The organism is Mesorhizobium sp. BHbdii (assembly GCF_053848045.1).
Genome location: NZ_JBSPKX010000003.1, coordinates 114331 through 229673 on the forward strand (window position 1 = coordinate 114331; position 115343 = coordinate 229673).

General features: G+C 61.2%; 97 protein-coding genes and 1 pseudogene (1 of these 98 running past the window's edge). 65 read left to right on the forward strand and 33 right to left on the reverse strand.

Annotated elements, in window-relative coordinates:
• On the forward strand, positions 1-6 hold the 3' end of the coding sequence (locus tag ACWTU8_RS17555; RefSeq protein ID WP_455849163.1) for a PPC domain-containing DNA-binding protein. Its footprint begins 438 nt before the window's first position; the window shows 6 of its 444 coding nt (coding positions 439-444); its start codon lies beyond the left edge, outside the window; it ends in the stop codon at positions 4-6.
• 32 nt (positions 7-38) lie between these two features.
• Here ACWTU8_RS17555 and ACWTU8_RS17560 read toward each other — a convergent pair whose 3' ends face one another.
• The 4 genes from ACWTU8_RS17560 to ACWTU8_RS17575 all read right to left on the reverse strand — a co-directional run bounded on the left by ACWTU8_RS17560 (position 39) and on the right by ACWTU8_RS17575 (position 2828).
• The gene (locus ACWTU8_RS17560; protein ID WP_455849164.1) at positions 39-1322 is read right to left on the reverse strand and encodes a DUF763 domain-containing protein; all 1284 of its coding nucleotides are present in this window, start codon (positions 1320-1322) and stop codon (positions 39-41) included.
• Positions 1323-1404: 82 nt separating this feature from the next.
• On the reverse strand, positions 1405-1743 hold the full coding sequence (locus ACWTU8_RS17565; protein ID WP_455849165.1) for a hypothetical protein: 339 nt from the start codon (positions 1741-1743) through the stop codon (positions 1405-1407).
• A gap of 18 nt (positions 1744-1761) precedes the next feature.
• Positions 1762-2199, reverse strand: coding sequence for a GFA family protein (locus ACWTU8_RS17570; RefSeq protein ID WP_455849166.1), 438 nt, complete (start codon positions 2197-2199; stop codon positions 1762-1764).
• Complete coding sequence (locus ACWTU8_RS17575; RefSeq protein ID WP_127212640.1) at positions 2196-2828, reverse strand: alpha-ketoglutarate-dependent dioxygenase AlkB; 633 nt, start codon at positions 2826-2828, stop codon at positions 2196-2198. Before ACWTU8_RS17575 ends, ACWTU8_RS17570 begins: the two co-directional genes overlap by 4 nt.
• A gap of 142 nt (positions 2829-2970) precedes the next feature.
• On the opposite strand from ACWTU8_RS17575, the gene ACWTU8_RS17580 reads away from it, so the two are divergent.
• The gene (locus ACWTU8_RS17580; RefSeq protein WP_455849167.1) at positions 2971-3186 is read left to right on the forward strand and encodes a KTSC domain-containing protein; all 216 of its coding nucleotides are present in this window, start codon (positions 2971-2973) and stop codon (positions 3184-3186) included.
• Between the two features lie 60 nt (positions 3187-3246).
• Here the strand turns inward: ACWTU8_RS17580 and ACWTU8_RS17585 are convergent, their stop codons facing one another.
• A complete protein-coding gene (locus tag ACWTU8_RS17585; RefSeq protein ID WP_455849168.1) occupies positions 3247-3462 on the reverse strand; it encodes a hypothetical protein in 216 nt (71 codons plus the stop codon).
• A 178-nt stretch (positions 3463-3640) separates the two neighbouring features.
• Here ACWTU8_RS17585 and ku (ACWTU8_RS17590) point away from each other — a divergent pair, with 178 nt between their 5' ends.
• Positions 3641-4510 carry a non-homologous end joining protein Ku gene (gene ku / locus ACWTU8_RS17590; RefSeq protein WP_029356317.1) on the forward strand — a complete coding sequence of 290 codons (870 nt, stop codon included), beginning with the start codon at positions 3641-3643 and terminating at the stop codon, positions 4508-4510.
• 3 nt (positions 4511-4513) lie between these two features.
• Positions 4514-7063 (forward strand): DNA ligase D, encoded by a 2550-nt coding sequence (gene ligD / locus ACWTU8_RS17595; RefSeq protein WP_455849169.1) that lies wholly within the window; start codon positions 4514-4516, stop codon positions 7061-7063.
• 35 nt (positions 7064-7098) lie between these two features.
• Here ligD and ACWTU8_RS17600 read toward each other — a convergent pair whose 3' ends face one another.
• Entirely contained in the window at positions 7099-8112 is a 1014-nt protein-coding gene (locus tag ACWTU8_RS17600; protein WP_455849170.1) for an ATP-dependent DNA ligase, read from the reverse strand.
• A gap of 37 nt (positions 8113-8149) precedes the next feature.
• On the reverse strand, positions 8150-8953 hold the full coding sequence (ku, locus tag ACWTU8_RS17605; protein WP_455849171.1) for a non-homologous end joining protein Ku: 804 nt from the start codon (positions 8951-8953) through the stop codon (positions 8150-8152).
• A gap of 183 nt (positions 8954-9136) precedes the next feature.
• Between ku (ACWTU8_RS17605) and ACWTU8_RS17610 the strand changes: the two genes are divergently transcribed.
• Both ACWTU8_RS17610 and ACWTU8_RS17615 read left to right on the forward strand, forming a co-directional pair.
• Positions 9137-10279 (forward strand): branched-chain amino acid ABC transporter substrate-binding protein, encoded by a 1143-nt coding sequence (locus tag ACWTU8_RS17610; RefSeq protein ID WP_455849172.1) that lies wholly within the window; start codon positions 9137-9139, stop codon positions 10277-10279.
• A gap of 174 nt (positions 10280-10453) precedes the next feature.
• Positions 10454-11143 (forward strand): phosphoribosyltransferase, encoded by a 690-nt coding sequence (locus ACWTU8_RS17615; protein WP_455849173.1) that lies wholly within the window; start codon positions 10454-10456, stop codon positions 11141-11143.
• A 115-nt stretch (positions 11144-11258) separates the two neighbouring features.
• On the opposite strand, the gene ACWTU8_RS17620 is transcribed toward ACWTU8_RS17615, so the two are convergent.
• Together ACWTU8_RS17620 and ACWTU8_RS17625 are read right to left on the reverse strand one after the other, a co-directional pair.
• Positions 11259-11474 (reverse strand): hypothetical protein, encoded by a 216-nt coding sequence (locus ACWTU8_RS17620; RefSeq protein ID WP_065010366.1) that lies wholly within the window; start codon positions 11472-11474, stop codon positions 11259-11261.
• A 16-nt stretch (positions 11475-11490) separates the two neighbouring features.
• Positions 11491-11736, reverse strand: a complete 246-nt coding sequence (locus ACWTU8_RS17625) for a hypothetical protein (protein ID WP_455849609.1) — start codon at positions 11734-11736, stop codon at positions 11491-11493.
• Between the two features lie 416 nt (positions 11737-12152).
• Here ACWTU8_RS17625 and ACWTU8_RS17630 point away from each other — a divergent pair, with 416 nt between their 5' ends.
• Entirely contained in the window at positions 12153-13898 is a 1746-nt protein-coding gene (locus ACWTU8_RS17630) for a thiamine pyrophosphate-dependent enzyme (protein ID WP_455849174.1), read from the forward strand.
• 19 nt (positions 13899-13917) lie between these two features.
• Here ACWTU8_RS17630 and ACWTU8_RS17635 read toward each other — a convergent pair whose 3' ends face one another.
• From ACWTU8_RS17635 to ACWTU8_RS17645, 3 genes are all read right to left on the reverse strand, one after another.
• Positions 13918-14232 carry a hypothetical protein gene (locus ACWTU8_RS17635; RefSeq protein WP_455849175.1) on the reverse strand — a complete coding sequence of 105 codons (315 nt, stop codon included), beginning with the start codon at positions 14230-14232 and terminating at the stop codon, positions 13918-13920.
• A gap of 180 nt (positions 14233-14412) precedes the next feature.
• On the reverse strand, positions 14413-14649 hold the full coding sequence (locus ACWTU8_RS17640) for a hypothetical protein (protein WP_455849176.1): 237 nt from the start codon (positions 14647-14649) through the stop codon (positions 14413-14415).
• A 115-nt stretch (positions 14650-14764) separates the two neighbouring features.
• The gene (locus ACWTU8_RS17645; RefSeq protein WP_455849177.1) at positions 14765-15613 is read right to left on the reverse strand and encodes an SIR2 family NAD-dependent protein deacylase; all 849 of its coding nucleotides are present in this window, start codon (positions 15611-15613) and stop codon (positions 14765-14767) included.
• A 183-nt stretch (positions 15614-15796) separates the two neighbouring features.
• On the opposite strand from ACWTU8_RS17645, the gene ACWTU8_RS17650 reads away from it, so the two are divergent.
• Positions 15797-16126, forward strand: coding sequence for a hypothetical protein (locus ACWTU8_RS17650; RefSeq protein WP_455849178.1), 330 nt, complete (start codon positions 15797-15799; stop codon positions 16124-16126).
• An 18-nt stretch (positions 16127-16144) separates the two neighbouring features.
• On the opposite strand, the gene ACWTU8_RS17655 is transcribed toward ACWTU8_RS17650, so the two are convergent.
• The 3 genes from ACWTU8_RS17655 to ACWTU8_RS17665 are packed head-to-tail and all read right to left on the reverse strand — an operon-like array spanning position 16145 to position 18915.
• Positions 16145-17095 carry an NAD(P)/FAD-dependent oxidoreductase gene (locus ACWTU8_RS17655; RefSeq protein ID WP_455849179.1) on the reverse strand — a complete coding sequence of 317 codons (951 nt, stop codon included), beginning with the start codon at positions 17093-17095 and terminating at the stop codon, positions 16145-16147.
• A 60-nt stretch (positions 17096-17155) separates the two neighbouring features.
• Positions 17156-17629 carry a DUF2269 family protein gene (locus ACWTU8_RS17660; protein WP_065010360.1) on the reverse strand — a complete coding sequence of 158 codons (474 nt, stop codon included), beginning with the start codon at positions 17627-17629 and terminating at the stop codon, positions 17156-17158.
• The gene (locus ACWTU8_RS17665; RefSeq protein ID WP_455849180.1) at positions 17629-18915 is read right to left on the reverse strand and encodes an SDR family oxidoreductase; all 1287 of its coding nucleotides are present in this window, start codon (positions 18913-18915) and stop codon (positions 17629-17631) included. Before ACWTU8_RS17665 ends, ACWTU8_RS17660 begins: the two co-directional genes overlap by 1 nt.
• A 433-nt stretch (positions 18916-19348) precedes the next feature.
• Here ACWTU8_RS17665 and ACWTU8_RS17670 point away from each other — a divergent pair, with 433 nt between their 5' ends.
• Positions 19349-19570 carry a DUF2934 domain-containing protein gene (locus tag ACWTU8_RS17670; RefSeq protein WP_455849181.1) on the forward strand — a complete coding sequence of 74 codons (222 nt, stop codon included), beginning with the start codon at positions 19349-19351 and terminating at the stop codon, positions 19568-19570.
• A 30-nt stretch (positions 19571-19600) separates the two neighbouring features.
• On the forward strand, positions 19601-19732 hold the full coding sequence (locus ACWTU8_RS17675) for a hypothetical protein (RefSeq protein WP_455849182.1): 132 nt from the start codon (positions 19601-19603) through the stop codon (positions 19730-19732).
• A gap of 63 nt (positions 19733-19795) precedes the next feature.
• Here the strand turns inward: ACWTU8_RS17675 and ACWTU8_RS17680 are convergent, their stop codons facing one another.
• Positions 19796-20014, reverse strand: coding sequence for a hypothetical protein (locus ACWTU8_RS17680; protein ID WP_095519749.1), 219 nt, complete (start codon positions 20012-20014; stop codon positions 19796-19798).
• A gap of 442 nt (positions 20015-20456) precedes the next feature.
• Here ACWTU8_RS17680 and ACWTU8_RS17685 point away from each other — a divergent pair, with 442 nt between their 5' ends.
• The 5 genes from ACWTU8_RS17685 (at position 20457) to ACWTU8_RS17705 (ending at position 27454) form a co-directional block, all read left to right on the forward strand.
• Positions 20457-23555, forward strand: coding sequence for an ATP-binding protein (locus ACWTU8_RS17685; RefSeq protein WP_455849183.1), 3099 nt, complete (start codon positions 20457-20459; stop codon positions 23553-23555).
• The gene (locus ACWTU8_RS17690) at positions 23555-24703 is read left to right on the forward strand and encodes a YcaO-like family protein (RefSeq protein WP_455849184.1); all 1149 of its coding nucleotides are present in this window, start codon (positions 23555-23557) and stop codon (positions 24701-24703) included. The genes ACWTU8_RS17685 and ACWTU8_RS17690 overlap by 1 nt, the downstream gene beginning before the upstream one ends.
• 61 nt (positions 24704-24764) lie before the next feature.
• Positions 24765-25433 (forward strand): TfuA-like protein, encoded by a 669-nt coding sequence (locus ACWTU8_RS17695; protein ID WP_455849185.1) that lies wholly within the window; start codon positions 24765-24767, stop codon positions 25431-25433.
• Positions 25434-25482: 49 nt separating this feature from the next.
• On the forward strand, positions 25483-26700 hold the full coding sequence (locus ACWTU8_RS17700; protein WP_455849186.1) for a hypothetical protein: 1218 nt from the start codon (positions 25483-25485) through the stop codon (positions 26698-26700).
• Between the two features lie 28 nt (positions 26701-26728).
• Positions 26729-27454: a hypothetical protein gene (locus ACWTU8_RS17705; RefSeq protein ID WP_455849187.1), complete on the forward strand. Its 726-nt coding sequence runs from the start codon at positions 26729-26731 to the stop codon at positions 27452-27454.
• Between the two features lie 500 nt (positions 27455-27954).
• Here ACWTU8_RS17705 and tssH read toward each other — a convergent pair whose 3' ends face one another.
• Positions 27955-30720, reverse strand: a complete 2766-nt coding sequence (tssH, locus tag ACWTU8_RS17710; RefSeq protein ID WP_455849188.1) for a type VI secretion system ATPase TssH — start codon at positions 30718-30720, stop codon at positions 27955-27957.
• A gap of 332 nt (positions 30721-31052) precedes the next feature.
• Between tssH and tssA the strand changes: the two genes are divergently transcribed.
• From tssA to ACWTU8_RS17800, 18 genes are all read left to right on the forward strand, one after another.
• A complete protein-coding gene (tssA, locus tag ACWTU8_RS17715; RefSeq protein WP_455849189.1) occupies positions 31053-32228 on the forward strand; it encodes a type VI secretion system protein TssA in 1176 nt (391 codons plus the stop codon).
• 6 nt (positions 32229-32234) lie between these two features.
• Positions 32235-32774 carry a type VI secretion system contractile sheath small subunit gene (gene tssB / locus ACWTU8_RS17720; protein WP_455837425.1) on the forward strand — a complete coding sequence of 180 codons (540 nt, stop codon included), beginning with the start codon at positions 32235-32237 and terminating at the stop codon, positions 32772-32774.
• 3 nt (positions 32775-32777) lie between these two features.
• On the forward strand, positions 32778-34283 hold the full coding sequence (gene tssC / locus ACWTU8_RS17725; protein WP_095519758.1) for a type VI secretion system contractile sheath large subunit: 1506 nt from the start codon (positions 32778-32780) through the stop codon (positions 34281-34283).
• A 48-nt stretch (positions 34284-34331) separates the two neighbouring features.
• The gene (locus tag ACWTU8_RS17730) at positions 34332-34787 is read left to right on the forward strand and encodes an Hcp family type VI secretion system effector (RefSeq protein ID WP_023801311.1); all 456 of its coding nucleotides are present in this window, start codon (positions 34332-34334) and stop codon (positions 34785-34787) included.
• On the forward strand, positions 34774-35529 hold the full coding sequence (gene tssE, locus ACWTU8_RS17735) for a type VI secretion system baseplate subunit TssE (protein WP_455849610.1): 756 nt from the start codon (positions 34774-34776) through the stop codon (positions 35527-35529). Before ACWTU8_RS17730 ends, tssE begins: the two co-directional genes overlap by 14 nt.
• Before the next feature lies 1 nt (position 35530).
• Complete coding sequence (gene tssF / locus ACWTU8_RS17740; RefSeq protein ID WP_455849190.1) at positions 35531-37405, forward strand: type VI secretion system baseplate subunit TssF; 1875 nt, start codon at positions 35531-35533, stop codon at positions 37403-37405.
• Positions 37369-38454, forward strand: a complete 1086-nt coding sequence (gene tssG, locus ACWTU8_RS17745; RefSeq protein WP_455849191.1) for a type VI secretion system baseplate subunit TssG — start codon at positions 37369-37371, stop codon at positions 38452-38454. Before tssF ends, tssG begins: the two co-directional genes overlap by 37 nt.
• Entirely contained in the window at positions 38451-39932 is a 1482-nt protein-coding gene (gene tagH, locus ACWTU8_RS17750; protein WP_455849192.1) for a type VI secretion system-associated FHA domain protein TagH, read from the forward strand. Before tssG ends, tagH (ACWTU8_RS17750) begins: the two co-directional genes overlap by 4 nt.
• Positions 39933-39935: 3 nt before the next feature.
• The gene (gene tssJ / locus ACWTU8_RS17755) at positions 39936-40388 is read left to right on the forward strand and encodes a type VI secretion system lipoprotein TssJ (RefSeq protein WP_065006842.1); all 453 of its coding nucleotides are present in this window, start codon (positions 39936-39938) and stop codon (positions 40386-40388) included.
• Positions 40389-40427: 39 nt separating this feature from the next.
• On the forward strand, positions 40428-41762 hold the full coding sequence (tssK, locus tag ACWTU8_RS17760) for a type VI secretion system baseplate subunit TssK (protein ID WP_455849193.1): 1335 nt from the start codon (positions 40428-40430) through the stop codon (positions 41760-41762).
• A gap of 4 nt (positions 41763-41766) precedes the next feature.
• Positions 41767-43089: a type IVB secretion system protein IcmH/DotU gene (gene icmH / locus ACWTU8_RS17765; RefSeq protein ID WP_455837632.1), complete on the forward strand. Its 1323-nt coding sequence runs from the start codon at positions 41767-41769 to the stop codon at positions 43087-43089.
• 1 nt (position 43090) lies between these two features.
• Entirely contained in the window at positions 43091-46627 is a 3537-nt protein-coding gene (tssM, locus tag ACWTU8_RS17770) for a type VI secretion system membrane subunit TssM (protein WP_455849194.1), read from the forward strand.
• Entirely contained in the window at positions 46624-47154 is a 531-nt protein-coding gene (tagF, locus tag ACWTU8_RS17775) for a type VI secretion system-associated protein TagF (protein WP_455849195.1), read from the forward strand. The genes tssM (ACWTU8_RS17770) and tagF overlap by 4 nt, the downstream gene beginning before the upstream one ends.
• A gap of 66 nt (positions 47155-47220) precedes the next feature.
• Positions 47221-48279, forward strand: a complete 1059-nt coding sequence (locus ACWTU8_RS17780) for a DUF2169 family type VI secretion system accessory protein (protein ID WP_455849196.1) — start codon at positions 47221-47223, stop codon at positions 48277-48279.
• Positions 48276-49334, forward strand: a complete 1059-nt coding sequence (locus ACWTU8_RS17785; RefSeq protein ID WP_455849197.1) for a beta-ketoacyl synthase N-terminal-like domain-containing protein — start codon at positions 48276-48278, stop codon at positions 49332-49334. The genes ACWTU8_RS17780 and ACWTU8_RS17785 overlap by 4 nt, the downstream gene beginning before the upstream one ends.
• Positions 49334-50347: a DUF4150 domain-containing protein gene (locus ACWTU8_RS17790; RefSeq protein WP_455849198.1), complete on the forward strand. Its 1014-nt coding sequence runs from the start codon at positions 49334-49336 to the stop codon at positions 50345-50347. Before ACWTU8_RS17785 ends, ACWTU8_RS17790 begins: the two co-directional genes overlap by 1 nt.
• The gene (locus ACWTU8_RS17795) at positions 50341-51276 is read left to right on the forward strand and encodes a type VI immunity family protein (RefSeq protein ID WP_455849199.1); all 936 of its coding nucleotides are present in this window, start codon (positions 50341-50343) and stop codon (positions 51274-51276) included. Before ACWTU8_RS17790 ends, ACWTU8_RS17795 begins: the two co-directional genes overlap by 7 nt.
• Entirely contained in the window at positions 51273-52064 is a 792-nt protein-coding gene (locus ACWTU8_RS17800; protein ID WP_455849200.1) for a hypothetical protein, read from the forward strand. The genes ACWTU8_RS17795 and ACWTU8_RS17800 overlap by 4 nt, the downstream gene beginning before the upstream one ends.
• On the opposite strand, the gene ACWTU8_RS17805 is transcribed toward ACWTU8_RS17800, so the two are convergent.
• The 3 genes from ACWTU8_RS17805 to tssI are packed head-to-tail and all read right to left on the reverse strand — an operon-like array spanning position 52057 to position 55905.
• Positions 52057-53139 (reverse strand): HEAT repeat domain-containing protein, encoded by a 1083-nt coding sequence (locus ACWTU8_RS17805; RefSeq protein WP_455849201.1) that lies wholly within the window; start codon positions 53137-53139, stop codon positions 52057-52059. The two genes, ACWTU8_RS17800 and ACWTU8_RS17805, sit on opposite strands and share 8 nt — an antisense overlap.
• On the reverse strand, positions 53139-53567 hold the full coding sequence (locus tag ACWTU8_RS17810; RefSeq protein WP_455849202.1) for a DUF6484 domain-containing protein: 429 nt from the start codon (positions 53565-53567) through the stop codon (positions 53139-53141). Before ACWTU8_RS17810 ends, ACWTU8_RS17805 begins: the two co-directional genes overlap by 1 nt.
• Positions 53568-53577: 10 nt before the next feature.
• Entirely contained in the window at positions 53578-55905 is a 2328-nt protein-coding gene (gene tssI / locus ACWTU8_RS17815; protein ID WP_455849203.1) for a type VI secretion system tip protein TssI/VgrG, read from the reverse strand.
• Between the two features lie 197 nt (positions 55906-56102).
• Here tssI and tagH (ACWTU8_RS17820) point away from each other — a divergent pair, with 197 nt between their 5' ends.
• The 7 genes from tagH (ACWTU8_RS17820) to ACWTU8_RS17850 all read left to right on the forward strand — a co-directional run bounded on the left by tagH (ACWTU8_RS17820) (position 56103) and on the right by ACWTU8_RS17850 (position 69075).
• On the forward strand, positions 56103-57161 hold the full coding sequence (gene tagH, locus ACWTU8_RS17820; RefSeq protein WP_455849204.1) for a type VI secretion system-associated FHA domain protein TagH: 1059 nt from the start codon (positions 56103-56105) through the stop codon (positions 57159-57161).
• A gap of 409 nt (positions 57162-57570) precedes the next feature.
• Positions 57571-59091, forward strand: coding sequence for a type VI secretion system protein TssL, long form (gene tssL / locus ACWTU8_RS17825; RefSeq protein ID WP_455849205.1), 1521 nt, complete (start codon positions 57571-57573; stop codon positions 59089-59091).
• 22 nt (positions 59092-59113) lie between these two features.
• Positions 59114-62671 (forward strand): type VI secretion system membrane subunit TssM, encoded by a 3558-nt coding sequence (gene tssM / locus ACWTU8_RS17830; protein WP_455849206.1) that lies wholly within the window; start codon positions 59114-59116, stop codon positions 62669-62671.
• Between the two features lie 158 nt (positions 62672-62829).
• Positions 62830-63597: a PP2C family protein-serine/threonine phosphatase gene (locus ACWTU8_RS17835; RefSeq protein ID WP_455837442.1), complete on the forward strand. Its 768-nt coding sequence runs from the start codon at positions 62830-62832 to the stop codon at positions 63595-63597.
• Between the two features lie 5 nt (positions 63598-63602).
• Complete coding sequence (locus tag ACWTU8_RS17840; protein WP_455849207.1) at positions 63603-66227, forward strand: protein kinase domain-containing protein; 2625 nt, start codon at positions 63603-63605, stop codon at positions 66225-66227.
• 11 nt (positions 66228-66238) lie between these two features.
• The gene (locus ACWTU8_RS17845; RefSeq protein WP_029356217.1) at positions 66239-66745 is read left to right on the forward strand and encodes a DUF1036 domain-containing protein; all 507 of its coding nucleotides are present in this window, start codon (positions 66239-66241) and stop codon (positions 66743-66745) included.
• Positions 66742-69075: a M23 family metallopeptidase gene (locus ACWTU8_RS17850; protein WP_455849208.1), complete on the forward strand. Its 2334-nt coding sequence runs from the start codon at positions 66742-66744 to the stop codon at positions 69073-69075. The genes ACWTU8_RS17845 and ACWTU8_RS17850 overlap by 4 nt, the downstream gene beginning before the upstream one ends.
• Before the next feature lie 106 nt (positions 69076-69181).
• Here the strand turns inward: ACWTU8_RS17850 and ACWTU8_RS17855 are convergent, their stop codons facing one another.
• Positions 69182-69712, reverse strand: coding sequence for an OmpA family protein (locus ACWTU8_RS17855; protein ID WP_455849209.1), 531 nt, complete (start codon positions 69710-69712; stop codon positions 69182-69184).
• Between the two features lie 133 nt (positions 69713-69845).
• Between ACWTU8_RS17855 and ACWTU8_RS17860 the strand changes: the two genes are divergently transcribed.
• On the forward strand, positions 69846-70481 hold the full coding sequence (locus tag ACWTU8_RS17860) for a DUF6931 family protein (protein ID WP_455849210.1): 636 nt from the start codon (positions 69846-69848) through the stop codon (positions 70479-70481).
• Between the two features lie 751 nt (positions 70482-71232).
• On the opposite strand, the gene ACWTU8_RS17865 is transcribed toward ACWTU8_RS17860, so the two are convergent.
• Complete coding sequence (locus ACWTU8_RS17865) at positions 71233-73752, reverse strand: caspase family protein (RefSeq protein ID WP_455849211.1); 2520 nt, start codon at positions 73750-73752, stop codon at positions 71233-71235.
• Positions 73753-75245: 1493 nt separating this feature from the next.
• Positions 75246-75464, reverse strand: a complete 219-nt coding sequence (locus tag ACWTU8_RS17870; protein WP_455849212.1) for a hypothetical protein — start codon at positions 75462-75464, stop codon at positions 75246-75248.
• Between the two features lie 182 nt (positions 75465-75646).
• Here ACWTU8_RS17870 and ACWTU8_RS17875 point away from each other — a divergent pair, with 182 nt between their 5' ends.
• Both ACWTU8_RS17875 and ACWTU8_RS17880 read left to right on the forward strand, forming a co-directional pair.
• The gene (locus ACWTU8_RS17875; RefSeq protein ID WP_455849213.1) at positions 75647-75886 is read left to right on the forward strand and encodes a hypothetical protein; all 240 of its coding nucleotides are present in this window, start codon (positions 75647-75649) and stop codon (positions 75884-75886) included.
• Between the two features lie 6 nt (positions 75887-75892).
• Positions 75893-76288 carry a GFA family protein gene (locus ACWTU8_RS17880; RefSeq protein ID WP_455837449.1) on the forward strand — a complete coding sequence of 132 codons (396 nt, stop codon included), beginning with the start codon at positions 75893-75895 and terminating at the stop codon, positions 76286-76288.
• Between the two features lie 18 nt (positions 76289-76306).
• Here the strand turns inward: ACWTU8_RS17880 and ACWTU8_RS17885 are convergent, their stop codons facing one another.
• Together ACWTU8_RS17885 and ACWTU8_RS17890 are read right to left on the reverse strand one after the other, a co-directional pair.
• Entirely contained in the window at positions 76307-76666 is a 360-nt protein-coding gene (locus ACWTU8_RS17885) for a response regulator (protein ID WP_455849214.1), read from the reverse strand.
• A pseudogene (locus ACWTU8_RS17890) lies at positions 76663-77847 on the reverse strand (sensor histidine kinase); the annotation flags it as partial. The pseudogene ACWTU8_RS17890 and the gene ACWTU8_RS17885, both read right to left, overlap by 4 nt.
• Positions 77848-77928: 81 nt before the next feature.
• Here ACWTU8_RS17890 and ACWTU8_RS17895 point away from each other — a divergent pair.
• Complete coding sequence (locus ACWTU8_RS17895; RefSeq protein ID WP_455849215.1) at positions 77929-78144, forward strand: hypothetical protein; 216 nt, start codon at positions 77929-77931, stop codon at positions 78142-78144.
• Between the two features lie 157 nt (positions 78145-78301).
• Here ACWTU8_RS17895 and ACWTU8_RS17900 read toward each other — a convergent pair whose 3' ends face one another.
• Positions 78302-78574 (reverse strand): hypothetical protein, encoded by a 273-nt coding sequence (locus tag ACWTU8_RS17900; protein ID WP_029356200.1) that lies wholly within the window; start codon positions 78572-78574, stop codon positions 78302-78304.
• Positions 78575-78863: 289 nt separating this feature from the next.
• On the opposite strand from ACWTU8_RS17900, the gene ACWTU8_RS17905 reads away from it, so the two are divergent.
• From ACWTU8_RS17905 to ACWTU8_RS18000, 20 genes are all read left to right on the forward strand, one after another.
• Positions 78864-79970 (forward strand): NAD-dependent epimerase/dehydratase family protein, encoded by a 1107-nt coding sequence (locus ACWTU8_RS17905; RefSeq protein WP_455849216.1) that lies wholly within the window; start codon positions 78864-78866, stop codon positions 79968-79970.
• Entirely contained in the window at positions 79967-81034 is a 1068-nt protein-coding gene (locus ACWTU8_RS17910) for an NAD-dependent epimerase/dehydratase family protein (RefSeq protein WP_455849217.1), read from the forward strand. The genes ACWTU8_RS17905 and ACWTU8_RS17910 overlap by 4 nt, the downstream gene beginning before the upstream one ends.
• Complete coding sequence (locus ACWTU8_RS17915; RefSeq protein ID WP_455849218.1) at positions 81031-82323, forward strand: TIGR04295 family B12-binding domain-containing radical SAM protein; 1293 nt, start codon at positions 81031-81033, stop codon at positions 82321-82323. Before ACWTU8_RS17910 ends, ACWTU8_RS17915 begins: the two co-directional genes overlap by 4 nt.
• A gap of 23 nt (positions 82324-82346) precedes the next feature.
• Positions 82347-83408, forward strand: coding sequence for a glycosyltransferase family 4 protein (locus ACWTU8_RS17920; protein WP_455849219.1), 1062 nt, complete (start codon positions 82347-82349; stop codon positions 83406-83408).
• Between the two features lie 2 nt (positions 83409-83410).
• Positions 83411-84541 carry a CgeB family protein gene (locus ACWTU8_RS17925; RefSeq protein WP_455849220.1) on the forward strand — a complete coding sequence of 377 codons (1131 nt, stop codon included), beginning with the start codon at positions 83411-83413 and terminating at the stop codon, positions 84539-84541.
• Positions 84538-85632 carry a CgeB family protein gene (locus tag ACWTU8_RS17930; RefSeq protein WP_455849221.1) on the forward strand — a complete coding sequence of 365 codons (1095 nt, stop codon included), beginning with the start codon at positions 84538-84540 and terminating at the stop codon, positions 85630-85632. Before ACWTU8_RS17925 ends, ACWTU8_RS17930 begins: the two co-directional genes overlap by 4 nt.
• Positions 85629-86738, forward strand: a complete 1110-nt coding sequence (locus tag ACWTU8_RS17935) for a CgeB family protein (RefSeq protein ID WP_287093889.1) — start codon at positions 85629-85631, stop codon at positions 86736-86738. Before ACWTU8_RS17930 ends, ACWTU8_RS17935 begins: the two co-directional genes overlap by 4 nt.
• A gap of 23 nt (positions 86739-86761) precedes the next feature.
• Entirely contained in the window at positions 86762-87808 is a 1047-nt protein-coding gene (locus ACWTU8_RS17940) for a UDP-glucuronic acid decarboxylase family protein (RefSeq protein ID WP_455849222.1), read from the forward strand.
• 138 nt (positions 87809-87946) lie between these two features.
• Positions 87947-88132, forward strand: a complete 186-nt coding sequence (locus ACWTU8_RS17945; RefSeq protein ID WP_127210156.1) for a hypothetical protein — start codon at positions 87947-87949, stop codon at positions 88130-88132.
• Positions 88133-88283: 151 nt separating this feature from the next.
• Positions 88284-89387 (forward strand): inositol-3-phosphate synthase, encoded by a 1104-nt coding sequence (locus tag ACWTU8_RS17950; protein WP_065006871.1) that lies wholly within the window; start codon positions 88284-88286, stop codon positions 89385-89387.
• Entirely contained in the window at positions 89384-89980 is a 597-nt protein-coding gene (locus ACWTU8_RS17955; protein ID WP_455849223.1) for a histidine phosphatase family protein, read from the forward strand. Before ACWTU8_RS17950 ends, ACWTU8_RS17955 begins: the two co-directional genes overlap by 4 nt.
• A 13-nt stretch (positions 89981-89993) precedes the next feature.
• The gene (locus ACWTU8_RS17960) at positions 89994-91097 is read left to right on the forward strand and encodes a CgeB family protein (RefSeq protein WP_029356178.1); all 1104 of its coding nucleotides are present in this window, start codon (positions 89994-89996) and stop codon (positions 91095-91097) included.
• Positions 91097-91903, forward strand: coding sequence for a sugar phosphate nucleotidyltransferase (locus ACWTU8_RS17965; RefSeq protein ID WP_455849224.1), 807 nt, complete (start codon positions 91097-91099; stop codon positions 91901-91903). Before ACWTU8_RS17960 ends, ACWTU8_RS17965 begins: the two co-directional genes overlap by 1 nt.
• Positions 91904-91905: 2 nt before the next feature.
• Complete coding sequence (locus ACWTU8_RS17970) at positions 91906-92667, forward strand: TIGR04290 family methyltransferase (RefSeq protein ID WP_455849225.1); 762 nt, start codon at positions 91906-91908, stop codon at positions 92665-92667.
• Complete coding sequence (locus tag ACWTU8_RS17975) at positions 92660-93592, forward strand: glycoside hydrolase 5 family protein (RefSeq protein WP_065006875.1); 933 nt, start codon at positions 92660-92662, stop codon at positions 93590-93592. The genes ACWTU8_RS17970 and ACWTU8_RS17975 overlap by 8 nt, the downstream gene beginning before the upstream one ends.
• Positions 93593-93692: 100 nt before the next feature.
• The gene (locus tag ACWTU8_RS17980) at positions 93693-94451 is read left to right on the forward strand and encodes a PIG-L deacetylase family protein (protein WP_455849611.1); all 759 of its coding nucleotides are present in this window, start codon (positions 93693-93695) and stop codon (positions 94449-94451) included.
• Positions 94448-95512 (forward strand): glycosyltransferase, encoded by a 1065-nt coding sequence (locus tag ACWTU8_RS17985; protein ID WP_455849226.1) that lies wholly within the window; start codon positions 94448-94450, stop codon positions 95510-95512. Before ACWTU8_RS17980 ends, ACWTU8_RS17985 begins: the two co-directional genes overlap by 4 nt.
• Positions 95513-95521: 9 nt before the next feature.
• Entirely contained in the window at positions 95522-96511 is a 990-nt protein-coding gene (locus ACWTU8_RS17990) for a GNAT family N-acetyltransferase (protein WP_455849227.1), read from the forward strand.
• The gene (locus ACWTU8_RS17995) at positions 96508-97464 is read left to right on the forward strand and encodes a class I SAM-dependent methyltransferase (protein WP_455849228.1); all 957 of its coding nucleotides are present in this window, start codon (positions 96508-96510) and stop codon (positions 97462-97464) included. Before ACWTU8_RS17990 ends, ACWTU8_RS17995 begins: the two co-directional genes overlap by 4 nt.
• A gap of 498 nt (positions 97465-97962) precedes the next feature.
• Entirely contained in the window at positions 97963-98145 is a 183-nt protein-coding gene (locus ACWTU8_RS18000) for a hypothetical protein (RefSeq protein ID WP_029356162.1), read from the forward strand.
• On the opposite strand, the gene ACWTU8_RS18005 is transcribed toward ACWTU8_RS18000, so the two are convergent.
• The gene (locus ACWTU8_RS18005; RefSeq protein ID WP_455849229.1) at positions 98146-98709 is read right to left on the reverse strand and encodes a sigma-70 family RNA polymerase sigma factor; all 564 of its coding nucleotides are present in this window, start codon (positions 98707-98709) and stop codon (positions 98146-98148) included.
• Between the two features lie 349 nt (positions 98710-99058).
• On the opposite strand from ACWTU8_RS18005, the gene katE reads away from it, so the two are divergent.
• Positions 99059-101170, forward strand: a complete 2112-nt coding sequence (katE, locus tag ACWTU8_RS18010; RefSeq protein WP_455849230.1) for a catalase — start codon at positions 99059-99061, stop codon at positions 101168-101170.
• Positions 101171-101265: 95 nt separating this feature from the next.
• On the opposite strand, the gene ACWTU8_RS18015 is transcribed toward katE, so the two are convergent.
• The 6 genes from ACWTU8_RS18015 to ACWTU8_RS18040 form a co-directional block, all read right to left on the reverse strand.
• Positions 101266-101760: a hypothetical protein gene (locus ACWTU8_RS18015; protein ID WP_455849231.1), complete on the reverse strand. Its 495-nt coding sequence runs from the start codon at positions 101758-101760 to the stop codon at positions 101266-101268.
• 259 nt (positions 101761-102019) lie between these two features.
• Positions 102020-102712 carry an ABC transporter ATP-binding protein gene (locus ACWTU8_RS18020; RefSeq protein WP_455849232.1) on the reverse strand — a complete coding sequence of 231 codons (693 nt, stop codon included), beginning with the start codon at positions 102710-102712 and terminating at the stop codon, positions 102020-102022.
• Entirely contained in the window at positions 102712-103860 is a 1149-nt protein-coding gene (locus ACWTU8_RS18025) for an ABC transporter permease (RefSeq protein ID WP_455849233.1), read from the reverse strand. Before ACWTU8_RS18025 ends, ACWTU8_RS18020 begins: the two co-directional genes overlap by 1 nt.
• Complete coding sequence (locus tag ACWTU8_RS18030) at positions 103857-104993, reverse strand: efflux RND transporter periplasmic adaptor subunit (RefSeq protein ID WP_455849234.1); 1137 nt, start codon at positions 104991-104993, stop codon at positions 103857-103859. Before ACWTU8_RS18030 ends, ACWTU8_RS18025 begins: the two co-directional genes overlap by 4 nt.
• A gap of 56 nt (positions 104994-105049) precedes the next feature.
• Positions 105050-114220, reverse strand: coding sequence for an SDR family NAD(P)-dependent oxidoreductase (locus tag ACWTU8_RS18035; protein WP_455849235.1), 9171 nt, complete (start codon positions 114218-114220; stop codon positions 105050-105052).
• A 227-nt stretch (positions 114221-114447) separates the two neighbouring features.
• Positions 114448-115245, reverse strand: coding sequence for a 4'-phosphopantetheinyl transferase family protein (locus ACWTU8_RS18040; RefSeq protein ID WP_455849236.1), 798 nt, complete (start codon positions 115243-115245; stop codon positions 114448-114450).
• Positions 115246-115343: the final 98 nt, after the last annotated feature.

Sequence of the window (115343 nt, forward strand, 5' to 3'; positions counted from 1 at the left end):
ACTTGAAACCGAACTCGGATCAGGCGATCCGGGCGCGCTTATCCTTTTTGTTTGATTTGTTTGACGTCCGCGGGCGCCTCGGGTGCCGCCTCCCAGCCGAACACACTGCGACCGCCAAGCAGATGCGACTGATCGAACTCTCCGGCAACGATTTCCTTCAGGCTGGGGCCTGTGGCATAGCGTTCGACCTGCCGTGACTGGTCGTCGAGCCGCTTCAAGGCACCGATTTCTTCGTCGCGGCCGAGCCTGGCCTTGTGGACCGCGGACTTCAGCACGCCGATCGTCTCGTCATAGACTTTCAGCGGCACGGGGAATGGATGTCTGTCCTTGCCGCCATGCGCCAGCGAGAAGCGCCCCGGATCGGAAAACCGGCATGGCGCGCCATGCAGAACCTCGGCAACCAGCGCCAGCGCCCGCACCGTGCGCGCACCGACGCCGGGGACCAGAAGAAGATCGGAAAAATCGGCGGGGCCACGCTCGGCAGCCGCCGCCATGTTCCCATGAAGGCGGCGCATGACGACATCGCTTTCGCGAACGTCGTGGTGCGCCGGCATGACCAGGTGTGGCAGCATCGGCTGCTGTTCAGGCGCCTGCTCTGGAGCCGGGGCCGTGCCACGTTCCAGCGCGGCGAATTCCCTCAGAATGCGATCCGGTCCGAGGTCCTGCAGGAGCTCCAGTTGTCCCTTGCGCGAAGCGTCGGCGCGGCGGTCGGTCAGGTTGACGATTTCGCCCTGGTTGGCGCCTTCGATGGCGGCATGCGGCTGGTCGACGAAGCTCTTCAGGCCTTCGGACAGCCAGTGATAGCGGCGCGCCACCTTGCTGTCGCCGTTCATGCCCTGCTGCACCACGACCCAGTCGCTATCATTGGTAACGATAAAGCCATGCAGATAGAGGTCGAAGCCGTCCTGAACGGCGGCGCTGTCAACCTTGGCGACGAGCCGGCTGGCAGTTGCCAGGCCTGTTCCGTCGAAGCCGACGCGCTCGCCGATGACGGCAAGCTCGTGCGGGGTCTTGCGTGAATGCGCGCCGCGGCCGCCGCACACGTGAATACCAAGTTCACCGGAGAGCGGAGCCAACCCGCGTTTCAAGGCGCCGATGACGCTGGTCGTGATGCCGGATGAATGCCAGTCCATTCCCATAACGGCGCCAAACGACTGGAACCAGAAGGGATGCGCCAACCGGCGCAGCAGCTCCTCGCGACCGTAGTGGTGAATGATCGCCTCGCACATGACCGCGCCAAGGCGCGTCATCCGGTCGCCGAGCCATTTCGGCACGCGTCCGCCATGAAGTGGCAGGTCTGCGCTTCCCGATCGTTGTGCCAAATCTTGCTGCCTGTTGCCGAACTATGCCTTGCGCTCAACAGATAGGTATCGAAAGCGGCGTGAAAAAGCGATGATACCCGCTTCAAGCTGCCGATGCCCCGTTCCGAATTCCATTGCCGGCCTTGGTGCCCGGCCGTTTGGCGATCACTGTAGCGGTTATCGCTTCGCTGAGGAGATCAAACTTCTCGATGTCACAATGCTCACCTGTCAATAGATCCGTCGGCCGCGGTGACTCGTCAGGTCGCCGCCAATTGATCTCGAACGACATCACGGGTCCGGGATCTGGGCGCCGCTCCGTTCCAACCAGGCGTGCTCGATAACCGGAAGGCCCGATGATCGTCTCAAGGTCTTCATGGTCCGCCGCCTTCCAGGTGAGCGCCAACACAGCGTGGTGGTCGCGGGGTATCACCAGATCGACCATTGGCGGCGTTTTGCCGGGTTACCGATCGGCGGGATTTCCGACCGCCGGATCGCGCCGCCTTGAATATCTTCCCACACGTGGCAGATCGTCACGAAATTCCACCCACGGCAGCTTCATGTCCCAATAGGCATGAGCCTGCGGCGGAAAACGTTCGGGGTGGTCGAAGAAGCCGATCGTCACATAGAGTTCTTCGGGAAGCCCCTGGTCGAGATAGGCTATGGATGTCCCGCAAGCGGCGCAGAAGGTGCGGAGCACGCCTCGGGTCCTCGAGAACGTCTTCGGCGTGCCGGTCAGCAATCTGAACTGGGCCGGTCGATAGCCGACCCAGACGGTCAGCGGGCTCCCTATGGCCTTGCGGCAATCGTCGTCGTGATCGGAGCAAATCCAGAACGGGTCGCCATGCATCTCAGCCGTTATCGAACCGCAAAAACAGGAGCCGGTCTCGATCCTGGTCATCGAACTATCGCTTCTGATCGAGGCGACCGTTGCGGGTGCAGAGTCCGCAGGGTGATGGAGTAGCGGTGCTCGGAAAGCGGCGGGATGCTGTGCTGCCATTCGGTGCGCGCCGGTCCCGTCATCAGGTAAGCCGACCTTGGCTCGAGGATGATGGTCTGGCGATCCCATCCAGCGCCGTTCTTCCGGCGGAGCCGAAAGCTGCATGGGGCAAGAAGAGAAACGCCGGCTACGGCATCGAAATGCGGCTTGTCGCGATGCCAGCCGATACCCGCGCCGGGCCGGTACTCGTTGATCAAGACCTGCACGAAAGCATCGGCGGGCAGCCGCGCAAATGCCGCCACCTTGTCCCTGAGCGGCATCAGAAAAGCAGGGATAGGAGGCGCCTCGACGACTTTGCGTTGGTCAAAATCGTAGCGCAGGCCAAAACCGGCGACGCGCCGGTTTGCGAGATGGCCATGAAAGTCGAAAGGCTGGAAGGCGAGACTTTCGAGCTGCCGCGCCAGCTCGGCCTCTTCCTGCGCGGTGATCAGCTCCGGCTGATAGTGAAATCCTTCCGGCAGATCGTTGGGCGCACGAAACAGGTCGCCTTGGCCAGCGAATTCCGGCTGCTTGGTTTTGAGCGATGGCATCAACCCTAATTGGTGAAGCCGGCCGGCGGCGGCAAGACCTTGGAGGCGTCGAGCCAACCGGATCACCGCCTCCATATCTTGGGCGAGACGGAACCTGGCTTGCCGGGCTGGGTTATTGCCCAGACGCGTCGAGTGTTTGGAAATGCCTTCAACTGCTATTCGAAGCATCAATTACGATCCGGCGACGAGGACCCTCTCCGTATGGTTCGTCCCAAGCGGATATCGCTACGATTACGACGACGTGCCGCCGCAGACCTACGCTGCATTCCGCAAGGCCTCGTCAAAAGGTCGGTTCTTCAACGCGTTCATTCGAGACCGGTATAGCTACCATTTGGTCGAGCAGAGCCAGTCGGGGTGAGATCTTTTGCCCTTGTCGCGCGTAATGCATCCGGGAGAATCCGGTCGGCCGGCCGATCCCTCATTGCGCCGGCGGCGTAGCGGGTTGATCGCCGCCCGTGGTCGTCTTCGGCGTCGGGTCCTTGTCGACTTCGGGATTTTGATCGACGGTGTTGGTGTTGCTTTGTGTCGGTTCAGTGCTGCTGGTGCTGCCCTGTGTCGGTTCGGTCTCGTTGCTGCAACCCGCTAGAGCCAGCGCCGCCAAAAATGATAGGCTCGTCAACGACAGTCTCGTCATGGCCAACCGCTCCCTTCCTGCTCGACAACGGTGAGTCGTGAATTTGGTTGCAGCGGAATGGCTTGTCTGCTGGCCCAGGACCCTTCTGATCGTCGCCGCGTAGGGCGCCAAAGGAACAAATCTCCGCGCCGCCACGTTGCATTTCCAGTGCAATGCTTGTGACAGAGAGGCTAACGTCTTGGCGCCGAGAGCAAATTGGAAGGGGTTTCTGAAAATTGGAGAACTCAGCTGCCCGGTGGCGCTCTATACGGCTGCCTCAACCTCTGAGCGGATCGCTTTCCACACAATAAACCGCGCCACGGGCCATAGGGTGCATCGCGCCTTCGTCGACAGCGATAGCGGCAAGCCGGTCGAGAAGGACGACCAGGTCAAAGGCTTTGAGATCGGCTCGGGTGAGTACGTCGTGCTCGAACCCGATGAGGTCGCAGCCGCTGTCCCCGAGAGCGACAAGACGCTGTCGGTCTCGGCCTTCATCGGCTGTTCCGATGTCGACGACGTGTATTTCGACAAGCCGTATTACCTCGCCCCGCCGGATAAACACGCGGAGGAAGCTTTTGGGCTGATCCGCGAGGGCATGCGCAGGAAGAAAGTCGCTGCCATCGCCCAGACCGTCCTGTTTCGGCGCATCCGGACCCTGCTCATCCGGGCCTATGACGAAGGCCTGGTCGCAACGACGCTGAACTTCGACTACGAGGTGCGCTCGGCGGAGGAGGCCTTCGACAACATTCCCGATATGAAGATCGAGGGCGAGATGCTCGAACTGGCCGAACACATCATCAAAACCAAGAAGGGCAAATTCGATCCGACCAAATTCGACGACCGATATGAGGCGGCGCTTGCCGAGCTTGTGAAAGCAAAGCTCGAAGGCAAGAAGATCGCCGTTCCAAAGCCGGCCAAGCGGGAGAAGGTCGTCGATCTTATGGATGCGCTCCGCCAGAGTGCCGGCGTTGGCGGCAAGCAGCCCTCGACAAGAAAGCCCGCGGCAAAGTCAAAGCCGGCGCGCCACGCAAAGGCGAAGCAGACAGCACCGCGTCGGAAGGCCGGCTGACCGATGGCGCTCGAGACCTACCGCAAGAAGCGCAATTTTTCCGTTACCCCGGAGCCGCAGGGGCGCATGGCGCCCGGGACCGGCAACAGCTTCGTCATACAGAAGCATGATGCCACCCGGCTCCATTACGATTTTCGTCTCGAAATGAACGGCGTGCTCAAGAGCTGGGCCGTCACAAAAGGGCCGAGCCTGATCCCCGGCGAGAAGCGCCTTGCCGTCCATGTCGAGGATCATCCTTTGGAATATGGCGGTTTCGAAGGCACCATCCCTAAAGGCGAATATGGCGGCGGCACCGTTATTTTGTGGGACAGAGGCACTTGGTCGCCGATCGGCGACGCGCATCGCGGCTATGCGAAAGGCCATCTGGATTTCGAACTTCACGGCGAGAAGCTTGGCGGCCGCTGGCATCTTGTGCGGATGGCCGGAAAGCCGCGGGAGAAGCGCGAGAACTGGCTGCTGATCAAAGGCGACGATGACGCCGCGCGCACGGAAGGTGATCCCGACATTCTGGACGAGCGGCCGGAATCCGTCGCGACCGGCCGCAAGATCGAGGACGTCGCCGGCGAAGAGCCCGGCTGGTCGTCCAAGACGGGGCGCATTCGGAAGCGCCGCGGCGGCCGCACGGGGGCAATTCAACCAAAAGAGCGGCCTGCAACCGTAAGCGTTCCCCAACCGTCAAAGATCAAGGGTGCCAAGAAGGCAGCGCTTCCCGATTTCGTCGAGCCGACGCTGGCGACCCTGGTCTCGTCCGCGCCGTCCGGCGAACGCTGGCTGCACGAGATCAAATTCGACGGCTACCGGCTGCAGGCCAGGATCGAAGCCGGTCGCGTCAAACTGTTGACGCGGAGCGGTCTCGACTGGACAAAGAAATTCGGAAAGGCGGTCGTTTCGGCGCTGGCCGATATCCCTGTCGGGACGGCGCTGATCGATGGTGAACTCGTGGTCGAGACCTCCGCCGGCGCATCGGATTTTTCCGCGCTGCAAGCCGATCTCAGCGAGGGCCGCAGTGATCGCTTTCGCTTCTACGTCTTCGACCTGCTTCATCTTGACGGGTACGATCTGCGTGACGTTGCGTTGATCACCCGCAAGGAATTGCTGGAAAAGATCATCGGCGGTGATAACGGCATCATCAGCTACAGCGGACATTTTGAGGAGAATGGCGCTCTGGTCCTGCAACACGCCTGCCGGCTGAGCCTGGAAGGCGTTGTCTCCAAGCTTCGCGATGCGCCCTACCGCTCTGGCCGCAGCAAGAACTGGGTGAAGTCGAAATGCTCTGCACGGCAGGAATTTGTCGTGGCCGGCTATATCCCCTCGACAACCTCGCGCAATGCGATCGGTTCGCTCATCCTGGGTGTCTATGATGACGGCAAGCTCCATCATGTCGGACGCGTCGGCACCGGCTACACGGCGGCGGTTGCCGAGAGCCTCTTCAAGAAGCTCGAGCGAATACGCATTCCGTCAACCCCGTTCGACGAACGGCTGACCGCCGAGGAGGCTCGGCAAGTCCGCTATGTCAGGCCGGAACTCGTCGCCGAAATCGAGTTCCGGGCGTGGACCGCCGATGGCAATCTGCGCCACGCCTCATTCCGCGGATTACGCGAAGACAAGCCGGCGAAGGAGATCGTCCGCGAAACGCCGAAGACAAGCAAGGCAGCACCCAAACCTCAGCGTCGGAGCGTCAAGCTCACCCATCCCGATCGCCTCTACTGGCCGGACAAGGGCGTGACCAAGGAAGGTCTCGCCGATTATTATGCCGAGGTGTGGCGCTATGCGTCGCCCTACATCGTCGGCCGCGCGTTAGCGCTGGTGCGATGTCCCAACGGGATTTCGGGCGAGCAGTTCTTCCAGAAGCATGCCTGGAAGGGGCTCAACCCCAACATTGTCCTGGTTCACGACCCCAAGGATCCGCCCGACGAGCGGCTGATCAGCATCAATGATCTCGATGGGCTGATCGGTCTCGTCCAATCGGCGGCGCTGGAGATCCACCCCTGGGGTTCGATGGTAAGCGATTGGGAGCGTCCGGACACGATCATCATGGATCTCGACCCCGGCGAGGACGTGAGCTGGGAGGCGGTGATCGAAGCCGCCGTCGAGACCCGCGACCGGCTGAAGAATGCAGGGCTTGTCCCCTTCATCAAGACCTCCGGCGGCAAGGGTCTGCACGTTGTGGCGCCGTTGAAACCGGAAGCGGAATGGCCAGCTGTGAAAGCCTTCACCAAGGCGATTGCCGACTCCATGGCCGCCGACAGTCCCAACCGCTACGTCTCGACCATCACAAAATCCAAACGGCGCGGAAAAATCCTCGTCGACTATCTGCGAAATCAGCGCGGTGCGACCGCAGTCGCACCCTATTCGACAAGAGCACGACCGGGTGCGGCGGTGTCTATGCCGCTTGCCTGGGACGAGCTCGGACCCGGCATCGGACCGGCCTATTTTACCGTCGAGAACACACCGACCCGGCTTGCCTCGCTATCGTCGGATCCCTGGCAGGATTTCCGAGCTGCCGCAGCGCCGATCGAAGATCGTGCAAACCGACGCAAGAAAGCGGCTTGAGGAGGGCATTGCGAAGGTGCATGCATCCGAACAAATCAGGCGATCTGCTCAAACGTGCATTGTTCCGGAGCCTTGTCCGGCCGCCAGCGCAGGAACTTGGTGCCATGCCGGAAACGGTCGCCGGTGACGTGATCGAAGCGTACTTCGACCACCAGTTCGGGCCGGACCGGCTCCCATTCACCGCTGCGCTCGGTGCTCCAGCGGCTCGGCCCGCCCGGCGCCTTTCCGGTGAAGCCGGGGGGCTCGCGCATGGCTTCGAGCTTGCGGGTAAGCTCTGCCCTGTCCTCCTTGGCAATGGTCGAGGTGAAACCGACGTGATCGAGCTTGCCGGCCTCATCGTAGAGTCCCAGCAACAATGAACCGACCTGCGGACTGTTGCTGAGATAGCGGAAGCCGCCGACCACGCAATCGGCCGACCGCAACCGCTTTACCTTCACCATCGCGCGCACACCCGGCTGGTATGGATCGTCCAGCCGCTTGGCGACCACGCCGTCCGTCTCCCCATGTCCGGCATCAGTTAGCCAGGAGCGGGCTTCCTTCACATCGCGCGTGCAGTGCGAAAGCAGGATGTTCCTGCGGTTTGCCGAAGCAACGAAAGCCTCAAGATTCGCTCGCCGTTCTTCCAGTGTCCGGGCCAACAGGACGGTTCCATACTGGTCGCAGAGCATGTCGAAGAGGACGATGTGCGCCGGGGTTTCGTCGGACAGCTTGCGGATCCTGCTCTCGGCGGGATGAAGCCGCATCTGGAGGGCGTCGAACGACGGTTTGCCGTCGACCGAGATGACGATTTCACCGTCGACGACAAAACGGCGCGACGGCAGTTCCTTCAATGTCGCGACGAGTTCGGGAAAATAGCGTCCGAGCGGCTTGCCTGACTTTGCGCGCAACTCCACCGCATCATCCTGCCGGAACGCCAGGCAGCGAAAACCGTCCCATTTGCGCTCGTATTGCCATCCATCTTCCTCGGGAATCGCATCAGCCGCCTTGGCTTCCATCGGAGGCGTATCGAGCGGCAGGGCGAAGCCGCCGTCGCGGGGGACGACCTTCATTGTGCTGCCTTTGTTTCTCCCGAGCAACTCCGTGCGCCTATTTTCGCTTTCCGGCCTCCGAGCCGATGCTCTTGCGCAGCGCATCCATGATGTTGATCACGTTGCTGGGCGGTTGCTCGGCCTTGTCCTTCGCCTTGGCTGGACGCTTCTTGCCCTTCTTCTTCGAGGCAATGATCTCCAGCAGCCGCGCCTGGACGGGATCTCCGGTCATGGCGGGATCCCACTGCCTGGTTCGCTCATCGATCAAGGTCGAGACCATATCCATCAGTTTCGGGTCGGGTTTGGCGTCTTCGATCTTGCCGAAATAATCCTCGGGATCGCGAACCTCGTCGCCATAGCGCAGTGTCCACAGGACGATGCCCTTGCCTCGTGGTTCAAGCATGACGGCGCGCTCGCGGCGGTACATGACCAGTCGCGATATTCCGACTGTCCCTGTCGACCGCATCGCGTCGCGAATGACCGAGAATGCTTCCTCCCCGACCGGATCGTCAGGGGTGAGATAGTGGGGCTTGTCGTACCAGATCCAGCCGATGCTGTCGGCATCGACAAACATGTCGATGTCGATAGTGCGCGTGCTCTCCAGCGCGACTGCGTCGATCTCATCGTCCTCGAGCAGGACGTATTCGTCCTCGCCGCGCTGATAGCCCTTGACCTCGTCGTCTTCAGCAACTGGTTTGCCGCTGACTGCGTCGACATATTGGCTGACGACGCGATGCCCGCTCTTGCGATTGAGCGTATGGAACCGGACCTTTTCGCTCTCGGTGGTAGCGGGCGTCATCGCGACCGGACAGGTCACGAGCGAAAGCTTCAGATAGCCTTTCCAGAAAGGACGCGGCGCCATCGAGGATCCTCGGCAGGTGTAAAACAGTCGAACGCATCAAGGTGATCGATTGTTCCAGCATCGTTTCGTCGCGCTCCCAAGGCTCGCCAGCAAGAATCCATCATTTTTCCGGTTCGAGAAGGAACCGATGCGCGCAAGCGCAGTTCGGGGCAGACAAACAGCTCGGCAGCAAGGGCCATTTCAATGTCGGAAGCGATCCGGATCGCAATCGGCGCTCCATTGTCGGGAAATGCGGCGGCGCTTGGCGCCGAGATGAAGCAGGCGATCGAACTCGCAGTCGAGGAGCAGAACGCGGACGGTGGCATTGCGGGCTTTCCCATCATGGTTGAGGGTGCGGACGATCAGGGAAAGGTCGAGACCGGACGGCAAGTCGCGGACGACTTTTGCAACCGGCCGGATCTGCTTGGCGTCGTTGGCCACTACAACAGCAATGTCACCATCGCTGCGGCGGAAATCTATGCCGCCCACGACCTCCCGATGATCACGCCGATCGCTTCCGACACAGCGCTCACCGAGCGCTCTCTGCCGAATGTCTTTCGCTTCACCAACCGGGATGATCAGACCGGAGCAGCCATTTCCCGTCATCTCTACGACACCATGGGCAAGCGCCGCGCCGTCCTGGTCGAAACCGAAACGATGTACGGCCACAGCATAGGCATCGCGTTCTCGCGGGCCTTTCTGTCGCTCGGAGGACGCATCGCGGAGCGGCGAACGGTTCGTGAAGGGAGCCGCGATTTTGACCCGCTGGTCGCATCTCTGCGGGCCGATTTCGATCTGCTGTTCTATGGCGGCAGTTTCGAGGGTGCTTTCATCCTGCGGGCGATGCGCCGTGCAGGTCTCCACCAGCTCTTTGCCAGCGGTGACGGCTGTTGGGACGCGGTGAATTTCCTTGAGCCTGCGGGAGAAACCGCAACATTGGGCGAAGGCGTTCTCGTGCTGTCCGCCACGCCCGAAGTGGGTAGAGTCGCTGGTTCAAGCGATTTCGCTGCGCGCTATGCGGCGCTGTTCGGACCGATCGGCAACTATGCGGTGAATTCCTACGATTCAGTCCGCGTGCTGATCGCCGCAATCAGGGACGCGATCGCTGAAACCAAGAGAAATCCGAGCCGGCGTGACGTTCTGACTGCGATGCGGAAGCTCCGCTTCAAAGGCATTGCCTATAGCGATCCGGTGCAGTGGGACGAAAAAGGCGACAACCTGGCCGTCGTCACGGCGCTCAATGTCGTGGAAAATGGCCGATTCCGACAGGTTGCGGAAATCCCGCGGACGCAAGGGGGCCTGATAGATGCGGCCTCGCGACGACCGCGGCAATTTTTATCAAGGTGAAACGAAACAATTGCCTCCGATCGCCGTTTCGCCAGCAAGGTGAATTTTGGGCGAGGAGGCGACGATGAGTGCAACCGGCCCGGAGGTTTTCGGCAAGACGCTGCAGACCGCGAACATCTTGGCACGAGTAGCGACCCCGCGATGCCAGGTCTCGCCCTTGCAAAGGTGAAGCCAATGATTTTTGACGCGCCGAAATTTAGGGATCGAACGGAGGCGGGGCGCCAGCTTGCCGCCGCTTTGACCGGGTTCGCGGCAACCGATCCACTGGTGCTGGCGCTGCCACGCGGCGGAGTGCCGGTTGGCTTCGAAGTGGCGAAGGCACTCCGTGCCCGGCTCGACGTGCTGCTTGTACGGAAGATCGGCGCGCCGGGCCATTCCGAATATGGCATCGGCGCGGTCGTCGACGGGGAGAATCCGCAGCTCGTCCTCAACGAGGAGGCGATGGCTTTGGTCCAACCGTCAGACGATTACGTCGAGGCAGAGAAACGGCGGCAACTGCTCGAAATCGAACGCCGCAGAAACCTCTATCTCGGCAGCAGGCCTGCAGCTTCAGTCCTTGGCCGGACCGTCATCGTCGTCGACGACGGCATAGCGACCGGAGGCACGGTCAGAGTGGCGCTCAAGGCGTTAAGGAAGGATCGGGCCGCGCATGTTGTCTTGGCCGTTCCGGTAGCACCCGGGGATACGCTCGACCTGATAAAAGCCGATGTGGACGAAGTGGTCTGTCTCGCCACGCCCGAGCCGTTTGTTGCGGTGGGCCGGTATTATGCGGACTTCGCGCAGACCACGGACGCGGAGGTGATCCGGCTGCTGCGTGAGGCAGAACAGTTCCAGAGCAAATCGTCGATGCGATCTGCCGGTTAACTCATCGCCGACAGCCGAAGGAGCAAGCTATCGCTAAGGACCGACGGAAGCAGATCGTCGAGCGGGCGATAGCTTTCTCTACCAGCCAGACCGCGCCCCAACGGCGGGCGAGCCCTCAGTCCCGCAAACGATTGGCAGCGTGATCCTGGCGCTGCTCGGTCGCGACCTGCTTGGAATCCAGACCGCGTTCCTTCGTATGCTGAGCCTTGTCGCGGTTGGACAGGATTTGGTTTTCTTCGAGCTTATCCTTTGGGGTCGTGGTCATGGCACCTGTACCAGAACCCTTTCCCCGTGCACCCGCTCCGACATGCTTCTTGCTACCTTTTGCCATGGGCTTGCTCCAATTCTTAGTCGTCGGGCCGATTCTTGTGGTGAACGCTCTCCTGATTTTCTCCGCGAACGATGTTGCGATCGTCAGGATCAACAAGGTCGGGTGTCTTGGACCTGATTTCCGATCCCTTGCGCAGCGCTTCACGTTCCGCTCCGGATCGCTTCAGGTCCGCCTCTGCGTCGAAATCCTTGCCGGCGCCCTTCGTGTTCTCCCGCTTTTCAATGATGCGCAATTGCTGCTCATGGGTCCTGCGTCCAGCCATTGGTTCCTCCTTGCGTTGGATTTGAGGCCCAGATTGCTGGCGGGATCGTCGACTTCCCGGTGATTGCAGGGGGCCACGGTCCTTGCCGAAGCGGAAATCGTGGGCACCATGATCTGAGCCTGTCCTTATGGCGATAATGGCAGGGCGGCGGGATCGTTCCGAAATGGCGGTCGAATAAACCGTCCATCGCTCATCGACTCCGGACTGCCCATCCGCATCTGCCACCACGCGGTCTCCTGCGGTTTTGCCAGGCAAAGACCGAGGCCCGCCTCTCAGGCGGCGCTGCCCGCCTGCCGTTCCGATGGAACATCCCGGCATCTCCGTCGTTCGGCGACTGATCGCCGATGTCCACGTCTGACGCCTATCGCCGCAGCGAGAGCGTAAAGCTGCAGATACCAGATACAGAGGAGGCAACCATGCCCAACACTGCCGAGATCCTTGTCGACACATTGATCGCCTGGGACGTTCGCGTGATCTTCGGCCTGCCGGGAGACGGCATAAACGGCATCATGGAGGCGCTGCGCACAAGGCAGGACAAGATTCGCTTCGTACAAGTGCGGCATGAGGAATCCGCGGCTTTCATGGCGACGGCCTATGCCAAATGGACGGGCAAACTCGGCGTCTGCCTCGCCACCTCAGGGCCAGGAGGCACTCACTTGCTCACCGGCCTCTACGACGCAAAGCTCGACCAGGCGCCGGTCCTTGCCATAACCGGCCTGCAATTTCACGACCTGATCGAGACGTTCACGCAGCAGGATGTCGATCTCACCCGTGTCTTCAACGACGTCGCCATCTTCAACACGCAAGTGACCGACGCAGCGCATATGGAAAACGTTGCCGGCCTGGCCTGTCGTTCCGCGCTTGCGGGACGCGGCGTCTCCCATCTCTCGATAGCCAGTGACGTGCAGGAACAGACGTCGGCGAAGCGCTCGCCCCGCAACCTTCCAAGACACACGCCCGAACGGTGGTTCGAAGGGGACAAGCGACCCGACGAAGCCCAGCTTGCTCTTGCGGCCGATATCCTCAACACAGCCTCAAAGGTGGCGATACTCGCCGGGCGCGGTGCGCTGCATGCCCAGGCCGAACTCGAGAGGACGGCGGAACTCCTCGCCGCACCCGTTGCCAAGGCTTTGCTCGGCAAAGCCGTCTTGCCGGACGATCACCCGCACGTCATGGGCGGAATCGGAATATTGGGCTCGCTGACCTCGCAGGAGATCATGGAGGAATGCGAGGCGCTGCTGATCGTCGGCTCGACCTTCCCCTACATCGAATACTATCCCAAGCCCGGCAAGGCGCGCGGCGTGCAGATCGACCGCAACGCGCAGCGGATCGGACTTCGCCATCCTGTCGAGGCCGGTCTCGTCGGCGATGCGGCCATCACGCTGCAATTGCTGAATGAAAGGCTGAAGCCTAAGCAGGACAGATCGTTCCTCAAGAACGCGCAGCAGAGCTTACAGCGCTGGCGCAAGATGATGGCCGAGGCGGAAAGCAGGGACGACGTGCCGCTCAAGCCGCAACGCGTCGTCAAGGCATTCGGCGACCGAATGCCGGCCAACGCGATCCTGGCTAGCGATTCCGGTCAGAACACCGAACTTGCCGCCCGTCATATCGATATCAAGGCAGGCCAGGATTTCGCCGTCTCCGGCTCGCTGGCATCGATGGCCTGCGGGCTGCCCTATGCGATTGCCGGCGGGATCGCCTTTCCGGGCCGGCCGGTTTTTGCGGTGGTGGGCGATGGCGGGCTGGCGATGCAGCTTGGCGAGTTCTCGACGGCCGTGCGTTACAAGATTCCGCTCAAGCTTCTGGTGATCAAGAACAACATGCTCAACCAGATCGCCTGGGAGCAGATGATGTTCCTCGGCAACCCGCAATTTGCCTGCGAACTCCAGCCGATCGATTTCGCTTTGGCTGCTGAGGCCATGGGGGGCATCGGCTACAGCGTCACCCGGCCTGAGGACGTCGATGGGGTCCTTGATGCCGCTTTTGCCGCGGAAGGCCCGGTGATCATAGAGGCGGTGGTCGACGCGTATGAACCTATGCTGCCGCCGCGCATGCCGGACGAATATCGCAAGAACATGCGCGCAGCGCTGCGGGAAACGCCAGGCCGTAAGGAGATCGAAGCAAACCTCGCTCGGGAGCCGCTGAAGACAATGATGGGCTGACTGCAGGTCCCCTGGCCGATCACTCCTTGACGTAGGCGCCTGACTGGCGGCCTCTCTTCGGAGCCTTGGCATCCTTGGAACGCTCGGCGATCGACGGACCGGCGCCGGATGTCTTTTCGGTCGCGGCACTGGGCGTGGACTGACTGGGCGGGTTTTGCCCTTCGGACTGATGGGTTTTGTCCTCCACCTCGTCCTTCGACCGTGTCAGGCCCATCCCGCCGGCAGGCTTCTTGTTGCCGGCCGCCTCTTGGGAGAATTGATCCGACGCGTCCGCATCTTTCTTGGCCGGGTACTTGGTAGCACCATGTTCGTAGCGGGTCTCGTTTTCAGTCATGGCGTGTCTCCGATTGCCTCATGCATAGCGGTTAAACAGCCCTGTGACGGCCGGGTTCCAACTGCCGCCCGTGTTCCCCACTGCCGGCATATGCGACATCTGCAAACGGACGCGGCGCCCGCCGGCGCTGCTGCCGATATTCGGCAACGCTCAGGCGTCCTGCGGCAGTCAGGCCTCTTGCTATGGCGTGTGCAGGATATCGGCGCCCGGCTGCTCGTCGAACAGGACCGCGCAGCCGCGCTCCCACGCCACCGGCGACAAGGCGTTGGCCACGATTTCGTCCGGCGAGATGAAATCCCCGGTCAGCACCCGCAACTCTTCCACGGCTTTGGCCATCGACACCAATCGCCCGGCGGCGCGGCCGGTCGTGCAGGCATCGATGACGGAAACGAGATCGATCATTTCGAAGTGGCCCATCCTAGGCCTCCGCAAACAGCGTCCCTTTCCGGCTATGAACGTCGCAGCGATCGACAATGTTCCCGGCCTGGTCGAACGAAGTCAGCTTTCCGAACTTGCCGTCAACCATTCGGCTTCAAGCGCGGTGCATCACATCGCCTTTCCGGTATTTGTCTATCCCTTCCTTAAGCTTGCTCAGGAATGCCACCAGAGCATCCTCCGGCCGATCGGCCTCCTCGGTCAGCATGTCGATACCCCAGCGTCCGAGGACCGCTTCCTGGACGACGCTCGGTTGCGGCATGAAGACGAACGATTTCGGACGGTTCTTTTCGTAGCCGGACCGGCGCCAGGTTTCCCAAAGCCGATACAGCAACAGACGGATGTTCATGTCGGACATGCTGTAGCCGATGAACAGGATGGTGCGCCCCAGTGCGTCGGCACGAAACTTCACATCCAGCGGCGACTCGAACGAGAGCCGCTCGAAATAGTCGGACTCCGCCAGGACCAGAGATGCATCGTCGTCGAAATCGCCGTGGTATTTGATGATCTGGGTAACTTCGCCGTTCACCTTGGCGATATCCTTGGCATTGGCCACTTTTACGAACGGGCGGTCGTGGACTTCGAATGCAACCTCAAGGTTCCGATCATAGTTGGTGGTGTAGATGATCGGGAAATTCAATGACACGATCAGCTTGTGGATCGCCGATCCCTTGACTTTTTCCCGCGAGACGCTCCATTCGCGATCCATCCAGCTGCGCAAGGGACCGAGACCCCCATTCTTCAGCCGGTAATATTCGGCAAGAGCCTGGTAGCTGGGTTCAGGTATGTCGACCATGTCGCGGTCGAGGCCGAGTTCATCCTCCATATGCTCGATCAGCTTCTGCCAGGATGGCAGGCCGACGCTCATCGACACCCCCGCTCCAACGAACAAGATCGCTCGTCGCTCTTTCACGGACTGAGCCAGTTGCTCGAGTGCAGACGGCATGGCCAACTCACCAGGCAATGATCCAACACAACTGCGAAAGGCGTCCTCTGTTCCGGAGAAGCCCGGACCACTGCCAAATGTGTCCAGCAAATGGGGTGTGTTCAGAAAATCGGGTGTGTTCAGCAGATCGGGCGCAGACTGGAACCGGTTGAGGCAGATTGAAGTTTGGTTGTCAGGGAGACGATGATGGCCGCACGACGAGATCAGACGACTGCCAAAGCGAGAGGCGATATTCAGGCCGGGGCGACGCAGGACAAGACCCCGGGGTTCGACCCTGCCGCCGCACCTGAAGCGACCGACGCCGAAGCGGCAGATGTGCCGAGCCCTGTCGCCGAGGCTCGCCCGCGCCGACAGCCAGAGTTCACGAATGAAGCAAGCTTCGGCGATGCGATGCGGCGGCCGGTAGGAAGCGAGCCTGATCTTCAGCCTCGCAGCAACTGGCCGGTTCTGGTGATTGCCGCAGTTGTTCTCGTAGCGGCCGCGGTCTTCGTGATAGCAGCCATGCTGCGCTAGCGAGGTGCGTTTCGAGAGCTATTCGTACCCGAGGGCAAGGTCATTGTGAGCATCTGTCGCGGCTATCGCAGCCTGGCCAAAAGCGACTGCGATCTGGTTCAGCGCTTTGACTAGGTCGCCGATGGCATACACTCCATCGACCGAAGTCCGCTGATGCTTGTCGACGACAACATAGCCCTCGTCGCAGCATTCGATGCCCATTGCCAGGGCGAGTTCGGAACGCACCCGGCATCCCATCGCCGGATAGATGACGTCGAAATGTCGCACCTCGCCGTCCTTAAGGATGGCCTCGTAACCATTGTCGGACGGAACAAACTTTTTGAACGTGTCGCAAATGGCAATGTTCTCTTCCATGGCCACGCGCCGTGTGCTGGCGGAAAAATCGGGAAGATAGCGTGCGAGCAGTGTGACGTGCTGCGTGTACTGCTTGAGGAACAAGGCCTCTCGCAGTGCCTTCGCCTCGTGTCCGATAACCGCGACCCGACGATCTATGACTTCATAGCCGTCGCAAACCGGGCAAAGGCGTACGCTGCCTCTGGCGATGGCCTCGCCCAGACGCGGAATTGCAGGCACGACGTCGACGATACCTGTCGCCAGGAATATCTTGCGGGCGACGATCCGCCCCGCGTTTGTCTCGGCACCAAATCCGCCTAAGGTCGGCTCGATCGATGACGCCTGATCCTGCACCAGTGTCGCTCCGTATTCGGCGGCCTGCGCGCGAAGGCGTTGCAGAAGATCGGGGCCGCTGATCCCTTCCGGAAATCCGGGGCAATTACGGCTTTGTGCAATCAGCATCGCGCGCGATTCACCCGCGTCGACCACGACGACCCGATGACGAAACCTGCCGAGATAGATAGCGGCGGCCAGCCCCGCAGGTCCGCCGCCAACAATGAGAACATCCGCTTCAGTCGCGGATGAGGCTGAATGTCGGCGTTTGCGCACGGATTGATCCATCCGCGCCGAACGCACTCATGGGAAAGATGTTCCAGCGCCGAAATCGAAAGGCGCGACATCTGCCGCGGCAAGGCGTTACCACTCGATCGCTGGCCGCGCGATCATCAGCCAGAAAATCCCGAGGACGGCAGCAAAGGCGGGAAAGCCAAAGGCGAACCACAGCCAGAAAAGCCTGATATACCGGGCCGGCAGCGGGGCTCCCGCCTTGGCGGCTTCGGACGCCAGATTGCGCATCTCCATCTGCATCCATACCACCGGCAGCCAGAACACACCGGTGACGATATAAAGCGCGATGGAAAGCACGATCCAGCCTTCGGAGAGCGAGTAACCCGCCAGCCAGGCGAGCGCGACGCCGGTTATCGGCTGCGCCACGACGGCAGTTGCCGTGAAGAGAAAGTCGGCGACCACTACGATGCGCGCCACTGCCGCAATTGTTGCTGCATTGCCGGTCCTGTGGGCGAGAAGCATGAAGAACGCAATGCCGGCGCCGGTGCCAAGCAGCACGCTGGCACCGATGACATGCAGGTACTTCAGCACGAAATAGAGCATCAGCGCTCCTCCAGGATTGCCAAGGCAACGAAGTGAAGGACGATGATCGGCAAGACCTTCAGGAACGGCCCAAGCGGTTCGTTCCACAGGTCCGGGCGCAGGAAAGTGCCCACGATTAGATAGAAGAGCGAGAGCGCGATGCCGGCGTAGACGCCTTTTCGCGCCGTTGGCCGCCAGGCTATGAGTGCGCCGACGACGACGTCGGCAAGAGCGCCGGCGATCACGGCAGGCGCCGACAACATGCCAGCCCCCGTGCTTTGCATGAGGCCGATGCCGTTGCCGTAGCCAGTGGTCAGCGAAACAATCCCCGTCATGATCCAGAAGAACGGCAGGACGACGAAGATTGCAGGCTTGGCGAAATAAAGCCCGGCGAACCATTTCTCCTGCACCGTTGCCGGATTGAGCGCGAGGAACTGCGCCAAGCTTTGTGGGTGTATGCCGGTCAGGGAAATCCAGTTCGATGGATCTCCGACCGCCCCTCGCGTGATCTCCCTGGCGGCATTGGTGCGCATCGGAGGTCGCCAGCCGAGCATCGCGGCAAGATCGCCGAGGCGGTAGAGAAATCGGGCAACCCATCCCGGCAAGACAAGCCTGGCTGCGGAACCCCAGCCGAGCCAGCGGCGCAAAGTGCCGACAACCTCGTCCATGGTCACCTGTTCGGGACCTGCAAGTTCCAGCGCCATACGAGACGGACTGCCGGGATTGAGAAAGAAGAGCACCGTCGAGACCACATCCTCGAGCTGCACGACCTGTAGCCGGCCGGTATCTGGCATTGACGGCAGCACCGGCAGCGAGGCCAGACCGCGAAACAATGCACTGGCCCCAAACACAGGCCGGCCGAGCACCACGGAAGGGCGAAGGATTATCCAGTCCAGATCAAGTGCCATGAGGGCCTGATCGCCAGCATATTTCGTCGCCGAGAACGACGAAGGCTGTGCCCGATCGACACCCATTGCCGAGAAGTGGATCACCCTGGCAACGCCGGCCCGCGCGCAGGCGAGAAAAAGAGCCGCCGCAGCATCGCGATGAACTTGCCCGGTCTTTTCGCGAGGGCTGTCCTGCAGAACGCCGGCACAGTTCACGACGGCATCGATGCCGGCCAGATGCGGCAGCCAATCTTCAGGGCGTAGCGCGGTCGCCATGTCCAGCACCAGCAATTGGTAGTCGCGGGCTGCATTTGCCCGAGGGCTACGGACGATGCCGACCACCTCATGTCCTTCGGAAACGAGGCGGGAACGAACCGAAGCGCCGATCAGGCCGGTGGCGCCAACAACGAGAATTCTCATCGGACCCCGGTCTCCGGTAGCGGTAACCACGAGACCATCGCCGTCCTATTCGGCGCGTGTCTCCTCGATGGCGTCGATGTTGTTCCGGCGCTGCGAAAACACACGTCTCCCAGGCAGTTATTCAAGGGTGATGGTGACCACAGGCAGTCAAGTCGAAGGCCGCGACGTTTACTGGTTTTTACAGTGTGCGCTTGTAGCGTTGCTTCCACACATTGTCCTCCCAGCGCCGAACGGACCACAAGACTGGTGTGCAACTTGAAATAGAGCACATCATGGTTGCGTCAACTGAACCGCTGACCGACCTGCGCGATCATTTGGGCAGTCCAGGTGGGGCACTAGCTGTATGAATGCGCGAGAGACGAGCGCGGCCACTGTCCGGCAACGCGGAACAAACCATCGAGGACGGGATTAGGAAAGCACCAGGAGACCTATTATGGACAGGGAAGCGCGTATCAGGCGGCGAGCCCATGAAATCTGGGAGCGTGAAGGCCGTCCGGAAGGGCGGCAGCGCGAGCGTTGGGATCAGGCCGTACAAGAGATCGAGGCAGAGGGTTCCGAGGCAGAACTTGGACCGGTCGTGCCTGACCCGACCGTTGGCGCTGACTCCCAACGCGATACGGGCGGCGCCCGAGCTAACGGCAAGCCGATCTCTTGACCGGCTGTTCGGCACGGAAAGGAAAATGCCATGCCTCGTATCATCGCCTGGGTCGTGATTCTACTGGCGGTACTCTTCATCATTTGGCTGTCGTTCGACCTGACCGGCCGGACCAGCGACGGGACTCAGCCTGCGCCCCATGCAATAGACCAGGACGGGTGACGACGGCGGTTGACCTCGATTCCGGGCAGGACCGGCAAAGTTCGAAGTTGAGGCGATCCTGGCCTAACTCGATGGGGCGGACTCCTCATTCCTGTACTCGTGAATGAGGCCGAGGATTTGCGATCGGACCAGTTCGCGAGCCTCGGCCTGAACGAACGGCATCAACAGTTCGACCCGTTCCTCGACGCTCTCGGGAAGATCCGCAGCAGGATCGATGAGGTCGTTACCGTGCGCGTAGAGATTTTCCGTCAGTTTTTTGTCGAGGTCGGAAAAAATGCCCATTGATCTGCTCCAAGCCAGCTTCTCTGCTTAAATTGAATGCTGACGAAAATGTTCCCCGGATTATCGATCACAACAGCTGCTTCTCCGGCCGAACGCGGGCTAGTCCAGCTCTAGTGGTAGCTTTTGACGTGATGCGGATTACCTGTTCCGACCCCACGACGTTGACGGCGAAGGCGCTGGATGGTGCGATGCGCCGGGAGCGGACGTCTGGGCTTAGGCCATCGAATGTCTGCCTTTGGACAGAAATTTGCGTTGAGTCCCACCAACCCACAGGCGAGAGGTCCTGAGCAGCCGTCGCACGTTCCGGCGATCGCCGCTCTGTAATTTGTGCTCTGTCATACTTTTGATAGTATGCCCTGTCAGCGAGGGTAACATGTCGTATAGGAGCCGAGTTGACGTTCCGAAGCCGGGGACTGGCTCGCGCCCTCCGATCGGCAGGGGGTTGACGGACGACGGCGTCGAGGCCCGTCACGAGCGGCGCGTACTAACCGCCCTTCACTACGATCTCGTAGGCTCCACCGAGTTACTCGGCCTGCTCGGCATCGAAGATTTTGAGGAACTTATCTTGGCGTTTCAAATGGCCGCCAAGGAAGCGATCGTATCCTGCTCCGGAACCGTGAGGGTCGAGGTCGGCGACGGCGGCGTCGCTGTGTTCCCAGTCAATCTGGGTGCGAAGGATGCGGCGTCGCTGGCGATCAGCGCCGGACTTGAGATCGTCAGGGCGTGCGAGCTCCTTGCCGCGGAGAAAGGGAGGAGCGACCTGCATGTAAGGGTCGGCGTGGCGACCTCGATGACGCTAATCCTGAAGGGCGACACCGCTGTAGCGCAGGACACGGTAACCGGCCCTGCATTTGCGCTGGCCACCAGGCTGCAGGCAATCGCCCGGCCAGATACCGTCGTCGTGTGCAACGAGACGCGCAATCTGACACGGCGCTCACACGTATTTAGCTTCTGCGGTTCTCACGTCATCAAAGGCTTCGCGCAACCCGAGCAGGTCTGGCAGGCGCTGAGGCACAAGCGGGGGGTAGACCGTTTCTTCGCGTTCGGACGCCTCACCAGCCCCTTGATCGACCGCACGAGTGAGGCCGAGCTGATACATGAATGTTGGAATGAAGCCGCTTCGGGACGGGGCCAGGTCGTCGTGATCGAGGGCGAAGCCGGCATTGGCAAGTCGCGCATCCTGCATGAGGTGCGCCGGCGAACGCGCTTCCAACGCAACAGGTTGCTCCTCTTCCAATGTATGCCAGGCGACTCGCGTTCGACGCTGCATCCACTGCGGCAGGCGATGCTGGGCAATTTCGACGACGGCGAGCGTGCACTCACCCCTGCGCTTGTAGCCGAGGTGTTCGCCGCACATGACGTTCACGACGGCGAAGTCGCCGACATTTTTTCTTTTCTGCTCGGCGTGGAAGGCGCGAGGTCCGGCTTCCATGAGATGGATCCGGAAATGATCCGGGAGAAGGCCGATTGGGCTGCGCGCCATGCGTTACAAGCAACGTGTGCCAGCGGCCCAGTGATCTTGATCGTTGAAGATATTCACTGGATCGACCTGACGTCGAAGCAACTGCTGGGTGAACTTGCAAAGCTGGTTCCTAGTTGCCCCGTGCTCTTGATCGTGACGACGAGGCCGGGTTCTGGCGACTGGCTGGACGAAAAAAGCAAGCATGTCCTGCTCGCTCCCCTCGAGCATGCCGACACCTTGCGGGCAATCGCAACGATGTGGCCTCAAGGCAAGCGAGCGCCTGCGCCTGAGCTGATAGAGTTGGTCGAGCGCGTCACCGGTGGTGTACCCCTGTTCATCGAGGAGGTTTGCCAATGGATGGCGGAGAATGCCGCTAGCGGTACGGAGCAGCTGCCACAGGGCGTTTCGCTCGGCCGCGCGGCGGTGTTGGAAACAGTGTTAGACGCCCGGCTGGAGCCTCTCGGGCGCGCCCGCGAGGTGGCGCGCGCGGCCGCCGTCGCCGGCAACAGATTCAGCCTGGACTTGCTGTCGGCGCTCTTGCCGGAATTTGACCCGGGCACAATCTCTGCGGCGCTCGATGCCCTGGCCGAGGCAGGCTTCGTACGCGCCAGGCACGCAGCGGCAACAGTGTACGCGTTTCGGCATGCGCTTATCCAAGAGACGATCTATAATGGAACACTGCGGAAACGGCGGCAGACTCTGCATCAGCGTCTTCACGCGGCAGCTAGCGGCAACCGCAGCCTCGTTGGCTGGCTAACAACGGCAGCTCTTGCCGATCATGCCGAGCGAGGAGGCCTGCTGGACGAAGCGATCGGCGAGTTCGTCAATGCCGGCATGGAAAGCTCGTCCCGCTCGGCCATGGCTGAGGCAAGGCAGCTGCTCGAGCATGCCATTGCGCTTTGCGGGCAGGTTTCTGATCATGACAAACGGGATGCGCTGCGGCTCTCGGCGATGGTGGCGCTCGGGCCGATACTGACCGCCGTCGAAGGGCCAAATTCCGAGCACGCCCGCAGGCTCTACGACGACGGCGTAAAGATCGCACGGCGTCGGCCGATAGCTGACCGCGCCAAGTGGTTCCCGATCTATTGGGGTTGGTGGTTCACGGGTTCGGTCGTTGATGGCGAGCGGGCGCAGGCCGTCGTCAGTGATCTAATGGAGGTTAACGACCCCGAGATTCAGCTTCAGGCTAGGCACTGCTTGTGGGCAGTCGATTTCAATCGCGGAGACCATGGTGGATGCATAGCCGCGATTGATGCTGGATTGCCGCTCTATGACGTGGGCCAGGGGCATGCGAATGCCACGCGTTTTGGGGGGCACGACGCGCGCGTGTGCGGCTTGGCGCATCGTGCACTGTCGCTGTGGTTCTCGGGACGTGCAACGAGCGCTCTCCGCTCCATGTCGGAGGCCCGCCGCTGGGCGCAGCAGACTGGCCATGTCGGCAGCATTGCGCATGCCTGTATCAACGACGCGATGCTGAGTTGCTATCGCCGCGACTTCGCCTCGTTGCGTGACGTGATTGAGGATCTGCGACAGCTGACCACGCTTCATCACCTGCCTTCGCTAGTCGTCTCGGCGCAAATCTTCGAGGGCTGGTGCGATGGCAACGCCGGCCAACTTGAACGGGGCAAGGACAAGATGCGTGAGGGCCTCGGCCTGCATGGACAAGTGCAGACACCCGAGGACGAGCCCGTCTATTGCGGCATGCTGGCGGAACTTCTCGCGCGCTCGGGTGAGATCAGTCACGCGCTTGCGCTGCTTCATTCGGCGGTGGCGCAGGCCGAGGCGGGTGGCAGCCGCTACTGGCTGGCGGAACTACACCGGCGAATTGCAGAACTTCTCGTCCTTGACAGGACGGCAGCCGGCCGGGCGGCAGTTGCCCTTGAGAAGAGCCTCAATACTGCAGCCGAGCAAAATGCCGTGCCCATCCTCATCGCGGCCTACGAGACGCTCAGCGCGTCAAATCTCTCGCCCGTACTGCTTCGGAGCTACAACGACCGTGTCGAAGCGGCAAGGAAGTCGGTTGAGCCCGGCGAACCGCTGATCGTGAACCCTGAGCCGGAACTGCGGGCCAGCCGATAGTGGAACAATATGAGCGCGTTGGTCCTCCGGCAGACGAAGCGCTGACCTATCTGATGTCGATGCGACAAGCGTTGGGCATCACCCGTATTGCGGACATTACCGGCCTGGACCGTGTCGGCATCCCGGTCGTGCAGGCAACGAGGCCGCTCTCGTTTTCAAACGCGGTCGCGCAGGGAAAGGGTGCCAGCCTAGCTCGCGCTGTGATATCGGCCATATTGGAATCCGCTGAGAGCTTTTTCGCCGAGCGCATCGAACATCTTGATGCAGCTTACGCTTCGGCCAGGTTACTCGAGATACCCTACGGGCGATTTGAGAGGTGGCTGCGAGAGCCCGCACCTGCTGATTGGCGCGGCCGAGAAATCGCTTGGGTAGAGGCGGAGAACCTGCTGGGCGGCGGCCGCGACTTCGTTCCGCTGGAATTGGTGCACACGGCCTATCTCGTACCGCCCAGCCCCTGTGACGGAATTTTCACGCCAACGACAACCGGACTGGCGGCCGCGCTTGATGAAACAGACGCCATCACACACGGCATATTGGAATGCGTCGAACGCGATGCGATCGCCCGCGCTCTCAAGACGCATGGTTTTCTGCAACACCAGCAAATCGATCCAGCGACCATCGATGACGCAAGGGTCTTGGCTCTATTGGATGAACTTGCACGAAAGGACATGATCGTCGGCCTTTGGCTTGCGCCATCGCCTGTCGGCCTGCCTGTGATTTGGTGCCATCTGATGGAGAGCAATCCTCGCGAGACGGCATTGCTCCATCTGCCAGCCGATGGTTCGGCTGCTGCATTCGATCCGGCGGCAGCTGCCGTCCAAGCGATCCATGAGGCGGCGCAGGCGCGGCTTGCGGCGATCTCGGGTGCGCGCGATGACATGACCCGGGCATCTTATCCGAAATATCCCGACTGGCAGCTTATCGAGGCGCACCGCCAGCTGATCGCCGGCGGCCGCAAGGACGTGAGCTTCGCCCGCCAGCCTGCCTATCGAGCGGCGGGCGGGCAGACCTTGCGTGGCAGCCTTCTCGCAAGACTGGGGGAAAGCGGAATCAGCGCCGTGTATCTGATCCGCCTCAACACCAGCCCTTGGAACCGACTCTCGGCCGTCAGGATAGTTATTCCCCAATTGTACCCTTTGGTGGAGTGACCGGATGCGACCTCGGCTCGTTTTCACCGGCCCCACGCTATCGCATCCAGAGGCACAGCAGGTGGCCGACGTGATCTGCCTGGCGCCCGCGGTGCAAGGCTCGATCATAGCTGCGGTGCAGCGCTATGACCCGGCTGCAATTGTCATCATAGACGGCGCTTTCCAAGCTGAGCCGGCAGTGAGGCACAAGGAGATATTGTGGGCGATCAGCCAGGCCGTCCCGGTGATTGGTGCTGGAAGCATGGGAGCCTTGCGAGCGGCCGAGCTTTACCCATACATGCACGGCGTTGGCCTTATCTATCGATGGTACCGCCGCTTTGCTTTCCTGCCTGATGACGCAGTGGCAGTGCTGTACGGTCCGAAAGAGGTGAATTTTTCGCCACTGACGCACGCCTTGGTTGATTTGCGAATGACCGTCCGCGCCGCTGGGAGGCGGAACCTGATCTCCACCGATTTGTCAGGAAAGCTTGAGGATGCGGCCCGGAAACTCAATTTTCGTGAACGTACGCTCTCGCGAATGGTCCGCGAGGCATTACCGGAAGCCGGTGACCATGATATCGAAGCCTGCCGGCAAACCCTCGCAGGAGCTTTCGTTCAGCAAAAGAAACGCGACGCACTTTCAGCTCTGCAACTTATGCGCGAAAATGTATTGGTGCCAGCGGAATTGAAGAATTTCAGAATGACGATCGCGTTTGTCCAAGATTTGAAGGACGCCGGCTTAGCAATCTGACGACAGAGTTGCCGGTGATACTTGGTACAATTTACGAAGTACAAGCTTCATGCTAGTGTCGCAGGCTATGAGAGGGGCCGCGCAGTTGAACGCGCTTGATAGCGCCGGTCGGGCGGGGATGTCGGCCGGAACACGCTTCCTGCTATACCCACAAGCGCCTCACCTTTCTGGGTACGAGAAACCCGAGGCGGTCTGGATTTCAACATCGCCTGGTTTGATCCGTCCGGGCCCGGAGGATCATCGCATATACGTGCGTGATCCCGTGCTGGACAAGCAGCCGTACGAGTATCCCTACCTGCCGCCCTTCGTAGGCGCGTATTTCCCACCAGCCGAACCCGGCTTCGATGGTCATTTCGACCACCTCTCTCTTCAGTCGCGCCATTTCCTGGCAGCGCATGCGTTCGCGGCTGCGAGCCGGGTGCTGGACATCTGGGAAAGCTATCTGGGCAAGCCGATTGTCTGGTACTTCGCCGAAACATACGAGCGGCTTGAGATCATTCCCTGGGTTGACTGGGAGAATGCGCAATCGGGGTATGGCTATCTGGAGCTTGGCCGCGAGCGTGGAGCGGATGGGCGCGGCCATCCGTACGCCCTCAACTTCGACGTGATCGCGCATGAAATGGGTCACGCCATACTCTTTTCTCTCTTCGGAGTGCCCACGGAAGGTTTGCAGGACGGCGACTTCGGGCCGTTCCACGAAGCCAACGCCGATCTTATTTCGCTGCTTTCGTTCCTGCATTTCGACAGCGGGATGGATCGATTGTTAAGGCACAGCCAGGCAAACCTGCTTGTCCTCAACGAGCTCAACCGCATCGCCGAACTGACGGGCGACCGCCAGATCCGCCTTGCCAGTAACTCGCGCAAGATGACGGAAGTGACCGAAGAGATTCATGACCGGTCTCGCCCATTCACGGGAGCGGTGTTCGATACCCTGGTCGATCTCTACCATGCCGGCCTGGTGCGGCAGGGCCTGGCCGACGAGCGCCTGCTTGGCTTCGACATCAGGCAGGTTGGCGAAGCCGACATGCGGCACATCTCTAACCTCACGGGCGATGCATTCCGGGCCCGTCCGTTCCTTTTCAAGACCGAGCTAATCAAGGCGCGCGACGATGTCGCGCTTGCGCTCGCGCGCGCGTGGACGCGCCTCGATGCCGATCATCTCACATTCGCAGTCGCAGCCTCCACCATCATCGAAGTGTCCGACCGCATCCGCCCGGCGATAGCGGCAAGCTTCGAAGAGAATTTCAGGTGGCGGGAGATTTTATGAATTGATGATTGCAACGGAGGGTAACAACATGAGCGACGAATTTCATCGGCCCACACTCACTTTTCCCGACCAGGCTTACAATGCAACGCAAGTTCGACTTTATGGTATTTCGCCAGGGGGAGACGATTATGTATTCCCTGGAGGTACGAAAAGTGTGTATGGCTCGGAATTCAAGGTGTCGGTAGAATCTATTTCTACTAATGTAAGTCATAACGAAGTGGTTTCGGAAAGAATAGACAAGCTTAATGCCGCTGGCAATCTTACGAAAGGCCAAATAGCTTCTTTGATATCCCGGTCAAGAACCAGCCGGTTTCCTGATGGATATGGATATGCTACCCAAATTTCCTTAGATATCCGAAAATTTGGCTTAATTGTAATTTCGAGCGTAATCTCGTTCAACGAAGCGCTGAAACAGGAAGCGCCCCTATCATGCGGCATCATCGTGGGTTATTCGTATGAAGGTCATTGCTATGATCTTCCAAAGCCAAAAATCATGCTTATTCCTGCCGCACCTCAACCCATACCTATTGACGACTGCGGATATGATAAGAAAGCTCACCCTGATGACCCAAATTCAGTAGACAATTATCTTCTCTGGATCGTCGACAAGCTTGATGAGTGCGTGGAATTCGAAATGAACCAGGGGTTCGTTGAACAGATCGTTCTCGATGCAAATCTGCCCGGCAAGCGCTCGCCCACAATGTATGCGTCCAGGATGATGATGGGACATCGTGGGGGAAGACTTGGCGACTGATAGAACGAGTGCGCGCATGGCCGATCGCGAAGTTGTCGGTTAGCCCAAGCTCGGCTTGCAGGGGCTGTCGTCCAAATCCAACCGGCCTATGGGGATTATACACCGCTGAAACTCGGCATGCTGGACTGCTAGCCGCTTTGACCGTTGTGTTGGCGGACTTAGGGCAGGCGGACGGCAAGTCGGGGGGCACCTAGGTGGCACCAACCAAAAACTATTCGACTTTTGTCTCAACCCTAGACCTAATCAGGCGCAAATTTCCATGATCGAGACATTGGGTTGGCAGTTGCTGCATATCCGCCCTGGCCATTAAACCTACGTCGAGAACCGCTGCTGCTGACCCGTGGGCGCCCTTCTTTCCCGGTGCTGGGAATGATTGCTTTGCGCCGCATCTCGTTTGCAGAAATCGGCTTCGGCAGCCCAATAAAGCTGCCGGTCGGCCGTCGGCCCTGAGCGGTCCTACGGCTCCGAGACAAAGCGTCAACTATAGAATTGCTGCTGGGCTATTCGAAGGAATAGGTGAATCCTCCTTCGGAGGCTCCGACAGTCACTTTCGTCATCTTTTCGCCTTCGAGCGACCGGTTCAGCACGCCACGGCTCAATTCCGGCAGCAGCGTGTTTGTCAAAATGGCGTCGATCATCCGCCCGCCAGATTCGATCTCGGTGCAGCGGGCCTTGACCAGATCCATGACGCCGTCACCGATCACCAGCTCGGCATCATTGCTTGAACGCAGCCGGCGGGCGATCTTGGCGAACTGATGGCGGGTGATCGCTTCGATCATCGTGTCCGAGAGCGGGTAGTACGGGATGGTTACCACCCGGCCAAGGAAGGCCGCGGGGAAAACCTTCAACAGCGGGCCGCGCAATGCCGTGTCGAGATCGTCGAGCCCCGCCCGTACCGTGCCGCTGCTGGTCCGGTCCATGATGACTTCGGAGCCAACGTTCGAGGTGAGCAGGATCAGCGTGTTTTTGAAATCGATCCGCCGGCCTTCGCTGTCGTCCATCATTCCCTTGTCGAAGACCTGGAAGAAGATTTCATGCACGTCGGGATGCGCTTTCTCGACCTCGTCAAGCAGGATCACCGAATAGGGCTTGCGCCGGACCGCCTCGGTCAGGATGCCGCCCTTGCCGTAGCCGACATATCCGGGTGGCGCGCCCTTCAAGGTAGAAACCGTGTGCGCCTCCTGGAACTCGGACATATTGATCGAAATGAGGTTCTGCTCGCCGCCATAGAGCGTCTCGGCCAAGGCCAGCGCGGTTTCGGTCTTTCCGACGCCCGAGGGACCGCAGAGCAGAAAAACCCCCACTGGCTTTTCGGGCGCGCCGAGCCCGGCCCGGCTGGTCTGCACGCGCTTGGCAATCATTTCCATGGCGTGATCCTGACCGACCACGCGCTCGGACAGGGTGGCGGCGAGCCGCAGCGCCTTTTCGGTCTGGCTCGACAGCATCCGGCCAGTCGGGATGCCGGTCCAGTCCTGCACCACAACAGCCACGGCATTGCGGTCGACCGACGGCAAGATCAGAGGCGTCTCGCCCTGCGCTTCTGCGAGTTCGGCCATCAGCTCCCGCAGCCGCGCGAGATCGGCAGCCGGATCGGGTGGAGAAGGATCGGCAGTGGCCTTTGCATCCGCATCGGTTTCAGGCGTTTCGATCTCGCGCGTTTCGATCTCGGGCGCATCCGCACTTGCCGTTTCGGCGACCGCCTGCGGAGTCTCCACTGCATCGAGCGGCACACCCTCGCCGCGCAGCCTGGCGCGCAATTCCAGTATCTCGCCAACCAGCGCCTTTTCCCGATCCCAACGTTCCTGCGCGGCAGTAAGCGTAAGTTCGGTCTCGGCAAGCCCCGTTTCGACCCGACCCTGCCGGTCGGCCACGTCGATGCCGATCGCTGCCTCGCGGCCGATGATGCCGCGCTCGACCTCCAGCGCCTGGCGGCGGCGCATAATGTCCTCCACCTCCGCCGGGGTGGCATGCTGCGAAATAGCGACACGGGCGCAGGCGGTGTCGAGAAGGCTCACGGCCTTGTCGGGCAGTTGCCGCGCCGGGATGTAGCGGTGGGACAGGCTGACCGCCGCCTCGATCGCCTCATCGAGGATCTGCACCTTGTGGTGCTGCTCGAGGACACCGGCGACACCGCGCAGCATGAGAACGGCCACCGCTTCCGACGGCTCATCTATCTTGACGACCTGGAAGCGACGGGTAAGCGCCGGGTCCTTCTCGATGTGCTGCTTGTATTCGGCCCAGGTCGTTGCTGCGATCGTGCGAAGCTCACCGCGCGCCAGCGCCGGCTTCAGCAGATTGGCCGCATCACCGGTTCCTGCCGCGCCGCCGGCGCCGATCAAGGTGTGAGCTTCGTCGATGAAGAGGATGACCGGCGTTTCGGAGGATTGGACCTCGTCAATGACCGCCTTCAGCCGTTTTTCGAATTCGCCCTTTACGCTTGCGCCCGCCTGCATCAGGCCGACATCGAGCATACGCACACTGACGCCCTGCAGTGTCGGCGGCACGTCGCCCTCGGCAATGCGCAAGGCAAAGCCCTCGACGACCGCGGTTTTGCCGACCCCGGCCTCGCCGGTCAGGATCGGGTTGTTTTGCCGGCGTCGCATCAGGATATCGACGATCTGCCTGATCTCCGGATCGCGTCCGACGACCGGATCGATCTTGCCGTCGCGGGCGCGCTGGGTCAGGTCGGTTGCATACTTCGCCAGCGCCGAATCCCCGCCCGGAACCCGCCGCGGTGTTTCGGCGGCGGGAACCTCAGTCGAGGCGCCGGCTTCGAGTGAACCCTCCATGACATCTGCGAACCGCGCGATGACGGCCTCCGCATCGATCTTGTCGAATTCACCGCTGATCTTTGACAGCAGGCCGTCCAGCACCGGCGTCTTCAGGCAGGCGAGCAGAATATGCGCACTGCGCACTTCCTCGACGCTGAACTCCAGCCCCGCCAGGCTCCAGGCTTCCTGGATGGCGTGAAAGATATGATCGGAAAACTCCTCGATCGAAGTGGCGCCATAGGGCAGCTTGTCGACGGCGCGGGTCATATCGGCCGTGAGCCGGCTCGCATCCACCCCGGCGTCGGCCAGTATCAGTTGCACATCCGAGCGGTCGGAAAGTACCAGTTGTTCGATGAAGTGAACGAGCTCGACATAAGGATTGCCGCGCAGTTTGGCGGTGTCGGCCGCAGCCTTGAAGGCGCGCAAACAGACGGGGTTGAGCTTACCGACCAGTTCCTTGCGTTTGAAGCTCTGCGACGACCGGCGCTGTTCCATTGAACTTGCTCCTCCAATCTGCCAGGCAATAAACTGCCACATAAGCAGCGACTTGACAAAGAGCGTTATCGACAGGGCGTCTGGGTGTTCGAACCAGTCGACTTCTTCCCTGACAGCAAAGCCGACGCCTTCGGCTACAAACAGCCGTGGAGTGCCCAGCTCTTGCGGATGCCTTCACATACAGGGTTCGACAATTGCGCCAGCGATTTCGAGCTCAGGCCCCCCTCTGCAAGCTTCCATTAAGATTGAGCAGCAACTAAATTGTGGTAAAGTGTCGCGGTGTGGTAACGTTGGGTCACGCACGGCCCAGGAGCCGCTCGCTGGGGGATGGTGTGATTGATCTCGCACTCTGGCTGAATCCGCTGGACGGTGAAAATCCGTCAGGGGAGGATTTGCGCAACGATCCAGCCTTTCATGAGCTGGAGCGTCTCACCGAGCCCCAGGTCAAGGTCGTCCATGGCGGGCACAACAAACCCTCGTCGGAGAACACCATTCCGGTCGACTGGCCTGCCGTCCTCGACAAGGCGGAGGAATTGCGTGCGCATGGCCGGGATCTGCGCCTGCTTGTCATTGTCACGCGCGCGCTCGCCAATGAGCAGCGGCTCGCCGGACTCGCGCATGGTCTGACCCTTATCGCGCGGACCTTCGATCAGCATTGGGAGACCATGCATCCGGCCCTGCGGCCCAGTGCTTCACCGCGCGACGCCGCCTTGCGTCGCATCAACGCCCTGCTCGACCTCCAGAATGGCCAGGACGGGTTGTTGGCGGACTTGCGGAAAATGACGTTCTTCGCGCCGCGCCCTATCGGACCGATCAGCGGACGCGACCTGGAACAAGGCGCCCTCGACGAACGGCTCATGCTTCTGGAATCGGCTTCAGGATTGAATGCGGCCGAAAAGGCAGCGCTGGTCAGCGCGCACGGTCAGCTACTGAACCGGGTCCATAGCGGATGCGCGGCACAGGCCGATCAGGCCAATGCCGAGATGATGGCGCTCATCGCCGATGCCCAAGCGACGATCACGGCTCTCGAGGCGGTCGAGACGGCTCTCAACGCCCGTCTCGAGGGCGGTGGCGCCGCTGTTCCGGAATTGAAGCGGTTTCTGCAGCGTTTGCTGTCGACCCTCGAACGGAATTCGGCAATCGAGACCGCGACGAACGGCGCGGCCGGGCCTGCCCCCACGACTGCAGATCCGGAAATGCCTGCTCGAAACGGTCATGGAGCCGATACTATGGCAAGTATGGCGAGTTACGCGGAACCGAGCACGGCGCTCCCGGATCGGATTTCCTCGCGCGACGACGTCGTGAAATGCCTCGACCTCGTCGTCGCCTTCTATGACCGCACCGAACCGTCGAGCCCGATCCCGCACCTCGCCCGCCGCGTGCGCCGGATGGTGCATATGGATTTCGTTGAACTGATGGAAGATCTCGCCCCGTCGGGGCTGAAGGAATTCCGGCTTCTTGCCGGCGTTCCCGATGCCAAGAAGACGGCCCAGAAGGATGAAAGGTAACGAGCCATGGCAGCTGAAAGCAAAGCGAAAGTCATCGAACGGAATCGCGCGCCGCGCGTGCAGATCGCCTATGACGTGGAAACCTATGGCAGCCCAACGACGATCGAATTGCCGTTCGTCATGGGCGTGATGGCCGATCTTTCCGGCGCTTCACAGACCAGGGAAGCGATGAAGTCGGTACTGGACCGCTCCTTTGTCGAGACCGATGCCAACCGCTTCCCCCGTTTCATGGAGGCGCTTGGGCCGCGCGTCAAAGCCCGCGTGAAGAATACGCTGCCTCAGGCTGAGGGCGCCGAGCGGGAGGAAGAGCTGGCACTCGATCTTACCTTCACCAAAATGGGCGATTTCGCCCCGGACAAGATCGCCGAGCAAGTTCCGCAACTGGCCGAGATCCTCAAGATGCGTCGCCAGCTCGAGGAGCTGCTCGGCTTCATGGATGGCCGTGTCGACGCCGAAAAGCGCATCGCGCAGCTTCTGAACAACGAGCCGCTTCTTGGCAAGATCGCCAGCCAGGCACTGTCCGACGAAGACAAGGTTGAGGTGTAAATCATGGCCGAACAGCAAAAAACCGCAGCCGTCGCCGCCGAGGCGGAGGCCATCGATCTCGGAGAATTCAGCGGGCTCCTCGAGAAGGATTTCAAGGTCAAGAAGGACGACAGCGAGAAGCTGCAGCAACTCGTTCGCAATCTCGCGCTGGCGGCACAGTCCCGTTCCGATACCACCACCATCTCGTCCAACGCGATCAAGTCGATCAAGTCGCTGATCGCAGGCATCGACAAGATGCTGTCGGAACAGGTCAACGAGATCCTGCACGCGCCGGAAGTGCGCGAAATGGAAGGCACATGGCGCGGGCTCTGGTATCTCGTCAACAACACCGAAACGGATCAGAAGCTGAAGATCCGGGTGATGAACATTTCCAAGGAGCAGCTCGCCGACACGCTTGAAGACTATGAAGGCCAGATGTGGGATCAGAGCCCGATCTTCAAGAAGGTCTATACGGACGAGTATTCGATGCTGGGCGGCGAGCCGATTGGCTGTCTGATCGGCGCCTACGAATTCTCTAACCATCCGCGTGACGTCGGCTTGTTGCGCAACATCTCGGGCATTTGCGCCTCCGCGCACACGCCGTTCATCGCGGCCGCGTCGCCACGCCTGTTCCGCATGGACAGCTGGCAGGAACTGCCGAACCCGCAGGACCTGCAGATGATCGTCTCCAACCCGGCCTATGCCTCGTGGCAATCCCTGCGCGAGAGCGAGGATGCGCGTTATATCGGCTTGACCATGCCCCGTGTCCTGGCACGACTGCCGTATGGCTCGGAAACTGTTCCGGTGAAGGGTTTCACCTTCGAGGAAGAGGTCCACGGCGACCACAACAAGTATGTCTGGATGAACGCCGCCTTCCCGATGGGCGTGAACATAAACCGCAGCCACAAGCTTTATGGCTGGGGCACACAGATCCGCGGCGTCGAGAATGGCGGCACGGTCATCAACCTGCCGGTGCACAGCTTCCCCACCGATGACGGATCGGTGGCGATGAAATGTCCTACGGAAGTCGCCATCGACGACCGGCGCGAGGCAGAACTGGCCAAGCTCGGCCTGATGCCCATCCTGCACAGGAAAAATACCGATCTAGCGGCTTTCATCGGCGCGCATTCGCTGCAGGATGACGAGACACGTGCCGGCCGGCTGGTCGATCCCGACGCACAGTCGAACGAGCGGCTGAGTGCCAACCTGCCCTATCTTTTCCCGGTTTCCCGCTTTGCGCATTACCTAAAAGCCATTGCGCGCGACAAGATAGGGTCGTTCAAGGAGCGGTCGGACATGCAGATCTGGTTGACCGAGTGGATCAACCGATACGTGCTGGCCAACCCGGCCTTTGCCGACGACAAGGCGCGCGCCAAGCGCCCGCTTGCTGCGGCCGAGGTCCAGGTCGACAGCGTGGAAGGACGGCCGGGCTACTACAATGCTCGCTTCTATCTGCGTCCGCATTACCAGCTGGAGGGCATCAACGCTTCGCTTCGGCTGGTGTCGGAACTGCCGTCCGTAAAGACTTGATTCGCAGCAATCACACCTTGTTCTGTTTGAAAGCGGTGGAGAAAGACAATGCCAGTGAAAATTGATGGTTTTCTAAAGGTTCCGGATATCAAAGGTCCAAGCGTTCGAGACGGCCACGAGGATGAAATCGAAGTCCATGGGGTCGATTACAAGATAATCGCGCCGTACGATCCGAATTCGCTCTCACGCCGCGGTCGTGTTTCCCTGGGGATGATCAAGTTCACCAAGCACTATGACAAGTCGTCGCCCTATCTGAAAAAGGCGCTGTTCGACAACAAGGCGCTGGACGAAGTTGTGTTCTCCGCCCGCCGGACCATCGATGGGGAGACCAGCGACTATCTGGTCGTTACCCTGACCGACGCATCAATCATGGAATACGACATGTCGCAGGCCGAGGACGAGGAAGACCTGATCGAGGAGGAGGTCAGCTTCGCCTACAAGAAGATCAAGTTCGTCTATGACAAGGATGACGAAATCGAAATGGATGTCTATGTCGGCAAGTGAGGCCCGGCGGCCCGGCGCGGACAAGCTACAGCCTACCGGCAGTTCGCGAGCGAAACGCGAAGCGGTCCAGCCCTCGCTTTGGGACCGCCTCGTCAACGACCTGCCGGGCGTGACCTCTGAGATAGACGGGCTGCGCCAGACGTTACAGGACGAGCTTGGTGCGGACCGGCTGGATACGCTGCTGGCGGGCAGCGCGCGGCTTATCGATACCGACGCGGAGCTGACACCCGATCAGAAGCGGCGTCTGCAGCGCCTGGTCTTTCAGACCCAACACCGCGCGGAGATCGAAAGCCGTGGCGTGGTCGTATCGGCTCGCGTCCTCAAGGAGGCCGTGCGGCGCGACATCGAGGCCTTGTTCAACACCGAGCGTTTCGAAGCTGTTCCGCTTCTCTCCGATTTCGAAAGCGAACAGGCCGCAGACAATCCGCCATCGCTGGCCGATTTTCCGGAGGTGCGCCGAAGTGTGGTCAACTACGGCGTGCCTTCCTTCTCGGGCCGTTCGTCCCGCGACTTTGATCGCGAGACCCTGGCGCGCGAGATCCGCTCGGTCCTTGCCACGTTCGAGCCCCGTCTCAAGGAAAGCGCAACCAAGGTAACGGTGACCCTCGGTGACAAAACTGTGGGCCTGAAGATCGAGATAGACGCCGTGCTGATCATGACGCCGACGCCGGAACGCATGCGCCTGCGCACCACGATCAATCTCGATAACGGCCTGGCGCGGACCGAATTTAGGGAAAGCTGAGATGGATCGGGTCTTCGTAGAATATTACGAGGAGGAACTGACCCATATCCGCGGCCTCGCGGCGGAATTTGCCGACATGCATCCGGCGGTGGCGCGCAATCTTTCGCTCGATACGGTCCCCTGCCCGGACCCGTATGTCGAGCGGCTGCTTGACGGCGTCGCTTTCCTCGCTGCGCGCACCCGGTTGAAAGTCGATGCCGAGCGTTCGCGGTTTTCACGCAGCGTCCTGGATGTCCTCTATCCCGATCTGGTTACGCCGGCGCCGGCAACGGCGATGGCAGTGCTGAAACCCGGCCAGCAGGTCCAGTCGATGATTGCCGGCCATGTCGTCAACCGGAACACGCGGCTGGTGTCCAGTCTGCAACCCGGCCTGTCGACGCGCTGCACATTCACCACCGCGCAGGAAATGACGCTGTGGCCGATAACGATCACGTCGGTCAGCTATTTCCAGGATCGCAGCGGGTTGGCAGCGGCCGGCATAACACCGATCGGCGGCGTTGGCGGCGAGGCGGCGCTGCGTATCACGCTGGGTCGGGCCGGAAAAGGCAGGCTCGACGAACTGGCGCTTGAGCGGCTTGATTTCTATTTTGCCGGCCGCACCAAAGCGCCATTGCTGTTCGACGCGATTTTCGGCGCCTGCTCGGCCGTTGGTGCACGGGCCGAGAGCAGGGCCAATCCGCTATCGCCGTTGCCGGGACCCGAAATGGTCGGCATCAGCGACGACGAGGCGTTGATGCCTCGTACCCGTCCGACATTCGAAGGGTACCGTCTGCTGCGCGAATATTTCATGATGCCCGAGCGCTTTCACTACGTGCGGGTTTCAGGACTGCAATCGGTCGTGCGCAGATGCGATGCCGGGCTCGAGATCATCTTCATGTTCCGGCGTCCAGTACCCGAACTTGCCGATGTGACGCCGGCGGATTTTGAACTTTTTGCGACGCCAATCATCAACCTCTTCGAGCGTGACTGCAACGTCATCGAGCTTGATCCGCGCAGAACGCGGCAAGTGCTGCATGCCGACCGCACGCGGGCGCGGGACTTCGAAATCTATCGGGTGACCCATGTCGAGGACGCCGACGCCGAGGGTCCTGACGCCGAAATTCCGGAGCTCTTCAGCCTGGGGCAAAACCGCAGCAATGGCTGGGTCTATTCCACCGAACGGCGGCCTCGGCGGGCCATCGAAGATGAACGGCGCGACGGGTTGACCCGCACCTCATACACCGGAGACGACGTTTTCCTATCGGTTTCACGGCCGGTCGGAAGCCCGGCGAACCGGCCGCTGAAGCGTCTCGACATCATGGCGCTTTGCACCAACCGGGATCTGCCGATCCTCGACGACAACCCTACCTTGACGCTGGAGACTGGCGATCCGGTCGAAACGATCCGGCTTATCGGTGCGTTGCGCCCGCCCCAGCCGGCTATCCCGGCCGCGCTGCCGGCGGGCGCCCAAGGCGAGTCCCGCGCCGACAATCTCGCCTGGCGGCTGGTGGCGCAGCTGGCGCTCAACTTTCTCAGCCTTGCCAAGGAAGGCCGCGGTGTCGATCCGCTGCATGCGCTGCTCGATCTTTATGCCGACCGGGGAGATCCGAGCCTCGCCCGCAATGTGCACTCGATTGTTCGCATCAACTCGCGGTCCGTCGTCGAACGGCTGCAGATCGATGGGCCGATGTGCTTCGGACGGGGCACGGAAGTGACGCTGCATGTGGACCAGTCGGTTTTGGCAGGGCAAAGCACATTGCTGCTTTCAGCCTTGCTTGCACGGCTGTTTGCCCGTCACGCCGGACTAAACGGCTTTGTGCGGACCCGCACGCGGCTGCTGCAGAAGCAGGAGGATGTGCCATGGCCGATGACGCCCGGCAATCGCTACCTGATCTAGACAAATTCGACTTGGACCAGGTCGAAGAGCTGGATGATACATTCGATTTTTTCGAACTGTTGCGCCGGCTCGAACGCAGGGGCGGGCTATTCGGCTATTCCGGCCCCGCGGATCGCGAGCCGGCAAGGCTCGGGCAGCATGTGCGTCTTAGCTTTTCCGCCAAGGACGTGGTTGCGTTCCGCGAAGCGAAGGACAAGACGCCGGGGGAGGTCGGGACGCCGGCCCGGGTCACGGTTGCAAATCTCGGGCTGATGGGACCGGAAGGCCCGATGCCGCTTCATTTGACACGTTGGGTGCTCGATCGTCTGTCGCAGCGATGGTTCACCGGCGCCGACGCACGGCAGACCAGCGACACGACGTTCGTGGACTTCGTCAATATTCTCCAGCACCGCATGATCGCCCTGTACTATCGGGCCTGGGCCGACGCGCATCCGGCAGTACAGGTCGAACGGGCGGTCGGCGGCCGGGTAAGGGCCATGCTTGAAGCCATGGCGGGAATCGGACTTCCTGGTACCGACAATCCCGATCTCGACGCCGTGAAGCTTCGCCAGGCCGCGTCGCTCGCCAGCCAGGTCGACGGTCCGGAGCGGCTGACGCTGTTCCTGGCGGAAGCGTTCAAGGTCCCGGTCCAGATCAAGGAGTTCGTTGCTACCTGGATGACCATACCGGCGTCGCTCCAGACCCGACTTGCCCAAGCTTACGCGGTGCTGGGTCGCGGGGCGACGATCGGCCCGCGCGTTTTCAGCCGCCAAAGCAGGATCGAACTCCGCGTCGGCCCGCTTGGGTATGAGGAGTTCAAAACGTTCCTGCCGGGCGGTCAACGTCTGAAAATGTTCAAACAGGCCGTTCGCGACATGGTTGGGGAATCGCTCGATGTCGATCTGCGGATCGTGCTCGCGCGTGAAGCAGTGCCGCAGCCCCGTATCGGAGCGGTGCAGCTCGGCCGAACCAGCTGGCTTGCGCGGCCCGCTGAAAGGGGCGATGCTGACGATATGCGGCTGCGGACAATCGTCGGATGGCGGCCGGAAATGGCGGAGGTCGCGGCATGAGTCTGCTGCTGACGCTGGAGCACGGGCCACGGACCCAGGCGGTACGGCAGACCCGGCTGGACGAAGGTGAACTGGTGATCGGCCGTAGCGCGGACGCGGGCTGGCAGATCGACGATCCCGACATGTTCGTTTCACGCGCCCATTGCAGGATCACCGGCGGGCGGGATGGGTATTTCGTTACCGACACATCAAGCAGCGGCTTGTTCATAAACGACTCCGACAGCCCGCTCGGCGCCGGGACGTCGGTCCGTCTTCAGGACGGAATGCGGCTGAGGCTGGGCGACTACATCGTAGGCGTCGATCTGCAGTCGCCGGCCGCTCAAGCACCAGCAGCCAGCCAATCGTTCCCGGAACGGTCACCGCCGGCATCACGAGCGCCGGTAAGCATCGGCCGCGATGATTTCTTTTCAGCCACGGTCGAAGAAGAGCCGCGCCGACCGCGCCCCGCCGATCTGCCGAACCCGTTCGAGCAGCCAATTCCAGGAGCGTTCGAGCGCGCCAACCAGCGCAGTTCGCCTGCCTTCGACGACCCGTTCAGCCTCGATCCGGTAGCGACGCCCGCGCCGAGAGGCGCTGCCTATTCCGAACCACGTGGTGCGTCAGGCCCCGCAGACCCATTTAGCCTCGATCCAACGCCTTCCGGTGCAAGCGAGCCCGTTCGGGGCCAGTCAATTCCAGGCCAGCCTGTTCCAGGAAGGTCATCCGATTTCGATGACGATTTCGGTTTCGGGCCGGCCGCCTCGCCCGATTTGAGAAACGGTGCCGGCTCGACGGGTCAACGCCAACACATCGGCGGAAGGCCGCAGTCGGCCAATCCCTGGGATTTGCCTGGCCAGGCGGCAGATATCCCTTCTCTGCCACGTGCAGGCGTTGCGCCCGCCCCCTCCCCGGCAGCGGCGCAACAGGCGAACACGGCGCTTCGCACCGCGTTCTTGCGTGGCATGGGTATTGAAGAAGCCGATTTTCCCGGACGCGACAGCGTCGCGGAAATGGAGAAGTTCGGTCGCGAGTATCGGCGCATGATGGAAGGCCTGATGCAACTGCTGCGCAAGCGAGCCGAGGAAAAGGGAAACGCTCGCGTCGCGCAGACGGTGGTGGGGGCCTCTGAAGTCAATCCGCTCAAGTTTCTGCCGACGGTCGACGACGCCATCGTGACCATAATCGCGGAGCGCAGCCCCGGATTTCTGGCCGGCGAAGCCGCAATCGCCGACGCGGTCCGCGATCTCGCGCAACATCACGTGCGCGCCTGGCGAGGCGTGCAGTCCGCGTTGCGGCGAATGATTGACCGTTTTGACCCGGCAGCGATCGAGGAAGAGCTCAAGTCGAGTTCCGCGATCGGCACCCTGCTTTCGGGCGGGCGCAGCGCCAAGCTGTGGGAGCTATACCAGAAACGCCATCGTGAAATCGCCCAGAGTGCGGAATCGAGCTTCCTCGGCGAAATCGGCGCTGATTTTCGGGATGCATACGAGGAGGAGTGAAAAATGATCGATCGCCGTGAATTTATCGTTGCCCTGGGCGCAACCGGGCTGCTGGCGGCTTGCCAGAGTGGTCCGCCAAAACCATCGGCGGTCACTGTCAATCTGACCGGCGCGGCCGGCATGAACCCGGGACCAGGTGGCGGCGACCGGCCCGTGACGGTCCTCGTGATGCGGCTGCGCAGCACCGGTAAATTCAACTCGGCCGATTATTTCGCGTTGCAAGGGGATGCCGGCTCCGCACTTGGAGGCGATCTCATTGGGTCCGACCAGATCTCCATCGGACCTGGAAAGACCGCATCCAAAACCATCACGGTCGAGCCGGACGCAGCTGCGCTGGGCTTCGTTGCCCTCGTCCGCGAGCCTGGCGGCCGGAGCTGGCGTACAACCAAGTCGGTGTCGCCGGGGTCAAAAGTAACCGTCAACGTCACTCTTGGCAGCGGCGGCATTTCCGCCTAGCGGCCAGGGCAAGGGGTGCTTGATGCAGAAAGTTGCGGCATGAGCGATGCAAACAGGGTGCTGTGGTCCGAAGGCCTGTTTCTCCGGACCCAGCATTTTCAGCAGCAGGATCGCTTTTTCGAGGCGACTGTGCGCGGCGCGTTGCAGGCCGGGCAGCTCCATACGTTCGGCTTTCAGCAGCTGACGCTGGACCAGGCAATGCTCGACGCCGGTCAGGTCTCTATCCTGTCGGCCCGGGGCATCTTTCCGGATGGGACCCCCTTCTCCATCCCAGACATGATGGATGCGCCACGACCGCTGCCGGTCACCGCCGACACGGGCGCCGGACCGGTGCTGGTCGCCCTGCCGCTCGAGCCTGCCGGCGGTGTCGGCTTCGATCCGGCGCACGCCGCATCGACCGGCGCGCGCTATCATGGGCGCATCGTTACCGTCCGCGACGCCGTCCAGGGCGGTTCAGATCCTGAAGAAATCGAAATCGCCCGTCCGCAGGCGATGCTGCTTGCACCTGGAAAATCGGTTGGTGGCTACACCGCCCTGCCGATAGCGGACATCAAAGGGGTTCGAGCCGATGGCGGCGTCTCCCTGGATGAGACGTTCCTGCCGCCGACATTGGTTACCGGAGCGGTGGCCTGGTATCGGCAGTTGCTTTTGGAAGTCGTCACCGGCCTCGACCAAATCGCCGAGGCGCATGGCAAAATGGTCATGGGCGGGCCAGGGCGCAGCGTCGAAGACCTGTTGATGCTCAATCTCGCCAATGCGGCGCGTCCGCGACTGGCCCACATGCTGGCGCAGGATGTTTTCCATCCGGCCGAGGTTTACCTGGAGCTTGCCGGTCTTGCTGGTTCAATGGCGACCTATGGCTCGAGCGCGCGGCGGCTGAGCGAGTTGCCCGCCTACGATCACATGGCGCCCGGCCCCGCCTATTCGGCGCTGGCGGACGCCTTGCGCTCACTCATCCTGAGCCTGCGTTACATCGAGCCTAAATCACGCGCGCTACCTGTCATGCGGCATTCGACCAACGTCTGGAAAATCCGCATTGACAACCCGAAGCTGCTGGTGGCCAGCCGGATCGTCATCCGGGTCGGTTCCGAGCTGTCCGAAGATGCCTTGCGCAAGATTTTCGTCAACCAGGCGACTGTCGGTTCGGCCGATCAGTTCGAGGGCCTGTGGAAATCCCGCCTACCCGGTATTCCACTGAAACCGCTTCATTCCCAGCCCCGCGAAATCCCCTACGATGGCGATCGGTTGTGCCTTGAGCTGGATCAGAAAAGCGAGCACTGGGCCTCGCTGCTCGATGCCCCCGGCTTTGTCATTGGCGTCTCCGGTGTACTGCCGAGCGAGCCGCAGGTGGACTGCTATTCGGTAAACAGGTGAGATGATGAGCCGGGATGATCCTTTCGGACTGTCGGAGGATCGCGAACGCACTCGCATACGACTGACCGGCGCGCCGATGCCGCGACCGATGACGCCACTCTTGTCGGGTGTGCCAATCAAACGGTCGCGAACGCATCCGAACACGCTTGTCAACGCATTCGCGCCCCTGCTCGAGTTCGCGCCCGAGCTTGAAAGCGCGCTGCCGCCGGAAAACCCGGAAGCGTTGCGCACCCGGTTGCTGGATGAGCTCGTTCGGGCACGCGACGCGGCAATGGCGGCAGGGTCCTCTCTGGAGCGCGCCGACCAGGCAGCCTGGGTGGTGGCGGCGTTGCTTGACGACCTGGCCTTGAACACGCCGTGGGGTGGTGCCAGCGCATGGCCGCGCCAGCCGCTTGTGGTGATGCTTCGAGGCGATGTCGATGCCGGCACGCAGTTCTTCACGCGTCTCGATGAACTGGAGCGTCATCCGAACCGGGATCGCGAGCTGCTCGAACTGCAATATCATTGCCTCGCGCTCGGCTTCCGCGGCAAGTATCGTGTGCCAGGCCGGTCGGGCGACCGCTCGCTCAATGCCGTTCGCGTTGCTGCGGCGCGCTTTTTGCGCGATGCGGATGCCGACGGCGCGCCGCTGTCGCCAAACTGGAAAGGCGTGATCGCATCCGACGAGCCGCAGCGCTTCATCGTTCCGATCTGGGTGATGGGGCTCGGTGCGGCGGTTATCGCCACAGCAATCTATCTCGGGCTGTCGATGGGACTGAGCAGTCAGGCGGTCGAGCTTTCCACGCTCGTTCGTGCCTTGCCGCCACCCACGCGCGGCGAAATCAGCCGCACATCGCCACCGGTCGACGCGCCGCCGCCAGAGGCGGTGGATTTCGCGCTGGTGCCGGAGTTTCAGGCCGGAGCGCCGGCGAATCTCAGAGCCGCGCTAAGCGGCACCGAGAGCGTTTCGCTGGCCAGGCTGATCATTCAGGCCTCCAACCCCGAACTGTTCCAGTCGTCGCGGCCGACACTGACGGAAGGCTTCGAACCGCTGATCGGTTCAATCGCCAAAGTGATCCTCGCCAATCAGGAACTGATCGGAAATATCACCGTGGTCGGCCATACCGACAGTGTTCCTTTGCAACGGTCCAATCCGCTTTCCACCAACCAGCGGCTGTCGGAAGCGCGCGCAGCGACGATTGCCGACATGCTGGTCCAGAACGGTGTGCCGCAGGACCGCATTCGCTTTGAAGGACGTGCAGCTACCGATCCAGTGGCCGACGACAGCACGCGCGCGGGACGGGCGTTGAACCGCCGCGTCGAGGTGCTGGTCGAGAAGAGGCTGTGAGATGTTCATGCTGCGCTTCCTATGGGCGGTTCTGACATCGCGCTGGCTGTGGACGCTGATCGGCATCACGCTGCTTTCTCTGGTTATCTGGGTGTTCGGCCCGATAGTCAGGGTCGGTGCTTACGAACCCTTCGCCTCGGAAAACGTGCGCATTGTCATCATTGCGCTGCTGGTCATCTTCTGGCTGATCTGGCTGATCGTCGCGCAGCGCCGGGCGATCCGAGCCAACCGCATGTTCGTCGCCGAAATCGCAGCGCCAGCGGTGGAAAAACCGCTGAGCCCCGGCGAAGAGAACGTCGCAGCCGTCGGCGCCAAGTTCGCCGAGGTGATGGCCGAACTGAAGCGCCGCAAGCTGGGCGGACGCAAGTTCCTGCGCGAGATGCCCTGGTACGTGATCGTTGGGCCGCCTGCCACCGGCAAGACCACGGCTTTGCGCCAGTCCGGCCTGAACTTTCCGATCGATCTCACGGACGACCTGCAGGGGGTCGGCGGCACGCGCAACTGCGACTGGTTTTTCTCGGAGAACGCGGTTCTGATCGACACGGCGGGCCGCTATGTGCAGCAGGAGAGTCAGCCCGACGTCGATGCGGCGGAATGGCTGGGCTTCCTCGACCTGCTGAAAAAGCACCGCGGCCGCCGGGCGCTGAACGGCGTTATCGTCGCGCTGTCGATCGACGCGCTTTCGGAGGGCGACGAAGCCATCAAGGCTCACGGCCGCAAGATCCGCCGTCGGCTGGCAGAGCTCAACGACCGGCTCGAAATCCGCCTTCCAGTTTATCTGATGCTGACGAAGGCCGATCTGATCAAGGGCTTCGAGGCTTTCTTCGGCGGCTTGTCGACGGCCTCGCGCGAGCAGGTGTGGGGGACGACCTTCGCGCTCGATGCGCGTGTCGACGCAAAAACCATAGAGCGGGAAATCGCCACCCTGGCGACGGAACTCGAGCGGCGGCTGGTGCCACGCTTGGAGGACGAGGACAAACTCGCCGCCCGCGCCGAGATTTTCAGATTTCCCGCCCAGCTCACGAGCCTGTCCGAGCCGATCCAGGTGCTGATCGAGGCGATGTTTGGCGAAAGCCGGTACGAAGAAGCCGCCTGGCTGCGCGGCCTCTATCTGACGTCAGCGACCCAGGAAGGGGCGCCCATTGACCGGCTGACTGCGGCGCTGTCGTCATCCTTCGGTCTTCCGCCCCGACGGGCCATGCCAGCGCCGCGCGTGGAAAAACGCAGCTTTTTCCTGAAGAATCTGCTGACCGAGGTCATCTTCAGGGAAGCCGGCCTGGGGACATTCGATCCGCTGGCGCAGCGCCGCCGCGCCTGGATCTGGCGTGGCGCCGCGGCAGCCTGCGCCGCCGCCGCCCTGTTGGCCGGTGCGATGTTCACCTGGTCCTATTATGACAACCGCTATGCGATCGCAGCACAGGCGAGCCAGTTCGAAGCGCTGCAGGCGCCACTGACCGCAGCAGCCGCGAGCCCGGCATCGGTGGAGCAGCCCGCCATCGATAGCGCGCTTACTACGATGGCCGAGGTCGCAAATGCCCGTACGGCACCGCCGAGCAGTGCCCAGGATCTGCTGGGGCCATCGGCATCGGCGGAGCTGCTGCGGGCGCAGGCCGATACTTACGACCACGCTCTGCGCAACGTTCTCGAGCCGCATATGGTCGCTCTGCTCGAGGCGACCATGTGGCGGCAGATCCGCGATCCGGATTTCATGCTGGGGGCGCTGAAGACCTATCGCATGATGACGGGCCTGTCGCAGATGGACGCCGATTACGTTCAGAACTGGTGGGTCAATGACTTGCCGGAATTCGCGCCGGCGGCGCCCTTTCCGACCGCCGACGCGGAGGAGCACCAGCTTGCCGCGATCCGCCGCATGGCGGTCGACGACAGCTACATCGCCCCGGATCAGGCGCTGGTTGCCGAGGCGCTGAAGACAGTTTGCACGATTTCGCTGCCGGCGCGTGCCTACAGACAGTTGCTGGCCGATCCGGCGGTGGCCGGCCTCAAGGAATGGATCCCCGCGAATTTCGCCGGCCCCAACGGCGCCAAGGTTTTTACACGGCGTTCCGCCAAGACGCTGCGCGTCGGCATTTCAGGCGCATTCACCTATTCCGGCTTCCACGATGCCATCCTCGACCGGATCGAGGATGTCGCCGCCCAGGCCGCACTCGATCGGGCCGTCTTTGCCGGAGGCTGTTCGGAAAATTCCGAAACCTCTGTCTCGGCGCTGTCCGAGGATATTCTAAAACTCTATTACGAAGACTACATCGCACAATGGGACAGCTTCCTGCGCGATATCAGGCTCGCGCCATTGGCCGACCTGAATGTCGCCAGTGAGAACCTCAAGGACCTTTCGAGCGCTGATTCCGCGCTGAAGCGCCTGCTTACCGCGGTCGTTCAGGAGACCGAGCTCACCCGATCCGATGAAGCGCCGGCCGACAACAAGGCAGCAGCCAAGGGCGGCTCGAAACTGCTCGGCAAGCTGGGGAAGCTGGGAAAGATCGTGAAGACAGGGGCAAAACTGCTGCCACGCGCAGGATCCGCCAACGAGGTGGATCTTACCGGCAATCTGGTGGCCGAACACTTCAAGCCGCTCAAGGGCGCAATCGCCGAGGTCGACGGCCAGCCGCCGGCACTCGACGCCGCGGTGGTGGCTCTGACGGCACTTTCGAACGTGCTGCAGACGGTCACGGCCAATCCCGACCCCCAGGACGCCATCAAGAAACAGGGCGGCCTCGCCGAACTGACGGGAGCGGTCGCCAGGCAGGCGCAGATCCTGCCCGATCCGGTCGACGACTGGCTCGGCGGCATCGCCGGCGACACCAGCGGTCTGACCCAGAAGGCGGTCACCTCGGAGCTTAACGCCATCTGGCGCGCCGACATCCTGCCGTTCTGCCAGGCAGCGCTCAACGACCGCTATCCGTTCAGTCCCGAGAGCGCGGTGGACGTCAATGTCCGCGATTTCGCCCGCCTGTTCGGGCCGGCCGGGATGATCGACGCCTTCATCAACGACCACCTGATCAGCTATGTCGACACCGCCAGCCAGCCATGGAAATGGCGCGCCGACTTCGGCCTGGACCCGGCGGCTCTGGCGGCATTCGAACAGGCCAGGCGGATCCGCGACGATCTGTTTCCAGGCGGCACCGGCCCGGTGATGAGCTTCACGCTCGAACCCAAGGACCTGTCCCCCAACGTCACGCGCGTGACGCTCAATCTCGATGGCCAGAACCTAGTCTATTACAACAACGCGACGCGGCCGCAACCGATGACCTGGCCCGGCAAGGACGGCACCGGCGTCATCTCGCTCGCCTTCCAGCCGATCGACGGCTCGCCCGAAGTCATGTTGAACGAAACCGGCAGCTGGGCGTGGCTGAGGCTGCTGCGCAGCGGCCGCTTTACCGGCACCTCTCTGTCCGACGTCTACAGCCTGCGACTGGGCACGCAAGGCATGTACGCCGATTTCGAGCTCAAGGCGGCAAGCGTCGAAAATCCCTACAATTTGCAAATGTTCAAGAAATTCTCATGTCCGCCGCAGATATGATCCTGCCCGGCTTTTACGGCAAAATCCCGGCCACGGGCGATTTCGTCACGCGGCGGCTGCCGGGGGATTTTGTGCGCATCTGGGACCGCTGGCTGGCGCAACACATCGTCCCGCTGATCGGCTCGGAAACCTGGCCGCGCACCACCGCGCTGCGCTTCCTGGCCGGCCCGGCTCCCTTCGGCGCCTCGGCAGGCATTATTCTGCAGAGCGCCGACAGGGTCGGCCGGCGGTTCCCTTTGACCATCGTCGCGCAGCTCCCTGACGCGTCCATTCAGCTGGCTCGCGCCGATGCGTGGTTTGCCGGAATTGAAGAGGCTGCCTTTGCCGCCCAGCAGGGCGAGCTGACGCCTGATGAACTGGATAGTGCTTTGGCCGAACTGCCGGCGGTGCCGCCCGTCGAGCCGGGGCAAGAGGTCATCAGCGATATGGTGATGTGGACTGCGCACTCCGACATTTTCGACGTTGATCCGCTGTCGCCGCAAGCGACGCTGGAGCAGATCTTTGCGGCAAGCTGGGAGACCAGCTGATGCAGATCTTTCCAAGACAGTTGAAGGCCCGCTGTTTCAGCATCGCGTAAGGATGCGTGGTTTCAAATGTGGATACTGTCCAACGAGACGCCATTCGCCGCCCAGGAAAGCTGGACGCGTGATGAGCGCGGACATGAGGTCTGGCTGGTCGCGATCAAGGCGTCCTTCGAGATCGATCCCGACGGCAAGCAGCGGCTCTTGAAGGAACAAACGCCGGTGAACCTGGCGCCCATACACGGCGCGGATCCAAACGAGCTTCTCGACGAGACGGATCTCAATCTGGAGAAGAAACATACGGACGTACTGGTCGAAGGACACGTCTACACGCCCGGCGGCGGTCCAAACATCGAGAGCGCGGCGCGCATGAAAGTCGGCGACGTGGACAAGACCATCAATGTCGTGGGCGACCGTGTATTTATGCCCGGCGCGGTGTCGGTGCGCATGAGCCGGCCGGAACCATTCACGAAAATGCCGATCAGTTGGCGCCGGACCTACGGCGGCACGGATATGGAGGCATCGAAGCCGAATTGGGACCAGCGCAATCCAGTCGGTACCGGATTTGCAGTCGACCCGCAGCGGCTAGTCAGCAAAACCGGACCTAACTTTGAGTATCCCGACGCGGCCTATCGCGACCACAGAAGCGGCAAGCCGGCTGGCTTCGGTCCGGTGGCGCGGCACTGGCAGCCGCGCATGAAATATGCAGGTACCTATGGCGAAGAATGGGAGAAAACGCGCGATCCGCTTTTGCCCCGCGATTTCAGCCGCATGTATTATCAGTGCGCGCCGGAGGACCAGCAGACCAGGACGCCGCTCATCGGCTATGAAGATGTGCGGCTCGGCAATTTCACTGCGGATGGCTTCCTGCATTTTCTCCTGCCGCGCATCACCTTCGATATGACGACTGAATTCTACAACCGCCCGGACCGCAAAAACGGCGAAGCCGTCATCCACACGCTGCGTATCAAGCCCGATCTCAGGCAATTCTCGATCACCTGGATGTCGACCCTGGCAGTGCCTTACGACGAGGAGCGCCTGAAGATGACCACCCTGAGCATCCGCGGGCGTACCGGCATTTCGCCAACAATCGCGGCGACGGGAGTCTGGCTGGCGGACGAAGACGAATGATGGCCAAGGGAGATACGATTGTCATCGTCGGCGTAGGGGCGCGCACGCCGCTGGGTTTCGATGCGCCTTCAAGTGCCGCGGCAGTCCGCGCCGGCATCTCCGCCATCCAGGACCATCCCTACATGATCGACCGATTCGGCGAGCGGATGAAGGTGACCCGTGACATTGGCGTCGATGTGACCCTTACCGGGCCGGACCGTGCGGTGGAAATCGCAATCTCGCCGGCACTGGACGCGTTGCGGCCGTTGCAAGCTGCGCGGCAGGCAACTAGGGTTTCGCTCATCCTCTCAACTGGTGAGGCCCGACCGGGACAGGCGGAGGGTTTCGCCGCGCAGGTTAACGCCAAATTGCGCAGCCGACTGGCCCAGCACGTCATCCTCGAAGGTGGTGGGTCCACCGCAGGCGGTCACGCCGGAGGACTGCTCGCCATTTACCATGCCTGCAAAACATTGCGTGATGGCAAAGCCGAATTCTGCCTGGCAGGCGGAGTCGATACCTATCTTGAGCCGGAAACCCTGGAGTGGCTAGACGAGAATGAACAGCTCCATTCCGAGGGCAACATCTACGGCTTCTGTCCTGGGGAGGCGGCAGGATTTTGTCTGCTGACGATGTTAACCACGGCACGGGCGTATGGGCTGCAACCTCTCCTTGAGGTCGTTGGCGCTGCCACGGCGACCGAAGAGAACAGGATCAAGACCGAGACGGTTGTGCTCGGCGAAGGGCTGGGCGCGGCCTTCCGCTTTCTGTTCGAGGATGCGCCGATCGATCCGGTTGGTCGAATCATTTGCGACATGAACGGCGAACGCTATCGTGGCAATGAATACGGCTTCGCCGTGATCCGCAATCCGGCCCGCTTCAAGGATGCGGCGGGCTTTGAGACGCCAGCCGACTGTTGGGGTGATGTCGGCGCGGCGTCTGGCCCTCTGTTCGTGAGCTTGATCACCGAGGCAGAAGCACGCAACTACCAGAACGCGCCGCTGTCGCTGATCTGGGCAGGTTCCGAAAATGGCTCGCGCGCCGCCGTGCTGCTGGGCGGACCGAGGAGAGCCGCCTGATGCCCACACACATCGTCGTCAACAGCCTCGGCCTGACCTACAAGGGAACGATAGGCGTGTCGATCGCGACGATACCCGACGTCTGCAAGACGCCCAGCCCCGGCGGGCCGATCCCGTTGCCTTACCCGAATATCGCCTCGCAAAGCACGCTCAAGGACGGCACTACAACTGTCTTCGCCAAGGGCGGCAAGATGATCGCCGTCAAGGGCTCGCAATATGGGATGAGTTCCGGTGACGAGCCAGGCACCGTTGGTGGCGTCAAGTCGAACGTCTTCAAAAAGGCGACGGACTGGATCACCTATTCGTTCGACGTGAAGATGGACGGCAAGAATGCCTGCCGGCACACGGACAAGAAGTTTCACAACGATAAGAACACGGTGAATTTGGCGGGGGATCTCGATCCGCTGAATCCAGCCACTGGCCTCAAAGAGATCGCGGACAAATGTAACAAAGACGTCAACAATAAGGAGAAAAAACCGGACGGAACAAAAAAGTTTTGTCCACCTCCTCCGAGCGGCACTGACTGTACTGCGTTAGGAACGAAGAAGCATAAGTGTTGCGAAAATGAGATAAAAAAATGGAAGGAAAAGAACCCCGATGCTGACCCAACGATCGACAGTGAGGTGCCCTACGATCGCAATGGAAACCCGTGCAGCCCCGATGTGGACTCGAATGCCCGGTCAGCCGCAAACAATGCGTATAATGACGCGAAGGCTGCAGGTCAAAGCACCGAGGGCGTGTGGAAAGACACATACTTCTCAGAAGGCGGTGCGGGGTTCAAGGCCGACGTCGTCGTTAGCAGTCCGCCTCCACCGCCAGGGCCGCACAATTCCGTGGAAGCTTATGATTTCAAATTTAACTGCGAGGCCACTTACGACACGCACAAAAGAGGTCCCGACAGGGGGAAGCCAAAACCTCTCAGCAGATTTCTAAGCGACGGACAGGCGGACAAATATCTAAATGCTGTCGGGTGCGAACCCAAAGTAATCCACAAGGACGGTCGAGCATGTTGAATGATGTGGCCAAGGCGCTGGCTTCCTCCGATAGCAATGCGGACTACGCCCGCGTGAACCTTGTCTTTGCCCTTTTTTGCAAGTGCACATCCGAGGACATGGTCGAGCCTGGGCTTTGGCTCCTGGACAAATGGGACGACTACGCCGGCAAGGCGCTGGCGTGGGCGCTGATCGGCAAGAACGCATCGACAATCGCCAAAGTGAATAAATCCACGATGGAGAGGTTGCAGCGGGAGATTCGTTCGACGATCGAAGTCGGGCTCACCGGATTCCGATATCAGGGGCCGCAACCCTATGCTCCCGACTATAGAATGAGGTGGCTTGTCAACCGAGAAACGGCCAATTCCACCAACACGAAGACAAACCTGGTCGAACTGATGGTACCGGTGCCTGACGATGCCCAGGGCTGGCGGTCCATGGCTGAAACCTTTCGTGAGATTTCCGAGCGCTTTCCATACGACACTGGCTACGCAGCTCCCGGATTGGTGTTCGGCGACGACGCGGCCAAGGTCGAAGCCGGCGCAATCATCGGTCCGCTGGCAATGCGCCACAAGGGCTTCGATGTCCCTAACAATGCGACCACGAGCTATTTTGTCGGAAAGGGCAGCAGGGGGGCTCGATGGCTTACATTCCTAAGCAAGGAAAAAGCCGCGGAAGTTGGACTTCCATCCGCCCATAAGCCTCCGCAAGGTGTCACAATCGCCCCCACGACGAACGGCATGATGATCACCGCTTCTGACATTCCGGAAGTTGGAGATACCAACAGAGGGGTTGAAGCTACCAACCTTCGCTGGTTGGCCAAACTACTAGAGCCGATAACTTTCTTCGGCGACCGAAATCTCAAGATGCTTCTTTCGGACCGACTGGACTTTGTCGAACGTTGGGAGCGCCGCTTCCTGGATGCCCCTGCCGGAACGGGCAGCCCATGATCGCGACCCGATATGCACTGCCATACGGAGTGTATCACAGCCCCTTGCCGGTGATGAGCCTTGGTCGGGATATCTTCATTACGCTATCATTCTCGAGTGAAATCAGCGCTAAGGGGATGGAGGCCAAAGGGACAGAGAATGCAGAATCATTGATAACGGCTTTTTTTCATTTGACCGGCTCAGGAGCGTTGTCAGGGGCCACTATCGCGCCTTGGGATTCGGCAGCGTCCAGTGTCAATTTTGTTGGGGGCGCAGCTTCGAACGTAACCTGGAAGGTGTCGAACATCCGAGCGGACGAACGGTCTATTCCCATTCTCGCTCAGCTTTTCCTGATCACGCATTCAGATTTTCCGATCACTAAGATCATGATCAGGGGTGGACTGGATGAAACGCTTGTTGCCCTGCCAGCTACCGATAAGGATCAGGGTATTTACCCAACCGTGTTCACCAATCTGGCTTCAAGAGTAGGAATTTCGCCCGACCTGTCCGATGATATAATTGTCGTTGCACATTTTGCTTCCGACCCAACCATCGCGCAAAAGGAAGTCATTCGTCTGAAGATCGAAGATTGGATCGCCGCATCAGCAATAGGCTGCTATCCTGCGCCTCCGTATCGCCCAGATTTCTGCAGCCTTGAATACGATGGCACACTGGACTTTTTCCAAGCCGAGTTGCAGATCGGATTTCGCAATTTCTACTGCCATCGCGAAGCACTGTATGGGCTCTGCAACTCTTTGTTCGCTGTTAAAGACAAAGCGCCGGAAGTCATGCGTATCGTAATTACGTGAGAAGCTGCTTGCCCCTCATCCAATCCTTAACCTTGTCAGCGAACGGCACCTTCGCGACATCGCCACCGAAGTGATCTTCAAACACCTTGCCCGCTTGGCTCGGCTCGGTTGTGAAGAGATCCGCCCCGCGCGCCTCCGGAAAAAGCTCCATCAATGCCGCTCCCGCCGCAACTGCCAGTGCCGGATTGCGCATCTGGTGGACCAGCCAATGCAGGATCGTCCGGTCACCTAGCATACCGGCGCCGCGCACGGCCAAAGGCGCGGTTTCAGGCGATCTGAGCAATGCGCCCATCCATGTGCGCACTTCTTTATCGGGTGCGGCCTTGACTGCCGCGCGCAGCGCCGTCAGCGCGTCGGGGCCGCCAGCAACCGCCACTTTCCGCAATTCGCGGCTGGCCAGGTCGCCTGAGCCGAGTTCAGTCAGCGCCCAGGCAGCCCAGAACCGGGTGATCTCTTCGGCATCGTTCAAGCCGGCTGTCAATTCGTTGACAAGGTCTGCGCGTTTCAGCTTTCCGGCGAGGCGCAGGCTGGTGGCGCGAACGCGCGTATCCGGATCGCGGACAAGTCGCGCCAGCATCTGCTTCGGGTCGACGCCATGCCCGAGGCAAGCCGATACGCCAAGAAATCGCTTGAGCGCATCCGGCGCCCCGATCCAGCCCCGCACGAGCGGAGCGATCGTTCCAGGCTTGTGCCATGCTAGCGCACCAACCAATCCGCGAGCGTCGTCCTCGCATTGACGGCCGAACTCGACGGCCTCGGCAATGCGGCGGCCGTCGTTCTGCTCGATCGCCATCCATCCGTAAAGGAACAGTTCGCCCTTTTCAGGGAAGTCCTCATATGCCGCGACGACGAACTGCCAGGCGGCCGGTCCGGCGATACGTAGGCCATCGAGGTTGGCTTCCAGGCGCCGGTCGACGCCGGCAACCACATCAAGGTCCGGCGGATCATCCTGCATCAACGTGTAGCGCTGCGCCCAGAAGAACGCGGCCTGCTCGGCATGCTGTCTTACCACATCCGGTACTACTCGCCGCTCCGGCGCGCCTTCCGATTTCGGATTTCCGGTTGCCGCCACCATCAGTTGAGATCGATCGATCCGCCACGGATACGATTGGCGGCGCTCGCCTGGCTGGTGACAAAGGTGCCGCGAATGGTGATACGGCCGTCCTTTTCCATGAGGATCGTCGCCTTGCCGCAGCGCAGTTCGATGCGCTCTTCGCCGATGATGCGAACGCGCTCGCCGTCACGCACGACCTGCGGCGCGGCGGTCTTGCGCGCTGGCTCGACGATGCGACCGACGATAAGCGGTTTGACCGGATCGCCCTCCTGAAACAGCAAAGCCACCTCGGAGCCGATCATTTCGGATGTCAGCCCGGTCAGGCTGCGCGCCGGCAACGCTGCCTCTTTCGGATTGCCGGGAAATACCACCAGCGGCGACGCGGCGGCGTCGAAACCGAGAAAGATGCCGATCACCACACCATCAATGCGCTCGCGAACGTCACTCATCGCTGCACCCTCAATTCTCGCTGATCTTCGAGCCCTTCATCGTGATGTCGCTCGATGCCTTGATGCTGATCTTGCCCGACGCCTTGACCGAAATGTCCTTGCCTTCAATGCCGATCGTGCCGTCCTTCTTCATCATGATTTTGGCCGAGCCGCACTGGATCAGGATCTCGTCGCCTGCGTCTATCACCAGCTTCTTGCCAACACTGATCGAGCTATTCTCGCTAATGCTGATCGAACTGGCCTTTGCGACGCTCAGCGAGTGAGCCCCCCCGACGCTTGTGGAATCGTCGGCCGCGATGCTGGCGCTACGCGCTGCGCCGACGTTGAATGTCTGGGCGCTCCCGACAGTGACGCTCTGATCGGAGCCAACTTTGACGCTCTGCGCCGCCGCAATATTCCAACTATCCGATGCGCCGACGTCATGGCTCTGGGCCGAACCTACGGTGACCGACCGCGTCGCTCCGATGGTGTTCGTCTGCGCCGCGCCCACCGTTCTGGTCTCGGTGGCGCCCACAGAGTCGACACGCGCCGCGCCTACTGTGATCATCTGCACCAGCCCCACCGTCTGCGTGTGGTTGGCGCCGATCGTCTCCGTCGAGTTCGACCCGATGCCTATCGTCTCGTCGACGCCCACCGTCAGTGACCGGTTCTTGCCGACCGTCTCGGTATCGTTGTTGCCGATATCCGTGGTCTGGTCGACGCTTACCTTCACCGTCTTGTTGTTGCCGACGTCCTCGTCGAGGTTGTGGCCGACAGAGTGCTTGGCATCGTGGTCGATGCGGTCGGACTGGTCGTGCTGCACCAATTTGGTGCGGTCGTTCTTGATCAGAAGGTTGTGATCCTTCTGTGCCTGGAAATTGACCAGTTCGGAACCGGCCTTGTCCTCGAACATAAGCTCGTTGTAACCGCCGCCGCCTTTCGATGAGTCGGATTTCCAGCCGGATTGCGTGGCGCTGCCCGGCAGTCCGTAGGGCGGCATCTGGGAGGCGTTGTAGACGCGGCCGGTGATGATCGGCAGATCCGGGTCGCCTTCGATGAAATCGACGATGACCTCCTGGCCGATGCGCGGGATCTGGATGAACCCCCAGCCACTGCCGGCCCAGGTCTGCGACACGCGCACGAAGCAGGAGCTGTTCTGGTCCTTCTTGCCCAGACGATCCCAGTGGAACTGGACCTTCACCCGTGCATACTTGTCTGTGAATATCTCCTCGCCAGATGGGCCGACCACCGTCGCCGTCTGCGGGCCGCGCATGATCGGCCGTGTCGTGACCCGCGGCGGGCGATAGGCCAAAGCGGTCGGCGCCACGCCGAGGATCACCTTGAAGTTCTCGCTTCCGACGTCGGCATGGGCTCTGTAGCCCGGATCGAACAGCCTGTATTCGGCGCTGACCACCAGATATTCCTGGTTCTGGTCTTCTCTTGGGAAGCCGTCCAGCTTGAACGTGCAGCCCGAATACAGGCCGCGCACGGTTCCAACCGCGGCGATGCGCTGGTGCACCGCCTGGATTTCCTCGCGCCGGATCGCGGCCAGGCTGTCGCCGCGGCCGACGTCGAGATGCGCGCCGGGCTGGCGGTAATTCTCGCCCGCGGCCAGTTTGTGACTGAACGGCTGGGCGGATTTGGCCATGAGGTCAGCGCCCGGCTTCGTGAAATCATAGTCGGTATGGACGTACGCACCTGGCCGCACGGAGCTGCCCGGAATCCATTCGGTGATGTATTCGACATCGCGCCGGGAGCCCTGCCCTTCAAAGTGATAAGGCACCTTCTCATAGCCCGGCGCCGGCTTCAGCTTGCTCATCGCATCGGCGAGGACAAGCGTGTGCTTGCCCTCGTCATGCTCGAAAAAGTACAGGATGCCTTCGTGCTCGAGCAGCCGCTGCACGAAATCGAGATCGGTCTCGTCATACTGGACGCAGTATTCGCGCGGCGGATAAGACCCTTGCAGGCGCTTCTCGAATTTCGCCGTGCTGTATTTCGAGAAAACCTCCTCAACGATTTCGATGACGCTCATGTTCTGGAAAATGCGGCAGTCGGTGGTATTGCCGAGGAACCAGAGCCATGGCCTGATGACGGCTTCGTAGTAAGCCAGACGGTCCTCGATCCGGGTCAGCCGAAACTCGGAGACAAGGCCGCTGAACCAGCGTTTCGGATCGGATTCACCCTCGATCGAAACAGGACCGCCCAGCATCTTCAGCGGATCGATGTCGGGGCTGCTGCTCACAAACCCGACCGTATAGGCCAAACAACGACTAATCTCATCGCGCCCGACAAGATGCGTGAAGGTCAACAGGTCAGCGCCAACCGGCGTCTGCACAACCGTGGCACGTTCGTTCGGCATGGGTCGTGCCCCCTCCCGCCGCTCGTTTCTGCTTCAGCCTAGCACATGTCTTCCAGCGACCAAAGGGGACGCTTGCCGGCTGCAGCCTGGTCGCCTTGGAATCATCGACTTGAACGCTTCTGTGCCGCCGCTCACAAATTGCTGATATAATGGGTGTTCTGGGCGAGTTTCCCGGCAGGCGATCGACGGCGATTTGAATGTTCATCAGGCTGCAGATCAACAATGTCGATTCCCTGCCCGCCGGTATGTCGACCGGCTACTCCGCTCGTGATCGCAGCTTCGAAATCGGCCGCGAGGCTTGCGACTGGACCTTGCCCGACCCCGACAAGTTCATCTCCGGCCGACACTGCGATGTTCGATACGAGGCAGGCGCGTTCTGGCTGCACGACATCTCGCGCAATGGGACCTTCATCAACGGATCGACCCATCGCATGGCCGGCCCGCATCGGCTTGACCATGGAGACCGGCTGCTGATCGGCCGCTACGTCATCTCAGTATCGATCGATGACGAGCGCGCCACGAAGGGTCATCCCGAGAGCAGGCACGGTTCGACGCAACGAGAAATGCCGGTCACGTCAGGCCGGCCGCTGGACTTCGGAGGCAAGCCTTTCTTCAACCCGGTGGAGCAACGGTCCGGACAGAGAGCACCGGTGTCGACGTCTTCGCTGCCCGCGCCTCTCCCTTCGACGAGAGACGAGGTGCTGCGGGAAATCGCGATCGGAGCCGGCATCGCGCCGGAATTGCTTCAATCGCGTGACCCGCATGAAGTGGCTGCCGAAATCGGCGCGGTGCTTCGAACGGTTGTCGAGGAACTGGCCCTGCTGCTGAAGGCACGTGCGGCTGCGAAAATACTGGCCAAGAGCGCACACCGGACGATGATCAGCGCTGCCGATAACAATCCCTTGAAGTTCGTCCCGGGGACCGATGACATTCTCGAGATCATGTTCGCACGGCGTAGAGCCGGCTATCTTGATGCCAGGCACAGTGTCGAAGACGCATTCCGCGATCTCAAGACGCACGAATTTGCCACCTATGCAGCCATGCAAGCTGCGCTCTCCCGGCTGCTTGACGATCTGTCGCCCGAGGCGATCGGCAAAAAACTCCCACCCACGTCATTCACATCAAAGAAGAGCCTGGCTTGGGACGCCTTTGTCGCCAAATGGCGGACCATGGAGGAAGCACACGAAAACGGAATGCTGGACATATTCCTGGCCTATTTCAGCGAAGCCTATGCCAAAGCCGACAAGCAAAAATAAGCCGGGAGATTGAACCTGGCCCATGCCCCGGAAATCGGATCGGTTTGCTGCGCTGACCTTCGGCCGCGGTACGGATCACGCGCCAGGTGGAAAGTATTAGAGCGTCCTTTGCGAGCCCAAAGATGCGGCGCTGTAGTTGGCGAAGAAAAACCCTTTCGCAGCGCTGCATCTGGTTCCAATCGACCGTTTCTAAGCTTACGATCACTTACGACAGTTCGCCAGCGGGTAAAGCTGATTGACCTGGGGGTCTGCGGCACATGTCATGTTACGGCGGGATAGAAAGATATAGCCGACCTTCCTCCAGACACTGCCCTCGCCAGCAGCGCCTGCATTTCCTGCGCCTGACCAGGGACTGTTTTGCTCGCCTGTGGCGCACACGCAGCAACCAAGAGTGGACGGACGTTTGGCGATGAGCTCGAAGGACGATCCTTTCGGCCCGGCAGGCAAGACCGTCATTCGCGCACCGCGCCGCGCTGAAAAATCAGCGCCCGCTCCTCAGCGGCTCGTTCCCGACAGCGGGCATCCCCGTCCATCGCAGGTTAAGGATTCAACGGTTTTCGATCCGGGTGTCGGCCGGCATGCACCGCCGGGTTGGGCATCGGGAACCGTGATTTATCAGGGTGCAGACCCCGGCGCAGCGGCGGCAACCGGCTCCTTTGCGGCGACGCCGAAGCCAACCATTGAGCAGGAAATCCTGCTGAATGCCACGGACAGCGTCAGATATTCCGCAGCAAATCAGATCCTCGCTGCGGCCGCTCCTTTGCTGATGCTGTTTGGCCAGCTCAGGCTTATGCCTGTCGAAAGACAGGCGGAACAACTGGCGGAACATGTTGCCGAGGCGATCGAAAAATTCGACCGGACAATGGAGAAAGCCGGTGTTCCCGAAGAAGATGCACGGATCGCAAAATTTGCTCTCTGCGAAACCGCTGACGACCTCATCGGCAACCTGCCTTGGCCCAAGAAAGACGCCTGGGCGCAGCACAGCATGCTGTCACAGTTCTTTCACGTCGTGCCCACCGGCTCGGGCTTCTACGAAGCGCTGAACAAGGTACTGGCCGCGCCGGAGGCACACTACGACTTGCTTGAATTGATGCATGCCTGCCTGTCGCTGGGGTTCGAAGGCCAGTATCGCGGCCTTACGCGCGAGGACAACAATCTCGAACGCGTTCGACGCGACGTCTACGAGACGCTTCGCTACTTCAGGGCGCGTGCCGGCGACGACATCTCGCCCCACTGGCAAAGCATGGCGGTGTCAAGCGCACAGTCATCGCCCCGGTTGCCGCTCTGGGTGGTTGCGGCCGCAGCGTCGGCGCTGTTGACGGCGGTATTCTTCGCATTGCGGATCTTCATCACCAACGAGGGCGAGGCCCTTGCCGGCAGGTTGCTGGCGCTCGATCCATCGACGCCGATCGTCATCGAACGCGCCAGCGTGGTCCCGTCGGCTGCGCCGGTGAAAGTCGCTCCGCCTGTCGCCACTACCCCCTCTCAGATCGATCGCATCCATGCCGCACTGGCCGAGAATATCGCGCGCGGCGGACTGACCGTCGGCACGCAGGGCAAGTTCATCGTCGTGGAGATCAACAATATCCTGTTGTTCCAGTCCGGCGGGGCCGAGATAAAGCCGGAGTTTGGACCGATCGCCGCAGACATCGCCGCCGCGCTGGAACCGGAGCCCGGACCGATCATGATCGTCGGCCATACGGACAATGTGAAGCCGCGAAAATCGAGCGCGTTCAAATCCAACTTCGACCTTTCCATCGCCCGGGCGAAGGCTGTCGAAGCGATGATGGCGCCGCGGTTCAGCAAGCCTTCCCGGATCACGGTCGACGGCAAGGGCGAAGACGAACCGATCGCCGACAATGCGACGCCGGAAGGCCGCGCCCAGAATCGCCGTGTCGACCTGATGATCCCCAAGGAGGAAACGCTGTGAGCACGGCCATTTGGAAGCGCCTATGACGCGTTGGCTGCTGCGGATATTCAGCGCGATCGCGTTGGCCGGTTTCGCGGCAGCGGTCTGGTTTGCCGGACCATTGATCCGCTTTGCCGATACCCGCCCGCTGGCACCCGTCTGGCTCCGCGTGACGATCATCGGCGTGATCGTTGCCATCGTGACGCTCTTCTATGGATTGCGTTTCTGGCAAAAGCGAAAGGCACAAAAAGCGCTCGAGACGATAGTCACCCGCAACGACGACAGGGATGACGACTCGCAGGTGCTCGAGGCTCGCATGAGTGAGGCCATCGCTGCGCTCAAGCGGTCCAGCGGCAAGCGCAATTTCCTCTACGAGATTCCCTGGTACGTCGTCATCGGCCCACCTGGTGCCGGCAAGACAACGGCGTTGGTCAATTCGGGTCTGAACTTTCCGCTTGCCGGTTCGGGCGACGCCCAGCCGGTGGCCGGCGTTGGCGGCACACGATCCTGCGACTGGTGGTTCACCGACCAGGCGGTGCTGATCGACACCGCCGGACGCTACACGACGCAGGATTCCAACGCGCAGAGCGACAAGAAGAGCTGGCTCGCCTTCTTGTCGCTGCTTAAGAAATACCGCACCAGGCAACCGATCAACGGGGTTATCCTGGCCATCAGCCTTGCCGATCTCATGAGCCTCGATGATCGACAGCTTGACGTCCATGTCGTTGAAATACGCAGCCGTCTGCGCGAAATCCACGAAACGCTGAAAATCCAGTTCCCGGTGTACCTGCTCTTCACCAAGGCCGACCTTGTCGCCGGTTTCATGGATTATTTTGGCGGTTTCGACGAGCAGCGCCGCCGCAAAGTATGGGGCGTGACATTCCAGACCGCCGATCGCAGCAAAAACATGGTCGGTGAGGCACCGGCCGAATTCGACGCATTGGCAAAACGCCTGGCGGAGGAGATCGCCGACCGCCTGCAGGAAGAGGCCGATCCGGTCGCACGCATATCCATCTTTGGCTTTCCAGCCCAGTTTGGCGCGCTGAAGGGCCGTATCGCCAGTTTCATCGCCAGCATATTCGATCCGGCCCGCAGCCAGGTGAACGTCAGCTTGCGTGGACTCTATTTTTCGTCAGGCACGCAGGAGGGTACGCCAATCGACCAAGTCCTGGGCGCAATCGGTCGCAGTTTCGGCAGCGCTTCTCGCGCCCATCTTTCCGGCACTGGCAAAAGCTTCTTTTTGCATGATCTTCTGACCGACGTCATTTTCGCTGAATCCGGGTGGGTTTCATACGACAAATCGGCTGAAAGGCGTGCAGCGATCGCCAGATATGGCGGCCTTGGCGCAATAACATTGATCGCTGCGGCGGCTCTGGGCACCTTGGCCCTGAGCTTTACGGCCAACAGGTCGCTGATCGCCTCTACCACGCAAGCTATAGGCCAGTATCGCGAGACGGCAGACCCGCTACTCAAAATCTCGACGGTCGCCGATGTCGACCTCGAAAACGTCATTGGCCCGCTCGACCAGTTGCGCGATCTGCCGGCCGGGTTCGGCACCAGTGACTTGCCGACACCGATCGAGGAGACGTTCGGCCTCGGTCAGCGGGAAAGACTACTTTCGGCATCAAGAACAGCTTACCGGCAAGCGCTGGAGCGCATGTTCCGCTCGCGCCTGCTGCTTCAGGCCGAACGGACGATCCAGGCCAAGATGGCTGATCCCGCCGCGCTCTACGAACCGCTGAAGATTTACCTGATGCTGGGCGGCAAGGCGCCGAAGGTCGACGACGAGTTGATCGTTTCCTGGATGAGGCAGGATTGGGAGCAGAACCGGTATCCGGGCGAAAACAACCGCGAGGGACGGGCGCAACTCGAAAAGCATCTGCGAGCCATGCTTGAGTTGGACGACGCCTATGACCCGGTTTTCGAACTCAACCAGCCACTTGTCGAAGCTGCTCAACGCTCGCTCGGACGCATGAGCCTTGCCGATCGTGCCTCCGCCTTGGTAAATTCGGCGGTATACGCGGCAGCGCTGGGCGATTTTTCCGTCTCCGTGAAAGGCGGCCCGGAAGCGCAGCTGTTGTTCGAGCGTGTCGATGGTGGCGATCTGTCAGGCCTTCGCGTTCCCGGTATCTACACCTATAGCGGCTTCAACAATTTTTATCTCGGACAACTCTCGCGCATTGCGCAGATGCTTGTCGATGACCAGTGGGTTCTCGGCGGCGGCGGCGAGCAAGGTGGCATCGACCAGGAGTTGCTTAAGCTCGGTCCCGAACTTGTCGAGCGCTATGGGAGGGAGTTCGCCGCAGCGTGGAACGGGGTTCTCGACAAGTTGAAGTTCAAGGCGATGCTGAAGGACAAGCCGCACTATATCGCGCTGTCCGCAGCCGCATCACCAACCTCGCCAATCGACCAGCTTTTTACGGCGATCGCCGACGAAACAGCTCTGACGCGAGAACCTGGTTCCGGCAAAGACTTCGGCTCCGAGGCCGAAGCCGACATGCTTCAAAACCAGCCGCAGAACGCTGCAGATACCGCCAGGGGATTGGCCCGCATCGGGATTCAAATCCCCAGCGGCAAATCGCAAAGCCGGGCCGGTATTGCGTCCGCTAGCGAGCAGAATCCCGGGGCGAACATCGAAGCGCAATTCAAATCATTCCAGGCTTTGGTGAACGGTCCCGCCGGACGCCGCCCAATCGATGCGTTGACCCAGAATTTCCGCGACATCTATCAAAGCCTGCAACTGGCGGCCGACGTCCCTTCGCAAGTAGAACGCGTCAACATGAATCTGCAGCTGCAGATATCCACCCTTCGCGCCAATGTCTCGCGTCTGCCTAAGCAACTCGCCCGAATGGTCACCGCAACCGCCGACGAGCTTGACGGCAACGTCGCAGAAACCTCGCTAACGAATTTGAACCAGGCGCTCGACCAGACGGTCACGCGCGCCTGCGAGGAGATGGTCGAGGGCCGTTATCCTTTCGCCAGCGATGGCTCGGAGGATATTGCAATGGCGGATTTCGCGAAACTGTTCGCTCCAGGCGGACTGATGGACCGGTTCTTCGCACAGAATCTGGCATCGCTAATCGACATGACCGGCCAGGACTGGAGCTGGAAACAGGATGCGCGTTTCGGGCGCGACCTGTCGAAGTCGACCTTGAAAAACTTCCAGCTGGCCGCGGAAATCCGCAACGCCTTCTTTCCTTCAGGTGGTTCGGTGCCGTCAGTCAGTGTCACCTTTACGCCGTTTTCACTGCATGGCGATGCCGATACGGCGCTACTCGAAATCGATGGCCAGATTGTTCAAAGCAACCAGGCGGGCAACGCGCCAAGCACGGTGAGCTGGCCGAGCGGCATGGCTTCCGCGTCCGCGAGCCTGAGCCTCATTCCGGAGATGCCGGGCCGGGAGTCCGCGATCAGGTTCGAAGGTCCGTGGGCACTGAAGCGCCTGCTGGACAAGGCTGATATCACCAGCACCGGCGGCAACACGGAAGCCCGTTTCGTGATCGGCGGACGCGATGTCGCATATACGGTCCAGACCAGTTCGGACCCCAACCCTCTCTTCCTTCCTGCGTTTTCTGGGTTCAGCTGTCCAAAGGCGTTTTGAGATGATCTTTGAATTTTCCAATACGGTCATGCGGTCCATCGGCAACAGACGCGCGGACGTTAATTTCGATACTCTAATGTTCGAGCCTGTGGCAAACTGCGCGAGCGAGCGCCTGACTGTGCGGCGCAGAGGACGCTTGAGAGGCGCTTGGTGGCAAATTGAACAATGTCGCCCTTCCCTTTGAAAGCTTCGGCGTTAGCCACAGAGGCTGTGTCCGTGAGCTCAATGAAGACAGCTATCTGGTCGAACCGGAAGCTGGCCTGTGGGTGGTGGCGGATGGAATGGGTGGACATGATGCTGGGGAAGTCGCTTCGGCCAGCATCGTCGATCACCTGGCAACGATCGGCATTGCAAGCTCTGCACCGGATCTTCGCGCGCGCTTCGAAGACCGGCTGAGCCGGGCCAACGCCGAAATCCGCAGGATATCGGAATCCCGCGGAGTAACCATTGGCTCCACAGTCGCCGCCCTGCTGGCGATGGATGGGCGGTTTGCGTGCCTGTGGGCGGGCGACAGTCGCGTCTATCTGATCCGCAACGCCTCGATTTCCCAGATTTCGAAGGACCATACCGAAGTTCAGGAACTTCTCGACAAGGGCATGATCAGCGCAGCCGAAGCGCTCGCTTGGCCGCGCCGCAACGTTATTACGCATGCGGTCGGCGTCAGCGACGAGATCGTCATTGATTTCCAGCAAGGCGAAATCATGCCGGGCGACATATTTGTGTTGAGCACCGACGGGCTGACAGCGCATGTCACAGACGCCGAGATCGAGGCGGCGGCGGTGTCGGCGACACCTCAGGCGGCATGCGAAAACCTGCTACAAACGGTGCTGGCCCGCGGGGGAACAGACAATGTCACGATCGTGCTCGTGAAGATCGGTAACGGGCGCAATGAGGCCTATCCCGACCCTCCCAGAGCCGAAGGTTGAGGCTGATGAGCGCCGACGACAAGACGCGGATATCGCCTAACGTGGCCAACACAGCCGTAGGCACGCAACTCAGCGGCATCTATGAACTGGACGAGCGGATCGCATTCGGTGGCATGGGCGAAGTCTACCGCGGCCACAACATCCAAACCGGCGACCACGTCGCGATCAAGATCGTCTTGCCTGAGTTCGCCCGTGATCAGACGATCCTGTCGCTGTTCCGCAAGGAAGCGTCGATCCTCAACCACCTGTCGCACGATGCGGTCGTGCGGTATCACGTCTTCACGATCGATCCCGGCATCGGTCGCCCCTATCTTGCCATGGAATTCGTCGACGGCCAGTCGCTGTTCGATATCATGCGACATGGGCCGATGCCGACGGAAGACGTGCGCAAGCTTTGCCATCGCCTGGCTTCCGGCTTGAGCGCCGTGCACCAGGCGGGAGCAATACACCGCGACCTCTCCCCGGATAACATCATCCTGCCAGGAGGCCGGGTCGAACGCGCAAAGATCGTCGATTTTGGCATCGCGCGATCGGCGACCGTCGGCGGCGAGACCCTGATCGGCGGAAAGTTCGCGGGAAAGTACAACTACGTTTCTCCCGAACAACTCGGCCTATACGGCGGCGATGTCAGCGAGCAATCCGACATCTACAGCCTGGGCTTGGTTCTGGCTGCTGTTCTGCGCGGGAAACCTATCGACATGGGCGGCTCCCAGTTCGAGATCGTGGAAAAACGCCGAACCGTTCCGGACCTATCCGACATCGATGCCGATTTTCGTGGAATTGTTGAAGCCATGCTGCAGCCGGATCCACAAGACCGGCCGATCAGCATGGCGGATATCGCCAGGGCGACACGTGACGACACGGATGACGAGGGGACAGCGCCGCCAACGTCGGTCACCCCGCGCGACCGGACGGGTTTGCCGCGAACCGGGGGAACCCTCGCGCCCGGCCCCAAGCTTCCAAGTCAGCCTCCGGCGGCTTCCGGTGAACAGCGCTTCGTTCCGCATGTCCGGCCGGCGCATCTGTCCGAACCAAGGCCTCCGGCAGTTGCCGGGCCTGCTCGGGCGGTCTTGCCTAATGTCCCTACAAAGTCCGCCAAGACCCGATCGATCGCGATCGCTGCCGTGGCGACATTAGCTGTCGCGTCGGGTGCAGGCATCTATCTGAGCGGCTTGATGACGCCTTCCACGCCGACCGCCGGCGATACATCGTTTTTGTCTCCAAAAGCATCAAAACCGGCCCCGACGGACAGTGCTGCAAATTCGCCGGGCGATGAGCCGGCAAAGGCAGTTCCACCCCAGCCCGCCGACGTCCTCTCACCAACCGAGGAAGCCCTGGAGCCGTCGGCATCCGAGGAAACCTCGGAGCCGGCGGCAGCCGAGGCGCAGCCGCCAGCCGAAAATCGGGCAGATGTCGCGGCGGATCAAAGGTTGGAGCCGACACGGCCCGCCGAAGTCCTCTCACCAACCGAGGAAACCCCGGAGCCGGCGCCAGCCGAGACGCTGTCGCGAGCTGAAAATCAGGCAGGTGCCGCGGCGGATCAAAAGTTGGAGCCGGCACGGCCTGCAGAAGTCCTTTCGCCAACCGAGGAAACCCCAGGGCCGTCGATAGCCGAGGTGCCATCGCCAGCTGAAGATCGGGCAGATGCCGCGGCGGATCAAAAGTTGGAGCCGACACGGCCCGCCGAAGTCCTCTCGCCAACCGAGGAAACCCCGGAGCCGGTTCCGCCGCGCGTCCAGGTCGCGCCAATGCCGCCGGCCGACAAGGCCCCGCCGCCCCCAGCGGTCCGGCCCGACGTGATGGAGAGCCCGAAGCCCGATCAGTCGGCCAGCCAGCAGGCCGCGCGGGTGCCCGACCCCGCTGCAGACCAGACGGATGATATGAACGCAAAGGGGCAGCAGGACGAGCCTGCGGCAGGCAAACAGCCGGGCGAAGCCGCCGTTGCCTTGAACGTGCCGAAACCGGAACTAGAACAACCGCCGAAAAATGCCCTCGACTACCCTGCTCAACGGGCCTCTTGGGTGCGCGACTTCAACGGCGGCGACTGTTTCTATGCGACGTTGACGTCGGCAACCGAGACCGCTGTCGAGATCGAAGGATTAGGCACAGAGGTCCAGCCCTTCGAACGAATGTTGTCCGATTTCCAGGCAAGATTCCATGTCGAACCGGACATCAGCGTCCGCCTCATTGAACCGGCTCAATGCGAAGTTACCAACTTTCTGCGTTTTCTAGACCAGATGGCGACTGACAAGCCGCAGCTTGTTCTCGATCGAACGACGGTGCCGAGCGGCTCGCCGATCGGCGGCACGCTGGTGACGCGTGGCGGCCTCATTTCCAGCGTGCTGCTGATCGACCACAGGGGTATGGCATTCAACCTCGACGGTCGTATCTTGGCGCAAGCCGACAAGGCCACGTTCAAGTTTCCGATCGATCTCGGCGCAGCCGACAAGGCGGCCGGCAAGGTCGTGCCGCAGATCATAATGGTGATCACGGGTCCACAGGATATTCAGGCTGCGGCGTTCTCCACGCCGACACCAGCCGCGCTGCTGTTGCCCAGGATTCTCGAAGAGATCGCGACCACCAGATCTGAGTACTCAGCCACCGCAAAGTACTTCCGGCTCGGCGGGTAGCATGGACGCCGATGGACCGCCGCCGCTCGCGTTTTTCCTTCCCGACCACTGTCCCGCCCAAAAATCAGCGTGACTGGCTTCGCGGCCTGCTTGCGTTGAGAGGCCGTATCAAACTTGTGGTCATGTCGGGCGCGGCATTGCTGGCTCTCCTGTCGTCCCACGAAGCGCGCGCCGAATTCACGGTCTGCAATCAGACGCTCGATGTCGTCAATCTCGCTGTCGGCCAAAAGGTCGACAATACGGACCAGACCGATGGCTGGTGGACCATCGGCGCAAATCAGTGCGTGAATGTCATCCGCGAGGAACTCACGAACCGCTACATTTACATCTATGCGACGGACGTCTTTGGCCACGCAACCCTGACCGGGTCGACCGAAATGTGCATCGATCGGCGGCGTTTTTCGATACGCGGCATCGATGAATGCTGGCAGCGCGGCCATATCGCCGCACGATTTCTCGAAGTCGATACGCTTGAACAGGTGCGGTGGACCTTTTTTCTGACCGGAAGCAATCCGTGACGCACAGTATCGACACAAGCTTCAAGTTGAAAAAGCAGGCGCGCGCCGCCCTGCGCAGACGCAGGCTCTGGCGCCGAATCCTTGCCGGTCTTGCTGTGGTTGTCCTGTTGTCGATCGCTGCCGGCTTTTATCTCACCGCGGACTATTGGTCGTTTGGCGATGAAGATGAGGAGTTGCACGCCGTCGAGGGAACCGACGATGTGCCAGCCGATGCATCGGTCTATGTGCCTGCCATCATCGATCTCGCAGGAGACCCGATGTGGATCACCCTTGCGCCCGACACCGGCGCCGCAACAAAAAGCCAAGTGATCCCGCGCCCGGCAGAACTCGATCAGGCTGGAGTTTCTCCCCAGATCGAGATTCTGGCTGACGTGATGCTTAGCGCCAGCGAAAAGTTCATGACAACGATACCGTCCACGCAAGAAGACTTCGCATTCTTCCAGGCACAGCGACAGACCGCGCCGGCGTCATCCAACGATCTGCAAGACGATGTTCAGCCACCGCCCGTTCTAAACGAGGCTCCGGTTGCTTCGGACCCGCAGGTGGACGCCGATAATGCCGAAGCAGGTTGGGGCGAAACAATCGATTCAGGCGAGGCAGCCCTTCCCACGTTCCGGAAAACCCAGATCGAAAACAACACAAGCGTCGCAAATGTCACCAGCGAGTATCAACGATACAAGGCTACCGAGGACACATTCGTAAAGATTCTCAACGACCGCAGCTTGGACAGCGTTGCCCTGGATGCGCATTTCTCCGCCGAGGATGCCAAACTGGCAGGCGAAGCCCTGAAGACGCTTTTCAATCGGGAAAGCCTTGAGCCAGGTTATGTCGTCGCCATGCGCGGTTTCAGGCCGACGCGCGAGACGACAACCATGTCCCTCATGCAGGTTTCGATCTACGCCAAGAATGTATTTGTCGGTACGCTGACGCGCAATGCCGCTGGTGTGTTTGTGTCTGGTGTGGATCCCTGGGTCCGCGAAGATCTGTTCAACTACTCGGGCGCACAGGCACAAGGCACGCACAAAAGGCAATACCGGCTGCTCGATGCAATCTACTCAACAGCAGCACGCAACAAAGTCCCGACCGGCGTGATCGGAGAAGCGATCATGTATCTCTCGCGAGGACAGGATCTGGATGCGTTTGCCAGCGAAGAGCAACGTCTGGTCCTGATCTATTCGCAAAGGCCGCGTGGCAAGGAAGAGACGGCCGGGCGGGTGTTATATGTGGGTGTCCAGGGCGCTGAAAAAAGCCTCGACTGTTTCGTGTTCCAGCAGACCGACGGCCAGTTTGCATGCGTTAGCGGCGACGATCAGGTTCGCTCGCTGACGGTCACAAACGGCATGGTCACCCCGGTCAATGGGGTCATGACGTCCACCTTCGGCCCACGCAAGCACCCGATCCTCGGGACTGTTCGCATCCACAAGGGCGTGGATTGGGCGGCGCCTCTGGGTACGCCGATTGCAGCCGCCTTCGACGGCGAAGTCGTTTTTCAAGGCGATGGAGGGGGTTACGGCAACCTGGTGAAGATTTCGCACGGAAACGGGCGCGAGACGCGCTATGCGCATATGCAGAAATTCGCGGTCAAGAGCGGTGTCGGCGCGAAGGTGAAGGCAGGCGATATCATTGGTTACATTGGCACTACCGGCCTTTCGACTGGGCCGCACCTGCATTTCGAACTCTATCGCAATGGCGAGGCGATCGATCCCCTGGGTACGGTTACCGCCATCGCAACGGATGATTCCGCTGTCGAAACGCTGACCGACCGTATCGTTCAAGTCGAAAGTGGCGGCAGCGCCCGCGCCAAGAACCCACTTTCTTCGGCGACCGGCGCCGGTCAGTTCATAACGAAGACCTGGATCAGGATGATGAACACCTACCGCCCCGAACTTGCGCGGACACTGTCAACCGCCGACCTGCTCGCTTTACGTTACGACGCCACCATCTCGCGCGAGATGGTCAGCAATCTGGCGCGCGAAGGCGAAGCCTATCTTCGGGCGCGCGGCCACCAGATCACAGCCGGCCGGCTTTATCTTTGTCATTTCCTGGGAATGGAAGGCGCCCATCAAGTGTTGTCATCGCCGGGTTCGGCGCAATTGAGCGCCGTGCTCGGGTCGGCCGTCATTCAAGCCAACCCGTTTCTCACCGGCAAGTCCGCCAGCTATGTCGTGAGCTGGGCCGAAAGGAAAATGGGCAGGAAGCTGAGCCCGACGACGACTGAGGTGGCTCAACAGACAACGACAACAACGCAAGTCCGGCAGACATCGCCGGAGTTCGAAAAATACAAGCAGGCGATCACGGCCCTCATAAGCCCGATGCAGAATACCCTTTGAACCAGCGCATAACCCGGAAATCGGAATCGGTTTTGCTGCGCTAACCTCCGGTTCGCGCGTGGAAAAGGGCGCGCGGCTCTGGTCTCAGCCTAGCGCACCGCTCCAGCTACTCAGTCCTTATCCGCATTTCCACCCGGCGGTTTACCGGATCGAATGGGTTGGGGTCGCGCGGCTTCGCCTCGCCCAGGCCCGTCGCTTTGATGCGGGCAGGATCGATGCCGTTAGAGGTCAGGAAGGTTGTTACCGATCTGGCTCTTCGTTCCGACAGTCCCTCGTTGTAATCAGCCGAGCCGGACGCATCTGTATGACCCTCAACAACGAAGTTCAGAGTGCTCAGTCGGCTGTCCTTCAGTGCCTTGGCGAACTCGTCCAGTTCAGCGCGCGCAGTCGCATCGAGTTCCGCAGAATCCAGGCCGAAGTTGATCAGCATGTCGAGGCTGGTTTTTTCGGCCGGCGCTGCTTTGTTCTTGCTGCTGCATTCGTCTTCGGTGCCGACGCAAATTCCACGTGACGGGCCGAACTCGCTCGCTGCGTCAAAAAACTTCACGATGTCTTCTGATTTCTGAAGCGGATCAGCAAAAGCGTGGGTCGAAAAAAGCGTGACCGTAAACACGAAGGCTAAACTGCCCAACTGCATGACGGTTACTCCTGTCTTGAGCATCCGATTTCATCGACTGCGGACAATACCAAATTCCGAGGCGAATGTCTGTCAATAAACGTCAGGCATACGAGGAGTGGACGGCAGTTGCATCTTGCTGAGGACTGGAGACTTGACCCGCACCCTGTCCAGGCTTCAATGTCGATTGTTCCCCAGTAAAAGCGTGGCGGCCATGGCCAATGAGCTTCGATTCAAGACGGCACGGGATCTTTTCATGGCCTGCCCCGCTGTTTCCAGGGACATGGTGGCACTCCCGACCGAACAGCCTTCAATCGAATTTTGCCGCGCCCTCCTTGCCGGGCGAGTGCCCGAGGAGGCGATTACGTTCTGTGCCTATCTGCTTCCCGAGCGGGCTGCGGTGTGGTGGGCCCATGAGTGCCTGAGCCACCTCACCGTTCTGCTCGATCGCAGGGATCAGGAATTGCTCGCGCTTGTTCGTGACTGGGTCAGCGAACCGGATAGCCCTCACCATCGCGCCGAAGTGAGCCAGGCTGCGGCAGGAATGCCGCCAACAACGCCTGCCGTCTGGATTGCCCTGGCTGCAGGATGGCATGGCAATAGTGCAGCTATGGAGACGTCAGCGGTATCGGCCTTGCAGCCAGCCGCCCGCGCTGTGAGTGCGGGGGTTCTGGCCGGACTGGCACGCGTTGCGCTGGAGGACCGCTTTTCAGTTCTTTCCGCGTTTGTCGAAATGGGCATTCAGATGGCGGAGATCGAGGCGCTGCGCCAATCAGCGGATGCAAATTAGAGTGCAGTCTGGATCCTGATTGCTTGCCTTACTTGCAGCCGTCTTGGACCCATTTGGCAGCGCCACCCTGAAACGTGTCCCCAGCGGATGTTGCAGCCGCAGCACCGAGACATCGTCGGTGGCGAAACTTCCTGTCCGCACAACCGAGCCCAGTTCCATGGCAGCCATCGTAGTGACTTTCCCATATTGCCTCGTCGAGCCCTTCCACCGAACTGAAGCGTGGCTTGCCTTTGAGGTCTTTCCGTCGATTGCGGGATCGCCGAAGTCTATAGATAGGTCGGAAAAAAATAGGGTCGTCCGAAGCCAGGCAGTGGATCAACGGTATCCGTCATCCCTAGATCTTCGCGGTGCGGTCGAGAGCGACATGGTGCGGATCCTCCGATCCGCCCCGTGATGTTGCGCGAGCTTTCGTGAAAGCGAAACGGAAGTTGGCTTATCCCCAGCCGCCGCCGCCTCCGCCTCCGCCTCCGCCTCGCCAAGGAGCAGGAGCGATCACAGGAGGTGCGGCAACAGGCTCTACCTCAACCGGCTTGATCACTTTTTTCGTCACCACCCGTTTGGGAGCGGCCTTGACGACCTTCTGCTCTACAGGTGTCCTGCGAACGACCTTCGGCGGTGACGTCTCCACCAGCGGCGTTGGTTCGGGTGGCATCAAGGACGTGCAGCCTGTGAGCCCCACCAGGATGCCGGACAGGGCTGTTCCGACGATTGCGTGCTTCAATGTCCTGCGCACCGTTTACCTCCTGATTGATTAAAACACGTCCCGACGCGGGTTGGCTTCTTCCCAGACCCGCCTGGCCGCGCCGACCAGTTGATCGTCCAGCGAACCGGACGCAGGAATCTTCGATTTGAGTTCCCGGCGCAGCTGCTTCAACGCCGTCGTTTTCACCTTGGTGCCGAAATTTGCGAGGTTCGTCCGGGCCTCTGGCAGTTGGTTGCGAAAATCCAGCGCGGCCGCAAATGCAAGAAAGCGGACCGCGGTGGCCTGGTCGGCCTTTTCGCCCTTTTCCATTTCGAGAACCGCGCGATCGAATGCACCATACTCATCGCCCCGCATGGTCGCCATCTCGAACAGTCTTTGCGCTTCCGCCGGGTTGCGCTCCACGCCCACGCCGTCGCGGTACATGCGCGCCAGGTTGCTTGGAGCGTAGGGCTGGCCGAGTTCGGTGGCTTTCTGAAACAGGGCCAGCGCCGTTTTCGGATCTTTTTCGACGCCCGCGCCGGACAGATAGTTCCGGCCAAGCAGGTTCATCGAATACATATCCTGCCGCTCGACGCCAGCCTCCAGGAAGGCAACGGCACGGGCCTGATCGGCGGGCACGCCGTTGCGGCCTTCGGTGAAGATCGCGCCGAGATCGTTCATTGCATAGGTGTGACCCATCGCCGCCGCCTTGAGCAGCAGGTCCAGTCCTTTGCCGGTGTCGCGCTCGACGCCGTAGCCATGGAACAAGGCACGACCCCACGACGTCATCCCGTAGGGATCACCCTTGTCGGCCGCAGCCGCGTAGAAGGTGTTGGCCTGCTTGCGGTCGACAGCCACGCCTGTTCCGGTCGCGTAGAGGTAGCCGAGTTCGAACACTGCGCGCACGTGTCCCCTATCGGCGGCCTGTTGTATGGCTTTCCTGGCCTGGTCCACCTTGCCGGCTGCAAGCAGCGCGCGACCCAGTTCATAGCGGAAGCGGGCGACATCGGGATACGCCTTCACTGCAGCCTCGCAGAGCTTCACCGCGTCGGCGCCGATTTCATTTGGCAGCAGGCCAGGGACGACGCCTTGAAGGTCGAGAGGTTCGCCGGCAGCCGAGTCGCACGGATCAACGGTTGGCGACACTTTCATTTTGGCGGGTTTGGATACTGCGTTGTCCGCCCGAATCTCGAAGGCGATCTCGACCGGTGCGCTGGCTCCGATCTGGGGTTCATAGCGCAGCCCCTCGACTTCACCGACCGTCAAGCTCGATTCGGGCGACAGGGCTCGATCCGGCAGGGAGAGCGTTCCCGTTGCCGGATAGTTGGCAACCTTCAGGCTGACCGCCGAATCGTCTGTCGGGAGGTCCAGGTTCAGAGCAACCGCGCCGATGCCGACCGGAACGTCGATCTCCCGGTTGTCGATCGCCTCGGCCGCACCAGTGACATGAATGCCGCGCTGCAGCACCTGCTGCTTCTGCTCGGCTTCGAGCCAGGCCATCACCTGTTCGCCCTGGGCTCCTTCGCCGCTCTTGACCCGGAACACCAGCATGCCCTTGGCTTCGCCACCCCAATTGTCGCGTGCGGCGTAGGCCAGCATATCCATCTCTTCTGGCTCGCCAGCTCCCTTGGGGACATCCATCTGTAAATGCGGCAGATCCTTGCCCTGGATCAGATCCCCCGCTTCGACAACCTTGCCATTCAGCATCAGGCGTCCCAAGGCGGGCGGTCTTTCGATGCTGACGGTGATTGATCCGCCGTCGACCTCCACCGGTTCCGGGAGGTTCAGATCGACAGGCCCGACTCCCGACAACACGACTTTCTCCAACACGGGCGGTAGAGAGGGGCGGCTGCTGCGACGCATCAGAAAGACTTCGTCGATCAGCGAAGAGTTCTCCCAGGGAACCTGCAGGCCCTTGGTAGCCTCAACTACATCCCGGCGCACGGCCGCCATGACCGTGCGAATCTCCTGGTTCGGAGCCAAGGCCCGACGAGAAAATGCGAATGAAAATGGGCTGAGGTCGCCGGCGCCGTCATAGGCAACCGCGCCGGGTTCGGTGGCGAAAGCGATCAGTGTGTTCAGCGAGCTTCTTACTTGCGCAAGGCCGGTGCCGCTGGCGGTAATAAGCTGGTCCCTGAGCCAATAGTCCTTGCGAGGGAATGGATTGTTGCGGCAGGCATCAAGGATGATCACCTGGATCTTCGATTTCGAACGCATCTGCTGCAGCACGTCGTTCAGCTTGATTGCCTGGACCTCGACGTCCGCCGCATCTTTCAACGAGGCATCGACAGGGATCAGGAAATTTTCGCCGCCGATCTGAAAGCCGTGACCGGAATAGTAGACGACAGCTACATCCGCCCCGTCCACGGCGGCAAGATAGTTGCGGAACTGGCCTTCAAACTGCAGCTTTGTAAGATTGCTCGCGACAAAAACATCAAAACCAGCCGATCGAAACGTGTTGGACACGTCCACCACATCTTTGGCCGGGTTCTTGAGGGCCGAGATTTCTTGGTAATCGGAGTTGCCGATTACAAAGGCGACCCTTCGTTCGACTGCAGAAGCCTCGAAAGTCGTGACGCTTGCGAGCATGAATGCCGCAACGAATCCGCAACATCGGAGCATGGCAAATCCCTTAACCGCTGTTACCTGGCGACCACAAGAACACAGCTTGCAGTGCCAAGGTCCGTTAGAGAGCATGCTATCTGCCGAGACAGGAAAGAGAGAAAAGCCGTCGCGACAGCGGTATATTCCTCACTTGATCGAACCCTAAATTACATCAGAGGCCGAGTGTCCGCAATGATTGTCAACCGGTTTCTCAACCTGGCTATTTGGACCCGTGGTCGATTTGGTCCCCTCTCGGACCACGCGCTGCTGGCATTCTGATCGTGGCAAATGCAGCTGGTTCTGGTCGGCGATGCCCCCGATAAAATACAGCTCGCGCGGGCGCACTATGTTTTCGTCCCAGGGACGAACGTCCACTGCCGCCTGCCAGACCCGATGCCGCCCGGCACTCTTGCCTTCCGTCCACGCACCACGCGTTGGAGAGCGCCCGAGTTTTCCACTACTAATATCGGTCCACCCCTGATTTTCTCTAGCCACCATTTCCGAGACTCAATTAGCGTCTTCTTATGGAGCATCGGCACGCCATTCGAAGAATCAAGGATGGGCTTTGGGAGGTCTACGACATAGACGACGGTAGGGTTGTCTTCGCAGACGGGGTGGCTCTGACGAATTTGCGGGATGACGAGGCACTCGACGCCCTGGAGTTGCTAAAGGGTGGATTCCTGGTTCCGAGCAGCGCTCCCAAGCCAGCTGACAGTTCCTTGGCGGATCCGCTGAGGTCCACTATCCGAAAGATGAAGCACTGAAGGCGGATAGCTGGCGCACAAAAGCGCCGCCGCTTGGCGGGCTCCCGGCAGGTTTCGGAATTGCGCTTTTAGAAAGCCGGTGAACTACATCAGCTGATGCGTTCGCTCGTCGAGATCTGCCACCCTATTTCAGCGACGTCGCAGCCGCGATGCAGAAGGTATCGATCAATTTGCCCGCTCAAGGCTCAACGCGCCGCGGCGTCTCAAAACGAAAAACTCTCCTCCGTTTGGTTGATGCCGGAACAATGCTCCGTCAGTAAGTTCGTACTGTATATTAGCAGGGGCTGTTATGAGGTTTTTGCCCGTTCAGGAACCGACCAACACATGGGCCGTGTTCGATACCACCGTGGATGTGCCTGCGGACTTCGCTGGCGCTTGCCTTATCGGCTTGACGCGGGAGCGGGCGGAGTGGCTCGCAGCGAGAGCCAATCAAGATGCATCGGTGAGAAGTAATTGGATCGGCCGGTTATCATCCCTGGAGCCTGAGCACGGCGTGGTTCCATACGCAAATGTCAGAAATGGCTTATACCCGCAGGGAAGATTTCAGTGACGGACGAAGAGGCCGCTGCGTTGGCAGCCAGGAACCAGCAGCCTACGTAAGTCCGACATCACCAGCAAAACCGATCCAGCGATCGGTCCCCCGGCGTTGGGTGAGGCTATCCAGCTTGTCGCCAATGCGCTCCCCGGTTTGTATTCCTGCCCGAAGGACCGCTGTTATTGCTGATCCGGCATCTCGGTATTCTCTTTGGGGTTCTTCTTGATCCCCGCGGCAGGCGAGGTCTCGGCCGGGGCGTTTCCACCTTGGTTTTGTTCAGCGGCTCTTTTAAATGGCGAGGTGCGCCAGCCCATATCGGCATACAAAAAGCCAATGAGAAAGCCGACGATAATGACCGCTGCAATCAGCAGCGAAAGTATAGCGTTACGACGCTCCATGTCCGGCTCCTTCCTGCAAGCCGAACAGCCAGTAGCGAAAATGGTTCCCATCTACCATGGATGCGCAGGAGACCCTGAAGCTGCAGGTGATGGGAACTTCGCGCCGTGCCGGTGGTTGAAACGTAGGCGCTGCGAGCGGTGAACGCCATCCGTTCTTTCCCTCGCAGCAGGAAGGAGACACCATGGCCAACAAGAATACCACGTCGAAGCCGGCAATTCGGCAGGCGAATGCCGACGCCTTGCGACATCCAAGGCGGGACGCCAACGATACGGATGCGGGAGCGAGACCGCCGACGCCAAAGACCGCTGGGACCTCGAAGCCGTCGACTGCTCCGCTGGACAATCCGGTGGCGAACCGCAATGCCGGCCGGCCGCGCCAGTCAGGCACCACGCCACGGCCGACGGAAAAGCCGCTGGACTGAAAGGCGATGGCCGGGATCGTACGGGACGGCGGCTGCTTGTGCGGCGCTGTTCGCTTCAAGGTGAGCGGCGCACCGCTACGGGTCGGAATCTGCCATTGTCAGGATTGCCGCCGCGCCAGCGGCAGCTTCTTCACGCCGTTCGGCGTCTGGCCGATCTCGGCCTATGAAGGCAGCGGAGAAATGAAGACGTTCGCCAAACGCAGCTTCTGTCCGCAATGCGGGTCGCGTATCGCCTGGCTGCAGGACAATGAGGCCGAGATCATGCTCGGTTCGCTCGACATGGCTCCCAGCGACCTCATTCCGGAGTATGAGCTATGGGTGCCGCGCCGTGAGAAATGGCTCATGGCATTGCCTTGGGCGGAGCAACATGCCGGGGATCGCTTACCACCTTCCGATACATGACGAGGCTTCGGGACCGAGTTAAGGCACCCGGACCAATTCATTCATGGCGTTCAGAATGGCAACCTGATCTGCCGGCTTCCGGAGAAATTTACAGCCGGCGAACGCGCCTGGAACATCGCCCGGTCCAAATCCGCTCAGGAACGCGAACGGGATATCGCGTGCTTGCAGCGCTCTTGCGACCGCCAGACTTGTTTCGCCATAAAGTTGAATATCCAGCAGCGCGACATCGATATTGTGTTCGTCGATCAGCCAAAGGGCCACCGCCACCGACGGAGCCGGGCCGATCACCTGATACCCCAAGGCGCGCAGGCAAGCAGCAGTGTCCTCGGCGATGAGCCATTCATCCTCGACCACCAGAACGCGCAAGCCATCGGTCACGGCGCCTCACTGCGGATCAATGGGAACGTGAGCTGGACCTCAAGGCCATTATGATTGAACGTGGTCTCGACGTTGCCGCCAAGCCGGTAGCCGATCTCACCCTGTAGCAGGGAATGCCCGAAGCCGTTGGCCTCGGGCTTTTGGACCGGCGGCCCGTCTTTCTCGTGCCAGGCGAGCGTGAAAACGTCGCCCTCGCCTGACCATTTCAGCAAGACCCTGCCGCGGCGCTTCGACAGTGCGCCGTATTTGGCGGCGTTGGTCGCCAGTTCATGAATCGCCATGCTGAAGGAAAGGCCCTGTTGCGGGCTAAGCTTCACTTCGGCGCCCTCAAGTTCGAACCGGTCAATGCTGAAAAATTCGAGCTCCTGATGCAGCAATTCGTTGATCGAGGCGTCTTTCCAGCGTTCCTTCGACAGCAGACCGTAGGCCCGCGACATAGCGTGCAGGCGACCAACCAGCGCTTCGGCGAACTCTTCCTTCGATTTCGACCTTTCCCGGGTGCGATTGGCAATGCTGGGGACCACCGCCAGCATGTTCTTGACCCGGTGGTTCAGCTCCGAAATGAGCACTTGGTTTTGCTCTTCCGCCTCGGCCAAGGTGGTAACGTCGACCAGTGTGACCACGACGCCCTGGATCCTGTTGTCCTTGTCGCGATAGGGATTCATGCGAACCATGTGAAACCGGCGCTGGTCATCGCGCGCCAGGTGATGGTTCAGGGTCTCTCCGGTTTCGAATACCCGGTCGATATGCTGCTTCAGCTCGGGATACTCGAGCTGGCTCGACAGCTCCGTCAGCGGCCGGCCAACGTCCGAGGGACGCAGGTTGAAGAAAGACGAGGCGGCCGGAGTAAAGGTCCGCACCACGAGATTGCGGTCGAGAAAAATGGTTGCGATCTGCGTGCTCTCGAACAGATTCTGCAAATCGCTGTTGGCGCGATCGAGCTCTTCTATCTTGCTGGTCAGTTCCGAATTGATGGTGTTGAGCTCCTCGTTGAGCGACTGCATCTCCTCCTTCGAGGCCTCGAGTTCCTCATTGGTCGATTGCGCCTCCCCGTTGACGGAGACGAGCTCCTCGTTCGACGATTTCACCTCCTCCAGCGCGGTCTCGTATTCCTCGATGGTCGACTGCAGCCGCTCCCGCGTGTCACGCAACTCCCGTTCGAGATCGGCAGTGCCTTCGCTGAATCGTCTGACAGCTACGCCGTCTTCGATGCCTTGTTTCCTCCGGAACGATCGGCCTTGGCGGGGAGCCCTCCCGTCAACTTGTCCGACAACGTCTTTTCACTTCTGCCGAAGCTCAGGCTCGTGGCGCGTCTGCTTCTGGGGGACGTGGAGGCTTCCGACCGTCTGGTCGAGCGAACGCTTGAGCGCGCCATCGGCGAGATCGACAGGCGGCGGGCCGGCGTGTCGACCGAAGACTGGCTGAACGGCAGCATGCGAAATGTCGCTAGATCGAGCGGGGCGAGCGTGTTGCACTGAGGCTGCGATTCTTTTCCAAGTCTGGAATGTCGGAAAGACCGGCTGGTTTTCCAATAGTCCGAAAAACACGCAGAAACAGCGAGCTAGAGGAAAGTTCTCTGTCAGAATGCGAGGCGCACCTTAAGAGCTACCCGACACCGCTGACATAGCAGCCTCCTCAGCCTTTCTGGTTGCGGTCGACGAACTTGTTGAATCGGCTGGTTTTCCCGCCGCCGGTTTCGTCCTGGTAGAGGAAGGCCAGGTTGTTTTCGTCGAAGATCCGAAAGAACTCATCCCATTCGATGGCTTCGAACTCCTCCTCGGGCTCGCCAAAATCGATCCGCAGGATGCCGCCTTCACCCTTGGTCCGTATAGCGGCAGGCCGCCCGCCTCGATCTTCGGCCCACTGGCGGATCTCGTCATGATCGGTAGTCGTCTTCGACTCAGACATCGGAATCTCCTTTCGATCCCAGATTTGGCAGGCGCGTGATCCTCACGATCCGGTCTGCTTGCTGTGCGGCGGAACCGGACCGCTAGACGCATACCCGCTTTCCCGACCACGCGCCGGATGTGCGCCCTAACGCCAAAGAAGCTGCAATGTTCCAGCCCATAGCCAGCACTGGTCGCGCGCCGCCACGTCGGTTTGCGAGCCTCCCCAAAACCATCTTTGTTGAAGCAGAGGGAACAAACCTTTTGCCAAACAGTTCGGGGCGCCAAGGCCATCTGCGCAAGGAGTTGTCGTGAAACGCATACTGGTTACAGGAGGGTGCGGTTTCATCGGCCGCCACGTCGTCCAGGAACTCGTTGAACATGGTTATGCTGTCTGCATTCTCGATGCGCTGCTGGAACAGGTGCACGGTAGCGAGGCGACCAGCCTGCCGGCAGGGGCCGAACTGATCAAAGGCGACGTTCGCAACCGCGACGCCATCGCCGAGGCGCTCCAGGGCGTCGACGCCATTATCCATCTGGCGGCCGAGGTCGGCGTCGGCCAGTCCATGTATGAGATCGCCCGCTATGTCGGCGCGAACGACCTCGGCACCGCCACTTTGCTTGAAGCATTGATCAAACGTCCAGTCGAGCGGATCGTCGTCGCTTCGTCGATGAGCGTCTACGGCGAGGGTCTCTATGCCACGCCAGGCGGTCGGCGCGTCGACAATGCACGGCGGCAGGCTAACGACATCAAGAGCGGCCAATGGAATCCGCTGTCGGCGGCGGATGAAAGTCTGTCGCCCCTGCCGACAGACGAGGAAAAGCCGGTCGACCTCGCCTCTATCTATGCGCTGACGAAATATGCCCAGGAGCGCGCCGTGCTGATCTTCGGGGATGCCTATGGCGTCGACGCGGTGGCGCTGCGCCTGTTCAACGTCTTCGGCGCCGGACAGGCGCTGTCAAACCCGTACACCGGCGTTTTGGCGAATTTCGCTTCACGCCTCGTCAACGACCAGCGGCCGATGATTTTCGAAGATGGCGAGCAGAAGCGCGACTTCGTCCATGTGCGCGACGTCGCCCGCGCCTTCCGCCTGGCGCTGGAACAACGCCAGGCGCGCGGCCACGTCATCAACATCGGCAGCGGACGGGCCTATGCGATCAGCGAGGTCGCCCGGTTGCTCGCCGACGCTATGGGTGTGCCGGAACATCGGCCTGAAATCCTCGGCAGGGCGCGCGCCGGCGATATCCGCAATTGCTTCGCCGATATTTCGAAGGCGCGCGAACTGCTCGGTTTCGAGCCGCAGCACCGGCTGGAGGATTCACTCAACGAGTTCGTCGCATGGGTTCGCAACACGGTCGCCATCGACCGCGGCGCCGACATGAAACGGGAACTCGAAGAACGGGGACTGGTATCATGAGGCCGGACGGGTTTCGTGAAGCGCCGGTTGCCATCGTCGGCGGCAGTGGCTTCATCGGCTCGAACCTCGCCGACAGCCTCTTGTCGGATGGGGTGCCGGTGCTGGTCATCGACAATCTCAGCCGCCCGGGCGTCGATCAGAACCTGGCTTGGCTGGCGCAGAAGCACGGCAATAACCTTGCCGTGGAGACTGTGGATGTCCGGGACGGAGACGTGCTGGCGCCGCTTTTGGCGCATTCCAAGGCGATATTCCATCTCGCCGCGCAGACCGCCGTCACCACGAGCCTCGTCCAGCCAAGTGAAGATTTCGACATCAATCTTCGCGGAACCTTCAACGTCCTGGAAGCGGCTCGCCGGAGCGGCAGACGCATTCCCGTGATCTTCGCCAGCACGAACAAGGTCTATGGCGGCCTGCCCGATGTCACAGTCCGCGAAGAGGACGATCGGTGCGTACCCTGCGACGCCGGCATCCGCGCCAACGGCATAGACGAGACCTGCGGTCTGGATTTCTGCACGCCCTATGGCTGCTCCAAAGGCGCGGCGGATCAATACGTGCTCGACTATGCCAAGTCGTACGATCTGCCGACCGCGGTCCTGCGCATGAGCTGCATCTACGGCCCCCGCCAGTTCGGCACGGAGGACCAGGGCTGGGTCGCCCATTTTCTGCTCAGCGCGCTTTCCGGCCGGCCGATCACGATCTACGGCAACGGCAAGCAGGTGCGCGATATCCTCCATGTCTCCGATGCTGTTGCGGCCTATCGCGGGGTACTTGCCCGGATCGAGGATATCAAGGGGCAAGCATTCAACCTCGGTGGCGGTCCGGGCAACGCCGTCAGCCTGCGCATGCTGCTAAAGCAGATCGGCGAGCTGACCGGGCGGAACCTCTCGATCCGCTACGACCGGGAACGCACCGGCGACCAGCCATTCTTTGTCGCCGACACCCGCAAGATAGAAGTGACGCTCGGCTGGAAAGCGCATGTGTCCTGGCGCGACGGCGTCCGTGATCTGGCCGATTGGCTCCAGCGTCATCGCCTCGAGCCTGAACCAGCGAGGTACGTGGCATGAAAGTCGCCCTGGTCAATCCGTTCTGGACCTACGAGGACAGCATCTATTTCGGCTGCCGCCAGCCACATCTGCCGCTGGAACTGGGCTACTCGAAAGCCTTGCTAGAGGCCGACGGCCATCAGGTGCTGATGCTGGACGGGCAAATCCAGAAGCTGGACGACGCAGCACTTGCCGATCGCGTCGCCGCTTTCGCTCCGGCCATGACCGTTGTCAGCACGGCGCCGACCTATTTGTTCTGGCGCTGCGCGCCGCCCGAGCTGCGCGTGCCTGGCGACTTCCTCAACCGCCTTGCCGGGCGCGGCGGCCGCACCGTGGCTGTCGGACCGCACGGCTCGGCGACGCCGGCGCCAACGCTGCGCAAGCTTGGCGTCGATGTCGTCGTGCGCGGCGAATGCGAAGAGGTCGTCGCCGAACTCGCCCGCCGTGACAATTGGAACGCAGTGCCCCACACCGCTCATCTCCACGAGGGAAAAACTGTCGGCAATGGCGGCGTCCACGCCAGCTCGTTTGTCGGTCATCCGCCCCTCAACTGGCCGTCCGATTGGATTGCTGCCCATTCGCACCATCACCACAGGTTCGACGACAATCAAGTGGGTTTCGGCGCGGAGGTCGAAGCGTCTCGCGGCTGCCCCTACAATTGCAGCTTCTGTGCCAAGATCGATTTCCGCGACGCCTATCGCCGCAGGAACCACGATGCGATCGTGACGGAAATTGATCGGCTGATCGGGCAAGGCGTCGGCTACATCTATTTTATCGACGAAATCTTCCTGCCGCAGAAGGCGCTGCTGGAGGCACTGGTCGAGCGCGACGTCAAGTTCGGCGTGCAGACCCGCATCGACCTTTGGAAGCCGGAGCTCCTCGAATTACTGGGTGCCGCCGGCTGCGTTTCCATCGAGGCCGGCCTCGAAAGCCTGACCGTGGAAGGCCGGGCCATGCTGGCAAAGCGTTGCCGGCTGGGCACCGAGGAACTGGCCGCGCTGCTGGTCAATGCACGACGTCACGTTCCATTCGTCCAGGCCAATCTGATCGGCGTGATCGAGGACGATCCCGCTCTGGTCGATCATTGGCGCAAGCACCTCATCGACCGCGGTGTGTGGGCCAATGAACCGGTGCCGCTCTATCCCTACCCCAGTTCGCCCAGCTATCGCGAGCTTTGGGGCGAGCCCGACGATCTCGCCTGGGAGCGCGCCCACGAGCATTATCTGGCCTCGTTCCGGACGTTCAGCGACATCCAGGAGAAGCGTCCGCGCGCGTTGGCGGAGTTGGAGGCGACATGTTGCAGTCACTGATCCGCCGCCCGAGGCGAATCCTGATGACCGTCGACGCCGTCGGCGGCGTCTGGCGCTACGCGCTTGATCTGGCGCGGGAGTTGGCTCACGGCGGCGACAGCATCGTGCTCGCCGGATTAGGCCCGGAACCGTCCGAGGAGCAGGCGAAGGAGGTGCAGGCTTTCGCGGCCTTGGCGTGGCTCAAGACACCGCCGGACTGGATGACGCGGAATGAGAGCGATCTGGAAAGATTGCCGCAGGAATTGCGCGCGCTTGTTTGCGATTGCGCGATCGACCTCGTCCATCTCAATGCGCCGACGCAGGCCGTGGGACTTGATGTGCCTTGCCCGGTCGTGGCGGTCTCGCATTCATGCGTTGTGACGTGGCTCCACGCCGTCAGGGGACAGGCTGTGGACGGCGAATGGGCCTGGCAGAAGGACCGCAACAGACGCGGTTTCGATTGGGCAAATGCCGTAATCGCGCCCAGCCGCAGCCATGCCGACATGCTCGAGGCCTGCTACGGGCCGATCGCCCGCCTGAGCATTGTCAGCAACGGCACACGGCCAGGTCCAAAGGCAGAGACGCGCGAACCAATGGTTCTCGCCGCCGCGCGCTGGTGGGACGAAGGAAAGAACGCAGCTACGCTGGACCAGGCAGCATCGCTGACGACATGGCCGGTCTTCGCTGCCGGGCCGCTCGAGGGCGCCGATGGGCAACGCACCAGTTTCAGCAACGTCGCTCCTCTGGGTTCTGTCTGCCACGATGAAGTACGTCGGTTGATGGCGCAGGCCGGCATCTTCGTGTCGCCATCCGTCTACGAACCCTTCGGCCTTGCCGTGCTGGAGGCAGCCACATCCGCAACACCTTTGGTGCTTGCCGATATCCCGACCTATCGCGAATTGTGGAACGGCGCGGCTATGTTCTACGACGTCCATGATCCACGCGATCTCGCCAGATGTGTCGACCGTCTCTCTGACGACGCCCGATATAGGCGCCGGCTCGGCGAAGCCGCCGCACGCCGAGCGCGCAAGTTTTCACCGGCAAGGCAAGCGGCGGCCATGCACGAGATCTACGATCGGGCCGCCCTGGCCGTTGCGGAACGCTGACGATGCGGTTCCTGTTCTATACCCATTCGGTCGTTTCCGACTGGAACCACGGCAACGCACATTTCCTGCGCGGCATCATGCGGGAACTCGTTGCACGCGGACATCAGGCGATCGCGCTGGAGCCCGCAGACGGCTGGAGCCGTTCGAACCTCCTGGCAGAGAAAGGGCCCTTCGCGGTCGAGCGCTTCAGAAAGGATTTTCCGGAGCTGATGCCGGTGACCTACGACGCCTCCTTCGTCCATGAAGGCTGGATTGCCGGCGCCGATGTGGTGATCGTCCACGAATGGACTGACCCGGACCTTGTCGCGCGCATCGGCAGGGCAAAGGCGAACGGAGGCGGTTTCACACTTCTGTTCCATGACACCCATCATCGCGCCGTCTCGGCGACGCAAGCGATCTCGGCTCTGCGGCTGGAGCATTATGACGGCGTGCTCGCCTTCGGCGAAGCGTTGCGGGAAAGCTATCTTCGCGCCGGCTGGGGCAAACGTGCTTTCACCTGGCACGAGGCGGCGGATGAGCGCCTGTTCAAGCCGCACCCGGAGATCGACCCTACATCCGACGTGATCTGGATCGGCAACTGGGGCGACGACGAGCGCAGTGCCGAAATCAAGGAATTCCTGATCAATCCAGTGGAAGAACTTGGCCTGGGTGGCACTGTTCATGGCGTGCGCTATCCACGCGAAGCGCTCGCCGATCTTGCCGCCGCCGGCCTGGGTTACGAAGGCTGGATTGCCAATGCCGACGTGCCCAAGGCATTCGCGGCCCACCGCGTAACCATCCACATCCCGCGGCGCCCCTATCGGGAGAGCCTGCCCGGAATTCCGACGATCCGCATGTTCGAGGCGCTCGCCTGTGGCATCCCGCTCGTTTCGGCGCCTTGGCCCGATGTCGAGCAACTCTTCAGGCCAGGCATCGATTTCCTTTTCGCGCGCGACGGATCCGAGATGCGCCGTCATCTTCGCGACGTGCTGGACGATGCTGACCTGGCCGCCTCACTGGTGAAATCCGGCCTCGAAACCATCGGGAGGCGACACACTTGCCGGCACCGGGCGGACGAGTTGTTCGGCGTGCTCGCCGAATGCGGCAACCGCCAAGCCATCGGTCCCATGGCCATAGAGGAGACAGTCGCATGAAGATTGCATTTTATGGGTCGAGCCTGCTGTCGTCCTATTGGAACGGCGCGGCGACCTATTATCGCGGATTGCTCAAGGCTCTTTCTCAGCTCGGCTACGAGATCACTTTCTATGAACCGGACGTCTACGACAGGCAGAAGAACCGCGATATCGAGCCACCAGACTGGTGCAACGTCGTCGTCTACGAGGCGACCCCGCATGCGCTGATGCAGGTGGCAGCAAGCGCACGCGAAGCCGACATCGTCGTCAAGGCGAGCGGAGTAGGCTTCGAGGACGAGGCTCTGCTGCGCGCCGTACTCGACCACGCCCGTGCGGATGCGCTGACAGTGTTCTGGGATGTCGACGCACCGGCCACTCTGGGCCAATTGCGCGACGAGCCGGACCACCCCCTTCACCGCGCGTTGCGGGAGATCGACCTTGTCCTCACCTACGGCGGCGGCGATCCGGTCGTCTGGGCCTATCGTGCGCTGGGGGCGGCTGAGTGCGTGCCGATCTACAATGCGCTCGATCCCGAAACGCATCATCCGGTCGCGAAGGATAAGCGTTTCGCTTGCGACCTCGCCTTTCTCGGCAACCGCCTGCCGGATCGTGAAGCACGAGTCGAAGCCTTCTTCCTCGATCCGGCCAGCCGTTCGGGCGATCAGCATTTCCTGCTCGGCGGATCCGGTTGGGGTGACAAGCAGCTTCCGGCAAATGTCGTATGGCTCGGCCACGTCGGGACGCGCGACCACAATGCGTTCAATGTCACATCCAAGGCGGTGCTGAACATCAGCCGCGACAGCATGGCCGCCAACGGCTTTTCACCTGCCACGCGCGTCTTCGAGGCTGCGGGTGCCGGCGCATGCCTCATCACCGACGCCTGGCTCGGCGTCGAATTGTTCCTGGTCCCTGGGGAAGAGATCCTGGTGGCGCGCGACGGCAACGATGTCGCCGAAATCATGCGCACCCTCACACCCCAGCAGGCAAAGGCGATCGGTGCATCTGCGCTTCGGCGTGTTCTCGCCGAGCATACCTATGCGCTAAGGGCAGCCGTGGCCGACGCCGTTTTCAGGCGTCATTTCGAGCGCCCCACCGTGGAGGCAGCGGAATGACCAAGCGGCTCGATATCGTCTTTCTTGGCCTGTCTTTGTCCTCTTCATGGGGAAACGGCCACGCCACGACCTTTCGAGGGTTGCTGAAGGGCCTGCACGAGCTCGGCCATCGCATCACCTTCCTCGAACGCGACGTGCCATGGTATGCAAGCCATCGCGATTTGCGCGACCCGGATTTCTGCACGTTGCGCTACTACGAAACGACGAACGATCTTCGTCGGACGTATGCTCGCTGCCTGCAGCAGGCCGATGTCGTGGTGGTTGGGTCCTTCGTTCCGGAGGGGCGAGCCGTCATCGACATCGTCGCGTCCTTGTGCACGGGCCAGTTCTGCTTCTACGACATCGACACGCCGGTCACGCTGGCAAAGCTCGCCGCGAATGATTGCGACTACATATGCCGACGGCAGATTCCGTATTTCGACGTCTATTTCTCATTCACCGGCGGGCCAACGCTCGCTCGTTTGGCGGCGGATTTTGGTGCACGGCGCGCCGAGCCGCTCTACTGCTCCGTCGACCCGGAGCGGCATCGCCGAACGTCCGATCCGATCTGCTGGGACCTTGGCTACCTCGGCACCTACAGCTCGGACCGGCAGGCGACACTGGATGCTCTCCTGCTTGAACCGGCAAGACGCATGCCGGACCGTCGCTTCGTCGTGGCCGGCTCGCAATTCCCGTCCGAGACCGTCTGGCCAAGCAACGTCGATCGCATCGAGCACTTGCCGCCGGCAGACCACGCCGCTTTCTACAGCCGCCAGCGCTACACGTTGAACGTCACACGCAGCTCCATGATAGCGGCTGGGTGGTCTCCCAGCGTACGCCTCTTCGAGGCGGCTGCCTGTGGCACGGCGATCATCAGCGATCGCTGGACCGGTCTGGATAGCTTCTTTCCGACAGCCACGATCAATACGGCCGGCCAAGCGGAGGAGGTGATCGATATCCTGTCCAGGCAATCCGACCGCGTCAGGCTGGCTATGGCCAAGCGAGCGCGCGCGACGATCCTGGCATCACATACTGGCGCCGCGAGAGCTCGCGAATTCGTTTCGCTGCTGGCGCGGCCAAGATCGGCACGTCCAGCCCTCGATCTGGACATCGAAAGTGCAGCATGACTGGCAGACAGGAGAAAATAGAGATGCGGCAATCAAGAAGGACGCAACGGACCAAAACGGCGCTTGTCGCCGGCGGCGCGGGTTTCCTCGGTTCGCATCTTTGCGAAACATTGCTTCAGACCGGGTACCGGGTGATCTGTGTCGACAATTTTCTTACCGGCCGGATGGAAAACATCGTCTCGATGATGGACCGCCCTCGTTTCCGGTTGATCGAGCAGGATATTTGCCGACCATTGGACCTTGCTGAGCCGGTGGACCGCATTTTCAACCTGGCGTGCGCCGCATCGCCGCCGCGTTACCAAGCCGATCCGGTTCATACCACGCGAACCTGCGTGATCGGAACGCTCAATCTGCTTGAGCTTGCCGCCCGAAATAATGCGCGCTTCCTTCAGGCATCGACAAGCGAAGTGTATGGCGATCCCGAACAGCACCCGCAAAGGGAAGACTATGTCGGTCATGTGAACTGCACCGGTCCTCGGGCCTGCTATGACGAGGGCAAGCGAACCGCCGAAACCTTGTGCTTCGATTATTTGAGAACCGAGATGGCCGACATCCGGGTCGCGCGCATCTTCAACACCTATGGTCCGAGGATGGATCCTGCCGACGGCCGGATTGTCTCGAACCTGGTGATGCAGGCTCTCGAGAAGAGACCATTGACGATATTCGGCGACGGGCTGCAGACCAGGTCGTTCTGCTATGTCTCCGATCTGGTTGACGGTCTGGTCCGTCTTATGGATGTCGATCCCAATCCGCGCCAAGCGGTCAATTTAGGCAATCCCGGGGAATTCACCGTTCTTCAACTGGCTGGATTGGTGAGAGATATGACCCATAGCAACTCGGTCTTCAAATTCCTGGCACTGCCGCAAGACGACCCTCGCCGGCGGCAACCGGACATTTCCCGAGCAAAAACCCTTCTGGATTGGTCGCCAAAGGTGCCGCTCAGGCAAGGCCTGATGCAGACGATCAGCTATTTTATGGAGCTCGAAGCGAGCCGTAACGAGGATCGAATTCCCCCAATTGCGCCAAGCGTGAGGTCCGCTTCAGGCCGACTGCAAGACTTGCCGGCCTAACGTCAGGGAGAGCTGTGCGCTCGGACATGGGCCATGTGAGACCGTGGCGTCCGAACGCGCGCTCTCACTTTTTGTCATTAAGGGAACATCCAGCCGAGCTCGCCGTTGGGCGAAGATACCGGCATGGAGAACCGACCCGTGCATCGAAAACGATCCGCCAAGGACATCGAGCAAATGGCCGAAAGGGAAACGGCTGCCTTTCTGAGACGTGCCTCGATCACCTACCTTGAATGCTGTGTGAGCCTGATGATGACGCACCTCGAGCGCGAGGAAGTGGCCACCATCCTCGAAAAGGAAGCGGATATGCTACGACGGCTCGACTGAGGCTTGCGGCGCTTAGGCCCAGGCAGCCTCAAACAGCGCGCAGCTTTAATCGGCCATGGAGTTCGTGATTTTTCCAGGTCGCAAGGAACATTCCCGGCAACTGGCAGTTCGGCGCGAGGAACTTATCTTCAACAGCGATGGCGGCAGTTTCGTGGGATCGAAAAAGGTACGGATTGGAATAGCCGGCGTCGGCAATTGCGCGTCTTCCCTTGTCCAGGGCCTCTCATATTATCGGGACGCCAGAGGTAATGAGCCGATACCGGGCCTGATGCATGCCGATCTTGGCGGTTATCATGTCGATGACATCGAGGTCGTCTGTGCTTTCGACGTCGCCAAGGGCAAAGTTGGGCGGGATGTGGCGGAAGCCATATACAATGCGCCCAATAACACCTTCCGCTTTGCCGATGTCGAAGCAACCGGCGTTCGCGTCGAGCGCGGACCAACGCTCGATGGAATCGGCAAATATCTACGCGATGAAATCGAGGAGGCAGAAGAGCCGGTCGCGAATGTCAGCGCGCTGCTGCGGGAAAGCGGCGCTGACGTATTGGTCTCATATCTGCCGGTCGGCTCGGAAGAGGCGACGCGTTTTTATGCCGAATGCGCGCTCGAGGCCGGCTGCGCCTTCGTCAACTGCATACCGGTTTTTATCGCGTCGCGACCGGAATGGCGCCAGCTTTTCGAACAGCGTGGCCTGCCGTTGATCGGCGACGATATCAAAAGCCAGGTCGGCGCGACGATCGTGCACCGGCTGCTCGCCAATCTGTTCCGCGAGCGCGGCGTCCGCATCGACCGCACCTATCAGCTGAATTTCGGCGGCAACACCGATTTCCTCAACATGCTGGAACGCGAGCGGCTGGAATCGAAGAAGATTTCCAAGACACAATCCGTAACCAGCCAGCTCGACGTTCCCCTGGAGGCCGGTAACATCCATGTCGGCCCCAGCGACCATGTGCCTTGGCTTACCGATCGAAAATGGGCCTACATCCGCGTCGAAGGCACGACGTTCGGCGGCGTCCCGCTGAATGCAGAGCTCAAACTGGAAGTGTGGGATTCGCCCAACTCCGCCGGGGTCGTTATCGATGCTGTCCGCTGCGCCAAGCTGGCGCTCGACCGCGGCATCGCGGGAGCGCTGACCGGCCCTTGCAGCTATTTCATGAAGTCGCCGCCCGAGCAGTTCACCGATGCCGAGGCACGCCTGCGCACGCTGTCTTTCATCGCCGGTAGGGACGAGCCGATGCTCGATGCCGCGGAATGACGACGACATTCTTTTTGATCCGCCATGCGGCGCACGACAATGTCGGCGCCTATCTTGCCGGACGCATGGCCGGAGTCTGCCTTGGCGATACCGGCAGGGCACAGGCGTTGCGCGTGGCCAGCCACATGGCACCGAAGCCGCTAGCAGCCATCTGTTGCAGCCCGCGCGAACGAACATTGGAAACCGCAAAACCGATCGCAATCGCCTGCGGGCCCGATAAGATTACAATCTGCCAAGAGCTCGATGAGATCGACTTCGGCGCGTGGTCGGGAAAGACTTTCGAAGAGTTGAACCAGGACGCCGACTGGCGGGTGTGGAACAGTCGGCGTCAGCAGGCGAGGACGCCGGGCGGCGAGACCATGCTGGACGTGCAGCAACGTGTCACCTCGCTGATGCAGCAGCTTCGCAAACGCTACCAGAACCAGTCCGTGGCACTGGTCAGCCATGCCGACGTGATCAAGGCCGCCGTCTGCAAGGTGCTCGGCTTGCCGCTGGGAGACTGTTTTCGCTTCGATATCGATCCTGCTTCGATCACCACGGTCGTATCCGGTGACTGGGGCTCCAAGCTGATCCGATTGAACGAAGCCGCCTGACGAGGACAGCCGGATGCGAATGGTCATTTTCGGTCTCACCGTCACCTCCTCGTGGGGAAACGGACACGCGACGCTGTGGCGCGGCCTGATCCGGGCGCTGGGCGGGCTGGGCTGGTCCGTCACCTTCTTCGAACGCAACACTCCCTATTATGCCGGGGCGCGCGACCTTGATCATCTCGATGGCGGCAACGTCGTTCTCTATCCGGACTGGGAAGACATTCGCCATGTCGCGGAACAGGCTATCGGGCAATCGGACGTCGTCATCGTCACGTCCTATTGCCCCGACGCCGTGGAGGCATCGCGCCTGGCGCAGCAGACCTGTCGCGGGCTGAAAGTTTTCTACGATCTGGACACCCCGGTCACACTCGCCCGGATCGAACAAGGTCTACGGCCGGCGTATTACGGGCCCGAAGGCCTTCGCGATTTCGACCTTGTCCTGAGTTATACGGGGGGAACCGCAATCGATGCGCTGAAAACTCTGCTGGGTGCGCGCCGTGTCTTGCCTCTCTATGGTCATGTCGATCCCGAGCGACACCGGCCAGCAGAGCCCCGGGCTGAATTTGCCGGAGATCTATCCTATCTCGGAACGTATGCGGCTGATCGCCAGGCCGGCGTCGAAAAGCTGCTGGTCCGCACGGCAGCGCGCCTGCCGGACCACCGTTTCGTCATCGGCGGCGCCCAATATCCGCACGAATTTCCGTGGGGCGAAAACATCTTCTTTGTCAGGCATCTTCCGCCTGCGGATCATCCGGCCTTCTTTTGCTCATCGCGTCTGACGCTGAACGTGACCCGCGAGGCGATGGCCAAGAGGGGCTGGTGTCCTTCGGGCAGGCTGTTCGAGGCGGCAGCCTGCGGCGCGGCGATCGTGAGCGACACCTGGCCAGGCCTGAGCAGTTTTTTCCAACCCGGCAGCGAGATCATCCTGGCGGACACCACCGACGACGTGGTCGCGGCAGTCTGCTTGTCCGACAGCGACGTCGACGCAATCCGGCGCCGCGCGCGCGAGCGGGTGTTGGACGAGCACACCTCTGCGCAGCGCGCCAGGGAACTGGACCGCCTCCTGTCCGATGCATTGCAGGGCTTGACGGCGGGCGAGCCGTTGAAGGAAGCAATCTGATGTTGGGCATCGTGCCCGCTGCCGGCCGCGGCAGCCGCATTCAACCGCTCGGCTTCTCGAAGGAGCTCCTGCCGGTCGGCAGCCGCATCGACGGCCAGACCGAGCGCCCGTGCGCGGTGAGCGAATATCTGGTGCGTCGCATGGTGCGCAACGGTGTCGACAAAATCTGCTTCGTCATCGGATCGGGCAAATCGGACATCCTCGAATACTATGCCGCCGGCTACGGCGACGCCGCCGCACTGTTCGTCGTACAGCCCACTCCCGTCGGTCTTTGCGATGCGATCTTCCGCGCCGCCCCGCTCGTCGCACCGGACGAGACGGTTCTGATCGGCCTGCCCGATACGATCTGGTTTCCGGAAGATGGCTTCTGCCGCCTGCCGGACGACCGGCTGTCGTTCCTACTCTTCCCGGTGGATCACCCCGAACTCTTCGATGCCGTCGTTCTCGACCAGGGCGACCGAGTGAGGGAGATCCAGGTCAAGCAACAAGACGCCGCATCGAACTGGATTTGGGGCGCGTTCAAGATGCCGGGCCGCATACTTCACCAGCTTGCCGCGCTTTGGCGCGAGCGGAATCAAAGCGACGAATACGTCGGTACACTCATCAATGCCTATCTGGCGGCCGGCGGTGAGGCTTACGGCGTCAAGGCAGGCACCGCCTATGTCGACGTCGGCACTTTCAACGGCTACCGCACGGCACTTCGGCTGCTTGAGAACAACGACACTACGTTGGAGGACCCGAAAAACCTCATGTTCGCGCTGCGAGGGCAGTCGCAGATACCAAGCCATCCAGGCGAAGGAGGCTAGCCATGTTGCATTCGAACGCGGAAATCCGTCGCCGCATCGATGCCCTTGGCCCGTGGTTTCACAACATGGAGCTGGCAGGCGTCGAAACCGCCCCCGACCATTTCCTCGGCAACTACCCGCTGATCAAATGGCGCAAGTTCGCCGACGCCATTCCTGCCGATCTGTCCGGCAAGGCCGTGCTCGACATAGGCTGTAACGCCGGCTTCTACTCGATCGAGATGAAACGACGCGGCGCCGGCCGCGTCCTCGGCATCGATTTCGATGAAGCCTATCTGGCGCAGGCGCGCTTCGCCGCCGAGATCGCGGACTGCGACATCGAATTCCAGCAATTATCGGTCTACGACGTCGGCGCGCTGCGGGAGAAATTCGACATCGTCCTCTTCATGGGTGTGCTGTATCACCTGCGCCACCCCCTGCTCGCTCTCGATCTGATCCGGGAGCACGTCGCCGGCGACCTGATGATCTTCCAGTCCATGCAGCGCGGCAGCACCGAACTGCCTGCACTCGATGAGAATTATCCTTTCTGGACACACGATCTGTTCGACCGGCCCGAGTTTCCCAAGCTGCATTTCGTCGAGCATCGCTATGCCGACGACCCGACCAACTGGTGGATTCCCAATCGCGCCTGCACCGAAGCGATGCTGCGCAGCGCCGGCTTCGAGACCGTGCTGCACCCGGAGCAAGAGGTTTATTTCTGCCGCGCCGCCAACGAACCGGCCGGTGGAGGTGCCGTCTACCCGTCGAAAGGACAACTTCATGATTGAAGCTGCGATGATCTGGAACGAGCCGAACAACAAGTCCCATTGGGATCCCGAACTCGACCCCGACTGGAGCCGCTTCGCCAATATGGCAATGCTGGCCGCCGATGCGATCGCATCGGAAAACCCCACCGTAACCAAGATCCTGGGCGGCATTTCGCCGATCGATGCCGATTTCATGGCGCTCATGAAGCAGTACGGCGCGTTGGATCATGTCGATGCCGTCGCCGTGCACGGCTTCCCGCTCGACTGGAACCTCTGGCAGATTCAGGAGTGGCCCCAGAAGATCGGCGAGATTTCGACCGTCACCGATCTTCCTGTATGGGTCAGCGAAGTTGGTGTGTCGAGCTTCGGTGCCGAGGAGGTGCAGCTATGGGGCTTGCGCCGGACCGCCGAACTGCTGCTCGGCAACGCCTCGCGCATACAATGGTACAGCCTCTACGATCTTCCGCGCGAATGGGGGGCAACGACACGCCATCGCGAGGCGGAAGGCTCCTCCTACTATCGCCACTTCTACATGGGCCTGCTACGCGAAGACGGTACGCCCAAACCCGCGCTCGAGGAATTCCTGCGTTACACGCCCGAAATGGGACTGGTGCAATGGTTCCACTTTGAAGATCCCCGGCTGGATGACGCCGTCGCCTGGATGAAGCGGCTGGGCGTCACCAATGTGCGCACCGGACTTTCCTGGGCCGATAGTTTCAGGCCGAATGCGCTGGACTGGTACGACCGGCAGATGGAAGCGCTTGCCGACTTCGACGTGACCATCACCTTTTGCTTCACTCCCGAGCACCGCGGAGTGATGCCGCATCACACCAGTCCGCCGCTAGTGCCGGAGGAATTTGCCGAGTTTTGCGCGACGATGACCCGCCGCTACGCTCCCGCCATGGCTGCCTCGCCTGTCAGAGCGGTGCGGGCTTCGGCAGCATGAGTGAGCAATGCAACACGCACCTGACAGATCCGGAACGCTTGCCGAATTCGCGGCCCTGTTGACAGGCGCTGCCCCGCACGGCTCTGACGGTGCCGAAATCATGATCGTTGTCGCGCATCCGGATGACGAGACTATCGGCATCGGCGGACATCTTGCCGGATTGGGTGGATCTCGCATAGTGCATGTCACTGACGGCGCGCCGCGAGACCTTGATGACGCGCGAGCGTACGGCTTCGAGACTTGGCAGGACTACGCCGAGGCCCGCCATAGGGAGTTGGAGACGGCGTTGGCGGCAGCGGAATTGCCGTCGACGGCGATGATCAGCCTCGGTTATCCCGACAAACAAGCCGCCGGGAATCTTGGCTCGCTCGCACGGGAGCTGACCGGCCTTTTGGCCGATCGCGAAATCAGTTTCGTCTGTACGCATCCTTATGAAGGCGGTCACCCCGATCATGACGCGACCGCCTTTGCCGTACATGCGGCCTGCCATTTGCTGCGCCGCGATGGACGCCCGGCGCCGGCCATCGTCGAAATGGCGTTCTATTGGGCCGGACCTGAGGGCGCAGTCCTCCAGGACTTCAACAGCGATCCCGGCGGTGAGTGCATTGAACTCCACCTTACGGACGCAGCCTTCGAACGGAAGCAGTGCATGCTGGCCTGCCACCGGACACAGCAACGGACGCTGGCGCCGTTTACGGCGCGCGTCGAACGTTTCCGGGTGGCGCCCACCTATGATTTCCTGGCGCTGCCGAACAACGGCAAGCTTTATTACGAGGCGCTGCCGCTCGGCTTCGAACCGGCGGTTTGGCTCCACGCCGCGGCCGCTGCACATGAGGAGCTTGGGCTCGGCCGGCCATGACCCTCACCGTCCTGAACGTCGCCTACCCTCTCGCGCCAGTCGGCCCCGATGCGGTTGGCGGTGCCGAGCAGGTCCTGTCGATGCTCGACCAGGCACTCGTGCGCGCGGGACACGGCTCCATCGTGATCGGTTGCCAGGGCTCCAAAGCAGCGGGCGTCCTCATCGAGACACCTGCTGAACCAGGCGTGCTCGACGATGCGGCGAAAAAACGGGCACAGCGCTCCCACCGCTCTGCGATAGACGTCGCACGCGCCCGTTGGCCGATCGACGTGGTTCATCTGCACGGCATCGATTTCGATGCCTATCTGCCTGGCCATGGCCCGACGCTTGTAAGCCTGCACCTGCCGCTCGATTGGTATCCGTCCGATGCTTTGCGCCCAATTCGTGACGATCTATGGCTGCACGCCGTCTCGGCGGCCCAACAGAGGACCGCGCCGCCGGGTGCCAAACTGGTTGCGCCCATTCCAAACGGCGTCGATATCGACGCGCTGAGCGGTCGGCAGTCCAAGCGCAACTTCGCGCTGGTGCTCAGCCGCATCTGCCCGGAAAAGGGCATCCATCTTGCACTGGATGCGGCCAAACAGGCTGGTGTGCCGCTGATCATCGGCGGCAAGGTCTACCCCTATGAAACGCACACTCTGTACTTTCGTGACGAAGTCCAGCCGCGCCTCGACAAGCAGCGCCGCTTCCTCGGTCCGCTCGGCTTCACCGCCAAACGGCGCTTTCTCAATGCCGCCCGGTGCCTGGTCATTCCCAGCCTTGCCGCAGAAACCAGTTCGCTTGTCGCGATGGAGGCGATGGCCTGCGGCACGCCGGTTGTCGCCTTTCCAAACGGCGCGCTGCCGGGCGTGGTCGAACACGGCAGGACGGGCTTTCTGGTCAATGACGTCCATGAGATGGCGGGAGCCATAGTCGCAGCATCCCGCCTGGATGCCGAGATATGTCGGGCCGAGGCGCGGCGGCGCTTTTCGCTCGACCAAATGATTTCGTCTTACATGGACGCGTACCATGCGCTGGCAGAGCTTGGTGCCGGCCGCAGGCGCCTTGCGGCGGTGCAGTGAGCGGTTTTCATGCTCCGCTCCAAGATCATCGACGATCCGGCCGCCCTTGAGGCCCTGGCGCCGCGCTGGCGGGAGCTCTGGGCGCACAGCCGGACGGCGACGCCGTTTCAATGCCCCGCCTGGCTGGTGCCGTGGTGGCGCACATTCGCGCCCGGAGAACTGGCGACGATCGCCGTCTGGCGTGGCGACGATCTGGTGGGATTGGCGCCGCTTTATCTAGAACACACAACTTCCGGTTCGAAACTGCTTCCGGTCGGGATTTCGTTGAGCGACTATCTGGATGTCCTGTGTTTCCCCGGCATCGAAGCGGCTGTCGCCGCCGTCATCGCCGACCGGGCTCTTGCGATCAATTGGTCGCAATGGATTTTGCCGGACCTACCGGCGGGTGCCGCGGGTCTCGCCATAACGCACCCTGCACTGGAGGCGGGTCAACTCGTCGATCACGCTGCTTGTCCCGTGCTCTCTATTGCCGGGAACGAGGCGCTGGCGGTCTGCGTTCCGGCGCGGCGAAGACGCCAGTTGCGCCGCGCACATAAAGCCGCATGCAGGCGCGGCTGCGTTTCCATCATGTCGGCGCAAGCCGATCCCAAAACATTCTTCGATCACCTGATCCGCCTTCACGGCGCGCGCTGGGCCGGGCATGGCGACGGCGTGCTCGCCGATCCGGCTGCAGAAGAATTCCATCGGCAGGCACTTCCCCTGCTTGCCGAACAGGGCCTTATCCGATGCTGGCTTGTTGCTATCGATGATGCGGTCGTCGGCGCCTACTACGGATTTCATCATCGCCACCGCGCCTACGCCTACCTTGGCGGTTTTGATCCGGCCTATGCCGAGGAAAGTCCCGGCGCAATCCTCATCGGCCACGCGATTGCCGAGGCGGCTCGTGAAGGGGCACGGGAGTTCGACTTTCTGCGCGGCCAGGAAACCTACAAATACGGCTGGGGCGCCGTCGACCAATGGACAATGCGAAAGGTCTGGACGCGGAGCATCGCCCAATGAGCACGACTGAACGAAAGCCATCGCCACAGGCGTCGACTGCAAAAATGGTGCTCGATGAGTGCATGGCCGACGGCGCCTGCGTCGAAGCCATCATCGCCAGACTGGCGCTTCGCTTCGCGACGGGGATCGATGCCGCAGAGTTGGCCGATGTGGCGCTGGATATGTGTTCAGCCGACCTTCGAAAACGAGACAGACTGGAGCGGATCGCCGACCTGCTTCGTCACCGGCCTGACATCTTTGCCATGCTGCGTGAAACAGGTGCGGTCGTTCGCCACGAGCGTAATCAGGAGGAAACGGATGCCGCTGTCGTCGAGCGGCTGGCCGCCGGGTTCGATGCGGCGGCGATGATTTCCCTGCCTGCAAGCGTGCAACTGTCCTCCCTGGGCGACGAGGAGAGGCTTTCAGCCGCTACCGATGAGATCGTCGAATGGCTGGAAAGGCATGGCTTCACCGGCGCCGATCGGGACATACTGGACATTGGTTGTGGCATCGGCCGATTCGAAAGCGCGCTCTCCAGCGCGGCGCACCGGGTCGTCGGCATCGACATATCTTCGAAGATGATTTCGATCGCTCGAGAGCGATGTGCCAAGCTGCGCAATGTGGAACTGCGGCCGACCTCTGGTCTCGATCTTGCCGATTTCGGCAACGCAAGCTTCGATTGCGTGCTGGCTGTCGACAGTTTCCCCTATCTGGTACTGGCTGGCCTGGCGGAGCGGCATTTCAAGGAAATTGCGCGTGTTCTGAAAACGTCAGGCATGGCAGCACTTCTGAATTACTCCTATCGCGGATCGCCGGCGCTGGATCGTGCCGATGTTCACCGCCTCGCCGAAGCCCACGGCATGCAGGTCGTGGTTGCCGGCGAGAAGCCGTTCCGGCTGTGGGATGGCAATGCCTTTCTTCTTTCTGCATCCGACGGAACATTACGGCCCAATGATTGTTCGGGCGTCAAATAGAAAAGGCACCTGTGAGTGCCCACAATCCGAAGGAGGACTAGATGGCATCCGGCGGTAGACATCACCCTCTGCCGTCAGGAAAAGGCTCCGGCGCCGGCGCGATGACCGATTTGGCCAAGGACAAGGTCGAGGAAACGCGGCTTTGTCAGGACAGGGCCTAGGAAGCAGCACACCGAGCGACGCCGGCTCGACGGCAATCGGATTAATTCCGATCAGTATCACGCCGCGGATCGGCTCTCTCAAGACTGACTGTTGCAACCGCTAACGCGAATCATGACCAGTGGCAGCAGAGGTCGCGAGAGTCGAATTATCGAGCGCACCCGGCAACATTGCCGGGGGAGAGGGAGGGGAAAGCATAGGCTTCCCCGACGAGATTAGCGGCTTCGAAACAATGCTGTGCAAGGGACGGCGCTGACGGCGAGGACGGCGCGTGAGTCCTTGCAAACGCTGATTGCTGTCACCACACTGGTGAAGGGACCAATTCGTTAAGAGAACACTATGTCTCGCTCAAGCGACGATACCATCAGCCCGCAACTCCGGCTGGCAATAGACCGGAAGATTGCATCTCTGCTGACTGCCATCGAGCAGGAAAAGGTCCCCGACCGTCTGACCAACCTTGCGGTCCAACTGCAGAACGCGCTTGTCGAGAAGCGTCGATGCAAAGCAAAGAAAGTGGAATAGCTATCGACGCCTGTCGACTGCCAAGTTTCCCTGTGCTTCGGACAGGTGATTGCGTCTTTCTACCAATGTCTGCAACGAACTTTCGCCGAGGTGTTCCAGCACGCTGGCGCGCGCTCGGTTAAGGCGGCTTTTTACCGTTCCCACCGCGCAACCGCATATTTCGGCAGTTTCTTCATAGCTGACGCCAAGCACCCCGATCAGCATCAGGACCTCGCGCTGATGTTCCGGCAGCTTCTGGACCGCGCTAGAGACTTCCTTGCTCTGAACGGTCCATTCCTGCGTCGCTTCCGAAATCGGGATCGAAGAGGCGCAGTCAAGCAGGCCGGGTTTTTCCCTGTCGGCGGCCTTAATGCGCGTATAATAGGTGTTGCGCATGATGGTGAAGAGCCATGACTTCATACGCGTTCCGCGCTCGAACTTATCGATGTTGGCGAGCCCTTTGGTCAACGTCTCCTGGACCAGGTCATCAGCATCGTCAGGAACACGGCAGAAGGTGCGGGCGAAGGCTCGCAAGGCAGGTATCAGGTCAACGATGGAAACGTCATCCGTTTCCTGGTTGGCCAAGGCGTAGCCCCTCGAGGACAATGGTCCAGCTCCCAGCAAGAATAAGTTGATGCACGCAGACCTAGCTAAATGCATGAAGGTTGGGTTCGTTCCGGACATCGAAATAAGTCGCTAGAAAATCTTGGATTGGGCGAATGCACACCCGTCTCTGTGCGGCCGAGTTCTGTTGCAGTGGGCCGCCCGATTAGAACACTGCCAGGGTCCGCCCGCAGTGGGCAGCCAGCGACGTCGATTCGCCATTGTTCCGCAAGCAAAGGCGCCAATCTTTTGCTGGAACAAAGCTGCGCATCGGCAGTTCGACGCCCTGAGCCGGTGGTTCCGGCCTTCATCCATCGAGGAGCGATAAACCATGGCCCAGTCCCGGCAGCGTTCAGAAACTCAGCCTGCAAGCAGTCGCGACCAAAATGTCGAGCGTGGAAACGGCGGTGAGTTTCACCAAACGGCGGAAGGCGAGACCCCTGTCCTCACCACTGCGCTCGGAACGCCTGTCTCGGACGATCAGAACACTCTGAAGATCGGCGAGCGTGGGCCATCGCTGATCGAGGATTTCCACTTCCGTGACAAGATCTTCCATTTCGATCACGAGCGGATACCCGAGCGGGTCGTGCATGCTCGCGGCTACGGGGCACACGGCTATTTCGAAACCTATGAATCGCTCGCTAAATACACGCGCGCCGACATTTTTCAGCGTGCTGGCGAAAAGACGCCGGTTTTCGTGCGCTTCTCGACAGTCGCCGGCAACAAGGGCTCGTTCGACCTGGCCCGCGACGTGCGCGGTTTCGCGGTCAAGCTTTACACCAAGGAAGGCAATTGGGATCTGGTCGGCAACAACATCCCGGTTTTCTTCATCCAGGACGCGATCAAGTTTCCCGATCTGATCCATGCCGCCAAGCAGGAACCGGACCGCGATTTCCCGCAGGCCCAAACTGCGCATGACAATTTCTGGGACTTCATCAGCCTGATGCCGGAATCGATGCACATGATCATGTGGATCATGTCAGATCGTGCGATCCCGCGCTCCTTCCGCTTCATGCAGGGCTTCGGCGTCCACACCTTCCGCTTCGTCAACGCGGACGACGAATCCACCTTTGTCAAATTCATCTGGAAACCAAAGCTTGGCATGCAGTCGGTAGTCTGGAACGAAGCGGTCAAAATCAATGGCGCCGATCCGGATTTCCATCGCCGCGACCTGTGGGAGGCGATCCAGTCCGGCAACTTCCCTGAATGGGAACTTACCGTACAGCTCTTCGATCAGGACGTTGCGGACAGCTTCGATTTCGACGTCCTCGACGCCACCAAGATTATTCCCGAAGAGATCCTCAAGCCGATCCCCGTGGGGCGACTGGTCCTGGATCGCATGCCGGATAATTTCTTCGCCGAGACCGAACAGGTTGCGTTCATGACGCAGAACGTGCCCCCCGGCATTGATTTTTCCAATGACCCGCTGCTGCAGGGACGCAACTTTTCCTATCTCGATACCCAGCTGAAACGGCTGGGCAGCCCGAATTTCACCCACCTTCCGATCAATGCACCGAAATGCCCGTTCGCTCATTTTCAACAGGATGGACACATGGCCATGCGCAATCCGGTAGGCCGTGCCAATTATGAGCCAAATTCGTGGGGCATGGGTCCGCGCGAAGAACCCCAGCGCGGTTTCCGTTCAATTGCCGATGCCGAGGAGGGCCAGAAAGTGCGGCTGCGGGCGGAAAGCTTCGCCGACCACTACAGCCAGGCGAGGCAGTTCTTCAACAGCCAGACGCCTCCGGAACAACGCCACATCGCGATGGCTTTGACATTCGAGTTGAGCAAGGTCCAAACACAGGCAATCCGCGAACGAATGGTCTCCCATCTGCTGAACGTCGACGAGGCTCTGGCGGCCACTGTCGCCGACAAGCTTGGGATTCGAAAGATGCCCAATCCGGCAGACGCTGCCGTGCCGCCGCGAGTCGACCTGGAGCCATCGCCGGCGCTCAGCATCATCGAAAACGGACCGGAGAGCTTCAGAGGCCGCAAGGTTGGCGTGCTGGTCAGCGACGGCGTGGATGCCGCGATGTTCGAGCAACTCCGGTCCGCGATCGAAACGGAAGGCGCGGTGATGGAGGTTGTCGCCGCAAAGGTCGGCGGCGTAAGTGCGGCTGACGGCACGCAAATCGAAGCGAGGCACATGATCGACGGCGGACCATCGGTCCTGTTCGACGCGGTCGTGCTTATGTTGTCAGAACCGGGCGCCGAACTGCTGGCCAAGGAAGCCGCGGCGAAGGATTTCGTTTCCGATGCCTTCGCGCATTGCAAATTCATCGGGTTCACGCCGCAAGCCGAGCCACTCCTGGCCAGGGCAGGTGTCGAGGCGGATGCGGATGAAGGACTGATAAGGCTGGAATCAGAAGAGGCGGCTGAGGAATTTGTCCAGGCCTGCCGGAAGTTGCGGCTTTGGGCGCGGGAGGCGGCCGTCAAGCTCTGACGCGGGTGCATGCTGGCCATCTGTTGCATGGTAGACGGGAACCCCGGCGACCATGCGGGCGGAAGCATCCGCGCCGCTCGCTCTTACTGGGCCGTCTATGACCGGTCGTTGTTCTTAGTCGCTCCCTCTCGCTGCTTTTTCAGTACTTCGTCAGTCCCGACCAGCTTTTTCGCCCCGCCGGAGATCGCTGTGGACACCACGGCCGGCGGGTCACTCGCGGGAAAGGAATCCTCAAGTCCGGCCTGCAATTGGTCTTCCAAGGTTTTCGGCTCTTCCGACCGACCAAGTGTCCTTCGGGTTTCTGCTTCCTCCAGCGGCTGTTTCATTTTCGGCGAAGAACTGACCTCTCGAACGCAGGCGTAAAGCTGTTCGATGGCAAATTCCTTCATTGTCTCGAAATCTGCCCTTTCATCATTCATTGCCTCGATCTGATCGACCATAGTCTTCTCGAACCGGTCAAGGCTATCGCTTCCGCAAGCCTGGCAAAGACGCAATAATGCTTCGTGGAGCACTTTCGGACCAAAATAAGCAGACGCTTCGAGCTTGAGCCGCTGCAAATGCTCTGGAGTTACCGCCTGAATTTTTGACATATGCAGCCCTTTCGCCTGACGAGCATATCAACGGCAATGGTCGGCAGATGTTCCATTCACCCGGCACTGATGCATAGCTCTTGTTCAGCGAGCCGCCGCCAATCGCTGCGACGCAGACTGGTCGACGCGATTTCTGGCCTGTACATGCGGCAAACTGCGGTAACGTGCGACCGGAATGGTTTGAGCGCTTGGTCGAGAATGCCGCAAGCGCGAAAATGCCGGTGTCTGTGGGCTATCGGTCATTTGAAGCGGCGGGTGTCTACCTCCGTGCTCGGCCGTCTTCGAGTTCGAGCGTCGAATCGAAGTAAGTCATCCAGCGCGTATCGTGAGTCACAACGCAGATCGCGACATTGCGACTGTCCGCCAGATGCCTGAAGACCTTCATCACCATCTCCGCCCGCGTACCATCCAGGGCAGCGGTGGGTTCGTCGGCCAGAATGACGGTTGGATCGTTAGCAAGGGCCCTCGCGATCGAAACACGCTGCTGCTCGCCGCCGGAAAGCTGGGACGGATAGTTGGAGCGGCGATGTCCCATGCCCAACGCATCGAGCAGCCTGGCGGCTCGCACCTGGGCCTGCTGCCGGCCGACATCGTTGACCTGCATGGCGATAGCGACGTTCTCGGCCGCCGTGAGAAAAGGGATCAAATTCGCCTTCTGGAATACAAAGCCAAGATGGGTCCGCCTGAAGGTCCGCAGCTCGTTGAGCTTAGCACCGGGACGCGAAATCACCTTGCCGTCGAACAGAACCTCTCCCGTAGTCGGAGCCTCCAGCAGGCCGGCGATCATCAGCAGTGTCGTCTTGCCCGAGCCGCTGGGGCCGACGATGCCACTGACGGCGCCGGGGCTCAAGGTCAGCGAACCTTCAGCCAGCGCGGTGACAGGAGAGCCGCCGCTCTCATAGACCTTGCTGGCGCTGCGGACCTCCAGCGTGGCGAGGCGGCGCTGCGACATCAGGCCAGCACTTCCTGGGCACGGACCGCGAGCGCACGACGGATCGCAAACCCGCTGGCCGCAAGGCTGAGCGCCATGAGCACCAACGACAACACGCCAAGGTCGGATTCGGTGATCAGCACGGTTCTCGGGAACCTCGGATAGATCGTGAACGAGATGGCGATGGCCAGAACGAGGCCGCAAAAGCCGATCAACCCCGCCTGCTGCGCGATCATGCCGATGATCACCCGGTCACGAGCGCCGATCAGCTTCAAAAGCGCTATCTGCGCGACCTTCTCGATCGTCATCGTATAGATGGTCAGCGCTATGACGGCGCAGCAGATGAGCAGCGTCATTGTCGTGAAAGCCAGGATCTGTACCCGCAGCTTGCCGAGGCGGCCGTCCAGCAGAAGCGTTTCCTGGTCCTGTTGAGTCAGGACCTCGACATCACCCCAGCGCTTGATCGCGTCACGCACGACCTCCTTGTCGGCGCCCGGGAGAGTTTCGACGATCACCGCGGCGACACTTCCGGTATCGTCGCCGAGACCCATGCGGGTCTTGCCCTTGGCAGCGCGGTTGAGGAGGATCGCTTCGCTGGGCAGGAGCTGATTGATGACCTGCGCGTCCGGGATGGTGACGAACAGTAGACCGTCGCCACCCATGTCGACCTGCCCGGTAGACACGCCGACAATCGTATAGCTATCCCGTCCAAGCCGGATCTCGTCGCCAACAGCCAGGCCGAGAGTTTTGTCGGCTATCGCCTCATAACGATTCGATTGGACGTGACGGCCTGCGATCAACGGTATCCAGCTACCACTGTCGCTTGGATAGTCCACTCCGGTGACCGACATGCGCAGGGGAGCCCCGTCGACATCGAACTGCTGATTGTATTGGATGAACCGCCGCGTTGCCGCAACGCCGGCCACGCCGGCCACGCGGCGATCGAGATTGGCCGGAACGGCGGAGGATTCGGCGAACGGCCCGGACTTTCCCCCTTCGACGACCCAGAGGTCGGCACCAATGCCATCGATCACGATGAGTGCTTCGTAGACGATGCCGCGATACATGCCCAGCATGCCGATCGTCGCCGCCATCAGGAGGCCAACGCCGAAGACAGTCAGGATGAACCTCAACAGGTTGTGCCTGATATCTTTGATCGCGAGGTTCACCCGCCTGATACCTGTATGTTGACCGCCTGGTACTGGAAGCGGCCTGTCGGACTGAGCACCACATCCCCGACTTTCAGGCCGCGCGTGATCTCGATATCGGCACCGCTGGAATAGCCCAGTGAAACGGGCGCCCAAAAGGCCCGGCTTTCGCGGGCAACCCATAGACCCACCCGCCCCTGGTTCCTGGCCAGGAAACGCTGTGGCACGGCGATGCCCGGCGATGGCGATTCCGCTTCGATGATGATGCTCGCACGCTGCCCAACCGCCCAGTTCGCAGGCACCTCGTCCAGTTTCAGATCGACTGTGAACTCACGCGTCTCCTGGTCGACCTGACGGCCGATCCGCAGGATCGAAGCGGCATAGGGCCGCTGCGGATTCGATGAGAACGTGACCTTCGCGACCTGCCCAGGCCGAAGCGACCCCATTGCGGATTCATCGAAGCGTGCAAAGACCAGCAATGATTTCGGATCGACGATCTGCATCAGTTCGACGCCCGGCGAAAGCAGGTCGCCGACTGTACGACTGCGGGAAACCACGACACCGTCAACCGGGGAGCGTATGGAGGTTTCGCCGACGCGGCTCCGCAGTTGCTCGACCTCGGCGGTCGCGGCCGCGGCCTGGGCCTTTGCACGCTCGATGGTAACAGTCGCGCGCGCCAACGCGGCCTCAGCCTGCTTCTGGGTACCCTCGACGAGGTCAAACTCAGATTTGGAAATCGACTTGCCGGCCAGCAGGAGCTTCCTGCGCCCCAGATCGGCCTGAGCGGTGCCGGCGGCGATGGCCAGCCGGTCGCGCTCGAGCTCGGCCTCGCGCACACTCTCCCCAGCGGCCCGGTCGTTGGCGACCGCGGCGGCGAGCTGGTATTCGAGTTCGGTCGCGTTGAGGGTGGCGAGTACGTCGCCTGCCTTCACTTCGTCATTCCGGTCGACGCGGACCTCGGCCAGGAACGCCTGGATCCGTGCCGTCACGACAACCTGATTGGTCGCGCCAAGCAGGCCAGGCCCGGCGATCTCACGCGCGATCAGCCTTTGCTGGGCGACATAGGACTCGACCTGAGCGGGCCAGATGTACCATCCGGAAAAGAGCCCGACTGCCGCCAGAACGGCAAACAAGATTAAGATGAAGCGAACCACGTGACTTTACCCGCACCGGCTTCGGCCGGCCCCGTCAACCCAAGAATTGCGCAATACTACCCCGCCGCCTGCTCAACGGCATCGACTGTCGATTGGCCGGCCACCAGCCGTTCGATGACCTCCCGCAGAATGTCATGCGCCTCCGCATCGTCATAGCCAAGCAGATCGTATGTCATGAACAGACCAAGACCGGTCCCGCTCGGATAGGTACGCAAGTCTAGCTCGCTGGTGCGTGGCTTTTCTCGCCGCATGTCAGGCAGGGGCGTTACTTTGAACATGCCGAGGTCGAGCTCGCCGGTTGCATTGGCCCTTTGAAGCGGGGCCGACTGCGTGGCCTGCGTCCATCTTTCGACCGTCTGGGTGCCGACGACGAAGAGGGAGGTGTAGGACCCCTTGGCCACGACATCGTCATGAACGTCCCCGAAATAATTCGAATCCATGAAGGGCGCGAATTGGATGGCCTCGTTGATCCCTTCTCCGAGGGAAACGGCGAGTGCTTCGAGCGTCTCGTACCGGGACAGACGCACGCGTACGGGCACGTCCGAGGCGACGAAGTTGACGTAGTTCTCCAGCCTCCGGTCGTGGCGCAAGGCAGCTGGGATCTGCAGGACCATATCATCCACGCCACCCCGCGCACCAATGGTGTGTGCAAAGGCCGCGATGATCATGGCCGTTTCCGTCGTGCCGGCTGCCCTGGCACGCTTGCGCAGCACATCCTGCTGGTCGCCGGGTATCGAGAGCGTCACGCCCTCGCCGAGGCTGCAATCGACCAGATTGACATTCGTCCGCCGGCCCTTCGCCTTGCGCCCGAGATTGGGAATATCCGGCAAGGGCTCGGCGAATACCTTGCGCAGGAATGCGTCGCGCCGTTCGAACGAGCCGGGTTTTCCGACATGGTCAAAATCCCGGATGAACCGGTCGATGCTCATTTCCACGGGATCAAGCGGCAGGCCGAGATAAGCCTTGACTGTCTCCTCGACGATGAGGCCGAGAGAATAGCCGTCAACGACGAGATGATGTGCCTTGGCGACGATTAGGTCGCTCTCGGAGCCGAACCGGATGACGGTGACACGGAACATCGGTGCCTCAATGTCTATGCGCTCCTGCGCAAGTTCCGTTGCGCGCTCTATTGCTTCGGCCTCATCGGCAACTTGCTCGACCCTGAAGAACTCCGTCGGCGTCCTTTCCAGATAAGCGCCGTATCCAGCCCCCTTGCGGAAGAACCGGGTACGCATCACCTCGTGGCGCGCCATGATCGTTTCGATCGCTCGCCTGAGACGGTCGGCATCCATCTGCGGCCGGATCTTGAACTCTTTGCTCACCAGGAACGCGGCACGGGCATGCGAAGTCGCGTCCGGATGTTCCTGGAAACGCAGCAACCCCAGTTGCGTGCTGGTCACCGCAATCTCTCTTTCTACGTTGGGCACGCCCTCGAGCGGCGAGCGCTCGACATCCGCGCTCGCACTCGGCTGGCCAGACCACTCGCGCACCCTCCAGAGCATTGCGTCGGGTACCAGGGGGCCTGACGTTTCAAGCTGGGAGGAAAGCTCGCCGAGAAACTCATCGAACAGCAACCGCGCCGTTGCTTCCTCGACGACGTCGAGATCCACCGTCAGCCGGCAGACAACAGCGGCTTCGCAGACCGCTGCGGACAATTGGATCTCGTGCGCGGATGCGGCGACCGCGTCGAGAGGATGGTCGAGAGCGGCGAGCGCGGTAACTTGGCTCCCGTCGAGGAAAGCGAAGCCGAATTGGCGCAGCGAAATATGGCGAACGCGCAGGTCCTCTTCGAGCGCCAGTTCCAGGGACGACGTATCCATTGACCGGTGCGCGTGACCGTTTGCGTCGGCACGCTCGACCTTCCTGAGCAGATCGTAACCGGGTTCATCCATGGCTCGCAGGACAACCGGATAGGACCCATCCAGGGGGCCTATCAATCCGTTTGGTATCCCCTCCCCGCGCTCGCTATACCAGCGGTCGACGACCAACGACCGGCGGGAGAAGCGGTTTGCCAAGGTCTTGGCATAGGCGGTCAGGAAGCGCGCGGCCGGCAATTCCGATTTCCGCGCGAACGCTGCGGCGGGAAGCGTGATCTCCAGCAGCCCGACACGGCCCCGGTTCGATCCCATACCGGCGGGAGACGCGGCGCGACTGCGGCCGGGTATCGGTACGATCGCAGGCGCGTAGTGAAGGATCTCCTTCCAGTAGGCGAGATCGCGACGATACTCGCTCGATCCAGGCATCGGATGGACCCCGCGTGCATGGTCGGCAAAACTGGGCCTGGCTTCGACCGCTTCCTCCTCGTCTTGCGCGAGCTGCGCGAGCAGAAGATGAACCGACAAAGCGTCGGCAGCCGCGCGATGAGCCCGGACTTGCAGCTCGTGACCGCCATCCTGCCGCTGCCACGCACCGATGCGCCACAGCGGACCAGGGAGCGCGACATCGCCCAAACGACCGCCCGGCGAAAGCACTTCAACAACCAGTTGGGCCTCGAAACCGATCTCCACCGCGCCGGACGCCGATGTCGCACCCGTCATCCGGAGCGCATCGTGGCTCTCGACCAGTCGAGCCAGTCTTGACGCAAGCGTGGCCAGCGACACGCCAGGCGCGATGCTCGTCTCGACCAGGATCTGATTGTCGGCCTTTGCGACGGCCGACGACATCGGCCGTCCATCCAGCATCATCGCATGGACCTGGCGGCCAAGAGGCCGGAAGGCTTCCTGCACTGCAGCGCCGTCGGGACTCACTTGTGCGGCCGAGACCAGCAACGCGGATGCCTTGAGCTTCGCCTCAAAGGCGGACGCGACGAGACGGGCGAGCCCCGCGATCGTCGGCGCCTGCAGGAACTTGGCGACAGGGATGTCGACTTCGACCTGGGCCTCGACGCGGTTCTTCAGCTCGAACGACGACAGAGAGTCGAGACCGAGTTCGCTGAGCTTGCGGTCATCAGCCAGGGCGCTTGCCTCGACCTTCAGGACTTTCGCCACCTCGCGCCGGATCATGTCCGCAAGCAAGTCGTCCCACGCCTCGCGTGGCGCGGCCGCCAGCTCGGCCTGAATGCGAGACCGCCCTCCGGTTCTGTCTCCAAGCAGCGGCGAAATCCTCGGGTTCGTCGCTGCGCCCGGGTTCGTACGTGCGATCGCGGCCCAGTCGATATGGGCGAAGCCGAGGTTCTCCGATCTGGCGCGCAACAGATAGGACAAGGCTGCCGCCGCTTCGGAATCCTGCACCGGCTTGATGCCTACGCTGTCGAGATAGTTGGTCATTGCTTCCGACCTGGCGACGAATCCAGTGCCGGCGATCATGCCCCAGGCCGTGGAGGAGCCAGCCAAGTTGCGACCTCTGCGATACGTGGCGATTGCGTTCAGAACAGAGTTGGCCGCCGTATAGTTGGCCTGCCCCGACGAACCGATAACCTGCGCGATCGAGGAGAAATTCACGAAGAAGTCGAGGGGAATATCATGTTCGACGACGGCGACGTGCAGGTTCCATCCGCCGGCTATCTTCGGCCGCAGCACGCGGTCGATCTTGCCTGCATCGAGCTGCGAGACGAACGCATCCTCGATCACCGCAGCGCCATGCACGATGCCGCGCAGTGGGGCGTCTCCCGCAGCATGTTCCCCGATCAGCCTGTCGACGGCTGCTGCATCGGTCACGTCCAAAGCCGCGCGAACGATCCGCGTGCCGCGCTGCTCCATGATATCGATGGCTGCAGCCGCTTCGGCATCGGGAACACCGCTTCGATTGGCAAGGATGATGGTTCCCGCGCCCTTTTGACTCAGCCAATCGGCGATCGCGACGCCGAAGCCCTTGAGTCCACCGGTGACGAGATAGGAGGCCTGAGCGGAGACGGCGAACTGTGCGGCGAGGTCAAGTTCGATGTCCACGGAAGGTTCGTCGAAAGTGACGATCACTTTGCCGATGTGCAGCGCTCGCGAAAGCATGCGCATGGCTTCCGCAGCACGTGATGCCGGGAAACGGCTCGCCTCCAGCGGCTTGTAAGCCCCGGCGGCAACCTTTGCCTCCACCTCCGCCAGCAATTGCCTGAAGAGTTTCTCCCTCTCCACGGGAAGCGTCGAGAGATCAATGACCGAATAGGCGTTATTGCGATAGAGCGAGCGAAGTCCGATCGGTTTGTCGTCGGCGAGATCGCGCTTGCCGATCTCGACCATGCGGCCGAACGGCGCCAGGCATTCCAGGCTCTTGTCGATGCCATTGCCAGACAGCGCGTTCAACACCACGTCGACGCCGCGGCCGCGCGTCAGGGAACGCACCTCGTCGGCGAAATCGAGGGCGCGCGAGTTCATGACCTCATCCACGCCCCATTTCATCAGGAAGGCGCGTTTCGTGTCGCTGCCGGCAGTGCCAAAGACTCGAGCGCCCACGTCATGCGCGACCTGGATGGCGGCGAGGCCGACGCCACCCGAAGCCAGATGGATGAGCGCGGTTTCGTCCTCCGCCAATCTGCCGATATGCGTGAGAGCGTAGTGAGCGGTAAGGAAGGCTGTCGGGAGGGTCGCGGCCTCGATCAGATCGATGCCGTCGGGCACGCGCATGGCGAGATCCGCCCGGATCTTGGCGAAGCGTCTGAGATAGCCCTTGCCCATGCCCATGATGCGATCGCCGGGCTTGAGATTGGTCACCCGATCACCGACTTTGCGAACGGTCCCGGCGAACTCCAGCCCGAGATTGCGCCAATACGCCTCGTCATTCTCCAGCTCGTCCGGCAGGATGCTGGTAGCCGCCATAATGTCGCGGAAATTCAGGCCGACCGCGGCGACTTCGACCATGACCTCGTTCGGCGCCAATTCGGGATCGGCGATTTCGCGCAGTACGATGTTGTCTATGGTGCCGGGTCCCGTCATGGTGACGGCGAAGTTGGAAGAATCCCGCGCGGTCTCCAGCGTCCGCCGCGACGGCGCGACTTCGTGCAAAGCCAATTGTTTCAGACGCGGGACATAGCGTTCGGCGCCGCGCAGGACGAATTCCGTTTCTGCGGTTTCCTCCAGCACGGCGTCCGAAGTCGTTACCCCTGACTGCAGCGACTTGGCATCCGCATCGATAAGACGAATGCTCAAATCCTTGAATTCGTTTGCCATTGTGCGAGAAATACCGATCAAGGCGCTCTCGCTCAGGCCGGAAAGGCTCATCGGCTGGTCACCTTGCATGAGCCGGCTGCCGGACGTGAAGACAACCAGTTCGGGCCGCGGTTCGAACGAGCTGTGCAGCCGGTCGACGACCTTTCCAAGTGTGATCAACTGGTGGACGACAGGCGTAATCGTGGCGAGAAGCGCGTCCCCGCCTGCTTTTTCGTCGAGCGTCTCGGCGACGGCGGCGCTGAACAGGATGCCACCCTTCCCCTCCGATTTGGTCATGAATGCCCGGATCGTGGCGAGCGCTTCATCCGCATCGAGATTCAAGAAGGGCGCGGGATTTGCGACTTCGACCGTCACTCCGCGGCTGACCAACTCGGCCAATGTGGCTTCCAGACGCTGCGTTCCGTCACCCACCACCAGCCAGTGAGTACAACGCAATGAGGGTGCTGCGGGTTTGGCTTCCTGCTTCTCGAAATGCTCCTCGAAAGCGCTGGAGACGGAGCCGGCGCCCTGTTTGGTCCTGCCGCCCCTGACCTTGCCCAGCGCCTTTGTCTGCAGGTTGTCGAGAACGATCAACGGCTGCCCTTCCGGCGAGAATACGCTGAACCGCATCGAGTACGGATCGAGGCCCGGCCGGATGTCGACGATCACGTCGGGTGTCATCGGGGCGCTCAGCAGGATCTTGCGCGCCCCGGTCGGCAGGCGCAGCTGGTACTGGGCCTTGTCTTCATTCGCCGGCGGCAGCGGTTCACCAGGAAGCCACACGCCGTCTTTATGCGAAGCCAGGCCGATGCCGGCCTGGAGCACGGCGTCCAGCAGTCCTGGAAAGGCGAAATACTGCTTCGACAGGTTGGGATCCTTGCTCGACAGCCTGGCAACCAGGCGGTCGCCGATAATATCGAGCGCGCTCACTGACTGGAAATACGGGCCATATTCAAGGCCGTGCCGTTCGGCCAGACGGTAGAATTCCGTCTTTTCGACAAGGCTTGGGCGATCTTGCAGGAGGTCAGCGGGAGCTGGTGCAAGTTCGTATTTGTGGCTGAAGCCATAGGCCTCGGCACGCGTCCTCCAGCCGTCTTCCGAATCCCGATGGAGCGTCGAGATGCGCAGCCTGCTACCGATCGGATCGAACGTCGTCGTGACCAGTATGACGTCGTCCTCGGCGATGGAAAGCGCTTCGTACAGTTTGAAATCGCGCAGCTCCACGGACTCGGATCCGAAATGGTCGCGCAGCGCGGCACCCATGATTTCGATGTAACCGACGGCCGGGAACAGGCAGTCGCCGCTGACGCGGTGGTCAGCTAGGAATTTGAAGCCTCTGAGCGTAATTTCGTTCGTCCAGGACGGTCCCGCCGTGAAGTCGCGCCATCCAAGCAGGGCGTGCCGGGGCGCCTCGAACAGGAAGCTCTTGGTCTCCTCGGATGTGTTCAGCAGGCGCTGGTTGTTCCAGGGCAGTTTGGGAATGGCCAACCGACCGCTCGATGGTTTCGGCCGGTGAAATTCGACACCGGCAACGTGCAGGCTGCCCTCGGCCCGCGCCAGCGTCCAGAAATCATCAGTTTTGCGATCGAGCGAGTTCACCGCGGCGACGTCTGCCCCACGTTCCTGCGAAATGCCTCGGATGAGCGGCGTCAGCGTGCGGTGCGGACCGACTTCCAGGAAAGTATTGATGCCGAAATCGAGGGTGAAGTCCAATGCCTTGGTAAAGCTGACAGGTTGGCGCAAATTGGCCCACCAGTAGTCAGCGTCAAACTTCGTTTCGAATATGCCGGTGACAGTCGAGATGATCGGCAGGCGGCCTTCCTTCCAGGCAACCGGACCAAGTTCGCCGAGGAACCATTCCTTGCAATCTTCCAGATGCGCGCTGTGCCACCCGAAATCCATGGTCATGCGGCGGGCCGTCGCGTCGGGATAGGCTTCCGCGACCTTGGCCAGCAGGCCAAGCACCGCGTCCTCCATGCCGGAGATCGTCTGAGCGATCGGGCCGTTATAGGCAGCAATGACGACGCTTTCGTCGTCGGGCAGGAAAGGCTCGAGCTGCTGGACCGTCAGCCCTATCGTGGCCATTGCACCGCGCCGCTCGCTTTTCAGCGGTATGAGGCCGCGTTTGGCGATGATGCGGGCCGCCGTCCCGAGATCGATGACGCCTGAAACATACGTGGCCGCGACCTCGCCGAAACTATGACCGATCAGAAGCTCAGGCCGCACGCCGATCTTCATCCAGCGCTCGTAGAGCGATATCTGTGTGGCGAAGATGGAGGCCTGCGTGACATCGGCATCGTTGATACGGGTCTTTGTCTCGTCCCGTAGCATCTCCTCGACGGTCGACCAGCCGACCATCGGACGCAGCACCTCGTCGAACATCTCGGCCGTTCGGCGAAACGCGCGGTCTTCCTTCAACAGGCGGCGCGCCATGGCCCACCACTGGCCGCCCTGGCCCGAGAAGGCGATGGCGAGCCGACGGTTGGAGGAGGCCCTGCCGGTGATGATGGTCGGCCCTTCCGCGTTCTGCTCAACGGCTCCTTTCGCCAATGCGCGCAGCTGGGTCTGGAGCGCGGTGCGCTCGGGCTCGACGATAAGCGCGGCCCGTTGGGCGAAGTTATCGCGCGCGCTGCTCAAATGGGCGTTGATGTCTTCGACCGGCGTCTCTGCCAGGGAGCCCCCCTCCTCCAGAGCATCCGCCAGACGGCCTGCCCACAGCTCCAGTCCCGCCGTGCTGCCGGCCGAGATCGGGACGGCTATCGGATGGCCGGCTATTACCGGCCTTGGCGCGCGATTGACGCTCGGCGACAGTCCCCGCCATCCTTCCACGGCGATCGAGGCATTGGTTCCGCCAAAGCCGAAGGAGTTGACCACCGCCAGGGCCGGTCGGCCGTGATGGTCGATTGGCTTCGGCTTCGTTGCTACGGCGATGTTTAGCGCGTCGAAGGGAATGCTCGGGTTCGGGCGCTCGAAATTCCGGTTCGGCAGCACGATGGCATGGGTCGCCGTCAGCACGGTCTTGATGAAACCAGCGATACCGGAAGCGGATTCGAGGTGGCCGAGATTGGGCTTGAACGATCCGACATAGGCCGGCTTTGGTCGTGAATTCACACCGAACACGCGGCCGATGGCAGCCGCCTCGATCGGGTCGCCGACCGGTGTGCCGGTTCCATGAGCCTCGACATAGTCGACATCCGCCGGATCGATGGAAGCGCCTTCTACGAGCGCCTCCAGCATCGCTTGCTGCGCTTCCCCACTCGGAGACGTCAGGGTTGGCGTATATCCGTCCTGATTGACCATCGAATGACGGATCACCCCATAGATCCGGTCGCCGTCCGCAATTGCGCGGTCGAGAGGCTTCAGCAATACGAAGCCGCAGCCTTCGCCGCGAACGAAGCCGTCCGCCCTTTCGTCGAACGTGTAGATGCCGCCGGTCGGCGAAAGCATATTGGCGCTGGAGAATGCGATGAACGGACCCGGATCGAGCATGCAGTTGACGCCGCCTGCCAGCGCCATGTCGCAGGTGCCCGTGCTCAGGTGACGCACTGCTTGGTCGATGGCGACGAGCGCCGACGAGCATGCCGTGTCGACGGCAATGCTCGGCCCTTTCAGATCGAAGCGGTGGGAGATTCGATTAGCTGCGATCGAGAACGCCGAACCCGTGCCGGCAAAGATATCCCCGCCACCGACACGTCCGCGGCGAAGGTTCTGCGCGAAATCGTTGGTCGAGATGCCAAGGAATACACCGGTGCGTGCGCTACGCAGATCGGCCAATGTGCGGTGGGCGTCCTGGACGGCCTCGAACGCCACTTGCAGCGCCAGGCGCTGCTGCGGGTCCATCGTTGTCACCTCGCGGGGCGACATGTCGAAGAAACTCGGGTCGAAGCCGAAAACATCGCTGGCAAGAAATCCGCCCCAGCGCGTCCGCATCTTTCCCCGCGCATCGGGCTCCGGATCGTAGAAGGCGTCGGCGTTCCAGCGGTCCGCCGGGATATCAACGATGCCGCAGTTCTTCTCCAGGAGAAAGTTCCAGTACGATTCCGCGTCCTGAATCCCTCCAGGGAACCGGCAACCGATCCCGATAACCGCGACTGGCTGCGTAGAGTCAATGACGTGCTGGGGCGCATCGCCCCCACGATGAATGTTCATGCCCAGACCCCCGCCTAGTTATGCACCGTAGGTTGCACAACCCACGGTGTATTTAAATGCATGTCCTTGCGGAAGCTCCAAGCGCAAATTCACCAGGCAAGCATCTTTGTCGCAAGATGTGTCTTTTAAGCCGATCTGACTGCTTTTAAGCCAATATGTCTGCTTTTTAAGCCGATCCGACTGCTTTTTTAAGCCGATTTACTATTTTTAAGAGGAGCACCGTCCGCTCAATCTTCCGGGCTAGGCTTAATAGCAGGCGCTAACCGACGTCCAATTGCTGAAGCGTCAAGGCAAGCCGTATTGTCAAAGTCGAAGACACGTGCGGCCGCCTGCGGACCGCGTGCACTCCAGGCAACGGCGGCCACATGGTGTTCGCTTGGACGGAACTCACTAAGCCTGGTCGGCTCAATCAGCCCAAGGGGCGGTGATAGGATAGAGGCCTCGCCGTTCGCCTCCATGCCTATTTCAAGTCCTTCTCCGGAGAGGCCGACGCCTGCCGCCTTGAGCAAAGCTTCGCGACAAGTCCAAAACCTGTAGAACATCAGTCTACGGGCGTCTGACGTCAGGGACTCAAGCTGCATGACCTCCCCGGGCGTGAACAGAGAGCGGGCGATGGACATCTCGTCGCTCAGCGGGGCGAGGAGTTCGATATCCACGCCGACCTGTCCGGCGGCGGCCACGGCCACAAGGGCAAGTTCCCCCGAATGCGAGAGGTTGAAGGCGAGGCTCCGGTCCGCAAGGACAGGCTTTCCTTCGGGGGTCTGGCGCAGATCAAGCTCTTCCGGCGCTTGGCCGATGTAAACTGACAGCACAGTGCGCAAGGCGGCATGAGCTGCCAAGTAGCGTCGTTGATCGCGCTCAAACACAAACCGCCTGCCCCTGGTCAATTCAGCTGGGCTAAGCGCGGTCAGGTCCATTTGTGAAATTGGAGTATCGAGGGCGATCCGCCATATATGGACATCGAAGCCGAGAACTGGCGTCGCCCGCGCGCCATCGTCTTGCAAGACAACACCGGTCTGCTTCATCTTACACTTTCTTCGCCGACGGAAGAGCGCGGCATGGCGTCGGCTCGATCGACGCCAATGGTAGCTGGTGACTAGCCATTAAGGAACGCTAACAGATT

Bases quoted from the DNA above. Each gene is read 5' to 3' on its own strand.
- ACWTU8_RS17565 (WP_455849165.1), bottom strand. From the start codon at position 1,743: ATGGTCGATCTGGTGATACCCCGCGACCACCACGCTGTGTTGGCGCTC.
- ACWTU8_RS17570 (WP_455849166.1), bottom strand. From the start codon at position 2,199: ATGACCAGGATCGAGACCGGCTCCTGTTTTTGCGGTTCGATAACGGCT.
- ACWTU8_RS17575 (WP_127212640.1), bottom strand. From the start codon at position 2,828: ATGCCATCGCTCAAAACCAAGCAGCCGGAATTCGCTGGCCAAGGCGAC.
- ACWTU8_RS17580 (WP_455849167.1), top strand. From the start codon at position 2,971: ATGCCTTCAACTGCTATTCGAAGCATCAATTACGATCCGGCGACGAGG.
- ACWTU8_RS17585 (WP_455849168.1), bottom strand. From the start codon at position 3,462: ATGACGAGACTGTCGTTGACGAGCCTATCATTTTTGGCGGCGCTGGCT.
- ligD (WP_455849169.1), top strand. From the start codon at position 4,514: ATGGCGCTCGAGACCTACCGCAAGAAGCGCAATTTTTCCGTTACCCCG.
- ACWTU8_RS17600 (WP_455849170.1), bottom strand. From the start codon at position 8,112: ATGAAGGTCGTCCCCCGCGACGGCGGCTTCGCCCTGCCGCTCGATACG.
- ku (WP_455849171.1), bottom strand. From the start codon at position 8,953: ATGGCGCCGCGTCCTTTCTGGAAAGGCTATCTGAAGCTTTCGCTCGTG.
- ACWTU8_RS17610 (WP_455849172.1), top strand. From the start codon at position 9,137: ATGTCGGAAGCGATCCGGATCGCAATCGGCGCTCCATTGTCGGGAAAT.
- ACWTU8_RS17615 (WP_455849173.1), top strand. From the start codon at position 10,454: ATGATTTTTGACGCGCCGAAATTTAGGGATCGAACGGAGGCGGGGCGC.
- ACWTU8_RS17620 (WP_065010366.1), bottom strand. From the start codon at position 11,474: ATGGCAAAAGGTAGCAAGAAGCATGTCGGAGCGGGTGCACGGGGAAAG.
- ACWTU8_RS17625 (WP_455849609.1), bottom strand. From the start codon at position 11,736: ATGGCTGGACGCAGGACCCATGAGCAGCAATTGCGCATCATTGAAAAG.
- ACWTU8_RS17630 (WP_455849174.1), top strand. From the start codon at position 12,153: ATGCCCAACACTGCCGAGATCCTTGTCGACACATTGATCGCCTGGGAC.
- ACWTU8_RS17635 (WP_455849175.1), bottom strand. From the start codon at position 14,232: ATGACTGAAAACGAGACCCGCTACGAACATGGTGCTACCAAGTACCCG.
- ACWTU8_RS17640 (WP_455849176.1), bottom strand. From the start codon at position 14,649: ATGGGCCACTTCGAAATGATCGATCTCGTTTCCGTCATCGATGCCTGC.
- ACWTU8_RS17645 (WP_455849177.1), bottom strand. From the start codon at position 15,613: ATGCCGTCTGCACTCGAGCAACTGGCTCAGTCCGTGAAAGAGCGACGA.
- ACWTU8_RS17650 (WP_455849178.1), top strand. From the start codon at position 15,797: ATGATGGCCGCACGACGAGATCAGACGACTGCCAAAGCGAGAGGCGAT.
- ACWTU8_RS17660 (WP_065010360.1), bottom strand. From the start codon at position 17,629: ATGCTCTATTTCGTGCTGAAGTACCTGCATGTCATCGGTGCCAGCGTG.
- ACWTU8_RS17665 (WP_455849180.1), bottom strand. From the start codon at position 18,915: ATGAGAATTCTCGTTGTTGGCGCCACCGGCCTGATCGGCGCTTCGGTT.
- ACWTU8_RS17670 (WP_455849181.1), top strand. From the start codon at position 19,349: ATGGACAGGGAAGCGCGTATCAGGCGGCGAGCCCATGAAATCTGGGAG.
- ACWTU8_RS17675 (WP_455849182.1), top strand. From the start codon at position 19,601: ATGCCTCGTATCATCGCCTGGGTCGTGATTCTACTGGCGGTACTCTTC.
- ACWTU8_RS17680 (WP_095519749.1), bottom strand. From the start codon at position 20,014: ATGGGCATTTTTTCCGACCTCGACAAAAAACTGACGGAAAATCTCTAC.
- ACWTU8_RS17700 (WP_455849186.1), top strand. From the start codon at position 25,483: ATGCTAGTGTCGCAGGCTATGAGAGGGGCCGCGCAGTTGAACGCGCTT.
- ACWTU8_RS17705 (WP_455849187.1), top strand. From the start codon at position 26,729: ATGAGCGACGAATTTCATCGGCCCACACTCACTTTTCCCGACCAGGCT.
- tssH (WP_455849188.1), bottom strand. From the start codon at position 30,720: ATGGAACAGCGCCGGTCGTCGCAGAGCTTCAAACGCAAGGAACTGGTC.
- tssB (WP_455837425.1), top strand. From the start codon at position 32,235: ATGGCAGCTGAAAGCAAAGCGAAAGTCATCGAACGGAATCGCGCGCCG.
- tssC (WP_095519758.1), top strand. From the start codon at position 32,778: ATGGCCGAACAGCAAAAAACCGCAGCCGTCGCCGCCGAGGCGGAGGCC.
- ACWTU8_RS17730 (WP_023801311.1), top strand. From the start codon at position 34,332: ATGCCAGTGAAAATTGATGGTTTTCTAAAGGTTCCGGATATCAAAGGT.
- tssE (WP_455849610.1), top strand. From the start codon at position 34,774: ATGTCGGCAAGTGAGGCCCGGCGGCCCGGCGCGGACAAGCTACAGCCT.
- tssF (WP_455849190.1), top strand. From the start codon at position 35,531: ATGGATCGGGTCTTCGTAGAATATTACGAGGAGGAACTGACCCATATC.
- tssG (WP_455849191.1), top strand. From the start codon at position 37,369: ATGGCCGATGACGCCCGGCAATCGCTACCTGATCTAGACAAATTCGAC.
- tagH (WP_455849192.1), top strand. From the start codon at position 38,451: ATGAGTCTGCTGCTGACGCTGGAGCACGGGCCACGGACCCAGGCGGTA.
- tssJ (WP_065006842.1), top strand. From the start codon at position 39,936: ATGATCGATCGCCGTGAATTTATCGTTGCCCTGGGCGCAACCGGGCTG.
- tssK (WP_455849193.1), top strand. From the start codon at position 40,428: ATGAGCGATGCAAACAGGGTGCTGTGGTCCGAAGGCCTGTTTCTCCGG.
- icmH (WP_455837632.1), top strand. From the start codon at position 41,767: ATGAGCCGGGATGATCCTTTCGGACTGTCGGAGGATCGCGAACGCACT.
- tssM (WP_455849194.1), top strand. From the start codon at position 43,091: ATGTTCATGCTGCGCTTCCTATGGGCGGTTCTGACATCGCGCTGGCTG.
- tagF (WP_455849195.1), top strand. From the start codon at position 46,624: ATGATCCTGCCCGGCTTTTACGGCAAAATCCCGGCCACGGGCGATTTC.
- ACWTU8_RS17780 (WP_455849196.1), top strand. From the start codon at position 47,221: ATGTGGATACTGTCCAACGAGACGCCATTCGCCGCCCAGGAAAGCTGG.
- ACWTU8_RS17785 (WP_455849197.1), top strand. From the start codon at position 48,276: ATGATGGCCAAGGGAGATACGATTGTCATCGTCGGCGTAGGGGCGCGC.
- ACWTU8_RS17790 (WP_455849198.1), top strand. From the start codon at position 49,334: ATGCCCACACACATCGTCGTCAACAGCCTCGGCCTGACCTACAAGGGA.
- ACWTU8_RS17795 (WP_455849199.1), top strand. From the start codon at position 50,341: ATGTTGAATGATGTGGCCAAGGCGCTGGCTTCCTCCGATAGCAATGCG.
- ACWTU8_RS17800 (WP_455849200.1), top strand. From the start codon at position 51,273: ATGATCGCGACCCGATATGCACTGCCATACGGAGTGTATCACAGCCCC.
- ACWTU8_RS17805 (WP_455849201.1), bottom strand. From the start codon at position 53,139: ATGGTGGCGGCAACCGGAAATCCGAAATCGGAAGGCGCGCCGGAGCGG.
- ACWTU8_RS17810 (WP_455849202.1), bottom strand. From the start codon at position 53,567: ATGAGTGACGTTCGCGAGCGCATTGATGGTGTGGTGATCGGCATCTTT.
- tssI (WP_455849203.1), bottom strand. From the start codon at position 55,905: ATGCCGAACGAACGTGCCACGGTTGTGCAGACGCCGGTTGGCGCTGAC.
- tagH (WP_455849204.1), top strand. From the start codon at position 56,103: ATGTTCATCAGGCTGCAGATCAACAATGTCGATTCCCTGCCCGCCGGT.
- tssL (WP_455849205.1), top strand. From the start codon at position 57,571: ATGAGCTCGAAGGACGATCCTTTCGGCCCGGCAGGCAAGACCGTCATT.
- tssM (WP_455849206.1), top strand. From the start codon at position 59,114: ATGACGCGTTGGCTGCTGCGGATATTCAGCGCGATCGCGTTGGCCGGT.
- ACWTU8_RS17840 (WP_455849207.1), top strand. From the start codon at position 63,603: ATGAGCGCCGACGACAAGACGCGGATATCGCCTAACGTGGCCAACACA.
- ACWTU8_RS17845 (WP_029356217.1), top strand. From the start codon at position 66,239: ATGGACCGCCGCCGCTCGCGTTTTTCCTTCCCGACCACTGTCCCGCCC.
- ACWTU8_RS17855 (WP_455849209.1), bottom strand. From the start codon at position 69,712: ATGCAGTTGGGCAGTTTAGCCTTCGTGTTTACGGTCACGCTTTTTTCG.
- ACWTU8_RS17865 (WP_455849211.1), bottom strand. From the start codon at position 73,752: ATGCTCGCAAGCGTCACGACTTTCGAGGCTTCTGCAGTCGAACGAAGG.
- ACWTU8_RS17870 (WP_455849212.1), bottom strand. From the start codon at position 75,464: ATGGAGCGTCGTAACGCTATACTTTCGCTGCTGATTGCAGCGGTCATT.
- ACWTU8_RS17875 (WP_455849213.1), top strand. From the start codon at position 75,647: ATGGCCAACAAGAATACCACGTCGAAGCCGGCAATTCGGCAGGCGAAT.
- ACWTU8_RS17880 (WP_455837449.1), top strand. From the start codon at position 75,893: ATGGCCGGGATCGTACGGGACGGCGGCTGCTTGTGCGGCGCTGTTCGC.
- ACWTU8_RS17900 (WP_029356200.1), bottom strand. From the start codon at position 78,574: ATGTCTGAGTCGAAGACGACTACCGATCATGACGAGATCCGCCAGTGG.
- ACWTU8_RS17910 (WP_455849217.1), top strand. From the start codon at position 79,967: ATGAGGCCGGACGGGTTTCGTGAAGCGCCGGTTGCCATCGTCGGCGGC.
- ACWTU8_RS17915 (WP_455849218.1), top strand. From the start codon at position 81,031: ATGAAAGTCGCCCTGGTCAATCCGTTCTGGACCTACGAGGACAGCATC.
- ACWTU8_RS17920 (WP_455849219.1), top strand. From the start codon at position 82,347: ATGACCGTCGACGCCGTCGGCGGCGTCTGGCGCTACGCGCTTGATCTG.
- ACWTU8_RS17925 (WP_455849220.1), top strand. From the start codon at position 83,411: ATGCGGTTCCTGTTCTATACCCATTCGGTCGTTTCCGACTGGAACCAC.
- ACWTU8_RS17930 (WP_455849221.1), top strand. From the start codon at position 84,538: ATGAAGATTGCATTTTATGGGTCGAGCCTGCTGTCGTCCTATTGGAAC.
- ACWTU8_RS17935 (WP_287093889.1), top strand. From the start codon at position 85,629: ATGACCAAGCGGCTCGATATCGTCTTTCTTGGCCTGTCTTTGTCCTCT.
- ACWTU8_RS17940 (WP_455849222.1), top strand. From the start codon at position 86,762: ATGCGGCAATCAAGAAGGACGCAACGGACCAAAACGGCGCTTGTCGCC.
- ACWTU8_RS17955 (WP_455849223.1), top strand. From the start codon at position 89,384: ATGACGACGACATTCTTTTTGATCCGCCATGCGGCGCACGACAATGTC.
- ACWTU8_RS17960 (WP_029356178.1), top strand. From the start codon at position 89,994: ATGCGAATGGTCATTTTCGGTCTCACCGTCACCTCCTCGTGGGGAAAC.
- ACWTU8_RS17965 (WP_455849224.1), top strand. From the start codon at position 91,097: ATGTTGGGCATCGTGCCCGCTGCCGGCCGCGGCAGCCGCATTCAACCG.
- ACWTU8_RS17970 (WP_455849225.1), top strand. From the start codon at position 91,906: ATGTTGCATTCGAACGCGGAAATCCGTCGCCGCATCGATGCCCTTGGC.
- ACWTU8_RS17975 (WP_065006875.1), top strand. From the start codon at position 92,660: ATGATTGAAGCTGCGATGATCTGGAACGAGCCGAACAACAAGTCCCAT.
- ACWTU8_RS17980 (WP_455849611.1), top strand. From the start codon at position 93,693: ATGATCGTTGTCGCGCATCCGGATGACGAGACTATCGGCATCGGCGGA.
- ACWTU8_RS17985 (WP_455849226.1), top strand. From the start codon at position 94,448: ATGACCCTCACCGTCCTGAACGTCGCCTACCCTCTCGCGCCAGTCGGC.
- ACWTU8_RS17990 (WP_455849227.1), top strand. From the start codon at position 95,522: ATGCTCCGCTCCAAGATCATCGACGATCCGGCCGCCCTTGAGGCCCTG.
- ACWTU8_RS17995 (WP_455849228.1), top strand. From the start codon at position 96,508: ATGAGCACGACTGAACGAAAGCCATCGCCACAGGCGTCGACTGCAAAA.
- ACWTU8_RS18000 (WP_029356162.1), top strand. From the start codon at position 97,963: ATGTCTCGCTCAAGCGACGATACCATCAGCCCGCAACTCCGGCTGGCA.
- katE (WP_455849230.1), top strand. From the start codon at position 99,059: ATGGCCCAGTCCCGGCAGCGTTCAGAAACTCAGCCTGCAAGCAGTCGC.
- ACWTU8_RS18015 (WP_455849231.1), bottom strand. From the start codon at position 101,760: ATGTCAAAAATTCAGGCGGTAACTCCAGAGCATTTGCAGCGGCTCAAG.
- ACWTU8_RS18020 (WP_455849232.1), bottom strand. From the start codon at position 102,712: ATGTCGCAGCGCCGCCTCGCCACGCTGGAGGTCCGCAGCGCCAGCAAG.
- ACWTU8_RS18035 (WP_455849235.1), bottom strand. From the start codon at position 114,220: ATGAACATTCATCGTGGGGGCGATGCGCCCCAGCACGTCATTGACTCT.
- ACWTU8_RS18040 (WP_455849236.1), bottom strand. From the start codon at position 115,245: ATGAAGCAGACCGGTGTTGTCTTGCAAGACGATGGCGCGCGGGCGACG.